Origin of the sequence: Duganella phyllosphaerae (assembly GCF_001758785.1) — a bacterium.
In the GTDB taxonomy this organism is placed as follows: Bacteria; Pseudomonadota; Gammaproteobacteria; order Burkholderiales; family Burkholderiaceae_D; genus Rugamonas; species Rugamonas phyllosphaerae.
In genome coordinates, this window is sequence record NZ_LROM01000106.1 from 1 (window position 1) to 96,031 (window position 96,031).

The following is a 96,031-nucleotide window of genomic DNA, read 5'->3' on the forward strand; positions in this document are numbered from 1 at the left end:
CGGCCCAGCCGAAAGGCTGACCGGCCTCGCGCGCCCAGTCGCTGCTGGCCCTCTGATAAAATCGCGCTTTTGTCGCGTCGAGATTGCTCATGGCCTATCCTGTTTTCCGTCCTTTGTGCATGGCTTTGTCCACGCTGGCGCTGTCGTGCGCCATGCTGACCACGCTAACTTTATCGGCCCACGCCGCCCCCGAGCGCCAGCAGGTCATCGTGGACATGGACATCGGCGACGACATCGACGACTCGTTCGCGCTGGCGCTGCTGCTGCAAAGCCCGGAGATCGAGATCGTCGGCGTTACCACCGCGTGGGGCGACACCGCCCTGCGCGCGCGACTGGTCGAGCGCATGCTGCGCGAGACGGGCCATAGCGGCATTCCGGTCGCCACCGGCATCGCCACCACCGGCAATCCGCAGCCATTTACGCAGGCGCGCTATGCGCAGCGCGGCCAGCCGGCACCGGCATTGCCGGCGGTCGATTTCCTGCTCGAGCAAATCAGGCGCCAGCCGGGCAAGATTACCTTGCTCGCACTCGGCCCACTGACCAACGTGGGCGCTGCCATCGAGCGCGACGCCGCCACCTTTGGCAAGCTGAAACAGGTGGTGATGATGGGTGGCTCGGTGCGCAGCGGTTACCGCAAGTCGCAGTACGTGACGGCCCGCCCAGCCGACAAGGAGTACAACATCGCCTCCGAAGTGAAGGGTGCGCAGCGGCTGTTTACGTCCGGCGTGCCGATCGTGATGATGCCGGTCGATTCCACCCAGATCCGCCTCGATGAAGTCGAGCGCAACGCCCTGCTCGGCCACGGCTCGCCGGTGACCGACGCGCTGGCGCTGATGTACCACCAGTGGATCAATGCATATCAGCCCTGGTCAAGCAATATGCCGTCGCTGTTCGACCTGGTGCCGGTGGCGTGGCTGCTCGATCCCACGGTATGCCCCACCACGCCGCTGCGCATCGCCGTCACCGACGACGGCTACACGCGCGAGGTCGCCGGCAAACCGAATGCCGCAGTGTGCCTGGCCTCGAACCAGCCGCGTTTTTTTGAGATCTTCATGGGTCGCCTGCTGGCGGACAAGCCGTGAGCAGCCGCCTGGTCTACTCCACCGAAACCGGCCGCCTGTGCCCGGACTGCGCCAAGCCGTTGACCGCTTGTGCCTGCAAGGCAGCGGCCAAGGCCAGGCCGCAAGGCGACGGCAACGTGCGCGTGGCGCGCGAATCGAAGGGGCGCGGCGGCAAGACCGTCACCCTGGTGCGCGGGCTGGCGCTGGACGCGGCGGCGCTGGCGGCCCTGGGCAAGCAGCTGCGCAGCGCCTGCGGCTCGGGCGGGACGGTCAAGGATGGCGTGATCGAAATCCAGGGCGACCATTGCGATCTGGTCGTCGAGCATTTGAAGAAGTTGGGGCACAGTGCAAAGCGCACAGGCGGTTAGACGAAACCGGATGCCCGCCTGCGCAGCGGTCTGCCGATGCAGAAATGGATCCGTCATCCCCGCGCAGGCGGGGATCCAATTTGAATCAGGCCGACTTGGCCGCAGCCTCGCGCAACTTGTCCTTCTTGCTCTTGCGCTTGCCCTTGATGCCGCCGTTGACGGTATCGGTCGCCGCACTGACCGGCGGCGCCGTCTCCATCGCCTCGAAGCCGGCCACCGTTTCCAGCGCCAGCAGGATGTCCTGGCGCTTTTCGATCAGGTGAAAATGCTGCTCGGTCTCGGCACTGACAAAACTGATCGCCACGCCGCTCTCGCCAGCGCGGCCGGTGCGGCCGATGCGGTGAGTGTAGTCCACGGCCGAACGCGGCAAATCGTAGTTGACCACGGCCGGCAGGCGGGCGATGTCGATGCCGCGCGCGGCGACGTCGGTGGCGACCAGCACCTGCAGGCGACCGGCCTTGAAGTCGCCCAGCACCTCGGTGCGCGCGCCCTGGCTGAACTCTCCGTGGAAGGCGCCAGCCTTGATGCCGTTGCGATTGAGCTTGTCGGCCACGTGTTCGGCCGCGTACTTGGTGGCCACGAACACCAGCACCCGGTCCCATTGGTATTGCAGGATCAGGTAACGCAGCAGCATGGTGCGGCGCGGTACATCGACCAGGATCGCACGCTGGGCGATATCGGGTTTCGTCGCCGGTTCGGCCAGCACTTCCACCCGTGTTGGCTGGTGCAGCATGGTGTCGGCCAGGGTTTGCACCGCTGGCGGGAAGGTCGCGGAAAAGAACAGGTTCTGGCGCTGCTTCGGCAGCAGTTCCAGTATGCGCGCCAGCTCTTCGCTAAAGCCCAGGTCCAGCAGGCGATCGGCTTCGTCGAGCACCAGCATCGCCACCCGCGAAATTTTCAGCGCATTGTGGTCGATCAGGTCGAGCAGGCGCCCCGGCGTGGCCACCACGATATCGGCGCCGCCGCGCAGCGCCATCATCTGCGGATTGATCGACACGCCGCCGAACACGATCGCCACCTTGACCGGCATGGTCAGCTGCGCGACCAGCTTGCGCACCGATTCGCCGACCTGCGCCGCCAGTTCGCGCGTGGGCACCAGGATCAGGCCATGCAACTGGCGCGGGCCATCGCGGTTGTCGAGCAGCGATTGCAGCAGCGGCAGCACGAAGGCGGCGGTCTTGCCGGAACCGGTTTGGGCCGCGCCCAGCACGTCCTCGCCGCGCAGGATGGCAGGAATCGCTGCACGCTGGATGGCGGTGGCTTCCTGGTAGCCGATGGCGGCGACAGCGTTGACGAGCGAGGGAGCGAGGCCCAGCGAAGAAAATGACATGTTGGCCTGACAGTGATAATGAATTGGCCGCCAGTATACGACATTACGCCATGCGCCAGCCTCTCCCCTGGCCGGGCTTGCGCACCGGCCAGCACTGCACCACGCCCCACGCCAGCTCCGGCACGATGAACAGCCATAGCAGCGGCGCGCCGGTGGCGTTCAGCGCCCACGCCATCCAGGTGCCAAACAGCAGGCGCGCAGCGCCGTCGTAGCGCCCGAACCGCTGCTGCGGATCGGCGATGCGCAATGCCGACCATACCAGCACCACGCTGCCCAGCAGGCAGGCGAACAGCACGTGGAACGGCGCGAATGCCGGCAGCGCGGCGCCGCCCAGCGCCTGGTTGATGGCGCTGAGCTGGCTGTGGGCCAGCGCAAAAGTCCACGGGGTGGCAAACGGCGCCGTCACCAGGAGGTCGTACACGCCGCTGGCGCGCACGATGCTGCGAAAGCTGGAAGCTGAAAACTGCATGGTCTCTCCTGTCGTTGAACGAGACCGGATGCTAAAGCCTGGAGTACACTCCAGGGTCAAGCAAAAACAGGAACACCGATGCAGATAGGAGAAATGGCCGACGCTACCGGCCTCTCGCGCGACACCTTGCGGTTTTACGAAAAGCGCGGCCTGCTACGCGCGCGGCGCAGCGCCAACGGTTACCGCGACTATCCACCGGAGGCGGTGGAGTGGCTGCGCTACATCCGCCTGGCGCAGTCGCTCGGTTTTACGCTGGTGGAAATCGAAGCAGACCTGCCGTTGCTGGCCAACCCGAAGGCGTCCGGCGAGCAGTTGCGCACAGCACTGGCGCGCAAGCTTGCCGACATCGATCACCGCCTCGAAGGTTTGCAGGCGCTGCGCGGCGAGCTGGCGCGGCGCCTGCACCACGACATGTTCGCCTGCCCTTTGCAGGCTAGTTTGGCTTGATGGCGTTGCAGTCGTCGTAAGAGTACACCGGTGAGAACTGCAATCGCAGGCCGCCCACGTTGACCGCCTTCAGACCCGGATCGACCAGCTGGTAGCGGCCCTTGCGCAATGCCTCGAGCATCGGCCGGCAGCGAATGTCGAGCGTTGCTGAAAGCACCCACAGGCCGCCCGGCTGTTCCAGGAACAGGAAGCCGTCGCCGTAATCCTTATTGATCAGCATGACGTCGCGTTGGCCATCGCCGTTGGCATCGAGCAGCAGCGCCGTGCATTCGCGGTTCTCGCTTGTCAGGCAACCGGGCAGCGGCCGGTCGGTGGACTCTTTCCACTGCTGGGCGATGAAACTGGCCGGCAGCGTCTCGCTCACCGGCACCATCGTGATATTGGCGGCGACGCTCTCCACCGTCGCTTTGCCAGTTTCAGGGGTCCAGCGCTCCATTTGCTTGAGCACCGCCGCAGCCTTGGCGCTCACCACTTTCGGGTCCGTCCCCACGCCCTGTCGCACCAGCTGCTGCAAGGCCTCCTGGCCATACCGCTGGCCGTCGAAACGCAGGTAGCGGTAATCGAACTTGTCGGCCTTGACCAGCCCCTTTTCCAGGCGCGCCACCTGGTTGGCCACTGCGATGCGGGCCGGATCGGCGATCGGCGTAAACAGCGTCAGCAGCACCGCCAGCACCAGGAACGCCGCGCCCACGTTGACTGGCGCGATCTCGACCAGCCAGGTTTCGTAGCGGTGCGCGGCCCACTGGTAGCCGATCGCGTAGCACGATGCCACCAGCAGGCAGGCGGCAGCCACCACGCGGTCGGACGTCCAGCCATATTCGTGCACCCGCAATCCCAGCGCGTAAATCGCGATGCCGGTCAATGGCAACAGCAGGATGGCCGCCATGCGGGCGGCGATGCGGATTGGCAGGCTGGCGGCGGTCTGGCCGTTCTGGAAAGCGCAGTTGATCAGCATGACCAGCACGGCCACGGTGGTAAGCAGCAGCGAGGTGGCAAAACGGGTCTTCCACAGGCCATCGAGGCCGGTGAACGGCAACGTACACAGGAAGCCGCCGATGAGCACCACGGCCACCGGCAGGATCCAGGACGCCAGCACCAGCAGCAGCGAACGGATGCCGCGCACGATGGACGGCCGCACATCGGTAATGTGCAGCGCGCACGAGAAGGCGAAGCAGATCACCGGCGCCACGAACCACGGTTTCATCAGCAGGCGCTGGAGGAAGTCGAGCTTGATCATGTCGAACAGGCTCGCGCCCATCCACAGCACCGACCACAGTGCGCCGACGAAGAAGGCGGAGAACAGCAGTTGCACGGCCAGCTTCCAGGCCACTTCAAAATAACTGCCATAGCTGGCGATACGCTTGCCGTCGGTGGCGCCAGCCATGACCAGCGCATGGGCGATGTACAGGAATACGCCTGAAAACACGATCACCAGCATCGAGGGCACGCGCTGCGACGGCCGCCCCATGAAGCCGTAGTTGAGGTCCACGGCACCCGCACTGCGCCACGCTTCGTGCAGCGCCAGCACCACCAGCACTACGCCGGCGGCAGCAGTCCACCGCGCGACGTTCCGCGACGTCATGTGGCCGACGCTGGAAATGAACACCACCGGCAACAGCAGCACCAGCATAAACAGCGGCATGAACAGGAACGGCTGGGTGGCGGGCCACATATTGATGGTGGCGGCGCGGTAGAGCAGATACAGCAGCACGCCCTGCACCAGCCCCGTGGCCAGACGCGTGATCATCACCTGGCGGCTCACTTGCGCGCCCAGCACTTCGTCGTATTGTTCTACTTGCATGGCGATCCCTGCTCCCTTGGTGCTTTGATATCGGCGTAGTATCTCACGGAGTATCGAGCCCGGAGAACCACGCCCGGACAGAGACGCTATAATGCGTGACCCACGCTGCTTTTTTTCCAACATCGTCAACAACGTTAGCATCCCCGTGAATCCACATCTCGACAAGCTGCAACCGTACCCGTTCGAAAAGCTGCGCCAGTTGTTCGCGCAAGTGACGCCCAATGACCAGTTCAAGGCGATCAGCCTGGGCATGGGAGAACCCAAGCATCCAACGCCGCCGTTCATCGCCCAGGCGCTGATCGACAATATTGGCGGCCTGGCCACCTACCCCACCACCATCGGCACCGACGCGCTGCGCAGCGCGATTGCCGGCTGGCTGGAGCGCCGCTACGGTCTGCCAACAATTAATCCGGCCACCCAGGTACTGCCGGTAAACGGTTCGCGCGAGGCGCTGTTCGCGTTCGCGCAAACCGTGATCGACCCGGCCGCCAGGTCGCTGGTGGTGTGCCCCAATCCGTTCTACCAGATCTATGAAGGCGCGGCTTATCTGGCCGGCGCCGAGCCGTATTTCGTCAACTCCGACCCGGCGCGCAACTTCGGCTGCGACTATGACAGCATTCCCGCCTCGGTGTGGGAGCGCGTGTCATTGCTGTTCCTGTGCTCCCCTGGCAACCCCACCGGCGCCGTGCTCACCCTCACCGACTGGGAAAACCTGTTCGCGCTGTCGGAGCGCTACAACTTCGTCATCGCCGCCGACGAGTGCTACTCCGAGATCTACCACGGCGTCGAAGCGCCGCTGGGCGCGCTGCAGGCAGCCCACATCCTGGGCCTGTCGTCGGTGGAGAAACCATACGCGCGGCTGGTGGTGTTTTCCAGCCTGTCCAAGCGGTCCAACGTGCCGGGCATGCGCTCGGGCTTCGTGGCCGGCGACGCCGACGTACTGAAAAAATTCCTGTTGTACCGCACCTACCACGGCAGCGCCATGAGCACCGTCGTGCAGGCTGCGTCCATCGCGGCCTGGAACGACGAAACCCATGTCGAAGACAACCGCGAACAATACCGCGCCAAGTTCAACGCCATCACGCCGCTGCTGCAACAGGTGCTGGACGTGGCATTGCCCGATGCCGGCTTCTACCTGTGGGCCGATGTCACCCGTACCGGCCTGTCGGACACCGAGTTCGCTCAGCGCCTGTATGCCGAATATAATGTCACGGTCCTGCCGGGCAGCTACCTGGCGCGCGATGCGCACGGTGTGAACCCTGGCCGCAACCGCATCCGCATGGCACTGGTGGCGGAAACGTCCGAAGGCCTCGAAGCTGCGCAGCGCATCGTCCAATTCTGCAAAACCCTCGTTAAATAAAGATCACCATCATGACCCAACAACTCCAGCAAATCATCGACCAGGCATGGGAAGACCGCGCCAACATCAACCCGGCCAACGGCGCCGCCGAACTGCGTGACGCTGTCTCGCACGTGATCGCCGGCCTGGACGCGGGCACCATCCGCGTGGCCGAAAAAACCACGGGCGACTGGGTCGTGAACCAGTGGGTCAAGAAAGCCGTGCTGCTGTCGTTCCGCCTCGAGAACAACGTGGCCATGCCGTCGGACGGCACCATGCAGTTCTACGACAAGGTGCCAACCAAGTTCGCCAACTACACCGAAGCCGATTTCGCCAAGGGCGGTTTCCGCGTGGTGCCGCCAGCGGTTGCGCGCCGTGGTTCGTTCATCGCCAAGAACGTGGTGCTGATGCCCTCGTACGTCAACATCGGCGCCTACGTCGATGAAGGCGCCATGGTCGATACCTGGGCCACCGTCGGTTCGTGCGCGCAGATCGGCAAGAACGTCCACCTGTCGGGCGGCGTGGGTATCGGCGGCGTGCTGGAACCTATGCAGGCCAATCCGACCATCATCGAAGACAACTGCTTCATCGGCGCCCGTTCGGAAATCGTCGAAGGCGTGATCGTCGAAGAAAACTCGGTGATCTCGATGGGCGTGTACATCGGCCAGTCGACCAAGATCTACGACCGCGCCACCGGCGAAGTGACCTACGGCCGCGTGCCTTCGGGTTCGGTGGTGGTATCGGGCAGCCTGCCATCGGAAGACGGCAAGTACTCGCTGTACTGCGCGGTGATCGTCAAGCGCGTGGACGCCAAAACCCGCGCCAAGACCGGCATCAACGAGCTGCTGCGCGGTATCTAAGTAACCAGGTAAGCCAACCGGGAGAAGGCGATGGCCATGGAACGCCTGTTCCAGCTGATGCAGGAAAAGCATGCGTCCGATATGTTTTTCGCCGCCAACTCTCCCGTGCATTTCAAGATCGGCGGCGAACTGCTGCCGGTCAACCAGCAGTTACTGACGCCCGAGAACATCGAGGCGCTGCTGGCCAAGGTCGCGTCTCCGGCGCAAATGGCCGAACTGGCCGACACCAACGAACTCAATATGGGCATCTCGCTGGCCGGCGTGGGCCGCTTCCGGCTGTCGGCATTCCGACAGCGCGGCAGCGTCTCGGCCGTGTTCCGCTACGTGCCCGGCGCCATCCCTGCCCTGGCCGACCTCAAGGTACCGCCCGTGCTGGCGGACCTGATCATGGCCAAGCGTGGGCTGCTGCTGGTGGTCGGCTCCACCGGCTCGGGCAAATCGACCACGATTGCGGCGATGCTCGACCACCGCAACGCCCACTCCGCAGGTCATATCCTCACGCTCGAAGACCCGATCGAATTCCTGTTTACGAACAAGCAGTCGATCGTCAACCAGCGCGAGATCGGCAGCGACGCCACCAGCTTTGCCACCGCCCTGCGCAACTCCATGCGCCAGGCGCCGGACTGCATCCTGATCGGCGAGATCCGCGACAAGGAAGCCATGGCGGCGGCCATCGCCTACGCGCAGTCGGGCCACCTGGTGGTCGCCACGCTGCACGCCAATAACAGCTACAACGCGCTCAATCGCATCATCGGTTTTTATCCGATCGAGAGCCGCATGGCGCTGATGCAGGACCTGTCGTCGGCCGTGAAGGCCATTGTCTCGCAGCGGCTGGTGCCGGCCCTGGCCGGCGGCGCCCGCGCGGCAGCCGTGGAAGTGATGGTTAACTCACGCGCGGTGGCCGACCTGATCGAGGGTGGTCGCATTGGCGAGATCAAGGACGCAATGGACAACAGCATGTCGCCCGGCTCGCAATCGTTCGAGCAGGCGCTGGTCAAGCTGGTGCGCGATGGCGTGATCAGTGCCGAGGAAGCGCTGGCCAATGCCGATTCCGCCAGCAACCTGCTGTGGCAACTCAATAATGGGCGGGAGCAAAGGGGTGCGGGTGGTGCAGGTGGTGCATCTGCTGGCGATAGTTCGGCAGGCGCGGCCTCCGGGTCGGCTTCATTCACAGGTTTCACCCTCAATACCTGAGTCAGAAGGCGCTGGAAATTTTGTTGGCAATGCAGTGCGTGATAAGCTATAGCCCCCGCAAAGCAGCAACCCTTCAACAGTTCTAGACCGTCAATGAAAATCACCCTCTACGGCATCCCCAACTGCGACACCGTCAAAAAGGCGCGCACCTGGCTGGCCGACCAGCAGCACGACTTCACGTTCCACGATTTCAAGAAGCAGGGCCTCACGCGTGAGACCGTCGCCGGCTGGCTCAAGCAGGTGCCGCGCGACGTGCTGGTCAACCGTAAAGGCACTACCTGGCGCGCGCTGGCCGACGAACGCAAGGCGTCCATCGTCGATGACGACGCGGCAATCGCCCTGATGCTGGAAAACCCGTCGATCATCAAGCGCCCGGTGCTGGACAACGATGGCGCCTACGCCGTCGGTTTCAGCGACGCGCAATACCAACAAATCTTCAATACCTGACATGACACCTTCGAAAACCCTGGCGCTGACCGAAAAGCTGATTTCCCTGTCCTCCGTCACCCCCGACGACAAGGGCTGCCAGCAGCACCTGATCGACCTGCTCACTCCCTTGGGCTTCGTGTGCGAGACCATTATCTCCAACGACGTGACCAACCTGTGGGCGCGCCGTGGCACGACCTCGCCGGTGCTGGTGTTTGCCGGCCACACCGACGTGGTGCCCACCGGCCCGGTCGATCAATGGCAGTCGCTGCCCTTCAACCCCACGCACCGCGACGGCAAGCTGTATGGCCGGGGCGCCGCCGACATGAAGACCTCGATCGCCGCGTTCGTGGTGGCGGTGGAAGAATTCGTCGCCGAGCACGCCGACCACCAGGGTTCGATCGCGTTCCTGATCACGAGCGACGAGGAAGGCCCGGCCATCGATGGCACGGTCGTAGTGTGCAATGTGCTCAAGGAGCGCGGCGAAACCATCGACTACTGCATCGTCGGTGAACCGACCTCCGGCGAAACGCTGGGCGACACCATCAAGAACGGCCGCCGCGGTTCGCTGTCGGGCAAGCTGGCCATCAAGGGCGTGCAGGGCCACATCGCCTACCCGCAGCTGGCGCGCAACCCGATCCACCTGGCGGCGCCCGCGCTGGCCGAACTGGTGGCCGAGGTCTGGGACGAAGGCAACGAGTACTACCTGCCCACGTCATGGCAAATGTCGAACATCAATGCCGGCACGGGCGCCAACAACGTCATTCCCGGCGAGATGGTCATCGACTTCAACTTCCGCTTTTCCACCGCCAGCACGCACGAGGAACTCAAGCGCCGCGTGCACGCCATCCTGGATAACCACGGCCTGCACTACGAACTGAAGTGGGCGCTGAGCGGCCTGCCGTTTCTCACCCCGCGCGGCACCTTGAGCGATGCCTTGTCCGCCGCGATCAAGTCGGAAACCGGCGTGGACACCGAACTGTCGACCACCGGCGGGACGTCGGACGGGCGCTTTATCGCCCAGATCTGCCCCCAGGTGATAGAATTCGGCCCTCCCAACGCCAGCATCCACAAGATCGACGAGCATATCGAGCTGCGTTTCGTCGATCCGCTCAAGAATATTTACCGCCGCACGCTGGAAAACCTGCTGGCCTGACGCAGTGCGCCGGGCGTTTGCCCGGCACTTTACCGAACGAGATAGCCATGAACACCACGCCTTTCACCACGCCGCGCGACCTGCTGCGCTACGCCGTCACCCGTTTCAATACGGCCAAGCTGTTCTTCGGCCACGGCAGCGCAGAAGCATTCGACGAAGCCGCTTACCTGATCCTGCACACGCTCAAGCTGCCGCTCGATCGCCTGGAGCCCTTCCTCGACGCCAGGCTGCTGCCGGAAGAAGTGGCGTCGGTGCTGGCCGTGATTGCCCGCCGCACGGACGAACGCGTGCCGGCCGCCTACATCACCAACGAGGCGTGGCTCGGCACCTACAGCTTCTACGTCGATGAACGCACCATCGTGCCGCGCTCCTTCATCGCCGAGCTGATCCCCGAATATTTTGCTCCGTGGGTCAACTCGCCGGACAATATCGAAAACATCCTGGAACTGTGCACGGGCTCCGGCTGCCTGGCCATCATGATGGCCGACGCCTTTCCGGACGCGCAAGTCGATGCCGTGGACATCTCGGCTGACGCGCTAGAAGTGGCCAGGAAAAACGTCGCCACCTACGCGCTGCAAGACCGCCTGACCCTGATCGAGTCCGACCTGTACGCCAACGTGCCGGCCAAAAAATATGACCTGATCATCACCAATCCGCCGTACGTGAACTCGTCGTCGATGAGCAAGCTGCCGATGGAATACCGCGCCGAGCCGGAACTGGCGCTTGACGGCGGCAAGGATGGCATGGACATCGTGCGCCGCATCGTCGCTGGCGCGGCCGAACGCCTGACCGACGACGGCATCCTGATTGTCGAAATCGGCAATGAAAAAGAATTCGCCGAAGCTGCCTTCGGCGAGATGGGCCTGACCTGGCTCACCACAAGCAACGGCGACGACATGGTATTCCTGCTGACCGCCGACCAGCTCAAACTGTAAAAGAACAACATGATCCGCTTCATACAAGTAAGCCTGATGCGCGGCACCAAGCCGCTGCTGGAACAAGTCGACGTTACCCTCAACCCGGGCGACAAGATCGGCCTGATCGGCGCCAATGGCGCCGGCAAATCGAGCCTGTTCGCCATGATGCGCGGCGAGCTCCATCCCGACCAGGGCGAAATCGACTTCCCGGCCAAGTGGCGCGTGGCCCACGTAGCCCAGGAAACCCCGCCGCTCGAACGCGCGGCACTCGACTACGCGATCGACGGCGACGTCGGCCTGCGCAAGCTCGAAGCCGAACTGGCGCGCCTGGAAGCGGCGCCCGAGTCGAGCGAAAACGGTATCGCCATCGGTAACATCTACAGCGCACTGGCCGATGCCGACGCTTACACCGTCCAGTCGCGCGGCGAGCAGCTGCTGCTGGGTCTTGGCTTCACCATCGAACAGATGCAGCGTCCCGTCTCGAGTTTTTCCGGCGGCTGGCGCATGCGCCTGAACCTGGCGCAGGCGCTGATGTGCCCATCCGACCTGCTGCTGCTCGATGAACCAACCAATCACCTGGACCTGGACGCCATCATCTGGCTCGAGGACTGGCTCAAACGCTATCCGGGCACCCTGCTCATCATCTCCCACGATCGCGACTTCCTCGACGAGGTAGTCAACGTGGTCGTGCACATCGACGAGCGCAAGCTCAAACGCTACTCGGGCAACTACTCGTCGTTCGAGCGTCAACGCGCAGCGCAGATGATCCTGGCCGCCGGCGCGCTGGAAAAGCAGCAGCGCAAGCGCGCCCACCTGGAATCGTTCGTCAACCGCTTCAAGGCGCAAGCCTCCAAGGCGCGCCAGGCGCAAAGCCGCATGAAGGCACTGGCGAAGATGGAAGAACTGGCGCCGCTGCGCGCCGCCGCCGAATTCTCGTTCGAATTCCGCGAGCCGCTCAGCGCCCCGAACCCGCTGCTGGTGATGGAAGACGTGGACGCCGGCTACAAGATCGAGAACGAGAAAACCGGTGAAGTCACCACCAAGACCATCGTCAACAACATCAAATTCTCGCTGCAGATCGGCCAACGCATTGGCCTGCTGGGTGTGAACGGCGCCGGTAAATCGACGCTGATCAAGACCATCGCCGGTGAACTGGCGCCGCTGACTGGCGACGCCACCATCGGCAAGGGCCTCAATATCGGCTACTTCGCCCAGCACCAGGTGGAGATGCTGCGCCACGACGAATCACCGCTGTGGCACCTGGCCAAGATCGCCCCGACCGTACGCGAGCAGGAACTGCGTAACTTCCTCGGCGGCTTCAACTTCCCCGGCACCATGGTCACCAGCTCGATCGCGCCGTTCTCCGGTGGCGAAAAGGCGCGCCTGGCGCTGGCGCTGATCGTCTGGCAGCGCCCTAACCTGCTGCTGCTCGATGAACCAACCAATCACCTCGACCTGGAAACGCGTGAAGCGCTGACCGAGGCGCTGGCGCAGTTCGAAGGCACGCTGGTCGTGGTCTCCCACGATCGCCACCTGCTGCGCGCTACCACCGACGAATTCATCATCGTCGCCGACGGCAAGCTGCAACCGTTCGACGGCGACCTGGACGACTACAAGGACTGGCTGTTCAAGACCAAGCTCGGTAAGGGCACCGACGTGCTGCCGGCTGCGGGCAAGGCCAACAAGACCGACTTCCCGGTGGCATCGCCGGTGGCGCCGCCGTCGGCCCCTGTGGTCAACACCAAGGACCAGAAGCGCAAGGAAGCGGAAGACCGCCAGCGCCTGGCCACGCTGCGCAAGCCGCTGGAACAGAAGATCAAGCGCCTGGACGACCAGATTGCCAAGCGCAGCGCACAAAAAGCGGAAGTCGATGGCCGCCTGGCCGATGCGACCATCTACGAAGCAGCCAACAAGGCCAAGTTGAAACAGGCGCTGGCCGACCAGACCTTCTTCACCAAGGACCTGGGCGAGCTGGAAGCACAGTGGCTGCAGTTGCAGGAAGAGCTGGAAGCGCTGGCGTAAGCTTTTGTATCAAGCCGCCTGGCGTGGGGTGCAGGGAAATTTGCGGATCGACATCAGCTTGTCGATATCGACCACGATCAGGCGGCGGCCATCGACCGCGCCGATGCCGAGCAGGTAATCAACCTGCGGCGCAACCGCTGGCGGCGTATCGGCCAGCGGTATCGGCTGCAACTGCGCCATCGTCAGCGACACGATGTCGGTCACGCCATCGACCACCATCCCCATCACGCAGCTCGACAGCTTTAAAATGATCACGTCCGTCAGCGGATCGTGTTTCGGTGGCCGTGGGCCGAAAGCGATGCGCATGTCGACAATCGGCATGATCACGCCGCGCGAGACCGCCACGCCGCTGATGATTTCCCCGTCCGCCGAAAAACGCTCGAGCTCCTTGAGCGGCCGCAGTTCCTGCACCTTGTCGAAGTCGAGCGCGTAATCGAGGCCGCCGAGCCGGAACACCAGGTATTGCCGCGCGGTCGCTGCGGCGGTGCCGGCGACTGCAATGGCGGTGGACGTTTGCGTAGCTGGGTGGGAGATGCGCGACATGATGATCCTTTCGTCCTCGGGCGTGCGGTAACAGGCATGTGCCATGGTAGCCGCGCCGCCCGCTGCGGATGTTGACTGGAATCAACTTTCACAGGGCGCGCTGCGGCCTGTTTGCTACAATGCGCCGATGAACCAGCAGATCGACATCAACGAGGTGGAACTGAACGCCATCCGCGCGCAGGGACCGGGCGGCCAGAACGTCAACAAGGTCTCCAGCGCAGTGCACCTGCGCTTTGCCATCGCCACCTCCTCGCTGCCCGAACACATCAAGGAACGCCTGCTGGCCCTGCGCGACAGCCGCATCACGCGCGATGGCGTGGTGGTGATCAAGGCCCAGCAGTCGCGCAGCCAGGAAGCCAACAAGGAAGACGCGCTGCGGCGCCTGCAGGAACTGGTGGACAGCGTGGCGGTACTGCCAGCCATCCGCCGCGCCACCAAGCCCACGCGCGGTTCGCAACGCCGCCGTCTGGACGGCAAAGCCAAAGACGGCGAGCGCAAGCAACTGCGCGGCAAGGTGACGCTGTAGTCAGGCGGCCATGGTCATGGCCGCCCGCACGCACTGGTGCAATCCCAGCCCGATCAGGGCGATAAAGAAGCAGCGCCGGAACACCGCAGCCGACATGCGCTGGCGCAGCCACTGGCCCACCACGATGCCCAGCGCCGCCGGCAGCAACGCCAATAGTGAGCCAGTGGCGGCGCCCGCGTGCCAGTCGCCGCGCCAGGCCAGCATGGCCGCCAGCGCCAGCGTCGATACCGTAAAGCTCAGGCCCAGCGCCTGCACCAGGTCTTCGCGGTCGAGGTCCAGCGCCTGCAAGTACGGTGCGGCCGGCATGATGAAGACGCCAGTGGTGCTGGCGATGGCGCCGGTGGCCAGGCCGGCCAGCGGCCCCGCCCAGCGCTGCGCCGCCTGCGGCACCCGGCCGCGCCAGCCCGACAGGCCCAATGTGCCGTAACCGGCCAGCAGCACGCCGAGCACCGCCGGTGTCCATGCCGCCTCACTACCTGTGCCGGCGCCTGGCGCGAGCAGCAGCCACCCACCGATGGCGGTGCCCACTCAAGTGGCCAGCAGCATCGGCCGCAGCCGGCGCCACAGCGGGTAGAGCGCCGGGCCGGTGGCCAGTTGCCATACGTTCGTCAACGCCGAAGGCACGATCAGCAAGGCTGCCGCTTCCAGCGGCGCCATCTTCAACGACAGCAAGGCCACTGCAACCGTGGGCAGCCCCATCCCGGTCACGCCCTTGACCAGGCCAGCCAGCACGAAAACCAGCGCAATAAACAGAGTCATGTTGTCCATGAACGCCATTGTCCTCCTGCGGAGCGCTGCTGCAAATGTGGAATATACTGAGGCAGACTTCGTCATTGACATAGGCTGCCATGCGTTTCGACCTGACCGACCTGCAACTGTTCGCCCACATCGCCGACAGCGGCAGCATCACCGCCGGCGCCCGGCTGGCGCATTTGGCGCTGCCATCGGCCAGCGCCCGCGTGCGCGGCCTGGAGCAAGCGCTGGGCGTACCGCTGCTGCGACGCGGCCGCCGCGGCGTGGAACCCACCGAGGCCGGACTGGCGCTGCTGCGTCACGCGCGCATCATCGGCCGCCAGGTGGAAGACCTGCGCGGCGACCTGGCGCAGTTCGCCGATGGCTTGAAGGGGCAAATTCGACTGCTGTGCAACACCTCGGCCATGACCGAATTTTTGCCCGATGCGCTGGCCGCGTTCCTGGCTGCCCATCCGGGCCTGGGCGTGGACCTGGAAGAGCGGCCAAGTCGCGACATCGTGCAGGCCGTGGCCGAGGGGGTAGCCGACATCGGCATCATCACCGATGCGGTGGACAGCGCTGCGCTGCAGACCTTCGCGGTCTGCGACGACACCCTGGTGCTGGCGATGGCGCGCAATCATCCGCTGGCGCGGCAACTGGGCCAGCGCCGCAGCATGGCGTTTGCCGATGCGCTCGATCACGATTTTCTGGGGCTGGCTGGCGACAGCGCGCTGCAACAGTACGCCACCGGCCAGGCGGCGCGGCTGGGGCGGCGCCTGCATTGCAACATCAGGCTGCGCAGCTTCGAGGCGGTGTGCCGCATGTGCGCTGCCGGCGCCGGTGTGGCGCTGCTGCCGGCAACGGCGGCGCACCGCCATGATGACGAACGTTTGCTGAAAACGGTAAAGTTGACCGACGACTGGGCCGCGCGCAAGCTGCTGGTCTGCGTGCGCGACCGGAGCACCCTGCCCGCCCCGGCGCGTGAACTGCTGGCAGCGCTGCTGGATTAATCGCCCTGTGGCGGCGCCCAGTGAACAGGCCCGACGCTGCCGAAGAACAGCGAAGGCGTACCCGCTGCCGACGCCCGCACCCTGGCCTTGATTTCCTTGGGCGAGTAATCGTAGGGCGCCATGCCGTCGGGCACGTACGTCATCGGCCGCAATTGCACTTCGCCCTGCAGCAGCACGACCGAGCAGTGCGATTTGCCGATCAATGTGCGCTTGTCACGTTCTGCCTGCGCCACTTCGGCGCGCGCCTGTTCTTCCTGTACCTGCGCGGCCTTGAGCGCGAGCGAAATGCGCCCCACCGAGCGCAGCGCCGGGCCCACGGCGGTGGCCATGCGGTGGAACAGCGGCTCCTGCTCCGGCGTGAGCACCACTTCGCGCTTGCGCACGCGGGTGGCCAGGGTGAGGTAGTTGCGCACCTCGGCCTGGCTGGTGATGGCATCCATCTCCTGCTTGTGCTGGGCCGCTTCGCGCTGGGCTGCCGCTACCCTCGGCAGCAGGTCTGCCACGCGCTTGTCGTAGGCGGCGGTGTCGGGCACCAGCACGTACAGCAGCATCTCGCTTTGCTTGCGCGGGCCGGCGTGAACGATCTCGATGGAGCGTGCGGCAATCGCGCAGCCTTCGGCCACCTTGATCACCACCTCGTCGGCCATGATCTCGCAGTTGATGGCCTCACCGATCACCACCCTGGTGCCGGAGATGACGCAGTTCTCGGCGCGGGTGAGCGCGATCTCGCCTTTTTTGGTTTGCAGCACCGCGCCCGAGGCCACGCCGCGCACGCGGATGCCGCCGTCGGCATTCAGGGCCGTGCCCCCCATCAGGTTGCTGTTGAGGGAAATGTCGCCGCCACGCGACTCGATGCCGCCGTAGACATCGCCGTGGATGGTGATGTTGCCGCCTTCAACCTTGCGCTGCTCCTGCACCGCGCCGAATTCTTCATACTCGCCGGTCAACTGCAAATTGCCGGTGGTGCGGGCGCTCACGCCCTCGCGGCTGATGATCTTGGGACCGATCGAGATGCGGCGGGTCTTGGGATCCACGCTGAGAAAACCTTCGACCGACGACACCAGGTATTCGCCATCGCGAAAGTTTTCGATCATCGTGCCCTCGCCGGCCACCGACGTCAGCTCCAGGTCCTTGGGCGCCGGCGGGTCGATCACCGCCCCCGACATCTCGAAACCGCGCACGCCCGGCACGGGCGGCACCTTGCGCAGCAGCTTGACCTGCGGTTTGACCTGCGGGAAGCGGTTCTGGAATGTCTGTAAATCGAGCCGGCCATCCGACTTTTCGCGCGGGGCGTCGCTGCGATGGATGTCGCGCGAGACTTCCACGATGGCGGCGTCGCGTCCGGGCATGGCATTCAGGCGCCGGGCCACCGTGATGCGCGCCACGCGGCCGGTGGCGATCACGTCGCGCACCGCCGGCGCGTCGATGCCGAAGCGGATGCCCTTGATCCACATGTCGGCGACAAATTCGTCGAAATTCAGGCGCGCCGGCTGCGAAGGCAGGCCGGGCACGTCGAAGTACACCTGCTCGAAATAATATTCGGCCTCGCCGCCGATGACCTTGACGCTCTTGTACAACTGGCGGCGCGCGGGATGAAACGGCTCGATGCGGTCGGCAAAACGCAGCAGCGGACGCTCGGCCAGCGCGGGTGGCAAGTCGGGACCGGCGTTGTAGACCATCTTGGTGAAGACGGCGTAGTGCAGCCCCACGAAGCAGGCGCCGCCAAGGAAGATCTGGCCGACTGCGGCCAGGCGCGCCACGGGCGTGGCAGCAACGTCGAAGTAGATGCCATCATCACGCTTGACGAGCGCTGCGGGCAGTTCGCCCTCGGCGCCTGAATTCAACGTCGTTGCGTTTGACACGGTATTCCCCACGAAGATGTACGTCGGAGCGGAGCGCTCCTTCACTTTTTTAATATGTCCTATAGCCTAGCATGAACCGCCGTCATTGTGTACTTGCCGAGGGGTCCAGGTGCCAGTTCAGCGCCCCCTCGCTTTCCCAGAACAGCACCGCGCCGCCGGCCGGTGTGCCGCGCAGGCGCTGCTTGATGTCCTTGGCCGGCAGTTGCGCCAATGGCGGCAAGGCGCCGGCGCCGGGGCCAGTGCTCGCAGCAGCCACCGGGTAAGGCATGGTACGCACCACGGTCTCGCCGCTGACCATGTGCAAGCCGCAGCGCGCGGTCCCCGCAGCCGCCAGCTTTTGCGCCATCACGCTGTCGATGCGGTCGCACAGCAGTTTTTGCTGGGTGAGCGCGATCTGGCCATCCTTCTTCAAACGGTCGAGCGCCTGCATCGGCTCGGCCACGCCGGCGGCGATCTTGCGCAGGATGTGCGCCTGCTCGGGCGACACGGTCAGTTCCTGGTTGCGCAGCTTCTGCGCCAGCGCCAGGTAGCGCCGCATGTCAGGCAGCGCCGAGATGCGCGCCGCTTCTTCTTCGTGGCCTGCCAGCGCACGCGCCAGTTCGCCCCGGCGCAGTTCGAGCTCGGCGAGCTCCTGGTCGAAGCGGGCGACGTCGCGCAGCAGCACGTACACCACCATCTCGGTGCGGCGGCGCGGGCCGGCGCATTCGATTTCCACGTCGCGCCCGGCCACCGCGCAACCTTCGGCGGTGGCGATGCGCAGCGCATCGGCGACGATCTCGCAATTGGACGCCTCGCCGATGGTCACGCTGCCGCCGGAGATGATGCAGTTCTCGGCGCGCGCCACGGTGATGGCGCCGCTGCCGGTGTGGATCACCGCATTGGAAGCCACGCCGGCGATGGTGATCGGACCGTTGGCGTTGCGGATGCTGCCGCCCACCAGGTTCCGGTCCAGCACCACGGCGCCACCGCGCGAGTGGATGTTGCCGTAGACGTTGCCGTGCACCGTGACGTCGCCGCCGGTCACGTCGCGCTGCTCCTGCACGTCGCCATATTCTTCGTAAGCGCCGGCCAGTTCCAGGTTGCCGGTGGTGCGCCCACTGACGCCGTCGAGACTGACGATCTTGTCGGTCACCGACACCCGATGGGACTTGGGATCCACGGCCAGAAAACCCTCGCGGGTCGAGACGATGTAGTCGCCATCGGCCAGCTGCTGCACCTCGGTGCCGTCGCCGGCCAAGTGGCCCAGCACCAGGTCGGCCGGAGGCGCCGGCGCCGTCATGCGGCCGGCCAGGTCGAACCCCGGCAGGCCTGGCGCGGCAGGTACTTTTTTCAGCAGCCGCACGCCGGCCTTGATTTGCGGGAAGCGGTTCTCGAAACTGTGCAGGTCGATGCGGCCGTCGGCGCGGGCCTTGGGAGCGTCGCTGCGGTGCAGCGCGTCCGACACCTCGAGCACCGTGGCGTCTTGCCCCGGCTCCGGTTCGAGGTCGGTGGCAAAGGTAATCCGTTCGGCCTTGGGCGCCTTGATGGCGTTGGACACCGCCGCCACGTCGATGCCGAAGCGGATCCCGTGGCCCCACATGGCGGCGACGAATTCGTCGACGTCGAGCCGCGCCACGCGCTCGGGCAGCACGGTGCCGTCGGCCAGCACTTCCTCGTCGAGGAACAGCGGCTCGAAATAATATTCGGCATAGCCACGGCCCGGCTTGGGCGGCTTGTAGAGCGGCAGGCGGCTGGCAGGGATCTGGCGCGCAGCGGTGGCCAGGCGCACGGCCTGGGTCTGTATCTGGTTCTGGTTCTCGGCCAGGCCAAGATCGGGACCGACGTCGTACAGCGCCTTGATCAGTACCGGGTAAGACAGCCCTGCCAGGCAGAAGCCGGCAGCGTATACCTGGTTGATGGCGGCGGCGCGCGCCGGCGGCGGCAGGCCGAGGTCGATATAAATGCCGTCGGGGCGCTGGATCAGGCCCATGGGCAAGCTCGCGTCAGGCGCGGATAGCGCGGACACGGCCGATAGCGCTGCGGTTGCAACGTCTTGGACCACGATCTTCCTCCAGAAGGATCACGCGGCCGAAAGGCATTGCGTGCAATAAACTAATATTACACTTAGTCAATCAAAAGGGAAGAAATATCATATTGAGGAATATGCAATGTGATTAAATTTCCACACCTCGATATCTCCGATACAAAAACGCCCGCCGTGATCAGCATGGCGGGCGTTGATGAGAGTGTAACTGGCGGTAGTTCTAGCGGCGCGGTGGCAGCGCGTAAACTTCGGCGCCGGCCTCGTTGATCTGGCGCCGCAGGTCGCGCCGTTCGTCAGCGGTCATCCGGCCCACACGACGATTCATCTCGGCGTTACGATTGTTTTCCTGCATGGCGCGGCGCTGTTCCTCGGCGCGCGACTCGTAGCTGCGCGGGTCGAGCTGGCGCTGGTCCTGACGCTGATCTTGACGCATATCCTGGCGCTGGTCCTGTCGCATGTCCTGGCGCATCTCCTGACGCAAGTCCTGCTGGCGCATGGCTTGCTGGCCCGGCTGGCCGGCCGAATGGGCGGGCGCCGCCAGCACACCGCAGCACACCACGATGGCAGCCATGGTATATCGAACGCAAAAAGATGCGCTTGCAGCCGCGTGTATTTTTTTGAGGTCGATGAACATGGCGTTCCTAAGAGGTGATTCCATGCCCGCAGTGTATGATGGTTTGCACGAGGGAGTAAGACCAATCGGGTAAAGTTTGTAACACTTTGTAATGGGTAAAAGTAGACGTTTTCGTGACACGAATATGACGTTACCATAGCAACATCAATAAGACAACCTGGCACATAAATGACGACGACTACGCTTGATTCCAACAACACTGGCGGCAGCAATACCGTCAATCAGCATGGCCACCAGGCCAAGATTATGGTAGTGGACGACGACGTGCGCCTGCGCGACCTGCTGCGCCGCTATCTCACCGAACAGGGCTTCAACGTCTTCACCGCCGAAAGCGCCACTGCCATGAACAAGCTGTGGCTGCGCGAGCGCTACGACCTGCTGGTGCTCGACCTGATGCTGCCCGGCGAAGACGGCCTGTCGATCTGCCGCCGCCTGCGCGGCGCCGGCGACCAGACGCCCATCATCATGCTCACCGCCAAAGGCGAAGACGTCGACCGCATCGTCGGCCTGGAAATGGGCGCCGACGATTACCTGCCCAAACCATTCAATCCGCGCGAGCTGGTGGCGCGCATCGGCGCCGTGCTGCGCCGCCGCGGTCCCGACGAGATTCCGGGCGCACCGTCCGAAACCCCGCAAACCTTCGAGTTCGGCCAGTTCGTGCTCGACCTGGGCACCCGCACCCTGAAAAAGGCCGGCGAAACCGTGCCGCTCACCACCGGCGAATTCTCGGTACTGAAAGTGTTCGCGCGCCATGCGCGCCAGCCGCTCTCGCGCGAAAAGCTGATGGAGCTGGCGCGCGGCCGCGAATACGAGGTGTTCGACCGCAGTCTCGACGTGCAGATCTCGCGCCTGCGCAAGCTGATCGAACCCGATCCATCGAGCCCGCTGTACATCCAGACCGTGTGGGGCCTCGGTTATGTGTTCATTCCGGAGGGTCAGCCGCGCTAAGCGCGGGCTAGCGCATGAAGTCCAAGTCGAAGTCACCGTTCAAACGCTTGTTTACGCTCCGTCTCGCCAGCCTGAAAAGCGGTTTGTTCTGGCGTACCTTCATCCTGCTCGGCGCCCTCACCACCACCAGCATGACGGCGTGGGTGGGCATGATCAGCGTGGTCCAGCACGACCCGCAGGTGCAGCAGATCTCGGCCCAGGTGGTGTCGGTAGTGACCATCACCCACGCCGCTCTCACCCACTCGGCGCCGGAGCTGCGGCGCGAGCTGCTGTTCGACCTGGTCTCCAACGAAGGTATCCGGGTGTTTACCCTGGAGGCCGACGACCAGGTCGATCCGCCGCCCGACAACGCCCTCATGCCCGACATTCAAAAGCTGGTGCGCGCCAAGCTGGGACAGGACACGCGCTTTTCGTCCAAGGTTAATGGCGTCTCCGGTTTCTGGGTGTCGTTCAAGATCGACGACGACCAGTACTGGCTGATGCTCGAGCGGGAGCGCATCCGTGGTCTTACCGGCATCCAGTGGCTCGGTTGGGCCAGCGTGGTGTCGCTGATTTCGCTGCTTGGCGCGGCGCTCATTTCCAGCCTGGTCAACCTGCCGCTGCGGCGCCTGACCAAGGCCACGCGCGCCTTTGCACAAGGCATGCGCCCCGACCCGCTGCCCGAAACCGGTCCGAACGAAATCCTTGAGGCGAACCGCTCGTTCAACCACATGGTGCTGCAGCTGCAGCAGGTGGAGTCGGACCGTGCCGTAATTCTGGCCGGCATTTCCCACGACCTGCGCACGCCGCTGGCGCGCATGCAGCTCGAAGTGGAAATGGCCAACCTTTCCGATGATGCGCGCGAGGGCATCCAGTCCGACATCGGCCAGATGGACGCCATCATCGGCCAGTTCCTCGACTATGCGCGCCCCACCGAGAAGTCGAGCTTCATCGACGTCGATATCAGTGAGCTCGTTGCCGATGTCGCGCACGACGCCGGGCGCATGCCCGACGTGCGCGTCAAGACCGACATCGCGCCGGACGCGCATGCCATGGGCAACGCCACCGACCTCAAACGCGTGATCAACAACCTGGTGGAAAACGCCCGCCGCTACGGCAAAACGCCGGGCCAGGACATCACGGAAATCGATATCGCCTGCAGCGTCAAGGGTGCCGGTGCGGCCAAGCGAGTAACGATCGAGGTGCAGGACCACGGCCCCGGTGTGCCCGACGACCAGATCGCACAACTGCTCAAACCGTTTACCCGGCTCGATACGGCGCGTGGCCAGGCCAACGGCGCCGGCCTGGGCCTGGCCATCGTGGACCGGGTGATGCAGCGCCATGGCGCAGAACTGACGGTGCGCAACCGCGACGGTGGCGGCCTGTCCATCCAGATCGTGATGAAAGCAGCATGAGAAAAGTTTTACTGATTGCAGCCGCGCTGGCGAGCGGTGCACTGTGCGGTTCCGCCGGTGCCGCCAAGGCGGCTAAACCTGCCCAGGTCGCGCAGCAGCGTGAACCGACCACCGAAGAACGCGCATCGTTCGAGGCCTTTTTCAGCGCGCGCCAGGCCGCCGTGCCGCAGGGGCCGTGGGCCACGCGGCCGCTGTTCGCCCCCGCCTTCGAGATCGACCGCGAGAGCGCCGGCAAGCCGTGGCGCGTGATTGCGCGCATGGATTCGGCGCCGCGCCGCTCGCACCCCGACCTGTGCCGGCAAATCCGCTCGAGTTTCATCTACAACGCCAAGGCGCCCGAGGGTGAGCGCTGGCAGGACGCGGCCGAGCCGCCGCGCTGGCACGTGTGGCTGGCCACGCCCACCGTGCCGTGCGCGGCCGCGCGCTACACCACCTTGCAAGACCCGAAGGTGGCGGACGTCGATGCCGTGGCGCTGCTGCGCCAGCACCGCGATTTGCTGGGCCGCGCGCGCCTGCTGTTTGCCGGTCATTCGCAGTGCGCACCGTATCGCGCGCTGACGTACCGGCTGGCCGCGCTGGAACCGGCGGCGCCGGTTGCCGGCGCACCGCTGATGCTGGGCATGGTTTTCGAAAGCGACCGCCACGCGGTGGCGCGGGTGGCCGTGCGTAAAAGCGGCGGCGAATACACGGCGTGGAATGTCAGCTGTACCGGCTAGCGCGCTTACACTGAATGACGCTGGGACGGCTGCTCGGCGCCGGCCAGCAGCTTGGTGAGCAGCAGCTCGGCCGAACCATAACCGTACAGCGAGTCGGCCTCGAAGCCGACGGTTTCGTACGGGACCGATTCCTCGCGTTCCGAGCGCGCAGGATCGTTGCTGGCATAGGTGACGCGCCAGGCGCGTTTCAAGGCATCGGCACGGCGCAGGAACTGCGGCATGGGCCATTGGGCCGCATCGAAGGCGTCGAGCTCGCCAAGCACGCGCCAGTGGCCGCTCACCAGCGCCATGTCGCCTACCCGCAGCACCTTGATGGCGTCTTGCGCAGTCAATGTTTTAAGCCGCGCCAGGTCCGGCAGGCCGTCCTGCTTCGGACCGAACAGATAGGCCAGCATGATCTTGCTGCCCGGCGACAAGCGCGCCACCAGGCCGGCGCCGTAACCACCGCTGAGCAACGGCACGGCGAAAAAACTACCCTCTTGATACGACTGCCTCATTCCCATCCTTTCGCTACACACGCGACAGACCTTGCTATTGCCTGGCAGAGCCCGCCGCGCTGGCGCCTCGCGGCGCAAAAGTGGCAGTGTAGCGGCGGCGCGCCAAGTGTGGCGCACGCGTGGCGCAGGCGTCACAATCGCGCATGCAGCCTCGCTTTGCGGGTTTTTAATGATGACGATTGTGTTACACTCCGGTTTCGCTAGGGGTCCTGGAATCGTTTTCCGGGTGAGAGATACCCTTCGTACCTGATCTGGATAATGCCAGCGAAGGAAAGCGCAAAAGTCGGCCCTCCCCTCCTTTGATGTCTCTCCTCGCGGCGCCCAGCCGAACACGTAGAGAGCAGCCATCATGTCCACACCACATTTCGCCGTATCCGTCATCGCCCTGGCGGTGCTCAATTCCTTTGTCGGCGCCGCCATGGCCGAGGAAGCCGATCAGCCATTGCCTGAAGTCGTCGTCAGCGCCGTCAAAGCGCGCGCCAGCACCGCCTCGATCGGCGGCTTTTCCAACGCCTCGCTGCTGAGCACTCCGGCCTCGCTCAACGTGATCACGTCGCAGCAGATGCTGGACCTGCAGATCCGCTCGACCACCGACGCCGCCCGCTACGACGCCAGCCTGTCCGACGCCTACAATGCGGTCGGCTATGCCGAACAGTTTTCGATCCGCGGCTTCAAGCTCGATAACGCCAGCAGCTACCGCAAGGACGGCATGACGATTGCCGGCGACACCCAGATCGCGCTGGAAAACAAGGAACGGCTGGAAGTGCTCAAAGGCCTGTCGGGCCTGCAGGCCGGCGTATCGGCACCCGGCGGTGTGCTCAACTACGTGACCAAGCGCCCCACCGACAACCCGATCCGGATGGTGGTGCTGGAAACCCGCGAGCGCGGCACGCTGTACGGCGCGGCCGATGTCGGTGGCCGCTTCGAAGATACCCGCTTTGGCTACCGCGTCAACGTCGCGGCCGAGCGCCTGCGCTCGATCGTCAAGGGCGCCGACGGCAACCGCAAGTTCATCTCGGGCGCGTTCGACTGGCGCATCTCGCCGCAGGCGCTGCTGCAAATCGATGCCGATTACCAGCGCAAGTCGCAGCTCACCGCCCCCGGCTTCCAGCTGCTCAACAACACCACGCTGCCGGTGATCGACGCCGACACCATGCTCAACGACCAGCCGTGGTCGCGCCCGGTGGAAACCACCAGCAGCAATATCGGCGCCCGCTTCGAGTACACCTTCTCGCCCGAGTGGAAAGCCACCGTCAGCGCCAACCAGAACACCTTCAAGCGCGACGACTACACGGCCTTCCCGTACGGCTGCAGCGCCCAGGAACTGTTCCCCGGCTTCTGCGGCAACGGCGATTACGACGTCTATAACTACATCAGCAAAGGCGAGAAGAAGTCGCCGCTGACGGTGCAGGCGCTGTTGCAGGGCCGCTTTAACGGCGGCGCGATGACGCACGAGGTGACGTTCGGCAGCTCGCTGATGCGCAACCGCGAAAAATGGGGCGACGACCTGTACGATTATTCGGGCGTGAGCAATATCTACAACCCGGTGGTGGTGCCGCCAGCGCCAGGCACCAGCGGCCCGGTGTCCGAGCGCCGCTATACCAACGAGCGCTCGCTGTTCGCCCAGGACATCGTCAGCCTGATCGAACAACTGAAGCTGCATGCCGGTGCGCGCTACGTCCAGGTACGCCGCAACCAGTACGTCGGTGAAAACGACGCCGGCGTGATCCAGCCCAATGCCCTGACCGACGCCGGCTTCTGGCTGCCGAGCGTGGCGCTGGTGTATGGCCTGCGTCCCAACGTCTCGCTGTACACCTCGTACGCGCAAGGCCTCGAGCATGGCGGCGTGGCGCCCAAGGGAGCTCTCAACGAACGGCAGGCGCTGGAACCGGCAAAATCGAAACAGGTGGAACTGGGCGTCAAAGCCGACATCCGCAACGACCTCAGTGCCACGCTGGCGCTGTTCCAGATCCGCAAGGGCCTCGAATATGTCGACAACGCGTCCAATATGTTCGTGCGCAACGGCGAGGCGCAAAATCGCGGCCTGGAAATGGGCCTGAACGGCCGCGCCACGCGCGAGCTCACGGTGGGCATCACCGCCACGGCGCTGAGCACCAAACAAAGCGGCACCGGCCTGGCCAGCCTGGACGGCAAGCGCGTGACCAACGTGGCGGCGTTCAAGTCGTCGGTGTTTGCCGACTACGCGGTGCCGCAGGTGCAGGGGCTGAACGTGAGCGCCAACTGGCAGTACTCGGGCAAGAAGGCGTTCGATGCAGAGAACACGGTGTTCGTGCCGAAGTATCACCTGATGAATTTCGCGGCGGCCTACTCCACCCGCATCGGCGGCGTGGCCACCACCGTACGCGCCGGCATCGACAACGCTTTCGACAAGTTCTACTGGCGCGATGTCACGCCGGACCTGGGCGGCTACCTGATCCCCGGCGCCTCCCGCACCGGCCGCATCTCGGCCCAATTCGACTTCTAACACTTCGGGGTCAGTGCCGACATTCGGACATTTTTGAACTTAATCCAGCGGCAATGGTCATCATATTGATGGGCTCGTGTCCAAATGTCGGCACTGACCCCGAACTGGGTAATACTAAGGCAGGTGGCGGTTGGCTTGGGCCAGGCGTTCTGCGAGGGTGCCGGTGATCAGCAAGTAGGGAATGGCGCGCCTGGACAGTTCTTCCATCAGCATGGTGTTGATGGTCACGCTCACCTGCTCTGATTCGCGTTGCAGGCCGTCGGCCTGCCAGGGAATATCGGACGCGGTCACCAATGTGATGGCATAGTCGCGCTGGTGACGGTTGGCCAGCAGTTCCAACTCGGCGTCGATGCCGTGAAAATAATGGCGACTGTACACGGCCGTCATCAACGGCGTGGTGTCGCAAAAGAGGTATCGGTGCGCCAGCGGCATGGCCGCGTCTTCGCGCGCGCGCTGGGTGCGGGCGATGTGTATCTGGTCCTGCGCCACCGGCACGCGCGCTTCGGTATCGACGAACTCGCGTAAATACTCGGGCACCCACACGGTGCCGTGGTCGCGCGCCAGGGCCGCCGCCAGCGTGGTCTTGCCGGACGACGCGGCGCCCAGGATGGCGACCTTCACTTCAGCATTCACTCGAGCACCAGACGCCTGCCGCCACCATCGTTGCCACCGCCACCTCCGCCGGTCGGCATGCCTGCCGACTGCTGCCACGTGCGCAGGCCCACGATCGCCATGCCGACAAAGATCGCGTACAGGATCGCGGTGAGCATCAGGTGCTTGTGCAGGTACAGGCCCACGTACAGCACATCGACGATGATCCACACGTGCCAGTTCTCCACTTTTTTACGCGACAGCAGCAGCTGTCCCACCAGGCTGCCGGCAGTGAGAAAACCGTCCGAGAGCGGCACGTCGGTATCGGTCCAGGTCTTGAGGAACAGCGCCAGCACCAGGAAGCCCACCAGCCAGCCACCGGCGGCCAGCCAGCGCCCGCGCGCATCGAGCGCGGTGACCGGCAACTCCGCGTGCCGACCGTGGTGATCGTCACCGCGCAACCACTGGCGCCAGCCGTAGACCGATACCGCGATGAACACGAACTGCAAGCCCATGTCGCCGTACAGGCGCGAGCCGAAGAACACCATCGCATAGGTGGCCGACGAGACGATGGCGAACAGCCAGGCCCAGTGGCTCTGGCGGATGTTGAGCCACACCGTGACCACCGCCAGCACGAACGACAGCAGCTCGAGCGGAGTCGTGACAAACACCGCCAGGTGCAATGGCAGGTTCATATACCCGAGCAGGACTGTCAATGCGTGCATGGCTTACTTCGCGGCTTTGGTTGGATACTTGATGGTCATTTCCTGCAGCAGGTTGTCGGCATGGTCCACCTCCGTCATGATCCACAGCATATACCGGATATCCATGTGGATGGCGCGGGTGATCTCGGGATCGAAATACCAGTCCTTGGTGATCGATTCGTAGGTGGAGTCGAAATTCAGACCGATCAGCTCACCGTTACGGTTCATCACCGCCGAGCCGGAGTTGCCGCCGGTGGTGTCGGCGCTGGTGAGGAAGTCCACCGGCACCGTGCCCAGGACCGGATCCTTGAACTGGCCGTAGCGCTTGGCCTTGATCGCGTCGAGCAGCTTTTGCGGCGCGTTGAACGGGTCCTTGCCGGTGTGCTTCTGGACGATGCCTTGTACGGTGGTGAATGGCCCCTTGGTGATGCCGTCGGCCGGCGAGTACGGCGCCACGGTGCCATAGGTCACGCGCAGCGTGGAGTTGGCATCCGGGTACACCGGCTTGCCCTGCGATTTCTTCCACGCGATCACGGCTGCCATGTACTGCGGGATCACCCGTTCCAGGTTGCCATCGAGTTCGGCGCGGCGGTCCTTGAGCGACTGCGTTACGCCGTCGAGTTTCAAGGCCAGTTGCAGGAAGGCGTCGCCGGAAGCCTTGAGGGCGGCGGCATCCTTGCCCATCCAGCCCACGCGCGTGGCGGTGTCGCCCAGCCGGGTATTGGCGTACAGCGCCGGCACTGCGTCGGCCGCTGGCAACAAGGCGTCCAGGCCTTGCACGTGCAGGGACTTGGGCAGTTTGGCGTAGCGTTGCAGGGCGGCGGCAAAGCGCGCCTGGTCCACGCCGGCCACGTACGACTGCTCCAGGCGGTTCAGGCGCGCGCGGATCATGTTCTGGTCGCGCTGCTGGTAGCCCACTTCGCGCTCGGCATCGGGCTTGGCGCCTTCGCTGGCCAGGCGCACCAGGGTGGCTGCGCTTTTCAGCAGGTCGCTGGTGAACGCCACGCCGTGGCCGAATTCCTCGTCGGACAGCGCGATGTCGGCAGCGATCACGGTATCGAGTTCGGCCAGCAGTTGCGGCGACTTGCCCGGCTGTCTGGCATACCAGGCGCGGAATTCGGCGTCCTGCGCATCCTTGATGGCGGCGATGTCCTTGCGGGCGAAGCCGTCGGACAGGCCCTGCGCCTTTTTCATCACGTTATTGAGGCTCTTGGCCACGCTGGCGTAACGCACTTCGTCGGCCGGCTTGCCTTTCGTCGATGCGGCGATGACGTCGAGGTCCGCCTGGATTTCGGCCACGCGCTGCGGGAAAGTGACGTCGCGCGCGGCGCGCACTTCGGACGGCAGCTTGTAGCGGCTGGTGCGGCCGGGGTAGCCGGCCAGCAGCACCGGGTCGCCGTTTTTCAGACCGGCGGCCGACACCACCAGGAAGTCTTTCGATTGATACGGCACGTTGTCCGGCGACGGATCGGCCGGACGGCCGTCCTTGCCCACGTAGGCGCGCAGGAACGAGTAGTCGCCCCCCTGGCGCGGCCATTCGTAGTTGTCGATATCGCCGCCGAAGTTGCCGATCATGTCCGCCGGCGCGTACACCAGGCGCACGTCGCGGATCATCATCTGGCGGATGCGATAGTATTCGAGGCCGCGATGGAAGGCCGGCACCGAGCAACGGTAAGCTCCAACGCTACCACTGCTCTCGCATTCGGCGATCAACGCCTTGATGGCTTTTTCAACTGCGTCGTGGCGCTGCTTGCCGGTCATGGCGGGCGTGACGCCCTTGAGCACGCGCGCGGTGACGTTTTCCACCTTGTCGGTCACGTACACCAGCGTGTTCGGGCCGCCCGGCAGTTCTTCGGCGCGGGTTTTGGCGAGGAAGCCGTTTTCGATGTAATTGTGTTCAGGGCTCGAGTTGCGCTGGATGGCGCCGTACGCGCAATGGTGGTTGGTGACCACCAGGCCGGCGTTGGAGACGAACGACGCCGAGCAGCCGCCCAGCGAGACGATGGCACTCATGGGGTGCTTCGAGAGGTCGGCCAGTTTTTCGGCGGGGATGGCGATACCGATCTTTTTGAGTTCGGATTTCAGCTGCGGCAGCTGGTATGGCTGCCATTGCCCTTCGTCGGCACGCGCCGACGTGGCTGCCGCGCAGATCATGGCGACAGACATTGCGAGTTTTTTTAACAAGATTGAGCCCCTGGTTGAAAGTCAGCGGCAGTATATTCCTTTTCCCGCCTCAGCTCCATACCAGGTCGAGGCTCATGGTGAGCCGGCAACCGCCGCCGGCCAGGTACGGCGCCACCTCCAGGTGGCCGCCCAGCGCCTGCACCCGCTGCGCCATGCCGATCAAGCCGAACGAGTCGCTCTTGGCGCGTTCTTCCGGCGCCATGCCGATGCCGTTGTCGGCCACGCTGAAGGTGAGGCGCCCTTCATGCACCCTGAGCGCGACAGCCACGTAGCTGGCCTGCGCATGGCGGCGCACGTTGGTCAGCGCCTCCTGCAGGCTGCGGAACAGCACGATCTCCACCTCCGGTCCGATCACCGCGAAAGCACCTTCGGGAGGCAGCGACAGGTCGCAGGTCAGGCCGCTACGCTTGCGGAACTCGGCCACCTGCCACTCCAACCCGGCTTGCAAGCCCAGGTCCAGTACCGCCGGCCGCAAGTCATTCATGATGCCGCGCACGCTGCGGATCGTGCTATCGAGCTGGTCGAGCGCGCTCTGGGCCCGCCGGTGCAGGCGCGGCTGGCGTGTGCTGCTGCGGGCCACCAGCAGCGAAATATCGATGCGCAGCGCCAGCAGGTTCTGTCCCAGCTCGTCGTGGATATCGCGCGCGATGCGCTTGCGCTCCTCTTCCTTGACCGTCTCGAGGTGCACCGCCAGCTTGCGCAGCTGTTCGCGCGACTGGTGCAGCGCGGCCTCGGTACGCTTGCGCTCGGCGATCTCCATGGTCAGCAGGCGGTTGGCGGCGGTCAGTTCGGCGGTGCGCGCAGCCACCCGCGCGTCGAGGTCGCGCGACAGCGCCAGCAGGTCGGCATCGACGCGACGCCGCGCCGTCACATCGGAAAACACACCGATGAAGCGGCCGATGGCGCCTTGTTCGTCGTGGATCACGGTGAGCGACATGCTGGCGGTCCAGGGGGTACCGTCACGCCTGCGGTTGTACACGTCGCCCTGCCATTTGCCATCCTCGCGCAGGCGCCGCAGCGATTCCGCATGGAAGCCGGGCGGGTGGGTGCCAGGCCGGCCAAGGAAGCGGGGATTGCGGCCCAGCGCTTCTTCCACCGGGTAACCGGTGATCATCGTGAAAGCGCGGTTGACGAAGACAATGTCGCCGTTGGCATCGCACACGATCACGCCTTCCCCCATGTGGTCAAGAACCTCGAATGCGCGTCGACGGGCTGACTCGCGTGCACCATCGCTGCCGATATCGGTGAGAATGACACGGAACTTGGCGGCGGCAGGATCGAGATTGACGTCAAGGTGAACCTGGCGGCCTTCGCCGATATTTGGTCCGCGCAAACTCAATAGCGGTAACTCGAGCGTGCCGCGCTGACCGTGTTCGAGCATCCCGTCGAGAAAACGCCGCAGCAGAACCTGGGCTCTCGGCGCTACGAACTGTTCGAAGCGCCGACCGGGCAGCGCATCGCGCGGCAGTCCGAGCAGCTCGCCGGCGGCCAGGTTGGCGCGCGTAATGCCGCCTTTTGCATCGAGCGACAGGTAACCAACGGGAGCCTGGTCGTACAGCTCCGCGTAGCGCTCGCGCCCTGCTTCGGCCTCATCGCGCTCCGACTGCATCTCGATCAGCGCCAGGTTCTGCATGTCGAGCTCGACCTGGCTCACTTGCAGCTCGTGCCAGTGGCGCAAGGCGTCGCTGTCGACACTCGATGGCAGTTGCGGGCTACCGGCCCCCATCGCCGTCACCGCCTGCTCGGCAGCTTCGCGCAACTGGTCGGCGTCCAGCAACTGGCGCGGCGTTTTCTTCATGTCACACCGCGCCGTCTTGCATCGACCGCAATTGCGACTCCAGCTGCTTCGCTTCGGTGATGTTGATGAAGGTGACCACCACGCCGTCGATCACATTGTCCACCGTCCGGTAAGGCATGATGCGCACCGTGTACCAGCCGCCGCTGCGGGTGGGCACGTGCTTCTCGCATACCACCAGCGTACGCAGCACGCAGTCGGCATCCGCCTCGAGCTCCGGGTAATCGAGGTCGTTGGCGATGTCGCTGAGCGGGCGCTGGACATCGGTGGCAATGAGCTTGTAAATGCGTGTAGCCTGGTCGGTGAAGCGGCGAATGCGCAGCGCACTGTCGAGGAAGATGGTGGCGATATCGGTGCTGTTAAGCAGATTTTTCATGTCGCCATTGATCAGCGACAGGTCGTCCACCTTCGATTGCAGCTCGGCGTTGACGGTGTACAGCTCCTCGTTGAGCGACTGCATTTCCTCCTTGGAGGTGGTCAGCTCCTCGTTGGTCGATTGCAGCTCTTCGTTGGTCGATTGCAGTTCTTCGTTGGCCGACTTGAGCTCTTCGCGCGAGGCCTGCATCTCGTCGCGCACGGCCTGGATTTCCAGTCGCGCCTGTGCCAGTTGCTGTTCCAGCTCCTGTACCAGCGGCGGCGATGCGCGCGCGCGCCGCTTCTGCGGCGGCAGTGCATGACTGGCAAAGGTGACCATAATCGTGCCGGCCAATGGGCCAGAATGCGGCATTGCCTCCGCAGTGAGATCGAGCGCGTTTTCCGGCCGTCCGCCTGCGTCATGCTGGACCAGGCCACGGACTTCGACCATCTGGTCGGACTGGGCAGCGTTTTGCAGCAGTGCTGCCAGTTCGTGGCGCAAGCCGTCCCGTGCCATGGCGTGAATATTCCAGTTGGCCTTGCCGGCAGCCGGCTCGAGGAAGGCGCCGGTGCGGCCATGGATATAGAGAATGTCGCCGTGCGCGTTGAGCAGCACTGCCGCCGGCGAGTGCTTGCGCAATAGCAGTTGCTCAACCTGGGTTTGCAGGTTTTCTTTCATGGAAGCGTGACCAATCTGGTGTATGGGGGGCAACGCCACATTGGCGACCCGTGTGGGAAAGTAGCTGGTCACGCGCCCGGGGTCGGCATCGAGCCGCCGGTAGACGCGGCTGGTGCCGGCCAGCGGCGCAAACAGTTCATGAAAGCGCCCCGGCGTATCGGCGCTGCCCAATACCAGCAAGGCGTTGGGCCTGAGGGCGTAATGGAACAGTGGTATCAGCTGCGTCTGCAGGCGCGGCGTAAAATAAATCAGCAGGTTGCGGCAGCACAGGATATCGAGCTTGGTGAATGGTGGATCGGCGATCACGTTCTGGCGCGCGAAAATAATGGAGCCGCGCAGGTCCTTGCGGATGCGGTAACTGCCCTTGTCGGCCGGGGCGAAGTAACGACGCAGACGTTCCGCCGAGATATCCCCGGCAATGGCATGACCAAACAGCCCCTGGCGGGCGCGATCGATGGCGTCGCCATCGAGGTCGGTGGCAAAGATCTGCAGCGTGAAGCGCGCGGTCGGCCGCAGGCGTTCGAGCACTTCGTCGAACACGATCGCCAGCGAGTAGGCTTCCTCTCCGGTGGAACAGGCGGGCACCCAGGCCTTGAACGCGGCCCCTTCCGGGTGCTGCTCCAGCAGGCGCGGTAGCGCGTATTCGCCAAGGTAATCCCACACCGGCGCATCGCGGAAAAAGCTGGTCACGCCGATCAGCAATTCCTTGAACAGCAGTTCCACTTCAATCGGGTTGTCCGCCATCCAGCGCACGTAGTCGGGCAAGGTGGCGCACTGGCGCAGCTTCATGCGCCGGTCGATGCGGCGCATCACGGTACTGAGCTTGTAGTCGGCGAAGTTGGCGCCGGTTTGCTGGAGCAGCAACTGGAACATTTGCTGCAAGGCCGCGCGCTGGTCGCTGGCCTGCACCGGCAACGCGCCGGCGCCGAGATCACCCCTGCGACGACGCCAGTCGGCCACCTGTGCCGCCATCTCGCCCGGCAGCGCGACGATATCGACCGCCTGCGCCGCGATCGCACTGGCCGGCATGGGATCGTAGCGCGCCGAAGACGGCAACTGCGCCATGGTCAGGCCACCCGCATCGCGCAATGCCGCCAGACCGATGGTGCCGTCGGCGCCTGTGCCGGACAAGGCAATACCCACGGCCGACTCCCCTGCGTAACTGGCCAGGGCACGAAAAAAACTGTCGATCGGATGGCGGCCGGCAGCAGGGCCGTCGGGTGGTTGCACGGTAAAACAGTGACCGTCGAAGCCGCAGCCGCCACCGGCCGGCGCTACGTACACGCGGTCCGTTTCCACCGGCATGCCATGGACCAGCTCCGTCACCGGCATGCCGGTGACGCGTTGCAGCAGTTGCGGCAGGATGGACGGCAACGCCGGCGCATGGTGCTGTACAACGACGTAAGCGAACCCGCTGGCAGGCGGCACGCTGGCGAGGAATTCGCAGATCGGATCGAAGCCGCCGGCCGAGGCGCCGATGCCAACTACTGGCACACCGGCAGCATGAACCCGCGCAGGCAGGGGCCCGTCCACGCGGCCTGGCGCAGCCTGGGCGTCGGGGACATCACTGGATGGCGTCATGTTGAAATCCGGAAGCGGTGTCGATGTGGCGAAAAAGCATATCTTGCAATAAGATTATAGCAAAGCGTCTTCGCGTTTCGCGCATCGCGCTCCATCTTCCCCCCCACCCGCACCATTACACGGTCGTGCCGCTATCAGATTGCTATTGAGCAGCCACGTGCCACCCGCCGCCCAGTGACTGGATCAGCGCCACCGCCGTGGTCTGGCGGTCGCCCTGGGCCTGTATCAGCGACCGGCGCGCGTTGAGCGCGGTGCTCTGCGCTGTCACCACCTCGGTATAGTTAACCTGGCCGGCGCGGTAGCGGTTGAGCATTTGCGCCTCCACCTGGTCGGCCGCTTCCGACGCGGCGCGGCGCAGTTCGAGCTGCTGCGCCAGCGCGCGCGTGGCCGAGAGCTGGTTTTCCACGTCAGCAAACGCGGTCAGCACAGTCTGGCGGTAGCTGGCGATGGCGGCATCGCGCGAGGCTTCGGCGCCAGCCACGCGCGCCTTGATGGCGCCGGCGTCGAACAGCGTCTGCGCCGCCGACAGGCCCAGCGACCACAGGCTGTTCGAGGCGTTGAACAAGCCGCCGGTGGCGCTGGAACCAAAGCCGTACGAGCCGCTCAGGGTCAGGCTCGGAAAGTAGGCGGCGCGCGCAATGCCGATCTGCGCGTTGGCCACGGCCACGCGGCGCTCGGCAGCGGCGATGTCGGGCCGGCGCTGCAGCAGGGTCGAGGGCACACCGGTCGGCACATCGGGCACCACCACGGCCCACTTGGCGGGTGCAATGGCAAAGTCGCTGGCGGCCTTGCCCAGCAGGACGGCGATCGCGTGTTCGAGCACCGCGCGCTGGCGCACCAGCGTGACCTGGTCGATGCGGGCATTGGCCAGCTGGGTTTGCGCCTGCAACAGGTCCGATTTGGCGGTGACGCCCGCATCGAAACGGTTCTGGGTAATTTGCAGTACCCGCTCGTAGCCCTCGGTGGTGGCGTCGAGCAGTTCCTTCTGGGCGTCGGTCATGCGCAGCGACAGGTAGTTGGTGGCCAGCTCGCCTTGCGCGGCGAGGCGCGCAGCGGCCAGGTCGGCGGCACTGCCTTGCAGGCTGGCTTCGGCGCTGTTGGCGCCCGCGCGCAGCTTACCCCACACGTCCGGCTCCCAGCTGGCGCCGATGCTGGTGCGGTAGGCATTGGCGGTGCGGGTGTCGCCGCCGCCACCGGAACGGTTGGCGCTGGCGGAGAGGTCCACCACCGGGAACAGCGCCGCGCGCTGCTCGGCCACCAGCGCCCGCGCCTGGGCGTAGTTGGCGGCGGCCACCGCCACGTTCTGGTTGGTCACTTCCACGCTGGCGGCCATCTGGTTCAGTTGCTCGTCGCCGAACAGCTGCCACCACGGGCCGCGTTCGAGCATGTCGGCCGGCGCGGCCTCGGTCCAGCCGGCAGCCACTTTCTCGGCGGCCGGCGCGGTTTCCTTGAAAGCGGCGGGGCTCGGGGTGGCCGGCAGCTGGTAGGCGGGACCGACCGCGCAGCCGCTTGCCAGCAGCGCCGACATCAGGGCCAGGACGATGATCGAAGGACGGAACGTGAATGCGTGTGTGCTCATGGTGTGGTCGGCGCCGCAGTTGCCTGCTCGCCGTGGATTCTGCTCAGTTGTTGTTCGGACGGGCTGCGGCGACGCAGCTTGTCCATCAGGATGTAGACCACCGGCGTGGTGAACAGGGTCAGCAGCTGGCTGGCGATCAGGCCGCCGACGATGGTCACGCCCAGCGGGCGGCGCAGCTCGGAGCCTTCGCCAAAGCCGATCGCCAGCGGCAACGCGCCCAGCGCGGCAGCCACGGTAGTCATCAGGATCGGCCGGAAGCGCAGCAAACATGCCTCGCGCACGGCTTCCAAAGGCGACAGTCCGCGCGAGCGTTCGGCCTCCAGCGCGAAGTCGATGATCAAAATGGCGTTCTTCTTGACGATGCCGATCAAAAGGAAGATCCCGATCAGGGCGATGGTCGAGAACTCCATCTTGAACAGCAGCAGCGCCAGCACCGCGCCCACGCCTGCCGACGGCAAGGTGGTGAGCACGGTCACCGGGTGCACCAGGCTTTCGTACAGGATGCCCAGCACGATGTAGATCACCACGATGGCGGCCAGGATCAGCAGCGGCAGCGCCTTGTTGCTGTCCTGGGCGCTCTTGGCCGAACCCTGGAAGCTGCCACGCACATTGTTGGGCAGGCCGATCGCCGCTTCGGCGGCGGCAATCTGCACGGTCGCATCGGACAGGCTCACGCCCTCCACCAGGTTGAAGGCGATGGTGGTGGCCAGTTCGCCGTCCTGGTGGTTGATCGAAGTGGCAGTGGAGCTCTCGGCAAACTTCGCCACCGACGACAGCGGCACCATGGTGGTGGCCGAGGTGCTCAGCGCCGAACCGGAAGAGGCGTCGCGCACCGCCGGCGCCGAGACATTGGCCGCCAGGCCGGTGCTGCTGGCCGTGGTGGTGGTGGCGCCGCTGGCGGAAGTGGTCGTGGTGGTGGCAGTGGGCGCGCCGCTCGGGTTGGACGCCGTGGGCGACGGCAGCCCTTTCGACGGTACATACACGTCCTTGAGCGCCTCGGGACTGCGGCTGTACTCGCGCGCCACCTCCATGATCACGTGGTACTGGTTGACCTCATCGTAGATGGTCGCCACCTGGCGCTGGCCGAAGCTGTTGTACAGCGCATTGTCGATATCCTTCGACGTGATCCCCAGCCGCGAGGCGCTGTCCTTGTCCACCGTGACATAGGTTTCCACGCCATTTTCGGCCTGGTCGCTGTCGACGTCGATCATGCCCGGCTGGGTTTTCATGGCCTCGGCCAGGCGCGTGGCCCACTTTTTCAGGTCGGCCTGGTTGTCGCTCTTGAGCGTGTACTGGTAGTTGGCGTTGGCGGAACGCCCGCCCGAGCGCAAGTCCTGCACGGGACTCAAGAACAGGGTCACGCCGGTCACCTTGGCCAGCTTGGGCCGCAGGCGCGCCAGCACGGCGTTGCCGGCCACGGTGCGCTCGTTGGCGGGCTTCAGGTTGATGAACATGAAGCCGCCGCCGGCGCGCCGACCACCGGTGAAGCCCACTACCGTGGCCACGTCCGGATCGTCCTTGATGATATTGACCAGCTGGCGCAGCTTGCCTTGCATGGCCTGGAACGAGATGCTCTGGTCGGCGCGGATGCCGCCGTTGATCTGGCCGGTGTCCTGCTGCGGGAAGCCGCCCTTGGGGATGGCCGCAAACAGGTAGAAGTTCAGGCCCACCACGAACAGCAATCCCAGCATCACCAGCCACACGCTGTGCAAGGCCCAGTCCAGGCCATGCTCGTAGCCCTTCAGGATGCGGTCGAAACCGCGCTCGAACACGCGCGCCAAACGGCCCGGCTTGACCGTGTGCTGGTCGGCCTTGAGCAGCCAAGCGCACATCATCGGTGTGGTGGTGAGCGAGACGACAAGGGAGATCATCACCGCCGCCGACAGGGTCACGGCAAACTCCTTGAACAGCGCGCCGAACTGCCCCCCCATGAACAGCAGCGGAATGAACACCGCAATCAGCGACAGGCTGATGGACAGCACGGTAAAACCCACTTCGCGCGCACCGAGCAGCGCTGCCGTCATGCGGTCCATGCCGGCCTCGATGTGGCGGGTGGTATTTTCCAGCACCACGATGGCGTCATCGACCACGAAGCCGGTGGCCACCGTCAACGCCATCAGCGACAGGTTATTGAGTGAAAAGCCCAGCAAATACATCACGCCGAAAGTGCCCAGCAGCGAGACGATGGTGGCCACTGCCGGAATGATGGTGGCGCGCAGGTTGCGCAGGAAGGCGCTTACCACCAGCACCACCAGCAGGATCGAGATGATCAGCGTGATCTCGATCTCGTGCAGCGAGGACCGGATCGAGTTGGTGCTGTCGCTGGCAACCGACACCGTCACGTCGGGCGGCAACTGCGCCTGCAAGGCCGGCAGCTGGGCGCGCACGCTGTCCACGGTCTCGATGACGTTGGCGCCGGCCTGGGGGCGCAGCAGCACAATGATGGCCGGCTGGCCGTTGAACAGGCCCAGGTTGTTCTGGTCTTCCACGCCGTCAACCACTTCGGCCACGTCCTGCAGGCGGATGGCGGTGCCGTCGCGCCAGCCCACCACCAGGTTGCGGTAGTTGGCGGCGCTGCGGCCACCCTCGCCGTTCACCGATTCGGTATAGATTTGCAGGCGGCGGCCGTCGCCCTGGATGGCGCCGCGCGGGCGGTTGGCGTTGGTGGCCTGGATGGCGGCGCGCACGTCCTCCATCGACAGGCCCATCTTGTTGAGCGTGTATGGATTGAGTTCCACCCGCACCGCCGGCAGCGAACCGCCGCCCAGTTCCACGTCGCCGATGCCTTCCACCTGCGACAGGCGCTGCACCACCACGTTGGACACCGCATCGTAGATCTGGCCCGGCGTGCGGGTCTTGGACGTCAGCGCCAGGATCATCACCGGCGAGCCGGAAGTATTGGCCTTGCGGTACGTGGGATTGCTGCGCAGCGTGGCCGGCAGATCGACCCGGCTGGCGTTGATCGCCGCCTGCACCTCGCGCGCCACCGAATCGACGTTGCGATTGAGGTCGAATTGCAGCGTGACGTTGGTACTGCCGGTGCTCGAATTCGAAGTCATTTCGTTGACCCCGGCGATCACGCCGAGGTGCCGCTCGAGCGGCGTGGCCACGCTCGACGCCATGGTCGAAGGACTGGCGCCGGGCAGGCTGGCAGAGACCGAGATCACCGGGAAGTCCACCTGCGGCAGCGGCGCCACCGGCAGCACGAAGAACGCCCCGATACCGGCCAGCGCCAGGCCGATCGTCAGCAGGACGGTGGCGATCGGCCGCTTGACGAACGGTGACGAAAGGTTCACAGCGCACCGCCTTCGACCGGGTACGACTCTTCCTGCTTGCGCCCCGCCTGGCCGCCGGAGCGCCCGCCGCCGAAACGGCGTCCCAGGCTGTCGAAGGCCAGATAGATCACCGGCGTGGTAAACAGCGTGAGCATCTGGCTGACGATCAGGCCGCCGAAGATGGCCAGGCCCAGTGGCCGGCGCAGTTCGGCGCCCTCCCCCCAGCCCAGCATCAGCGGCACGGCCGCGAACAGCGCCGCCAGCGTGGTCATGATGATGGGACGGAAGCGCAGCAGCGCAGCCTGGTGGATGGCGTCACGCGGCGACTTGCCGCCTTCGCGCTCCGCCTCGATGGCAAAGTCGATCATCATGATGGCGTTCTTCTTGACGATGCCGATCAGGAGGATGATGCCGATAATGCCGATCACGCCCAGGTCCTGGCCGGTGATCATCAGCGCCAGCAGCGCCCCCACGCCGGCCGACGGCAAGGTGGACAGAATCGTCAGCGGGTGGACATAGCTCTCGTACAGCACGCCGAGCACGATGTACACGCACACCACTGCGGCCAAAATCAGCCACAGCTGGTTGGACAGCGAATTCTGGTACGCGCCCGAGGCGCCAAGGAAGGTCAGGGTCACCGATGGCGGGAACTTGATGTCGGCGGCGGCCTGGCGGATCGCGTCCACTGCGGTGCCGAGCGAGACGCCGCTGGCGGTGTCGAAACCGAGCGTGGTGGCCGGGTACTGCGCCACGTGGGTGACCTGCAACGGCGCCGGACGCTCGCTGATGGTGGCCACCGCCGACAGCGGCGTGGCCTTGCCCGAGCCGGTGCGAAGCTGCAGGTTGATCAGGTCCTGCGGCGACGTGATGGAATCGTTCTTCGCTTCGAGGATCACCCGGTACTGGTTGGTCTCGGTGAAGATGGTGGAGACGATGCGCTGGCCGAACGCGCTGTAGAGCGCATCGTCGATCGAGGCGGCAGTGACCGACAGGCGCGACGCGGTGTCGCGGTCAATCGAAATGTAGGCCGCGTTGGCGCTGGCGCCCACGTCGGACACCACGTTGCGCAGCTCTTTCCTGGTGCGCATCTGCTCGGCGAGCTTGGTGGCCCACTCGTTGACGGTGGCGTTGTCGGCGCCCTCGACCGAGACGCGGAACTGGGTCGGTCCCGATTCTGCATCGATGGTCAAGTCCTGCGTCGGTTGCAGGTACAGCGTCAAGCCCGGAATCTGCGCCACGCGGTTGCGCAGGCGGTCCATGATGTCCTGCGGCTTGCCGCTGCGGTCGTGCTTCAGGTTGATCAGCATGCTGCCGGTATGGAGCATGCTGTTGTTGGCGGCGTCCACGCCCACCACGGAGCTCAGCGTTTCCACGGCCGGATCGTCGAGGATGACGCGCGCGGCCTGCTGCTGCAGGTCGGCCATGCGCGCGTACGAGACGGCCTTGCCGGTTTCCAGGCGCGCCTGCAACTGGCCGGTGTCCTGGGTCGGGAACAGGCCCTTGGGAATGGCGATGTACAGCAGCACGGTCAGCAGCATGGTGCCCAGTGCGACCAGCAGCGTCAGGCCGCTGCGCGCGATCACCCAGGTCAGCGAGCGGTCGTAATGACCGACCACCCAGTCGAAGAAGTGCTGGAAGCGGATGGCGAAGCGGCTCGGCTTTTCCTCGCCATGGGCTTTGAGCCAGCGCGCCGACATCATCGGCACCAAGGTGAGCGACACCACCGCCGAAATCAGGATGGTGATCGCCAGCGCCATGGCAAACTCGCGGAACAGGCGGCCCACCACGTCGCCCATGAACAGCAGCGGAATCAGCACCGCAATGAGGGAGACGGTCAGCGAGATGATGGTAAAGCCGATCTGCTTGGCGCCGCGCAGCGCGGCCGGCATCGGCGCGTCGCCCTCCTCGATATAGCGGGCGATGTTTTCGATCATGACGATGGCGTCATCGACGACGAAGCCGGTGGCAATCGTCAGCGCCATCAGCGACAGGTTGTTCAGGCTATAGCCGAGCAAATACATCACCCCGCAGGTGCCGATCAGCGAGATCGGTACCGACAGGCTGGCGATGATGGTGGCGCGGATACTGTGCAAAAAGGCGAAGATCACCAGCACCACCAGCACCACGGCCAGCAGCAGCTCCATGCCCACGTGCTTGACCGAGGCGCGGATGCCGGTGGTGCGGTCGCTCAGCACCTCGACCTTGATCGCGCCCGGCAGGCCCGCTTCCAGTTCCGGCAGGCGCGCCTTGATGGCGTCCACGGTGGCGATCACGTTGGCGCCCGGCTGGCGCTGGACGTTGAGGATGATGGCCTGCCTGATGTTGTTCTGCGAGCCGGCCCAGGCGCCCAGTTCCACGTTCTCGGCGCTGTCGACCACCTGCGCCACGTCGGACAGGCGCACCGGGGCGCCGTTCTTGTAGGTCAGGACCAGGTCCTGGTAATTCTTGGCCGTGACCAGCTGGTCGTTGGCGTTGATGGTGTAGGCGCGGGTGGGACCGTCGAAACTGCCCTTGGCGCCGTTGGAGTTGGACGACGAGATCACCGTGCGCACGGTGTCCAGTCCCAGCCCGTAAGAGGCCAGCAGGTTGGTGTCGGCCTGGATGCGTACGGCCGGACGCTGGCCGCCCGACAGAGTGACCAGGCCCACGCCGGAGACCTGCGAGATCTTCAATGCCAAGCGGGTGTTGACGATGTTCTGCACTTCCGTCAGCGGTATGGTGTCGGAGGTAATGGCCAGCGTGAGCACCGGCGCGTCGGCCGGGTTGACCTTGGCGTACACCGGTGGCGCCGGCAAATCGGTCGGCAGCAGCGAGCTGCCGGCATTGATCGCCGCCTGCACTTCCTGCTCGGCCACTTCCAGGGTCTGGCCCAGGCCGAACTGCAGGGTGATGATGGACACGCCGGCAGCGCTGGTGGAACTCATGCGCTGCAAGCCCGACATCTGGCCGAACTGGCGTTCCAGCGGTGCGGTCACGGTCTGGCCCATCACCTCCGGGCTGCCGCCCGGGTACAGGGTTTGCACCTGGATGGTGGGGAAATCGACTTGCGGCAGCGCGGACAGCGGCAGGAACTTGAATCCCACCAGGCCGGCCAGCACGATCGCCAGCATCAGCAGCGATGTCGCTACCGGCCGCTGGATAAAGGGAGCGGATGGACTCATCGACAGGCCCCTTTACTGCGCCGCAGCTTGTTCTTTGCGGCGGCGGTGTTCGCCGGCCGGCGCGGTGCCGTCGGCCGCCTTGGTGCCCTGGCGGTGGCCAGTGCCGGCGCCAGGACCGGTACCGGGCAAGGTCACCTTGGCGCCTTCTTTCAGGCGGTCGGCGCCTTCGGTAATGACTTTTTCGCCGGCCTGCAAGCCGCTGGCGATCTGCACTTTATCGACCGTGGCCTCACCGCGCGTGATGCTGCGCATGGTGACGGTCTTGTCTTCCTTGAGCACCCAGACGAAATCGCCCTTGGCGCCGTGGCGCACGGCGTTCACCGGCACCATGACCGCGTCCTTGATGGTGCGCAGTTCCAGCCGCACGTTGACGAACTGGCTCGGGAACAGCGTCGATTTGTCGTTGCCGAAGCGAGCCTTGGCCTTGACGGTGCCGGTCTGGGTATCGACCTGGTTGTCCAGCGCCGCAAACTTGCCGCTGTCGAGGGTATTGGTGCGGGTGCGGTCAAGCGCCAGCGCCGGCAAGGCGGCGTTCTCGTTAATGCGCTGCATCAGGTTCGGCACGCTGTCCTGCGGGATCGCGAATTCCACGTCGATCGGCGACATCTGCGTGATCACGGCGATGCCGGTGGCGTCGCCGGAGCCGACCAGGTTGCCGATATCGACCACGCGCAGGCCCACGCGGCCGGTGATCGGCGCAATCACCCTGGTGTAGCCCAGATTGAGCTTGGCCGTGCCTTCGGCTGCGCGGTCGGTCATGACGGTGCCTTCGAGCTGCTTGACCAGCGCGGCCTGGGTGTCGACGTCCTGGCGCGCGATCGAGTCCTGTTTCAGCAGGGTGTTGTAGCGCTCGAGCGTGAGCTTGGCGTTTTCCAGCTGCGCTTCGTCGCGCTGGCGCTGGCCGCTGGCCTGCAGCAGCGACATTTCGAACTGGCGCGGATCGATCTGCGCCAGCACCTGGCCGGCCTTGACCATCTGGCCTTCCTTGAACAGCACTTTTTGCAGAATGCCGGACACCTGCGGGCGCACCGTGGCGGTGGCGGCGGCAGTGACCGTGCCCAGCGCTTCGAGCGTGACCGGGATGTCGGCTTTTTCAGCCGTGGCCACGCCTACCGTGGTGGCGGGCGCACCGCGACGATTACCACCGGCGCCGCCAGGGCCGCCGGCGCCCGGACCACCGGGACCGGCAGCAGGCGCGCCCGGCATGGGCGCTGCCGGCTGGTGCGTGAGATACCATGCCAGCCCGCCCAACCCTGCCATCGCCGCCACGGCGATCACACCGCCGATGATCTTCGAGCGAGGGCTTTTGGGGCGGCTCAGGGCTGGGTCAAGGTTCGAATCTGGCTTGGCTGGTGTTTCCATTATTGTCCCTGTTGGTATGCTGGTGTATCAGAATGCGTGGACTCTAGCACATGGCCCCTGCCCTGTCAGTGGACTGTGCACGGGCGATACAAACTCGCTACAAAACCGTGGACAATCAAGGACTTCAGTCACATTTCCTTCAACTGGCTTTACATTTCTTTACCTGCGTGACATCGCGCCGATACCGCCGCCCGCGACAATCGCCCCATCGCTTAAACTGCGGCGGCAACGCTGTAAAATGATTTGATGATGACCACCTCACCCGACCTGTCCAGCCCCGCCAATCGCATCCTGCTGGTGGAAGACGATCCGCGCCTGGCCGACATGCTCACCGAATACCTGACGCAAGCGGGCTTTCGCGTCACCCACGCCCCCAACGGGCGCGACGCCGTGGTGCACATCGCCGCCGGCCAGGCCGACGCCGTGATCCTCGACCTGATGCTGCCCGATATGGACGGCCTGGACGTATGCCGCCAGGCGCGCGCAGTCTCCGACGTGCCGGTGCTGATGCTCACCGCGCGCGGCGACGCCATCGACCGCATCGTCGGGCTGGAAATGGGCGCCGACGACTACCTGCCCAAGCCGTTCGAGCCGCGCGAACTGCTGGCCCGCCTGCGCGCCATCCTGCGCCGCCGCGTGGACGTGGGCATGGGCCGCGCCGACCAGCGCGGCGGACCGTCCGCATCCGACGATTTCCTGCGCTTTGGCCGGCTCGAGATCGATTCGGCCGCGCACTCGGCAAAGCTCGACGGCGTGCCGTGCGAGCTGACCGCTTACCAGTTCGACCTGCTGCTGGTGCTGGCGCGCCACGCCGGCCGTGTGCTCTCGCGCGACAGCCTGATGGAGCTGCTCAAGGGCGAACCGATCGAAGCGTTCGATCGCTCGATCGACGTCCACATGTCGCGCATCCGCGCCGCCGTCGAGGACGATCCCAAGAAGCCGCGCCGCATCATCACCGTGCGCGGCGCCGGCTACCTGTTCGCCAAGGTGCAGGATTGAGCGGCGCGGAAGGACCGAAGCCCGGACTGCTCCAGCGCTTCTCGCGCGGGCTGCCGCGGCTGTACTTCAGCTTTTACGTGGCGCTGCTGGTCGTGCTGCTGCTGTTTGCCATCGCCGTGCTGCAATCGTGGGGGCGCTCGGGCGGGCCGCTGGAACGCTCCAATGCTACCCTGTCGCGGGTGATGATGAACGTGCTGGCGCCGCTCGATGCGCCGCACGCCGAGCAGCAGGCCGCGCTCGAACGGGTGGCGGCTGGCCTCAATGCCCACATGACGCTGTATACACGCGACTGGCGCCCGCTGGCCGTGGTCGGCGACCTGATACCGGCGCGCCACTGGCGCCAGCGCGGCATCACCGGCCCGCCGCCGGAATCGTACGTGCGCCTGCCGGACGGCCGCCGCCTGCTCTCGAGCGAGCCGCTCGGCTTCATTCGCCCCAAGGCGGCGCTGCAAAACACCATGCTGATGCTGGCCCTGGTGATCGGCGTGGCGGCGTTTCCGCTGGTGCGCCGGCTCACCAAGCGTCTCGAACGTCTGCAACAGGGCGTGGAATCGCTGGGCGCCGGCGACCTGACTGCCCGCGTAAAAGTGGAAGGCAACGACGAGGTGGCGCGCCTGGCGCAAAGTTTCAATGGCGCCGCCGACAAGATCGAGCAGCTGGTGGGCGCCCACAAAACCCTGCTGGCCAACGCCTCGCACGAACTGCGCACGCCGCTGGCGCGCATCCGCCTGGCGCTCGAACTGATCAAGGACAACGTCGACCCCAAGCGCCGCGCGGGACTTGAACAGGACATTGCGGAGCTGAACGACCTGCTCGACGAAATCCTGCTGGCCAGCCGCCTGGGCGCGCTGACCGACACCACCCAGTACGAAGAGATCGACCTGCTGGCCCTGGCGGCGGAAGAATGCGCACGCTACGACGAGGCGCTGCTCGATGGCGAATCGGCGGTGCTGCAAGGCGACCCGCGCCTGTTGCGCCGCCTGCTGCGCAACCTGCTGGAAAACGCCTACCGCCACGGCGTGCCGCCGGTGCACGTGACCATCGCCGCCGAACAGGGCGTTGCGCGGGTATTGGTATGGGACCAGGGGCCGGGAATCCCGGAAGAGGAATTCGAACGCGTGTTCGAACCGTTCTACCGCCGCCGCAACACCCGCGACAACAGCGGCGCGGGATTGGGACTGGCATTGATCAGGCAAATCGCGCGCCGCCATGGTGGCGAGGCGCGCTGCGCGTTGCGGGGAGGTGGGGGCAGCTGCTTCGAGATTACGTTGCCGCTGCCATCAGCCCGTTGAGCCGTTGAGTCGTTGAGCCGTTGAGTCGTTGAGTCGTTGAGCCGTTGAGTCGTTGAACCGTTGAACCGTTGAGCCGTTGAGCCGTTGCGCCGTTGAGCCGTTGAGCCGTAACGCCGTTGCGCCGTTGCGCCGTTGCGCCGTTGAGCCGTCATCCTCGCGCACGCGGGGATCCATGGAACGTGTAAGCCGCAGCCAGCTCAGACTCAGTATGAATCCCCGCTTTCGCGAGGATGACGGATCAAATGGTGCGGGTTATGAATCCCCGCTTTCGCGAGGATGACGGATCGAATGGTGCGGGTTATGAATCCCCGCTTTCGCGAGGATGACGGAGCGCAGGCTGCGGGTTACTCCGGGTTTTATATTTACGGCACCTCGCACAAGCAGTGCGTAATCACCGTAAACGGCTTGCGCGAGGCCTTGATATCGGCTAGCCACGCCATGTCCTGCGCCACACCATTGGCCGCGCCTGGCGGCAAACCGGTGGCCGCCGTCACACCCAGATTGAGCTTGGCCGACACCGCGTTGGCGATCGATTGTCCCACTGCCTGCGCAGCCGTGCCGCCGAACATACCCAGCACGCGCTCGAACTTGCTGATCTCGCGCTCGATGTACACGATGCGGTATCCGGTCAGCTTGGCGCGCTTGGCGGCCGAGGCCAGGGCGTCGCCGTAGCTGCCCAGGGTATCGACCAGGCCGCGCTCCTTCGCTTGCGCGCCGGTCCAGACGCGGCCTTGCGCCACGGCGTCGATCTTCTCGGGCGTGGTTTTGCGCGCACGGGCAGCGCGCGCGGTGAAGTCGGCGTAGATGTGGTTGACGCTGCCTTGCATTACCTGCACGAAGCGCGGGTCGAGCGGACGCAGTGGATTGTAAGCGTCGCCAAGCCAGGTGGTAGGCTGGCCGGCCGAGTGGATGCCCAGCTTGTCGGCCACTTTTTCAGCCGTTGGCAGGATGGCGAACACGCCGATCGAACCGGTAATCGTGTTCGGTTCGGCGATCACTTCATCGGCCGACATCGAAATCCAGTAACCGCCCGATGCGGCCACGTCGCCCATCGAGACCACCACCGGCTTGCCGGCAGCGCGCGTGAGTTCCAGTTCGCGGCGGATCAATTCCGAAGCGAACGCGCTGCCGCCCGGCGAATCGACGCGCAGCACCACGGCCTTGATGTTCTTGTCTTCGCGCGCGGCGCGTATCAGCTTGGAGGTCGAGTCGCCGCCGATGCTGCCCGGACCGGCCGTACCGTCGCTGATCGAACCCTGGGCGATGACCACGCCGATGGCGTCGCCGGTCATCGGCTCGGACTGGCGCGCCAGGTAATCGTCGAAGCCGACCTGGCGGAAACTCTTGCCTTCGTCGTCGGCGGCGCCGCGCTTGATCATCAGGTCGCGGATTTCATCGCGGGTTTTCAGACCGTCGACCAGCTTGGCCGCCAGCGTGATTTTCGCCAGGTCGCCATTGAACTCGGCCACCTTGGCCGGCAGTTCGTCGATGGTCTTCATGATCTGGCCCTTGGGCAGCTTGCGCGCTTTTTCCACGTTGTCGGTGTAAGAAGTCCACAGGGCGTTGTTCAGGTAGGCGTCGGCTTCCGCTGCCGCCGGCGACGGGCCGTTGGCGATGTAAGGCTCGGCAAAGCTCTTGTAGGTACCCACGCGCATCAGGTTGACGGTGACGCCCAGCTTGTCGAGCGCATCGCGGTAGTAATTGCGATAGCGGCCGTAGCCTTCGATCATCACCACGCCCATCGGGTGCACATACACCTCGTTGGCGTGGGCGGCAACCAGGTACTGGTTCTGGTCATAGTTGGTGCCCCACGCAACGACAGTCTTGCCGGACGCCTTGAAGCGGTCGATGGCCGACGCTATTTCGCGCAGCATGGCCGGGCCACCGCCCTGCATGCCGTCGGTGAGCAGCACCGCGCCACTGATGTTGGCGTCCTTGGCGGCGGTGTCGAGCACCTTGAGCACGTCGCGCAGCTGCAGCATGCGCAGCGCTTCGCCGCCCTGCACGCCAGTCAGCAGGGCGTCGCGCGGATCGACGCTGGTCTGCTCGACCAGTTGGCCCTTGAGGTCCAGCACCAGCGTGGTCTTGGCCGCGATCGGCTTGGCGCCGCCGCCGAAGATGGCAATCGCCAGCACGATCAGCAGCAACAGGAACAGCAGGTTCAGGATGGTGCGGCGACCGGCGTCGAGCATGCGCCAGAAAAAGCTGAAGCCACTGCGAATATAGGAAAACGGTGAACGGGCCATCAAGACTCCATGTGATTGCGAAATTTACAAGCGAAATTTACAGCGATGATACTGCATGTGCGGGCGCTTGCCGAGGGGTGGAAATGAGCATTAACCCGATAAATACCAACAGTCCATTCAATACCAGCAGTTCAAGCCCCAAACGATAGTGTTCGAACAATAAAGCCTGGTTGATATCGACAGCGTAGCAAAGCGCGGGGCCGGCCAGCGCCACCCACGGCACCCAGCGGTCGCGCACTGCACGCTGCGTCAGCAGCCCGAACGCGAACAATCCGAGCAGCGGTCCATACGTGTAGCCAGTGAGCTTGAGCACCAGGCCCACCATGCTGGCGTTGTCTATCCATTTGAACAGCAGCACCAGCAGCAGGAACAGCGCGCAAAAGCCCAGGTGCACGCGGTGACGGATGCGTACCCGGTCGGCCTCCACCAGGTCGGAGCGGCGCTCGATGCCGAGGATGTCGAGGCTGAAGGTCGACGTAAGCGCGGTCATGGCGCCGTCCGCGCTGGGAAACAGCGCCGATACCAGGCCGATGAAAAACAGCAGTTGCAGCGCCGCTGGCATGTGGCCCATCACCACCGCCGGGAACAGCTTGTCGCCGGCAGCGGTAATGCCCACGGTCGGCGCATACAGCGACAGCAGGCCGCCGAGGAACATGAACAGCACCAGCACGGCCGTCAGAATCACGGTCAGCACCAGCATGTTCTTTTGCGAGTCGCGCAGGGTCTCGATCGAGATATTTTTTTGCATGGTCTCCTGGTCCATGCCGGTCATGGCCAGCACGATGAAGAAACCGGCCAGCACCTGCTTCCAGAAGTTGGCCGGGCTGTCGATATCGCTGGTGATCCAGCGCGTGAGACCCGCATCATGCAGGCGCGCCAGGCTCTCGAGCGGCCCGATGTTCATTTCGTGCAGCAGCCAACCGGTGCAGGCCAGCAGGCCAATCACCATGCCGGCCGTTTGCAGTGTATCGGTCCAGACGATGGTTTTCACGCCGCCTTCAAACGTGTAGAGCAGGATCATCGCCAGGATCACGATGGTGGTGAGCCAGAACGGCACGCCGAGGCTCTCCAGTATGGTGATCTGCAGGATATTGACCACCAGGTACAGCCGCGCCGAAGCGCTGAGCAGGCGCGAAAGAATGAAGAACGCCGCCCCGCTGCGATAGGCGCCGCCACCGAGCCGCACGTCGAGGTAATGGTAGATCGACGTCAGCTTCAGGCGGTAATACAGCGGCAGCAGGATCAAGGCGACGGCGATGTAGCCGAGCACATAGCCCAGGATCACCTGCAAGTAGCCGAAGCCCCCTGCCCCCACCGCCCCCGGCACGCTGATGAACGTCACGCCCGACAGCGTGGTGCCCACCATGCCGAACGCCACCACCATCCAGTTGCTGCGCTTGTTGCCGATGAAGAAGCTGGCGTTGTTGGCGTGACGCGACGTGCGCCACGCCACGGCCAGCAGCAGGGCAAAATACGCGAACACCAGGCAGAACAGGGGTACGGCAGACATGGGCATATCCGGACCAACATCCGGCAAAATTCGACAGGGCGACAATATACACCCCCATCGCCCTGCCGATGCATGCCGGCTCTCCCTCACGCATCAGAACTTGTACGTCGCCCCCACAAAATACCGCCGCCCCGACCAGGCCAGCTCATTTCTGCGCTCTTTCGAGCCCGAGTTCAGGTACTGGGCCTCGTCGGTCAGGTTCTTGCCCTCCACCGACAAGGTCAGATTCTCCGTCACGCGGAACTGCAGCTTGGCGTCGAGGTAGCCCACCGCTTCCGCGTAAACGGGGAGCGAGGCGTTGGCGTCCACCGTGCCGGTGTAATAGCTGTCGCGGTAGTTGTAGGCCAGGCGCGCGTTCCACTGGCCCAGGTCGTACCACACGCCGACGTTATAGCTATTGCGCGACATGCCAGGGTACGGCAGCACGGTGTTGTCGAGCGGGTTGAGCAGTTCTTTGCCGGTAGCGTACGAGAACGTCATGCGCGTGTAGTTGGCGTCCAGGCCCAGGCCGCCGAAGGCGCCCGGCAGCATGGTCAGCGCGGTGCGGCCGGCCAGCTCCCAGCCCTTGGTCACTGCGCCCTCGCTGTTGATCGAGGTTTTCAGATCCCAGCGCTGGCCGTTGCTGAACACGTCCACGCCCGGCAGGATGACGTCGTTCTGGATATAGCTGCTGATGTCCTTGCGGAAGAACGCCAGCGACAGCTGCGAATCGCGCGACGGATACCATTCCACGCTCACGTCCTTGTTGGTGGCGCGGAACGGTTTGAGGTTGACGTTGCCGCCGGTGCAGTCGTCGGCGCTGCCGTCGCCGCCGAATTGCGACAGGCCGCTGTTGGCGATGCAGTTGACGGTGGGCGTCAAGCGGTCGATGAACGGGCGCGCCATCACCTTGCCCCAGCCCAGGCGGGCCACCAGCGTGTTCGGCACGAACCAGGCAGCCAGGTTAAAGCTCGGCAGCGTGTCGCTGTACTTGTTGCGCACCGTGACGATGTCATTGGCCAGCACAGTTTCCACGCGCGCATTGGTGGTCGGGTTGCTCGAGTAGGCGCGGAACGAGCGCAGGCCGGTGGCGCGCGTTTCGGTGCCGGCATAGCGCAGGCCGATATTGCCATCGAGCGCCACGCCGTACAGTTCGTGCTCGAAGTCGGCGCGCACGTAGAACGCCTTGATTTTCTCTTCGACGGCAAACTGCGGCGGCATCGCATACGATTTGCCGTCGCTGCCGATGGAGTTGCGCAGCAGGTCGTGGTTGTAGCGGCTCAGGTCGAAATACTGGGCGGAGTTGGCAAAGCTGGGCGCGGTCCAGCCGTTCGGGTAGCCGGACAGGCCATCGTAGCCATTCAGGAACGAACCCGGCGTGTTGGTGCGGATCGCGTCCACCAGTTGCTGCATCTGCGTGCCGCTCACGTAGCGCGTGGTGTTGTTGGCGGTCAGGCCGGTGCCGTAGACGGTGGCGCCGCCGTTGCGCAGCACGCCCGAGTTGTTGAGCGGATCGAAAATGATTTCGTGGCGCACTTCGGGGCTGCGCACGGTCACGTCGTCGGCCGTGGTGTTGGGATCGCCGCCAGCCAGGTAACCGGTCCAGCGGTATTGCTCGGACGTGGACTTGCGGCCCTGGCCGCCGAAGTGCAAGGTCGTCAGGAACGGCATGTCGGGCCGGTACTTGAGGTCGAGCTTGACCTGGTCTTCGCCGTTGTCGGTAAACGACGGCTGGTATTGCGAAATGATGCGGGTGTAAACATTGCTGTTGTTCGGGTCGAAGCCGGCCGGGAACGTAAACTTCGGCAAGCCCTGCTGGTCGAAATTGACCCGCAAGCCGGGCACATTGGCCTCCATCACGATGTTGTTGGTATTGAGCTCGTAGTACGAACTGGTCTTCGCCACCAGGCCTTCGGCCGACCAGTCGCCGCTTTTCCAGTTGAAGCCGCCCGAACGGTAGTCGGACTTGATGTTGAGCGCGAAATCGCGCGCGGCCGTACTGAAGTTGTACGAGGCGCCCTCGCCCGCCACGTTCTGGCAGGTGCCGGACAGGAACGACGTCATCACGTGGTTGTTAAAACTCATGCCGGCCGGGGTAACGCCGGCCGCCGGTTCGGCGCAGGACGCTGCGGGGGTGGCCAGCGGCGCACCGTTGGCGCCAAGGTTGTTGGCATAAACGGGCGCCACGCCCGAGGTCGAAAACCGCTTGATGGAACCGAAGTCGGTCACATAGTTGCGGTCGTTGAGCATCTGCTTCTGGTTGTTCCGGTTGTAGCGGCCCCAGACATTGAAGTTGTTGTCGATCTTGTACTGGGCGGTGAGTTCGGCGCTGGAGCGGTTGTGGTCGCGGGTCCAGATGCCGTAGCGCGGCACGCCGGGTGAATAGTCGAACCACTGGCTGTCGCAGGCGGTCCTGTCGGCGCCAGCGAGGGCCGCGCAACCGCCTTTGTCGTTGACCGCCGCCGCGCGCGGGTTGAGGCTGGTATTGGTCTTGTCGGGCGACTGGTCCCAGTCGCGGAAGTAGCGCCAGTTACTGTTGCGCACGTAATCGTTTTGCGTATAGACCTTGTCGTAGACCAGGTTGGCCATCAGGCCCAGCCGGCCGTCGAGGAACTTGTCGGCCAAGAGCAGGCTGCCGCGCGGCTGGGCGCCGCCGCGGCTGCTGCTTTGCTCGCCTTCGAGCTTGACCACCACCGTGCGTTCCTTGAAGTCGAGTGGCAAATTGGTCTTGATGCTGACGGTGCCGCCGATGCCGCCCTCGGTCTGATCGGCGGTCACGCCCTTGTACACGTCGATCGACTTGATCAGCTCGGCCGGCAGTTCGCGCAATTCGGCGCCGCGCCCGGCGGTACCATTGGTGCTGAGCACCGACAGGCCGTTGATCTCGATACGGTTGAGGTTGGCCTCCACGCCGCGGATATTGACTTGCGAGCCCTCGCCGAAGTCGCGCGACAGCTGCACGCCGGTCACGCGCGAGAGCGCCTCGCCGACGTTCTTGTCGGGGAATTCGCCGATATCCTCGGCGACGATGGAATCGACCACCGTGGCGGCGTTCTTCTTGCGGTCGATGGCGCCGGCCACCGATTGGCGGGTGCCGGAAACCACCACCACGCTGTCGGGTTGCGCGGTATTCGGCGTTGTTTGGGCCAGTGCCTGCGGCGTGGCCAGGAGGGCAAGCGCGCTGGCGACGGCGCCAGCGATGACGGTGGAACGAGGCAAAGGCATGATGTCTCCCAAAATCGTTGTTGTTTTGGATATGTGTCCTGCCTGACCATCTTAGGAGAAGAAACTTCCTGAAAATCCCGGACCAGCCAAACAGTCACCGACTTGACTTTTTGAAAAGCCAGTCGTTGGGAGCATGCAACATGCAACGTGTCGCTACATCCGGTCCAGCAACTGCTGCTCGGCCCGCTCGCTGAGCACCAGCACCAGCTTCAGCCGCGCCCGCGTCATGCCCACGAACAGCTTGCGCAGCACGCGGTCGTCGATGCGCTCGAAATCGATCTCGGTAAAAATGATGGCCGGCGCCGACTGCCCCTTGAAGCGGTACACGGTTTCGGCCAGCAGCCCGCCGGGCCGGTATTCGGGCGTGCCGAACAGGTCGTATTCGCCGGTGAATGATTTCAGCGTGTGGGCGTCGCTCAGCTGATCCAGGTGCAGGAGCACCGAGTTGTCGCGGCCGCGGAACGAGGCGATCGCGATGTCGTGGCGGGCGAAGCCGGCGGCCAGGCAGCTGGTCACCGCGCGCCGGGTTTGCGCCAGCATGGCGTCGGTATCGCCGTCCGGATACGTCAGCTCCTCGATGTCGGCGCCACGGAACGGGCTACCCGCCTCCACCGGCTCGCGCACGGCGCCGATCGAGGTCAGCATGTCGATGATCTGGCGCGGGCTGCGGTAGTTGGTGTCCGAGTGCAAAGTCACCCAGCCTGGCAGCGGTACCGGTTCGCGGCCGTACAGGTTCTGGTTGGGGTCTTCCAGCCAGATCGCCCGTCCCTCGGGCTTCAACATGCGCAGCAGGATGTCGCGCCAGGCCGGCGAGAAATCCTGGCCTTCATCGACGATCAGCACGTCGTAGCGCCACTCCGGCGGCAGCTCGGACGCGGTCATGCGCGCTTCGATCCGGTCCCAGACGTCGGGCGCGGTGTAGTCGGGAATTTGTCCCTGGGCGCGGGCGAAGGCGTCGCTGAGCATGTGGAACGACGTGACGCGCCCGCCAGCGGGCACCAGTTTTTCGATATGGTCGGCCAGCGGCCGGTTGTAGCACACGTACAGCGGTTTCAGGCCGGCGTCGATGGCGTCGCTGTATTCTGCCAACGCCAGCTGGGTCTTGCCACTGCCGGCCGTGCCTTTGATGTGCAGCCGAAACGGCGCAAACTCGAGCCGGCGCGCCCACGTGGACAGCCCGCCCGACAGGCGCGCCACCAGGCCGGCGGCGTTGCCGATCATCGAGCTCGGATCGGGCCGCAGGCTGAGCATGTTCGAGAGAAAACGCGTGACCTTGTCGAACTTGTCGCCGGGCGGCGCGCCATCGACCGGCAAGGTCTCGCGGATTACCTGCGCCAGCTTGCCCCTGTTGCTGGCGTCGATGATGTGGCGCGGGTCGATGCCCGCCTGGTTCGGGTTGCGTACCGTGTAGTCGGGGCAGTACAGCAGGTAATCGATCGACAGCTCGCTGCCGAAGCGCTCGGTCAGCCCCTTGATCGAGCGCATGATGTGGTTGGCCACCTTGCGCGGCTTGCCCTCGTAATTGCGGATCAGGCCGTCGGCGGTTTCGCTGAGGAAGCCCGACTTTTGCTCGATCAGCAGCAGCCGGCCATTGGGCGCGACCAGGATGAAGTCGATCTCGCCGTACACCGAGAACCCCTTTTCCACGTTGGTCCAGTGCACGCCGTGGTACACGCGATATGGCAGGTCGGCCAGCGTGGCCTCGAGGTAGGACAGGGTTTCGATTTCGCGCGCGGCGGTGCCGGTGACGGACATTTCCTGCCAGCCGGTAGGGTGTATGTGGGCCATGGAGGGTGAACGGTCAATGGAAAAATCCATTGTATGACAAGCCACCCAGGATTCCGTTCGCCCGGGGTATGATGCGGCCATGAACTCTGAAAAACTTGCTTTGCTGGTCACGCGCGAGATGCCGTATGGGAAATACAAGGGGCGCAAGCTGGCGGATTTGCCTGGGCATTACCTGGGCTGGTTTGCGCGCGAAGGCTTTCCCTCCGGGGAATTGGGGGCGTTGATTGCCTTGATGTACGAGCTTGATCATAACGACTTGCGCAGCCTGCTCGATCCCCTGCGCCCCACACGCTAGGCAGTGAGCCTGGCAAACTCGCCGCTGGCGACCAGCGCCTGCAACTCGCTGGCGCCGCCAATCAGCACGCCATTGATGAACACCAGCGGGAACGTGGTCCAGCCGCTCCATAGCTTGAGCGCCAGCCGTGGCCGCCATTGTGAAAAATAATTGCCGTAGCTCAGATACTGGTAAGGCACGCGAAGGCCGTCGAGAATCTTGCGGGCCTTGCGCGGAAACGGGTTGAACCCCATGCCCACCACCACGATCTGGTGGGCGGCCACGGCAGCCTCGACTTCGGCCACCAGGTCGCGGTGGTAATTGTCCACCGTGCCACGGATGGCGGGATGAATGCGGGCGTGGTCCAGGATGTGACGGCTCATTGCGGCTACCTCGTGATTATTCAGGCCCACAGGGTAACCGCAACGCGCCGTCACGCATAGGCTTACAGGTCCAGTTTGCTGATCTTGGTGCCTTCCAGGCTCAGGTTCGCCATCAGGCCGGCATTGGTCAGCACCAGCGCCTGCACCGGGCTGTTGATGGCATTGGTGGCCACCTCGCCATTGGCGCCCACGTTGATTACCGCGACCGAGCCGTCGACGCCGGCGGTCCAGCCACGACTGTTGCGGAACTTGTCGAGTGCATCGCGGCTCATGAACAGGATCACCACGGCCTTCGACTGGGCGCCGGCCTGGAAGCCGACCGACAAGCTGGTCATGCTGTAGTAGTTGACGGTCTGGCCACCGGTACGCAGCACGCCACGGCCATATTCGCCGCCCACCACCAGGCCGGCCGCCAGTACATTGGGAAACACCAGCACGCCATTGGCCTTGCGCACCAGCTCGCGCGAGCCCTTGACTTCCTTGTACAGGCGTTCGAGCGTGTCGTACGCGCCGCGCTCGATATCGGACTTGACGGCCGCCGGCTCGGTCCTGACGGCGCCGCCAGTGTGCGTGGTGGTGGTGCAACCGCTCAGCGCCAGGCCGGCCAGCGCCAGCGTGGCGGCAGCAGTGGCGCGCATCAGAAAGCTTGGAACGCTCGATGTTTGCATGTGATTCCCCTTGGGTCAGTAGGCCTTGCGGCAACAGTGCAGGTCGATTCTGTCACTTTTGCGGCGTGCGCGCCAGCAGCGCACAAGCTGTACCGTAAGCATGCGGAACAATGTACCAATACCGCTACGGCAAGGTCTCGAAGGCCAGGCGCTTGCCCTCGTGCAGCATGGCAGCGAAGTCGGCTTCGGGCACCGGTGGGCTGAACAGGTAACCCTGCAACTGGTCGCAACCGAGCTCGCGCAGGAAGCGCATCTGCTCCGGCGTTTCCACGCCTTCGGCGACGATTTCCTGGCGCAATTGCTGGGCCATGGTGACGATGGCGCGGGCGATGGCGCAATCGTTTTCCTCGAAGGGCAAGCCGATCACGAACGAGCGGTCGATCTTGAGCGTGCTGATCGGGAATTTCTTCAGATAGGCCAGGCTCGAGTAACCGGTGCCGAAGTCGTCCAGCGCCAGCGACATGCCCATCGCCACCAGCTCGTTCATGATGGCCACCACGTGCTCGGTGCCGCGCACCAGCAGGCTCTCGGTGATTTCCAGGTTGAGCTGCTCGGGCTGTACGCCGTGGCGTTCCAGCACGGCGGCAATGCGGGCCGGCAGGCCGGCGTCGAACTGGCGCGCCGACAGGTTGATGGCGATCGGCGGCATGCTCAATCCAGCCGCGCGCCAGGCGCTGATCTGGCGGCACGCGTGTTCCAGCACCCAGGCGCCGAGGTCGAGGATCAGGCCGCTCTCCTCGGCCACCGGGATGAACACGGCCGGCGTCATCAAGCCGCGCTCCGGGTGGCGCCAGCGCAGCAGCGCCTCGGCGCCGACGATGCGGCCGCTGCGCAAGCTCACCTTGGGCTGGTAGTACAGCGCCAGCTCGTCGTTGCCGATCGCGTGGCGCAGCTCGCTTTCGATGCGCAGATGTTCCTTGGCGCGCCGGTTCATCTCTTCGCTGTAGAACAGGAAGCCCGCTTCGATGTTCTGCGCGGCGCGGCCCATGGCCACGTCGGCATAGCGGATCAGGGTGGGCACGTCGTGGCCGTCGTCGGTGTACACGGCGATGCCGATGTGGCCGCCCACTTGCAGGCTGTGCGACGCCACACGGATCGGCGCGGCCAGCGAGGCCAGCAGTTTTTGCGCCACCACGGCGGCATGCTCGCGCTTTTCGATGTTGAACAGCGCCACGGCAAACTTGTGGCCGTCGAGCCGCGCCAGCACGTCGGCCTCGCGCAGCGACAGCTTGAACAGGCGGCCGATCTCGCACAGCAGCTCGTTGCCGATGTCGGTGCCCAGTGTGTCGCTGATGGCGCCCACGCGGGTGATCTCGATCACCAGCATGGCGCCGTGCGCCTTGGTGCGCTTGCTTTCCATCAGCGCATGTCCGACCAGCTGGGTCAGCAGGCACAGGTTGGGCAGGCCGGTGAGCGGGTCGTAATTGGCCATGCGCTGCATGCGCGCTTCGGCATCCTTGTGCTCGCTGATATCGGAAAACAGCGAGAACGTGTGGCTCACTTCGCCATTGGCGTCGCGCACCGCGCTGATCGTCACCGACTGCGGGAACAGTTCGCCATTCTTGCGCTTGCCGATGATCTCGCCGCGCCAAGGTCCGGCGCCGCGCATGGCCGCGCGCACCTTGGCGCGAAATTCCGGGCTGTGCACGCCGGAGCGCAGCAAGTCCGGGGTCTGGCCGATCGACTCTTCCGGCGAATAGCCGGTAATGCGGGTAAACGACGAATTGATCGAGACGATGCGTTCGTTGGCGTCGGTAATCAGCACGCCCTGGTCGCTGTCTTCGATGATGCGCGCGTGCAGGTTGAGCTTGTCGTTCGGGGTGAGCGCCTGGTCGATGCGCGTCAATTGCACCAGCATGCCGGACGGCTCGCCGGCCTCGTCGTGGCGCAGGAAGATGTGCAGCCGCACCCAGATCACCTGGCCATCCTTGCGCCGGCGCCGTACCTCGGCGCGCACGCCGACTTTGCCGTCGAGCTCGGAGGCCAGCTCGACGATGCTGCCGTCCTCGTCGCCGAGGGCCTCGGGCGTGTACAGGAACAGCACGTGGCGGCCCAGCGCCTCCTCGGCGGTGTAGCCGAACATTTGCACGGCGCCGGGGCTCCAGGCGGTGAGATAACCGGTCAGGTCCAGTTCCAGCACGGCGCGGTCGTCGGCCAGCACGGAGGGCGTCATCAGCGCGCGGGCCTCGTCCAGCGTGGCCTGCAGGCTGGCCAGCGTGTGCGCCAGCGCCTCGCCCTGTTCGGCACGGGCCCGCTGGCTCAGCGCCAGGCAGCGCTCGATGGCGTCAAGCATGGTGCGCCCCTTGGCCCAGCGCCACCGACTGCATCCACACGTAGGCTTCCACCATCACGCGGTTGAACTGTCCGCCGTCGAGTTTGATGGCGGCCAGTGCGCGCGCCAGCGCCGCATGGTCGTCGCGCTCGGCCACCTCCACCATGGTCAGCAACTGGCCCAGTTCGCCATCGTGGTCGAGCAGCGCACGGGCAATGGCGTCGCTGATGGTGAGCGGCTTGAGCACATCGGGCAAGCTCATGCCGAACAGCACACCCAGCAAGGAAAACATGCCAACCATGAAGGCCATTTCCTGCTGGTTCTTGTTCAGGCCGGTCTCTTGGGCCAGCAATTCCATGGCCCGGGCCCGCACCGACACCCGCGCCAGCAACATCGGCGAGCGGCGGTCGCCCTCGCGCGACGAAAACAGCATCAGGTTGAGCCAGCGCCGCAACTGGGCGCGGCCGAGGATCAGGATAGCCTGCGCAAAGCTGGTCACGCGGCGCCCGCCGCCCGCATTGGCGCCGATCGCCAGCGAATTGACGAGTTTCAGAAGGTGGTAGGACAGCGTGGGATCCTGGCGCAGCACGGCTTCGATCTCATGGGTGTCGGCATCGGTCGCCACCAGTTGCACCAGCTGCATGGCCAGCGCGCGCGAGGCCACTTGCGCGTCCGCCGGCTTCGGCGGCGGCGCCATGAACCACTCGCCGATCAACCACTGCACGCCTGGCGCCGGTGGCAGTTGCTGCGGGTCGTCCAGTCGCTGCAAGCAGGCCGGATCGAGCGCCTGCCAGCCGGCCCGGTCCAGCGCCGCGCCGGCATCTGGCTGCCCGTTGCGATACAGGCAGCGCATGCCGGCTGCGGCCAGGTCATGCATTAACGATGCCGGCAACGATGGCGGCAGCGAAGGTACGGTTGCTGCCGGTGCGCCCAGGTCGAGCAGCAAGGCTGCCGGTTTGCCGTGGCGGTCGGCCAGCGGGTGCAACAATACGGGCGGAGTGGCGATCAACGCGGTCATCTACATGATCCAGCAGGGGTTGGTTATCCTGCTATGGTACCCTGAAATTATTGGCATTGGTCAACATTGTATGACCATAGTTGCAATCTTGCTCCGTCTGCATTGCGGCATATCAGCCGGGTAATGCGTGGTGGGGCAAATGTTGCACCAGGCGCTCGGCCAGTTTGGCGGCGCGCATGCGCGCGATCCACCAGTTGAGTGCGGCGCCGTTCTCGCCGGTGCGCCAGGCCAGGTAAAACGTTTCGTCCGGCTTGGGCTCGGCCACCTGCTTTTCCACCAGCAGGCCGGCGGCAATCGCGGCGCGCGCGCACGGCTCGGGCAGGAAGCCGAAGCCGACCCCGGCGAGCTGGTATTGCAGCTTGGTTTTCATGTCCGGCACGCTCAGCGTATCTTGCCCCAGCAGCAAGCCCACCGTGCGCGGCGCCATGCGCCGGGCCGAATCGGCCACGCTCACGGCGCGGTATTGCTGCAAGTGCGAGCGGTCGAGCTTGCCTTCGACGGCCGCCAGCGGATGATGGGGCGCTACCGCGAACACAAAACCGATCTTGCAGATCGGCTCGGATACATAACCGCCGCCGGCCGGGCCGTCGCCGGCCACGCCGACCAGCAAATCGGCGCGTCGGTCGAGCAGCGCTTCCCAGGTACCGGACAGGGCTTCCTGCACCACGCGCAGCCGGGTCTGCTGGGCCACGTCGTAAAAGGCCGTCACATCCTCGAAGAACATGCAGGCCGAAAACATCGAATCGCTGCCGATGGCCAGCTCGGTCTCCCAGCCCGATGCAACCCGCCGTACCCGGTGTTCGAGATCCAGGGCCGCCTTGAGCAGGTAGCGCCCTTCCTTGAGCAACTCGGCGCCGGCGGCGGTGAGCACCACGCGCGGACCGTTGCGTTCGAACACCTGCACGCCAAGGTCATCCTCGAGCTTGCCGACCGTATACGAGATGGTGGACGGTACGCGGTGCAGTTCCTTGCCGGCGGCGGAAAACGAACCACGGCGGTCGATGGCGTCAACAATTTGCAGGGCTTCCAGGCTTAATCTGAGCATTCGATTTTTTCGATAGTAGAGGGGTAATTTTTCCGTTTTTTAAAACGCGAACACAGGTCTATACTTTGATTCATGGATGCAGCGATAGTGAAGCAAACGAACAGAAACAGCGTTCAAAATTATCGCACATTAATTAATCACACAAGAAATGGAGCCCTATCATGTTGCAAATTCGTAAAAGTGAAGCCCGCGGTGCCGCCAACCATGGTTGGCTCGATTCCAAACACAGCTTCTCGTTCGGCAGCTACCACGATCCCGACCATGTCGGCTTCGGCCCACTGCTGGTGATCAACGAAGACCGCGTGCAAGGCAGCCAGGGTTTCGGCACCCACGGCCACCGCGATATGGAAATCATCTCGTACGTACTGAGCGGCGCGCTCGAGCATAAAGACAGCATGGGCACCGGTTCGGTCCTGCACTACGGCGACGTCCAGCGCATGAGCGCCGGCACCGGTGTCCGTCACAGCGAGTTCAACCATAATGCCGACGAGAAAGTGCACTTCCTGCAAATCTGGATCCAGCCTAACCAGGTCGGTATTCCACCGAGCTACGAAGAAAAGAACTTCACCGTCGAGAGCAAGCTGGGCAACCTGCGCCTGATCGCTTCCAGCGACGGCCGCGAAGGCTCGGTGCTGATTCACCAGGATGCGTCGATTTACGCTTCCATCCTGCGCAGCGGTGATGCACTGGAGCACAAGCTGGCAGCCGGCCGCAGCGCTTATGTCCACGTGATCCGTGGCGGCGTGACGGTGAACGGCACCGCGCTCAAAGGCGGCGACGCCCTCAAGCTGACGGCCGAGAACCTGGTGACGCTGGGTAATGCCACCGATGCGGAAGTATTGGTCTTCGATTTACCCAACTAAGGGTAACCACCGGGCAAGAAATATTTTTCCGCCAGGTTTGGTATGATGAAGGGCGCGCCGGGTCTGTCAGAACAGCCCGGCGCGCCTTTTTTACGTTACTTGAACAAGAATAGAGAAAGTTATGTCGCTGAGCGCAGAAATCCCGGTCCAGGATGAACTGGACTATATGACCTCGTGCGCGCTCCCTACCCCGTGGGCGCAGTTCACCTTGCACGCTTTTGTAGAGAAGGCAACGGGCAAGGAACACCTGGCCATGGTACTGGGCGACATCAGCAACGGCGAACCGGTGCTGGCGCGCGTGCATTCCGAGTGCCTAACCGGCGACGTGCTGTTCTCGCAGCGCTGCGATTGCGGCGCCCAGCTCGAAGGCGCGCTCAAGCGCATCGCCGACGAAGGCAGCGGCGTGCTGCTGTACCTGCGCCAGGAGGGCCGCGGCATCGGCCTGGTCAACAAGATCCGCGCCTACCGCCTGCAGGAAGCCGGCGCCGACACGGTACAGGCCAACGAACAGCTGGGCTTCAAGCCCGACCAGCGCACCTATGGCCTGGTCAAGCCGATGCTCGACCAGTTCGACGTGAAAAGCCTGCGGCTGATGACCAATAATCCGCGTAAGATCGACGCCATGACCAAGCTCGGCATCGAAGTGGCTGAACGCGTGCCGCTGCTGGTGAACCGCAATGCCTTCAACCAGCATTACCTCGACACCAAGGCCGCCAAGCTCGGACACATGATGAAGCCGCTCACACCGGCGCCGGTGGAAGACGGCGCGCTGTAGGATCCCGCTGTGGGATCCAAGTATCAACCGTCCAGGAACTGCATGAAATTCACCGTAATTGTTGCTTCACTTGCCATGACCTGGGCCAGCGCCGGCGCGCTGGCAGCGCCAGCCAACCCGCCAGCCGCCGCTGCTAATGCTCCTGCTGCCAATGCACCTGCTGCCAACGCTGCCGCTGCTGCGCCGGCAGCAACCGGCGCCAAAACCGCGCCAGCAGCGCCTGCGATTCCGGGCATTGCCGTGAAACCGCCAGCCACGCCTGGCGCTGTTGCTCCCCCTGCCGCTGCTGCCGCTGCTGCCGCTGCTGCTGCCGCTGCTGCCGACTCCGCGCCGCTGCCGCCACCCTCGTCCGCCGCCCAGCACCTGTATGCCTCGGCCAAGAACGACATCCTGCAAGTGCGCTCGCTGCTCAAGAGCGGCCGCACCCAGTCGTCGGTCGGCTCCGGCTTCTTGATCGGCACCAGCAACCTGGTGGTGACCAACTACCACGTGGTGTCGCAATTTGCGCTCGACCCGGACACCTATGTCGGCGAATGGGTCGATACCAGCGGCAAGCGCGGCAATGTCGAATTGCTGGCCGTGGACGTGCTGCACGACCTGGCCGTGCTGCGCGTGAGCCGCAACGGCACCGGCTTCTTCAAGATGCCCGACCAGCTGGCGCGCCTGACGCAAGGCCAGTACCTGTACTCGATGGGCAATCCGCTCGACCTCGGCTTCGCCATTTCCGAGGGCGCCTACAACGGCGTGATCGCCCGCAGTTTTTACGACCAGCTGATGTTTACCGGCCCGATCAACTCCGGCATGAGCGGCGGCCCCAGCGTGACGGTGGACGGCTCGGTGGCCGGGGTCAACGTTTCCAAGCGCCTCGATGGCGAACTGGTGAGCTTCCTGGTGCCGGCCCGTTTTGCCCAGGACCTGCTGAAAAAAGTCGAACAACAGTCCAAGCCGCCGGCCGACTTCAACGCCGTGGTCGCCAGCCAGTTGCTCAGCCACCAGCGCGCCATGGTCGACCAGTTGCTGGCCACGCCGCTGAGCCTCAAACCCATGGGACCATACATGGTGCCGGTGCGCGAGTCCGAGCAGATGCGTTGCTGGGGCCGCTCGAGCGTGAAGGCCGACAAGCCGTTCACGGTCGATGACGCCAGTTGCGCGATGGAGTCGGCGATCTTTATCAGCGGCACCTTGCAGACCGGCCAGATCAGCATTCGCCACCAGTTCATGCGCAGCAACGGCCTCGACCAGTTGCGCTTTTCGCAACTGGCGTCCGCCTCGTTCAAGAACGAGCATTTCGGCAGTTTCAAGGACAGCCGCCTGACCGGCCCGAACTGCACGGAAGACTTCGTCAAAGCCAGGGACGTGCCGTTGCGCGCAGTGCTGTGTGTACGCGCCTACCGCAAGTTTGCCGGCCTGTACGACTTTGCCCTGCTGACCGCCGCCACCGACCAGGGCTCGATGAGCCTGCAAAGCCGGCTCGACGCACGCGGCGTGTCCTACGATAACGGCATGCGCCTGACCCAGGTGTTTCTCAATTCGATGTCGCTGGCCCCCAAAAAAGCCGTGCCGGCCAAGCCGGCAGCCGGAGGTGCACGATGAGCGCCCCCTACTTCATCGAGATACTGGCCCGCAACGGCGACGTGCTGCACCGCCACAAGGTGGCGGACTTGCCGATCCGTATCGGCCGTGGCTACGACAACGACGTCATCCTCGACGACGCCCATAGTGCTGCTTCGCACGCGATGGTCGACCTGGACGACAACGGCAAATTGCTGCTGCGCGACCTGGGCAGCAAGAACGGCACTTTTGCCCACGGCAAACGCGCTAACGGTGCCGGTGTCACCGTCGAAGGCAACACCGTGGTGCGCCTGGGCCACACCCGCCTGCGCATTCGCGCCGCCGACTATCCGGTGCCGGCCGAAGTGGCCGACACCACCATGCACGGTTGGGAAGGCACTGTTCCCGCCGCCATCGGCCTGGCGCTGATCGCCGTTTTCAGTTGCCTGGAAACCTGGATTTCCGACATCGAACCGTTCGCCCTGATCCGCTACCTGCTGGTACTGGCGTCGAGCCTGGGCCTGGGCCTGCTGTGGGCCGGCGCCTGGGGCCTGGCCAACCGCCTGTTCGGCAGCCACGCGCGCATGGGCCGCCACCTGTTCATCCTCGGCAGCGGCTTGGCCGCCGTGTTTGCCTGGCGCGCGCTCGGCAGCCTGGTCGCCTACGCCTGGTCGGCCGAAGTATTCACCCGCTATGGCAGCCTGGTCACGCTGGCGATCGTGTGCGCGATGCTGTTCTTCCACCTGATCACCATCAAGCCGCACCACCCGCGCCGCTTCGCCATCACGGCCTGGGTGATGCTGGTGGTCGGTGCGGCGCTGTCGCTGCTGAACAATGCCCAATCGACGGGGCGCACCTCCGACGAGCTGTACATGTCGGTGCTGTTGCCACCGGAAGTACGGCAAAGCCCGGACCGCAACCTCGACCAGTTCCTCAGCAATGCGGCCAAGCTCAAGCAAGGCGCCGATGCGGCGCGCGCGCGCTCGGTCACCGATGGCTTCGGCGACGGCGATGACGACAGCGGCGACGGCGAAGTCACGGACTAATCCGTGTCGGCAAGGCAAGGGGACAGCGCTTGCGGATGGGGTGGGCTATATTGATGTCGATTCGACCATCTTTTAATCTCACTGGACATCAACATGACCATCCGCACCCTGCTCTCCTCCGTCCTGATCGGCATCGTCGCCAGCGCCCGCTCGATGACGCCGATGGCCACCATCGCCGCCGCCCGCCTGGCCGGCCGCCGTACCCCGGGCGAACTGTTCCTGCTTGACCGCCCGATCTTCAAGTTCGGCGCGCTGGCCATGGGCGCAGGCGAACTGTACGGCGACAAGATGAAAACCGCACCGGACCGCACCGTGGCGCTGGGCCTGATCGCCCGCGTGGCCAGCGCCGGCATGCCGGCGCCGCCCTGGCGCCGAAAGGCCGCGAAGGCGCGGGCGCCGCTGTGGCCGTCGCCACCGCCGTGCCGATGGCTTACCTGACGCTGGCCGGGCGCAAGGAAGGCATCGCGCGCATCGGCCAGACCCGCAGCGGCCTGATCGAGGATGCGCTGATCGTGGCGGCCGGGATTGCGATCGTGGCGCTGGCCACGCGGTCGAATCAACAATAGCGGCCCTCTGACGCGTTGCCGCTTGCTCAACCGAATGTCGATATGTGCTAACGTGAGTACATCAGCTGACGCTTGCGGTATTGCCATGAACATCACCACCATATCCAGTCGCGAATTCCACCAAGCGGTGAGCGCAGCAAAGCGCGCCGCAAATCAGGGGCCGGTCCTCATCACGGAAGGGGCGCGCCCGACCCACGTGCTGATGAGCTTTGAAGATTACCAAAAGCTCACCATGCAGCGACGCAGCATTGCCGATGCACTGGCGATGCCGGATATCTCCGGCATCGAGTTCGATCCGCCGCAGGCGATCATCAATGCCAAGCCAGCTGGTTTAGTATGATCTCCGATCTCGATACCAAAACTCAGGCAAACGAAACGCACGCCTTCCCTTCCGCGTTGGCAGATCAGGCCGGCCCAATCGTATCAGCACTCGCCATGGGCGTGATGCACCATGCGGTATACACTCACAAGTCTGTCAGCGTTGGCGGTGAGCAGTTGCACATTCCCGCTCGCGTGTATTACGACACAGAGCGACTGCTGACAGCCGCCACTGCCCCAGGCGACGCGGGACTGATCGCCCTGTGCCTCGGCACCCGTCACCACGATGGCTTTGTCCGGGAACAGTGCCTGCGCCGTATCCTGACCAGCGATGCGCCTTGGCTGGCGCCGTTCGTGGTGCAGCTTCTCGGCGAGTATGTCATCGAAATCATCGAACCCATCCTTGAACGCTTCAGCCAGGGCATCGAAGCGAAATACCTGGATTTCTACCAACATAACCTCGCCTATTGCGAAGGCGTAGAACAGCGGGCGACCAGTTATTGGGCTGCCTATTATCGGCACCGCTTTGCCACCCGCAAGGAATACCCGGGGCTGATGGCGCTGGCCGCGCTGAAGCAGCAATATCCGAGATCGAAAGAACAGTGATAGCCTGATTCACCCGATCCATGCAACAAAGTGTCTCTGGCTACGCGGTATTTCTGCGCCGGCTAACCGCCTACAGTGGTGATTTTACGAGAGCCACCTGATGTCCACGATCCGCTTGCAATACCTGTTCGATCCGCTGTGTGGCTGGTGCTATGCCAGCGCCCCAGCGCTGGCCGGTTTGTCGGCTACCTTTCCATCGCTGCTGGAACTGCATCCGAGCGGCCTGTTTTCCGGTGCGGGTGCCCGGGCCCTCACGTCCGAATTCGGCGACTATGCCTGGAGTAACGACCAGCGTATCGCCGCCATGACCGGCCAGGTCTTCAGCGAGGCCTACCGCAAGAACGTGTTGCAGGCAAGCGGCGTGCGCTTCGATTCGGAAATCATCAGTCGCGCGCTGACCGCCATCGCGGCGATCGACTCCCGACTGGAAGCGGGCCTGCTGCACCGCCTGCAAAGCGCCCGTTATGTCGGTGGCAAGGACACTGCCGATGCCGGCGTCGTCGCGCGCACCATGGCCGCCTGCCTGCAGGAGCACGGCCACCACGCCGACGCCACCGAGCTGGCGCTGCAACTGGCTGCGGATGCCGGCCTGGCGCAGCGCACTGCGGCCCGTATCGAAGCCGCGCAGGGCTTGATGGCGCAACTGGGCGTGCGCGGCGTGCCGCAACTGATCGTGCGCATCAACGACGCCGTGGTGCCGATCAGCAGCAGCGCGCTGTACCACGGCCCGGACTTGTTGATTGCCGAATTGCGCCGCCTGTTCGGCAAGGGCCTGGCCGAAGTCGCCTGACTCGTTTAGTCGACGTCGGCTGGCTTGGGGTCAGGCTTGAGCAGCAGCAACTGCTCATCCATCACGTGAATTTCCAGCGGGTTGCTCATCATGGTGATCTCGCCATCGGTGGCCACCTTGACCTGGCGCCGCCGCGACAGGCTGCGCACCTTCACTTCCACTCGCTTGAAACTGAAGGTGGTCAGCTCGTCGGCCTGGTTCAGCCGCCCCATCCGGCCCAAGGCGCCGTGCAGCATCAGCCATAACATGCCGAACTTGCCCTTGGTGCGCGGCGCCACCGCTGCCAGGCGGCCGTCTTCCAGCGCGTCGCTGAGCGGCGGGATGCCGATCTGTTCCATCTGCAGCCGGTTGTTCCCGACAAAGAAAGTGGCGGTGCGCAGGTGGCGTGGCTTGCCGTCGATATTCAACGCCAAGCGCAGCCTTCGATGCGGTCTCAACAAAGTCTTGAAGGCCGAGAACACCGCCACCAGCCGGCTGCGGCCGAACTGCTGCTTGTCCGCTTCGCGCGCTTCCAGCATGTTGGGATACAGACCGATGCTGGCGTTGACCAGGAACACGCGGTCGTTGATTACGCCGACCTGCACCGCATGCACGCGCGAAGCCAGCAGCGCGTGCACCGCCTCGGTCAAATCCTCGGGAATACCGTGGGTGCGGCCAAAATAGTTGAACGTCCCTTGCGGCAGCACGCCAAACTTGCAGCCGTGCGCCACCGCCTGCCGCGCCACCGCGTTGATCGTCCCATCGCCGCCGGCAGCCACCAGCACGCCGCCGCTGTCGGCCGCCTGTTTGGCCAGCCTGGTGGCAATCTCGTCGATGGTATCGGGCTGGTCGATCATGGTCAGTTCGAAGCGGCGGCCGGCGTCGCGCATGACCGTCTCGATGGTGGAACGGCGCTCGTCGGTCTCCGAATGGCCGGAGCCGGCGTTGAGGGCAATGAAAAAAGTGGCGTCGTGGGGGGCAGCGGTCGCTGTCATGGCTCGGTCAGGTTATTCATGCATCACCAGTTCGGTGCGGATGGTCATTGTAACGTTGACATTAACGCCGTTGATGTTTCATTGGTGTTTGGAAATTCCTGCGCTCTCGCTTTTTATCTTTTCTGGCGCAATGACGGACTGTCCCCCATAAATAGCACTCCATCGCTGGAATCGCACTGATCGTCTCAAACCTCCAGGCCACCGCCACTATCCACGTAATATGCGGCAGGATGTATTACTGACACTTTTTTAGAGGACAACGCAAATGACATTGAATTTTCCCGCAGCGCTTGCCGGCGCAGCACTCGGCATCATGATGCTCACTGGCAGTGCGCACGCGGCCACCACGGACGCCGAACTGGTCTCCCTGGTCGAGCGTCACGCCCAGGCCCAGGGCGCGTTCGACCAGGCCACCTTGCGCGCCACCACCGCCGAGAACTATGTCGAGATATCGCCGGTCGGCGAAGTCGACAGCCGCGAGAAGATGTTGTCGTTCTACGCGCCGGAGTTGAAGCGCCCTGCCCCGCAGGTCCAGGTGGACGAGCCGGCGGTGCGCATCATGGGCGATACGGCGCTGGTATCGGCCCGACTTTCCTACACCATGAACCAGGATGGGGCGACCCGCAAATTTGCCATGCGCGGCGGGTACGTCGCCCGCCTGGTCGGCCAGCAGTGGTTGCTGGTGTCGGCGCAATATACGGGCATCCGCCCATCCAAACCTTAACTACGCCGGCCAGCCCCGCAACACCTGGTCCACCACCTCCTGCAACTGCTGGCGCGTCGCGCCGGCGGCCGACTGCACTGCCATGCCGTTCGATACCGTCATCACGTAGCGCGCCATCTGGCCCGGGCAACAGTCGGCCGGCAAATCGCCCTCCTCGCGCGCCTGTTCCAGCCGCTGCTTCAGGCGCGCTTCGCTCAGTGCCCGGTGCTCGATCAGCGAGGCCTGCACAGGGCGCGCATCGTCGCTGCACGCCAGCGCGCCATTGATCACCAGGCAGCCTTGCGGATTGTCGGTTTCGGTCTGGGCGTTGGCGTTGCCACGTAAAAAATGCTCGACCACGGCGCGCGCGGTCGGCTGCTCCATCGCCGCATTGAACAGCGGATCGTGGCTGGCGCTGTAGCGCTCCAGCGCCAGGCGGAACAGGTTTTCCTTGTTGCCGAACACGGCGTACAGGCTGGGGCGGTTCATACCCATAGCCTCGGTCAGCTCGGGCAAAGAGCTGCCTTCGTAGCCTTTTTCCCAGAATACCTTCATCGCCTTTTCCAGCGCCGTATCGGCATCGAAGGTGCGTGGGCGCCCGGTCTTGCGGGTGGTGGATGCGGATTCTTTCATACCATTCGGTTAAAAACTCGTTGACAACATGCTGTTCATGGATTCATTATGAACCGACCAGTAAAAAACTCAAGGGTTTTTACGGACCAATTCAACCTACCCGGAATCCATATTATGCAACAGACTTCTCCCGCCCATACCCTGCCCGGGGACGCCACAGCCGCGACGTCCACCATCGCCCCCACCCGCGCCGCCTGGCTGGCAGTGCTGTCGGTCGGCATCGGCTCGTTCGCGCTGGTGACTACCGAGTTCCTGCCGGTCGGCCTGCTGCCGTCGATCGCGGCCGAGCTGCGTATTTCCGAGGGCACGGCCGGCATGATGGTCACCCTGCCCGGCATCATCGCCGCGTTTGCGGCCATCCTCGTCACCATCGGCATCGGCAAGACCGACCGCCGCTACGTGATCGCGGGCCTCACTGCCACGCTGATCATCTCCAACCTGATCGTGGCACTCAGCGATTCGTTCGCGCTGATCCTGCTGGCGCGGGCACTACTCGGGGTTGGCGTGGGCGGCTTCTGGGCCATCGGCGGCGCGATCGGCACGCGGCTGGTGCCGCCTGCGTATGCGGCGCGGGCGACGTCGATCATATTTGCCGGCGTGTCGGTCGGCACGGTGGCAGGGGTACCGGCCGGCGCCCTGCTCGGCGAGATCGCGGGCTGGCGCGCGGCGTTCCTGGCCACCGGTGCGATTGGCGTGGTGGTCCTGCTGCTGCAACTGGCGCTGATGCCCAGCCTGCCGGCCGCCGGTTCGCTGACGTTCCGACAGGTGCCGGAACTGCTGCGCATCAAGAAGGCGCGGCTGGGCATGGCGGTGACCCTGCTGGTGTTTATCGGGCAGTTCACGGCCTACACCTACGTGACGCCGTTCCTGGTGCAGGTGGCGCAACTGGGCGCCGGCGTGATCAGTGCGTTGTTCCTGGCCTATGGCGTAGCGGGTTTCATCGGCAACCTGCTCGGCGGCTGGCTGGTGGCGCGCAGCGTGCGCCGCGCGTTGATCGCGGTGGGGCTGGTGATCGGGTTCTCGACCCTGGCGCTGCCGGTGGCAGGTACGTCGCTGGCGGGCGTGGTGGTGCTGATCGTGACCTGGGGCCTGGGCTTCGGCATGATGCCGATCGCGGTGCAAAGCTGGATGTTCAAGGCGGCGCCGCATGCGATGGAAAGTGGTGGCGCGGTATTCGTCTCGACGGCGCAGGTCGCGCTGGCCGGTGGCGCACTGGTTGGCGGCATCGTGGCCGACCACCTGGGCGTGTCCGGCGTGATGATAGTCGGCGGTGCGTTTGCGCTGGCGATGGCGTTGGTGATCTGGCGGTTCGGGATGGAGGATGGCGGGCCGGGCGCCAGGTTGGCGGCGGTACATTGATTGTCGGTGAGATTTGCTGCGACTCTCACGTTCCATGGATCCCCGCCTGCGGGGGGGATGACGGAATTAAAGGCTGTGGCGTTCGCGAACATGACGGATTTATGGCCCGAGACCTGGGCGCCGTCATCCTCGCGCACGCGGGGATCCAGGTTTTGTCAAATCCGCCCGCGCCGGAATTCGGCCAGGAAGGCCTTGGTCTGTTTGGGCGACAACACCTGCACCGCATCGCCATGCCACGCGTACATGTACTGGTTGCCGCCCCGGTCGGTCAGCTTGGCGTCGAGCAGGAAGCACGTGCCCAGCGGGTACGTGTCCAGGTCTTTCAGGCGCTGCGAGCACTGCACCAGCAGCTCCGGCGAAAACGCCTGGCCCGGCACCGGGTGGATTTCCACCGCACTGCCGCGCTGCACCGAGTGCACCGCCACCTGGCGGTAGGCATAGATGTCGCGCGCCATCAGTCTTCGGTGGCCAGCAGCAGGGCCACTGCCTCGGCAGCGATGCCCTCCTCGCGGCCGAGGTAACCGAGCTTCTCGTTGGTCTTGGCCTTGATGTTCACCTGCCCCACTTCCACGCCCAGGTCCGCTGCCACGTTGGCGCACATGGCGGCAATGTGCGGCGCCATCTTCGGCTTTTGCGCGATGATGGTCGCGTCGATATTGCCGATACGGTAGCCAGTGGCGGCCACGCGGCGGGCCGCTTCCTTGAGCAAGGTGCGCGAATCGGCGCCCTTGAACTGGGCGTCGGTGTCCGGGAAATGCTTGCCGATGTCGCCGAGCGCGGCGGCGCCCAGGATGGCGTCGGTGATCGCGTGCAGCAGCACGTCGGCATCCGAGTGTCCCAGCAAGCCCAGGTGGTGCGGGATGTCGATGCCGCCGATGATCAGCTTGCGGCCTTCGACCAGTGCGTGGCAATCGTAGCCCTGGCCGATGCGGAATGGAAGTTTGCTCATATTGTCCTTGGTAGTTTATGCGTCGGCGGCCAGGTACATCTCGGCGATGCGGATGTCGGCCGGCAGCGTGACTTTCAGATTTCTTGGATGGCCTTCGATCAGCCGCGGCGACAGGCCCAGCATCTCGACGGCGCTGGCGTCGTCGGTGATGGCGTTGGCATCCGGGGCGCTGCCAAGCGCGCGCAGCAGCAGCGCGTAGCTGAACATCTGCGGCGTTTGCGCCAGCCACAGGCCGGTGCGCGGCACAGTGCTGACACCGTCGGCGCTGCGCTTGACGGTATCGACCACCGGCAAGGCCAGCAAGCCGCCGGCCGGGTGGTCACCCACGCCGTGCACCAGCTTTTCAATCAGCGCCGGCGTCAGGCCCGGACGGGCGGCGTCGTGCACCATCACCAGGTCGGTATCGCGCAACTGACCTTGCAGCGCGCGCAGGCCATTCAGCACGGTATCCATGCGGGTGGCGCCGCCGCAGCGCAGCACCGTCACGCCGTCGAGGCCCGGTGGCAACACGCCGTCGATCTGGCCGTCGTCCGCGCTGACCACCACGTAGGTGTGCGCGACCAGCGCGCTGGCGCGGAAGGCGTCCACCGCGTGGCGCAGTAGCGGCTTGCCGCCGACCGGCAGGTATTGTTTGGGGCCGTTGGCGGCCATGCGCGCACCAACGCCGGCGGCGGGCAGCAAGGCGAAATAGCGGGGTTGGTTGGTGTCGTTCATGGGTTCTTATTGTTTGCGGCGGCGCTGTTCGATGATGCGGCGGATGTCGCCGTTACAGGTCTCGGCCAGGCGCGCGTATTCCTGCGGGGTGTCGATTTTAGCCTGTTCCACGTTGCCCTTGTCGAATTCCGCCTTGATAAACGGGAACCAGACGCTGTTGATCTCGTGCTGCAGCGCCGATTGCGCGGTGCCCGAAGGCGCGTACAGCGGCCTGGCGTCGAAGCGCTTTTCCAGCGCCGCGCGCACCACTTTTTCCACCCGCACCAGGTTGTCCATGTAGGCCTGGAGATGGCGCTGCTCGTGCTCGAGGATGACGTTGTAGGCGCAGGTACCGGGAGCGAACTCGTTGCCGACGTAGATCAGCACTGGCGCGTAGTTGAGTTTCAACTCCACCTTGGGCGCCACGCACTCGTAGCCGCTCACCGGGTCCTGCAACATCGGTCCGCCCAGCGTGGCCGAATATTGCGCGCGCGTGACTGTCAAGCCCAGCGTCTCGCGGCGGCCGTCGATGCTGCCGGTCTTCAGCGTCAGTGCGCGGTATGGCAGCTGGTTGTTGATGGTGAAGCCATTGCTCCTGGTCGAGAGCACCGAGATGGTCTTGCTGATCGTGTCTTCGCAGCGGACCTGGAATGGCGTGCGGGCGGCGGCGGCAGCGATGGCCTGCTTTGGGACCAGCACGCCGGCGGCGCCTGATACCAGGACAGCCAACGCCGCTGAGATGGCCAGCACCCGCATACGCTCAGCCCAGCTTCCAGTCGCCGGCGCGCAGCTTGTCGAGCCAGAACGCGCCGATCACGGTTTTCACGTCGGTCACTTTACCTTCGCGCACCCATTGCAGCAGGTCGTCGAGCGGCGCGGTAAACAGTTCGAGGAATTCGCCTTCGTCGAGCTTTTGCTCGCCTGCGACCAGGCCGCGCGCCAGGTAGATGTCCAGGTGCTCGTCAGCGTAGGCGATGGCGTTGTGGATGGTGCAGACGAACTGCCAGTCGGTGGCGGTGTAGCCGGTCTCTTCGATCAGCTCGCGCTTGGCGCAATCGAGCGGATCTTCGTTGGGGTCGATTTTCCCGGCGGGGAATTCGATGAAGGTGCGGTGCAGCGGGTAGCGGAACTGGTTTTCGAGCAGGACGCGACCGTCGTCGAACACGGGCAGGATCACTACCGCGCCCGGATGCTTGATGTACTCGCGCACGGCGCGGCGACCATTGGGCAGTTCAATATCATCGCGTTGGACTTTGAGGAAGTGGCCGTCGTAGGCCAGGTCGCCGTCGAGGCGGGTTTCGGTCAGATTCACTTGCTGCTCCACGATGGTTCGAAGAGCAACAGTGTATCAGCGGACGGCTAGTCGCGGGGACGGCGCAGATAGCGCAGGATAAATCCCGGAAAGCCGAGCACCAGGAACAGGCAGGCGGAAATCGCGTAGAACTCCCAGGTCTGCGGGAAGCGCGTGCCGATCTGACCCTCGAGCGCCATGCCGATGGCGCCGACCACGAAGTACAGGCCGATCATCTCGGCCAGCCGCACGTACAACGGCTTGGCTTCGGTGGACCAGCGTGCTGGCACCAGGGCCAGCACTTTTTCATTAAAGAATGGCAGGTTGGCGGCCGCGATAGCAATCGCGATCACCAACCAGCTGGCGCCATTGACGTCCATCAGGTAGTCAGCGTCACTTTCATCGCGGCTGCGCACACGGCCAGCAGCGGGCCTGGCAGCACGCCCAGCGCCAGGATGGCAACGCCGTTCAGGCTCAGGACCAGTTTCATGTCCGCTGGCGCGCTGAGCGGAGCGCTGTCAACCGGCTCGTCGAACCACATGGTTTTGACGATGCGCAGGTAGTAGTAAGCGCCGATCAGCGAGAACATCACCGCCACCACGGTCAGCCATACCTGGCCGGTACCGAGCAATGCGTTCAGCACCGAGAACTTGGCGGCAAAGCCTACCAGCGGTGGCACGCCGGCCATCGAGAACATCATGATGGTCATCATCAGCGCGAACCAGCCGCTGCGCTTGCCCAGGCCCTTGAAGTCGGCGATGTTGTCGGCATCGAAACCGGCGCGCGACAGCAGCATCAACAGGCCGAAAGTGCCCACGGTGGTCAGCACATAGGTGACCACGTAGAACATCGAGGCGCTGTAGGCAGCTTCCATGCCGCCGTTGCCGACGGTGGTGCCCACGCCCGACAACAGGCCCAGCAGCACGAAGCCGATCTGCGCGATGGTCGAGTACGCCAGCATACGTTTCAGGTTGGTCTGGGCAATCGCGGTCAGGTTACCGATCACCAGCGACAGCACGGCCAGGACCATCAGCATCTGCTGCCAGTCGACTGCCAGCGGCAGCAGGCCTTCCACCAGCAGGCGGATGCACACTGCAAAGGTAGCGATCTTCGGTGCGCCGCCCAGCAGCAGGGTCACTGCGGTTGGCGAACCTTCGTACACGTCCGGTACCCACATGTGGAATGGCACGGCGCCCAGTTTGAATGCCAGGCCAGCGACCAGGAACACGATACCGAACACCAGGATGGTCGGCTTGATGGTGCCGGCAGCAACGGCAGCAGCGACTTTCGAGATTTCCAGGGTGCCGGTGGCGCCGTACAACATCGACATACCGTACAGCAGGAAGCCCGAAGCCAATGCGCCGAGGACGAAGTACTTCATCGCCGCTTCGGTGGCCTTGTGGTTGTCACGACGCAGTGCGACCAGCGCGTACAGCGACAGCGACATCAATTCCACGCCAAGGTAGATGGTGAGGAAGTGCGATCCCGAGATCATGATCATCTGGCCCAGGCCTGCGAACAGCGCCAGGACGTAGAACTCACCGCCCAGGTTGCCGGTCATCATGCCGCGGTCAGTGGTGTACTGGCGCGAATAGATCAGGGTCAGGGCCAGAGCCAGGTACGTAAACAGCTTGAGCAGGTTCGACATCGGGTCGGACACGTACATGCCGTTGAAGGTATACAGCGTGGCGCCGCTCATGAAGTCGCCGTAGCTGATGGCCGCGCAAACGGCCAGCAGTGCCAGCGACAGCAGGTACGTGATCGAGCGCTTGGACTCCGACAAATACATGTCGACCAGCAGTAATAGCGAAGCGCCGACAATCATCGTGACCTCGGCATACGCCGGGGCGATGTTGAACGCCTCTTGTGGAATAGGTGTAATCATTTAGGATTTTCTCGATGTTCCGGTGTTCAGTTTCATTTAAGGCAGCTTGCTTTTAGCAACATGGGCCAGCAGGTCGGCCACCGACGTTTGCATGGTGTCGGTGAATGGCGCCGGGTACAGGCCCATGACCAGCACGGCAATCGCCAGCACGCCCAGCATGAAGAACTCGCGTCCGTTCACGTCGACCAGTGCGGCCACATGGTGGTTGGTCACTTTGCCGAAGATCACGCGCTTGGCCATCCACAGCGAGTAAGCCGCGCCGAAGATCAGTGCCGTGGCGGCCAGCAGGCCAATCCAGAAGTTGTACTGCACTGCGCCCAGGATCACCATGAACTCGCCGACAAAGCCGGAGGTCGCTGGCAGGCCGCAGTTGGCCATCGAGAAGAACACGAACAGCGCGGCGAACTTCGGCATTTTGTTGACCACACCACCGTAGTCGGCGATCTGGCGCGAGTGGGCCTGGTCGTACAGCACACCGATACACAGGAACATGGCGCCGGAGATGAAGCCGTGCGAAATCATTTGCACGATACCGCCCTGCACGCCGATCGGGTTGAAGATGAAGAAGCCCAGGGTGACAAAGCCCATGTGCGCGATCGACGAATAGGCGACCAGTTTCTTCATGTCCTTCTGCACCAGGGCCACCAGGCCGATGTAAATCACGGCGATCAGCGACAGCGTGATCACGAAGCCGGACAGGTAGTGCGAAGCGTCAGGGGTGATCGGCAGCGAGAAGCGCAGGAAACCATAGGCGCCCAGTTTCAGCATGATTGCGGCCAGCACGGCGGAACCGCCGGTCGGCGCTTCCACGTGGACGTCCGGCAGCCAGGTGTGGACCGGGAACATCGGCACTTTCACGGCAAAGGCCATGAAGAAGGCGGCGAAGATGAAGATCTGCTCCTTCATTGTCAGCACGGCGAGGTGCCATTGCAGGATGTCGAAGCTGCCGGTGGTGCGGTACAGGTAGATGATCGCAACGAGCGTGAGCAGCGAACCGAAGAACGTGTACAGGAAGAACTTGAACGAGGCGTACACGCGGTTTTCACCGCCCCACACGCCGATGATGATGTACATCGGGATCAGGGTCGCTTCGAAGAAGAAGTAGAACAGCAGGCCGTCCATGGCGCAGAACACGCCGATCATCAGGCCGGACAGGATCAGGAACGCGCCCATGTACTGCGCGACGCGCGACTGGATCACCTGCCAGGCCGAGATCACCACGATCACCGTGATGAAGGCGGTCAGCGGCACGAACCACAGCGACAGGCCATCGATGCCCAGCGAGTAGTAGATGTTGAAGGTATCGATCCACTTCGATTTTTCGACAAACTGCATGCCGTGGGCGGCGTTGTCGAAATTGGTAATCAGCGGAATCGTCGCCACGAAACTGATCAAGGCGCCGATCAGCGAGCCGATACGTACCAGGCCGGCGTTGGTGTCGCGACCGAGCGCCAGAATCAGGGCGCCGAACACGATCGGGAGCCAGATCGCCAGGCTCAGGTACGGTAATGTAGATATGGTTGACTGCATCATGGTTTTCGTTATCTCTATGCGTATCAGCTAATTAAGCGTGCCAAAACGGCAGGAAGTAGACCAGGAACCCCAGGATGCCCAGGATCATCACGAACGCGTAGTGGTAGATGTAACCGGTCTGACCTACGCGTGCCAGCTTCGAGAACCAGTTCACGACCTTGGCGCTGCCATTGACCAGCAGGCCGTCGATCAGGGTCTTGTCGCCGACATTCCACAAGCCGTTGCCCAGCAGGCGGGCACCGCCGGCGAACACCACCTCGTTGAACTTGTCCATGTAGTACTTGTTCTCGAGCAGCGTGTGCACTGCGGTGAACTTGGCGAAGAACCATGCCGGTACCCGTGGGTTGATCATGTAGCAGTAGTACGCACTGGCCACACCGGCGATTGCCAGCCACAGCGGCAGGGTCGTCAGCGAGTGAATGGTCATCGCCATGGCGCCGTGGAACTCTTCGCCCAGGATTTCCATTGCCTTGTGGTTTTCACCGACAAAGATCACGTTCTTGAAGAAGTCGCCGTGCAGCATCGGGCCGATGGCCAGGTAACCGATGATGACCGAAGGAATCGCCAGCATCACCAGCGGGAACCAGACCACGAATGGCGATTCATGCGGCTTCTGGCCAGGCTCCAGGCCGTGGTGGCCATGGTCGTCTTCCTCTTCTTCGTGGTGCGCGTCCGCATCGTGGCCGTGTGCGGCCGGATCGGCGTGCGCGGTCTTGGCGTGGGCATCGTGATGGGCGTCGTGACCGTGGGCATGGGCCTGGCCGAAACGCTCTTTACCGTGGAACACCAGGAAGTACATGCGGAACGAGTAGAACGCGGTCACGAACACACCAGCCAGTACGGCGAAGTTGGCGAAACCGGCGCCCCAGATATGGGTCTCGTGCACGGCTTCGATGATCGAGTCTTTCGAGTAGAAGCCCGAGAAGAACGGCGTACCGATCAGAGCCAGCGAACCGAGCAGCGACGTGATCCAGGTAATCGGCATGTACTTGCGCAGGCCGCCCATGTTGCGGATGTCCTGGTCGTGGTGCATGCCGATGATGACCGAACCGGCGCCCAGGAACAGCAGTGCCTTGAAGAATGCGTGGGTCATCAGGTGGAATACGGCCACCGAGTAAGCGGAGCAACCGAGGGCAACCGTCATGTAGCCCAGCTGCGACAGGGTCGAGTAAGCGACCACGCGCTTGATGTCGTTCTGGATGATGCCCAGGAAGCCCATGAACAGCGCAGTGATCGAACCGATGACCAGGATGAACGACAGCGCGGTGTCCGACAGCTCGAACAGCGGCGACATGCGCGACACCATGAAGATGCCGGCGGTAACCATGGTCGCGGCGTGGATCAGTGCCGAGATCGGGGTAGGACCTTCCATCGTGTCCGGCAGCCACACGTGCAGCGGGAACTGCGCCGATTTACCCATGGCGCCGATGAACAGGCAGATACAGGCCACGGTCAGCAGCGCCCAGTCGGTGCCTGGCAGCGTCAGCAGTGCCAGCTCGTCCTTCTTGGCGAACACTTCCTGGTAGTTCATGGTGCCGGCGTAAGCCAGCAGCAGGCCGATACCGAGGATGAAGCCGAAGTCGCCCACGCGGTTGACCAGGAACGCCTTCATGTTGGCGATGATCGCGGTAGGACGCTTGTACCAGAAGCCGATCAGGAGGTACGAGACCAGGCCGACTGCTTCCCAGCCGAAGAACAGCTGCAGGAAGTTGTTGGCCATGACCAGCATCAACATCAAGAACGTGAACAGCGAGATGTACGAGAAGAAGCGGTTATAGCCTTCGTCTTCCGCCATGTAGCCGATGGTGTAGATGTGCACCATCAGCGACACGAAGGTCACCACGCACATCATCATCGCCGACAGCGTATCGATCTGGAAACCGACCTCGAAGTTGATGCCGGCCACCGTCATCCAGTGATACACGGTGCCGTTATACGTGGCGCCACCTAGCACCTCGTTGAACGTCATCGCCGACAGGATGAAGGCGATCAGCACGCCGAGGATGGTCGCCGTGTGGGACGTTTTGCGTCCCACGACATTGCCAAAGAATTTGGTTCCTAACAAACCCGCAATCGCGGAGCCGACCAGCGGCGCCAGAGGTACGGCCAGTAGGAGGTTAGGGTTGAGAGTACCCGCCATGATGAACCTTAATCGTTATTTTTCGAAATGAGAACCAAGCCGCGGGATTAACCCTTGAGCCTATCGAGGTCTTCCACATTGATGGTGTCCAGATTACGGAACAGCACCACCAGAATCGCGAGGCCGATCGCTGATTCAGCAGCGGCCACGGTCAGGATGAAGAAAACGAAGATCTGGCCGGCTGCGTCGCCCAGGTAGTGGGAGAACGCGATGAAATTCATGTTCACTGCCAGCAGCATCAGTTCGATGGCCATCAGCAGAACGATGATGTTCTTGCGGTTCAGGAAAATACCAACGATCGAGATCGCGAACAATATCGCGCCAAGAACCAGGTAGTGAGCAAGCGATAAAGTCATGGGGTCTCCTTGTTCTCTGCCGAACCGGTATCGACCTGGCCGCGCGTGGTAACCGGCGCGATCTTGACGATCTTCAGGCGGTCGTTACGTTTTACGCGGACAGCGTCAGCCGGGTCGAAATGCTTGGTGTCCTTGCGCTTGCGCAGGGTCAGGGCCACGGCGGCAACGATCGCCACCAGCAGGATCGCCGCAGCGATCTCGAAGCCATAAACATATTTGGTGAAGATCAGGATACCCAGTTCCTTGGTGCCGCCGATATTACCGGCAGCAACTGCCTGGGTATCGAACGACAGGAACGACTTCCACAGCACGGCAGCCATTTCCAGCACGATGATGACGCCGACGAAGCTGGCCACCGGCAGGTAGCTCCAGAAGTTTTCGCGCAGCCTGCCGGTGTCGATGTCGAGCATCATCACCACGAACAGGAACAGCACCATGACGGCGCCCACGTACACGAGCACCAGCACGATGGCCAGGAACTCGGCTTCGAGCAGCATCCAGATGCCGGCGGCCGAGAAGAACGCCAGCACCAGGAACAGGGCCGCGTGGACCGGATTGCGGGCCGTGATAACGCGCGTGGCAGCCAATATCATGATGGCTGCAAAGGCGTAGAACAAAGCAGTTTTAAATTCCATAACTAACCCAAGAGACGTACAGTTTTTGTTTGAACCACCACTGCGGCGGAGAAGGCGTGACCGTGACTGCCGGCCTGCGCCCTGCCCCGCCTGTCGTCAGCGGTAAGGAGCGTCCGCAGCGCGTGCTTCGGCGATCTGGTTTTCGTAACGATCGCCCACGGCCAACAGCATTTCCTTGGTGTAGTACAGGTCGCCGCGTTTTTCGCCGTGGTATTCCAGCACGTGCGTTTCGACGATCGAATCGACCGGGCACGACTCTTCGCAGAAACCGCAGAAGATGCACTTGGTCAGGTCGATGTCGTAACGCGTGGTGCGGCGCGAACCGTCGTCGCGCTGCTCCGATTCAATCGTGATCGCCATCGCCGGGCACACTGCTTCGCACAGTTTGCAGGCGATGCAGCGCTCTTCCCCGTTCGGGTAGCGGCGCAGCGCGTGCAGGCCACGGAAGCGCGGCGACATCGGCGTCTTCTCTTCCGGGTACTGCACGGTGATCTTGCGCGAGAACATATACTTGCCCGTCAGCGCCATCCCTTTGATCAGTTCGGTCAGCATGAAGCTGCCGATGAAGTCTTTTAAGCGTTCCATTTGTGTCTATTCCTTAGTTCCAGATATTCCATGGGGAATGCATCCAACCGGCCACGAACACCAGGTACACCAGGGTCAGCGGGATGAACACTTTCCAGCCCAGACGCATGATCTGGTCGTAACGGTAGCGTGGGAAGGTACCGCGCACCCAGATGAACACGGACACCAGGAAGAACGTTTTGGCGAACAACCAGAAGAAGCCGCCGAAACCGCCCCAGAATTCCAGGAACGCAAACGGTGCCGACCAGCCGCCGAGGAACATGATCGATGCCAGGGCTGCGATCAGGATCATGTTGGCGTATTCGGCCAGCATGAACATGGCGTACGCCATACCCGAATATTCCACCATGTGACCGGCGACGATTTCCGACTCGCCCTCGACCACGTCGAACGGGTGACGGTTGCATTCAGCCAGGCCCGAGGTCAGGTACACCACGAACAGCGGCAGCAGCGGCAGCCAGTTCCACGACAGGAAGTTCACGCCGTGCGACGCCATCGTACCGGCCTGCTGGCTGGCAACGATATCGCCGAAGTTGAGCGAACCGGTAATCATCAGCACCACGACCAGCACGAAGCCCATCGGGATTTCGTACGAGATCATCTGGGCCGAAGCGCGCATGGCGCCCATGAACGAGTACTTCGAGTTCGACGCCCAGCCGGCGATGATGATGCCGTAGACTTCCATCGAGGTAATCGCCATCAGCAGCAGCAGGCCGGCGTTGACATTGGCCAGCACCGCTTCCGGACCGAAAGGCACCACCGCCCAGGCAGCGAGCGCCGGCATGATGGTCATGACCGGACCGATCACGAACAAACCGGGGTTGGCCTTGGCCGGGGTGATGATTTCTTTAAAGAGCAGTTTCAGCGCATCGGCGATCGGCTGCAGCAGGCCGCCGGGACCGACGCGGTTCGGGCCGATACGGATCTGGATGAAGCCGATCAGCTTGCGCTCCCACAGGGTCAGGTAAGCGACCAGGCCCATCAGCGGCAGCAGCACCACGATGATCTTGATCAGGTTCCAGACGATAGGCCAGACCGGGGCCAACGGGCTGTTGGCGCCCAGGTCGTGCAACGTCGTGACGAATTCAGGCAACGCCATTATTTCACCTCTCCTGCTTTTTCAACGGTGATGGCACCGAACATGCTGCCCAGTGCAGCGGTCGAGCGGTGGGCCGCAGCAACGCGCACGGCGTTCGCTGGCAGCTTGGCGTCAACGGTGGCAACCAGCACTGCGCTGCCATGACCTTGGGTGACCTTGACGGTGTCGCCGGCAACCACGCCCAGCTGCTGCGCCAGTGCTGGCGACAGGTGCGCTTTGGGTGCAGCCGCGTCGGCCATCTTTTGCAGCGACTCGGCGCGGCGCACCACGGCGTCGGCGAAGTAGATCGGGACGTCGGCGATACGCTCAACACCAGTCGATACGCTGGTCGAAGCAACGGCAGCTTGCGCGGCCTTGTTGTTCAGCTTGGCCGAGACGTCGAAGTTGCCGTTACCCAGCACTTCGTCGCGGATCGCTTCCGAGGTGTCGTAGTCGAAACCGGCCAGGCCGAGGATGTTACCGAGCACGCGCAGTACTTTCCACGCCGGGCGGGTTTCCAGCAGCGGCTTGACGGTGCCGTTGAAGCTTTGTGCACGGCCTTCGCAGTTCACAAAAGTGCCCGAGGTTTCGGAAAACGGCGAGACCGGCAGCAGCACGTCGGCGTAGTCCATGCCGTGCTTGTAAGCGGACATGACCACGACCATTTCGGCCTTGTTCAATGCGGCAATCGCCGCTTGCGGATTGTGCGCGTCCAGTTCCGGCTCGACGTTGAGCAGCACGTAGGCTTGCTTGGCTTCGGTAAACGCCGGGGCGGTGGCGCCGTTGGCGTTGACGATGTAAGCACCGACCGTGTTGGCCGCTTCGGTCAGGACACCGAAGGTGGCGCCAGTCTGTTCGGCCAGCCACTGGGCAGCTGCGTGCAGCGCGCCAGCCTGTGGGTGTTGAACCGCAGCGTTACCGAGGAAGATACCCTTGCGCTCGCCGGAAACCAGCGAGGCGGCGACTGCCTTGGCGGCGTCCGACGCTTCGATACCGTCGAAACCGGCCGGTGCAGCGACCGACTTGGCGGCAGCGACGGCGGAAACGATTTGCGACAGCGCGGACAACCACTCGCTAGGTGCAGCGATGACCTTGCTCGACACGTTCATCAACAGGTCGTCGTCGGTCGCGTGCAGGATGGACAGCTTGGCGCCGCCCTTCACTGCCGCGCGCAGGCGGGTGGCCAGCAGCGGGTGATCCTTGCGCAGGAACGAGCCGATCACGAACGCGCGGTCCAGTTGACCGAAGTCGTTGATCGACATGCCCAGCCACGGCGTCACGCCGGTCAGCGAGAAGTCGGACTGGCGCAGACGGGTATCGACGCTGGTCGAACCCATGGCGCGGGTGAGCTTTTGCAGCAGGTGCAGTTCCTCGAGCGTGGAGTGCGGCGTGGCCAGGGTGGCCAGCGCGTTGTCGCCATGCTCGTGGCGGATGTTTTTCAGGCCGTGCGCCACGTATTCGAGCGCGGTCTGCCAATCGACTTCTTTCCACTCGCCGCCCTGCTTGAGCATCGGCTGCGTCAGGCGGTCGGCGGCTTCCAGGCCTTCGTACGAGAAGCGGTCCTTGTCGGAAATCCAGCACTCGTTGACAGCGTCGTTTTCCAGCGGCAGTACGCGCTTGACCTTGCCGCCCTTGACTTGCACGATCAGGTTGGCGCCCAGGCCGTCATGCGGCGAGACCGATTTGCGGCGCGACAGTTCCCACGAACGGGCGCTGTAACGGAATGGCTTCGACGTCAGTGCGCCAACCGGGCACAGGTCGATCATGTTGCCGGACATTTCCGAGTTGACGGTCTGGCCGACGAACGAGGTGATTTCCGAGTGCTCGCCACGGCCGATCATGCCCAGTTCCATCACGCCGGCCACTTCCTGGCCAAAGCGTACGCAACGGGTGCACTGGATGCAGCGGGCCATCTCCTGCATCGAGACCAGCGGGCCGGCGTCTTTCGGCACGACCACGCGCTTGTCTTCTTCGTAGCGCGAATCGGTCTTGCCGTAACCGACTGCCAAGTCCTGCAACTGGCACTCGCCGCCCTGATCGCAGATCGGGCAGTCCAGCGGGTGGTTAATCAACAGGAATTCCATCACCGACTTCTGTGCCTGTACGGCCTTGTCGGAGGCGGAACGCACGATCATGCCAGCCGATACCGGCGTGGCGCACGCAGGCAGCGGCTTCGGTGCTTTTTCCACTTCAACCAGGCACATGCGGCAGTTGGCGGCGATCGACAATTTCTTGTGATAGCAGAAGTGCGGGATGTACGTCCCCAGCTTGTTGGCGGCGTCCATCACCATGCTACCAGCAGGGACTTCGACTTTTTTGCCGTCTATTTCGATTTCAACCATGGTGATTGTTACCAGCTTTTAGATATATGCGGGCACAACGCAAGTCTTGTGCTCGATATGGTGTTCAAATTCTTCGCGGAACTGCTTGATGAACGCACGCATCGGCATAGCCGCAGCGTCGCCCAGCGCGCAAATCGTGCGGCCCTGGATGTTGTCGCAAATGGAGTTCAGCACGTCCAGATCGGAAGCACGGCCCTGGCCGTTTTCGATGCGATGGATCATGCGGTACATCCAGCCCGTGCCTTCGCGGCAAGGGGTGCACTGGCCGCACGACTCTTCGAAGTAGAAGTACGCCAGGCGTTCCATGGCCTTGACCATGCAACGGGTTTCGTCCATGACGATGACCGCGCCCGAGCCGAGCATCGAGCCCGCTTTGGCGATCGAATCATAGTCGAGGTCGGTTTGCATCATGATCTCGCCACGAATCACCGGCGACGAGGAGCCACCAGGAATCACGGCCTTGATCTTTTTGCCGCCGCGCATGCCGCCTGCGAGTTCCAGCAGCTTGGCAAACGGCGTGCCCAGCGGAACTTCGTAGTTGCCCGGACGCTCGACGTCGCCGGAGATCGAGAAGATCTTCGAGCCGCCATTGTTCGGACGACCGATGGCCAGGTACTTTTCCGGGCCCATGTTCAAGATGAACGGCACGGCAGCAAAGGTCTCGGTGTTGTTGATGGTGGTCGGCTTGCCGTACAGGCCAAACGAGGCCGGGAACGGCGGCTTGAAGCGCGGTTGGCCCTTCTTGCCTTCGAGCGACTCCAGCAACGCGGTTTCTTCGCCGCAGATATAAGCGCCGTAACCGTGGTGGGCGTGCAGCTGGAATGAAAATTCGCTACCGAGGATGTTATTGCCCAGGAAGCCGGCAGCACGCGCCTCTTCCAGCGCTTCTTCGAACAGCTGGTATTCGGCAAAGATTTCGCCGTGGATGTAGTTGTAACCCACGGTGATGCCCATCGCGTAAGCGCCAATGGCCATGCCTTCGATCAGTGCATGCGGGTTGTAACGAATGATGTCGCGGTCCTTGAAAGTGCCGGGTTCGCCTTCATCCGTATTACATACCAGGTACTTCTGGCCCGGGAACTGGCGCGGCATGAAGCTCCACTTCAGACCGGTCGGGAAGCCCGCACCGCCACGGCCGCGCAGCGACGACGCTTTCAGGTCGGCGATGATCTGTTCCGGGGTGATCTTTTCTTCGATGATGCGGCGCAGGGCGCTGTAGCCACCGCGCTTGACGTAGTCTTCGAGGTGCCAGTTTTCGCCGTCGAGGCCGGCGAGAATGACTGGGTCGATGTGACGATTGTGCAGTGACGTCATTTGGCGCTCCCGCTCAGTTCACCGACCAGGGTGTCGATCTTGTCGTTGGACATGAAGCTGCACATGCGGTGATTGTTCACCAGCAGCACCGGTGCGTCGCCGCAGGCGCCCATGCACTCCCCTTCCATCAGCGTGAATTCGCCGTCTGCCGTGGTGTCACGGTAGTCGATGCCCAGCTTTTGCTTCAGGTGTTGCGCGGCGCGTTCGCCGCCCGACAGCGCGCATGGCAGGTTGGTGCACACGGTGATCTTGTGCTTGCCGATGGGCTTCAAGTTATACATATTGTAGAAAGTGGCCACTTCCTGCACGGCGATTGCCGGCATGCGGATGTAGTCGGCCAGTTCCTGCATGGTTTCCGGCGAGATCCAGCCCAGTTCAACCTGGGCGTGCGCCAGCGCGGCCATGACGGCGGACTGACGCTGGTCGTCCGGGTACTTGGCCAGCTCGCGGTCGATTTTTTGATAGCACTGCTCTGATAACAACATACTTTTGCCTCTTAGCGGTCAATACTGCCGAACACGATGTCCTGCGTACCGATGATGGTCACGGCGTCGGCAATCATGTGGCCGCGCGACATTTCGTCCAGCGCTTGCAGGTGCACATAATCGGGCGTGCGCAACTTCATGCGGTAGGGCTTGTTGGCGCCGTCCGACAGCAGGTACACGCCAAACTCGCCTTTCGGGTGCTCCACGGCGGCATACGCTTCGCCTGGTGGCACGTGGAAGCCTTCGGTAAACAGTTTGAAGTGGTGAATCAACGATTCCATGTTGGTCTTCATGTCCACGCGGTTAGGCGGGGCAACCTTGTGGTTGCTGGTGATGACCGGACCTGGATTGTTGCGCAGCCACTCCACGCACTGCTTGATGATCTTGTTCGACTGGCGCAGCTCTTCCACGCGCACCAGGTAGCGGTCGTAGCAGTCGCCGTTGGTGCCGATGGCCACGTCGAAGTCCATCAGGTCGTACACTTCGTAAGGCTGGTGCTTGCGCAGATCCCACTGGATGCCCGAACCGCGCAGCATGGCGCCGGTAAAGCCCATCGCCAGTGCGTCTTCCGGGGTCACCACGCCGATGCCGACGGTACGCTGTTTCCAGATACGATTGTCGGTCAGCAGCGTTTCGTACTCGTCCACGTAAGTCGGGAAACGAGCGGTAAACGCTTCGATGAAGTCCAGCACCGAACCCTGGCGGTGTTCGTTCAGGTCGGCAATCGCCTTGGCCGAACGGATGATCGACGGCTTGTGCTGCGGCATGGTGTCCGGCAGGTCGCGGTACACGCCGCCCGGGCGGTAGTAGGCCGCGTGCATGCGCGCGCCCGACACCGCCTCGTACACGTCGAACAGGTCTTCGCGGTCGCGGAAGCAGTACAGGAACGGACCCATCGCACCGACGTCGAGCGCGTGCGCGCCCAGCCACATCAGGTGGTTCAGGATACGGGTGATTTCATCGAACATCACGCGGATGTATTGCGCGCGCAGCGGCACTTCCAGGCCCAGCAGCTTTTCGATGGCCATGACGTAGGCGTGCTCGTTGCACATCATCGACACGTAATCGAGGCGGTCCATGTACGGCACCGACTGCAGGTAGGTCTTTTGCTCGGCCAGCTTCTCGGTACCGCGGTGCAGCAGGCCGATGTGCGGATCGGCGCGCTGGATCACTTCGCCGTCGAGCTCGAGCACCAGGCGCAGCACGCCGTGCGCGGCCGGGTGTTGCGGACCGAAGTTCAGGGTGTAATTCTTAATCTCAGCCATTATTTAATCCCGTAGTTTTCTTCGCGGATCACGCGCGGCACGTTTTCACGCGGCTCGATGGTGACCGGCTGGTAGATCACGCGCTTCTGCTCGGGGTCGTAACGCATTTCGACATAGCCCGACACCGGGAAGTCCTTGCGGAACGGGTGGCCGATGAAGCCGTAATCGGTCAGGATGCGGCGCAAGTCGTTGTGATTCTCGAACAGGATGCCGAACATGTCGAACGCTTCGCGCTCGAACCAGTTCAGGCAGCGCCACAGCGGCGTGAGCGACGGGAACACCGGCATCTCGTCGTCGCTGGCGAAGCAGCGCACGCGCACGCGCCAGTTGTACTTGAGCGACAGCAGGTGAATCACGACCGCGAAACGCTGGCCGTCCCAGGCGCCTTCGCCATAGGTGAGGTAGTCGACGCCGCACAGGTCGATGGCTTGCTCGAAACCGAGGGTGGCGTCGTCGCGCAGCGTTTGCATCACGGCGTAGTAGTCGGCCTGCTTGACGGTGAGAGTGATCTCGCCGAGCGCCACGACAGTACTAACGCGTTCGCCCAGGGCAGTGCCGAGGGCGGTTTGGAGTTGTTCTAATTTGGTAGTCATCGTGCGATGGTGTTGGTACGCTTGATCTTGTTCTGCAGCTGCATGATGCCGTACAGCAGCGCCTCAGCGGTGGGCGGACAGCCTGGCACATACACATCGACCGGCACGATGCGGTCGCAACCGCGCACCACCGAGTACGAATAGTGGTAGTAGCCGCCGCCGTTGGCACAGGTGCCCATCGAGATGACCCAGCGCGGTTCCGGCATCTGGTCGTAGACCTTGCGCAGCGCAGGGGCCATCTTGTTGCACAGCGTGCCGGCCACGATCATCACGTCGGACTGACGTGGCGATGGACGGAACACCACGCCGAAGCGGTCCATGTCGTAACGGGCCGCGCCCACGTGCATCATTTCAACCGCACAGCAGGCCAGACCGAACGTCATCGGGAACATCGAACCCGTACGCGCCCAGTTGATCAGCTTGTCAGCCGAGGTAGTGATGAAACCTTCGTTTAATACGCCTTCAATAGCCATGGCTTATTCCCAATCAAGGGCACCTTTCTTCCAGATATACCAAAAACCGACCACGAATTCGGCGATGAAGCTCATCATCACCAGGAATCCGTTCCAGCCCAGTTCGCGTACGGAGACGCCCCAGGGGAAGAAGAATGCCGTTTCCAGATCGAACAAAATAAAGAGGATAGCGACGAGGTAGTAACGCACGTCGAATTTCATGCGCGCATCTTCGAAAGCTTCGAAGCCGCATTCATACGGGGACAGTTTGGCGAAGTCAGGCTTGTTCGGTCCGAGCACGTGGCCCAGTACCTGGGGAAGGATGCCTACGCCGAGACCGACGAGGATGAACAAAAGGACGGGGAGATAATTTTCGAGGTTCACGATTGATGAGCTTTGTTGAACGCTTGGTTTGAAGGACCACACTGCGATGTTTTGCGGTGCTCTTTACGTTCGCCCCAATCGTACAACTTAGACCAGGATCGAACGACACATCCTCGTAAAAAAGCCAGCTCAGGCACTACTCCCTTGCTGGCCTCTAAATTTTTGGTGCCGACGACGAGACTCGAACTCGTACAGCTTGCGCCACTACCCCCTCAAGATAGCGTGTCTACCAATTTCACCACGTCGGCATTCTAAGGCCGCTATTCTACTGCGTTTTTGCCGGCTTGTTAATGCCGTATTGCGAAAAAACAAGAAGAAAAACGATAAATATTTACTTCTCGGTACACTGGTTTAAGTTTTGCCCACCAATGCGCCATTGTGCTGCCAGTTACTGCTAAAACATTGAGCAACCCACTACCCTGTTGCTCAATATTGTGTTCCAAGACCGCTATTATATTACTTTGGGATGGAGTTTGCAGGCGCTGGTGCAGGAGTTTGTGCAGCGGGTGCTGCAGGTGCAACAGGCGCTGGCGTCGGGGCGTTAGGAATGCCGGCCGAACCGGTGGTAGGCGCCGTCGCCGGTGCGGTTGGCAGGGCCTTGTCCATCACGCCGCCGCTCACTGCGCCGCTGTTGTGCTGGGCTGAGATGTAGGCCAGCGCCAGGGTGGCGCTGAAGAAGACCGCCGCTGCCACGCCGGTGGACTTGGACATGAAGTTCGAGGAGCCGGTGGCGCCGAACAGGCTGCCGGAAGCGCCGGAACCGAAGGCCGCGCCCATGTCGGCGCCTTTACCGTGCTGCAACAAGACGAGGCCGATGATGGTCAGGGCCGAAATGACTTGGATGATGACTACCAGGTTGAACATGCTGCTCATGATATTCCATTCAAAATTAAATAGTTTTGTATCGTTTTGTATCGTTTTTTTTAAGCTTGCCAATACGGCGCGGCAGGCTGTTTAACTACATTTTTACAACAGTACTTCTCGTTAAGGGAAAACCCTTAATGTCTTGCTCAGGCGTGGATGATCGCCAGGAAATCCGCCGCCTTGAGTGCGGCGCCACCGATCAGGCCGCCGTCGATGTCGGCCTGGGCCAGCAACTCGACCGCGTTGTCCGGCTTCATGCTGCCGCCGTACAGGATCTGGATCCTGGCAGCGACCTGCTCGCTTTTCCTGGCCACGCAGCCGCGCAGGAAATAATGCGCTTCCTGGGCCATCTGCGGGGTGGCGGTCTTGCCGGTGCCGATCGCCCACACCGGCTCATAGGCCAGCACGACGTTAGACAGCTGCTCGGCCGGAATGACTTCGAGCGCGGCCTGCAACTGGGCGCAGATCACGGTTTCGGTATTGCCGGCTTCGCGGTCTTCCAGGGTTTCGCCCACGCAGATCACGGGGACGAGGCCGGCAGCGAGGGCCACCACGGCTTTTTGCGCAACCAGTTCGTTGGTCTCGCCGTGATACGCGCGCCGCTCGGAGTGGCCGACCAGCACGTATTTCGAGCCGAAATCGGTCAGCATCGACGCTGCCACTTCACCAGTATAGGCGCCGCTGGCGTGGATCGACAGGTCCTGGCCGCCCCAGGCGACCGCGGTGGCGTTCAATTCTTGTTCGCACTGGGCGAGGTAGGGAGCAGGCACACAGACCGCGCAATCGGCGCGGTCGTTGACATCCTTGAGGCCGGAGACGATGCCGGCCAACAGGGCTGCATTGGCAGCGCGGTTGCCGTTCATCTTCCAATTGCCGATAACGAGTTTGCGTCGCATAGTAGCCTAAATTTTCAATAACCTGTGATTTTACCGCGCCCCCGGGGGTGGGTCAAACTTGCATTGGTGAATTTGTTGTTTTGGTTACAAGGAGTTCCGTACTAAATCACCTGCAGCATGATCTTGCCGACATGGGTGCTGCTTTCCATCAGCTCATGCGCCTGCGCCGCCTGCTCCAGCGGAAACACCGAATGAATCACCGGCTTGATCTTGCGCTCGGCCATCAACGGCCACACGAGCTTGAGCAGGTTTTTGGCAATCGCGCCCTTGAACTCAACCGAACGCGGCCGCAAGGTCGCGCCGGTAATCGTCAGGCGGCGGTACAACATCTGCCCCAGGTCCAGCGTGGTCTTGGCGCCGCCCAGCGTGGCGATCAGCGCGATGCGGCCATCGTCGGCCAGGCACGTCACTTCGCGCGGCACATAGTCGCCGCCGACCATGTCGAGGATCACGTCAACGCCACGGTCGGTGGTGAGCGACTTGACCACTTCGACGAAGTCTTCGGTCTTGTAATTGATGCCGCGTTCGGCGCCCAGTTCCTGGCACGCGGCGATCTTGTCGGCGCTGCCGGCGGTGGCAAACACGCGGTGGCCCAGCGCGCTGGCCAGCTGGATCGCTGCCACGCCGATGCCCGAGGTACCGCCCTGCACCAGCAATGTTTCGCTGCCCGTCAGGCGGGCGCGGTCGAACACATTGCTCCAGACCGTGAAATAGTTTTCGGGGATCGTCGCCGCTTCCAGCATGCTCCAGCCCTTCGGTACCGGCAGCACCTGCTCGATCGGCGCCACGCAGTACTCGGCGTAGCCGCCGCCCTGCACCAGCGCGCACACCTGATCGCCAATGTCGAAAGTGGAGTAATCCAGGTCGCCGTCGACGATCTCGCCTGCCACTTCCAGGCCCGGCAAATCGGAGGCGCCCGGCGGCGGTGCGTAGGCACCCTTGCGCTGGAACACGTCAGGACGATTGATGCCGGCCACGTGCACCTTGATCAGCACTTCGCCGGTTTTGACCACGGGCATGGGGCGCTCGCACAACTTCAATACTTCAGGCGAACCGGGTTGGGTGATTTCAATCGCGCGCATGGTGGACCTCTGCAAATGTAAAGAAAAGATTGTACGCGAGGCCACTCCGCCACGCAGGCGGCGCACGCCTGCACGGCTGCAGGCCACTTTATGCAATTGACTTGCAACAACAATGGCGGAGCGCTATTATTGCAACCGTTTTGCATTAAAACCTCATGTGCTGCTGCCCTGCCCCAACCTTGCCGGGCTGCGCCCGCCCCAACCCTCCAATACCATTGCCAGGAATCATGCGCCATCACGTACTTGCAGCTGCCATTCTGTCCACTTTCTCGAGTGCCTACGCAGCCGACGACACCACTCTCCAGACCGTTGAAGTCCGCGCCGACAAGCCGGCCGGCAGCGACACCAGCGTTACGGTCCAGAACGACCGCGCGAACAACCGCACCCTGGGCGACATGCTCGAACAGGTGTCGGGCGTGCAAAGCAGCGCCTTCGGCCCCAACGCCGGCGCGCCGGTGATCCGCAGCCTGTCCGGCAGTCGCGTGCAGATCCTCGAAGACGGCCAGTCGATCATGGGCATGAACGCCATCAGCGGCGACATCAACATCCCGTTCGACCCGCTGTTTGCGCGCAGCGCCACGGTCAGCAAATCGTCGGACAGCGTGCGCTACGGCGGCAACGCCATCGGCGGCAGCGTCAATGTCGATTCCGGCATCTTGTCGCGCAAGATGGAAGACAAGGACCACGAGCTTGAACTGGTGCTGCGCAAGGGCTATAACGACGCCGATGCCCAGGGTCTGCGCCTGAACTTCAACAACAGCAAGAACTTTTCGACCAACATCCAGCTGTCGTTCCAGAGCATCGACCACTACAAGATTCCCGGCAACAGCAAGGCGTCCGTGTGTAATACCGGGCTGTTCCCGGCCACTGGCGGCATCAACAGTTTTATTGCCGACAGCTGCCAGAAAGAGGCGCGCATCCAGCAGATGTACAACAAGTCGTCGCAGCCGTATATCGAGCAATTCATCAGGGATAACCCGGACTGGGCCGATGGCGATTTTTCCTTCTACACCAACAATCCGACCTCGGTGTGGCAGCGCAAGACCTACGTCAATCCGGCCAACCCGGCATATGTGCCGGGCACGCCGCGCACGGTCGAAAACCGCATCAACCGCGATGTCACGCCCGATTATCACGGCACGCTGGGCAACAGCTATTCGAACAACGCGCACTTCGGCGTGGGCACCACGTACTTTTTCAACCAGGGCTACGTGGGCGTGAGCCTGGACAGCAAGGAAAGCAAGTACGGCGTGCCGGGCTTTTCGATGGAGAACAAGTCGTTCGGCGCCAACTACGACGAAGGGTTGCCGGTGGGCGTGAAGATTCGCCAGGATAAATATGCGCTCGAGGGCAAGCTGCTCTCTCCCGTGGCGTACGTGGACAGCGCGGAGCTGCGCGTCTCGCGCCTGAACAACACGTCCGGCGAAACCATCGGCCCGACCAACGCCAACGAGTATGCGTTCGATACCACCCAGGCCGAGCTGCTGCTGGCGCAGCAGCGCGCCGGCGCCCTCTCCGGCGTGGTCGGCGTCTCGCATCGCGCGCGCGATGTGACCGGTAGCGGTCCGCAGTTGTACTTGCCTGACGTTGGCACGACCAGCAACGCGCTGTTCATCCGGCAGAACCTCGACTTCGACTGGGCCTCGTTCGATGCCGGTTTCCGCCACGAGAAGGTGGAACACGAGATCGAAGCAAGCGGGTTCAAAACCTCGCGCAACGCCGCCAATACCAAGTTGGCCGACCGCAAATTCAGCCTGAACAGCTACAACCTGGGCGCCGCCTTCGAGCTGGGCAAGCTGTGGGGCGCCAAGCTGCGCTACGGCTCGTCCGAACGCGCGCCCGACATCAACGAGCTGTACGCGAGCAACCGCCACTACTCGATCATGACGCAAGAGGAAGGCAACCAGAACCTGAAAGCCGAGCGCGCCCGCAACATCGAGCTGAGCGTTCTGTTCGGCCTGGGCGGCTTCAAGCTGACTGGCACCGCTTACCAGATGAAATACGACAATTTCCTGTACCTCGGCCATTCGGGCCTGCAAACCGCCAACCGTCTGCCGCTGAAGTACTGGAAGCAGACCGACACGACCGTGAAAGGCTTCGAGCTCGACGCCTCGCAGGCGTTCAGCCTGGGTAGCTACGGCAAGTTGAACGTCTCGGCCTTCGCCGACCTGGTCAAGAACAAGGCCGATAACCCGGACCGCCTGCGCACGCAAAACGATGGCGAGTACCTGCCCAATATGCCGACCAACCGCTACGGCGCCAACCTGGCGTGGGAACACAGCGGCTGGAAGGCGCGGCTGTCGAGCACTTATTACGACAAGCAGAAATACCTGGGCAAGAGCGTCAGCAACGAAGTACCGCTGGACGCCTACAACATGGTGAACTTCCAGGTCAGCCGCGCGATCGATTCACCTTACGCGCGGGTGACCGGGCTGGAGGTGTTCATCAGCGGCTCGAACCTGCTGAACGACGATGCGCGGCCGAACAACTCGCCTCTGAAATACATCGCACCGTTGCCGGGACGGGCCTTCCAGGTCGGCCTGACGATGAAGCTATAAAGGGGCCTCGACAACCTACTGCGCGACTTGCTATCGCCTCTCCGTTGCTCAGCGTACCTCCGTACGCTTCCGCTACTCAAGACGATATCAAGCCGCTCGCTACAGTTTTCGATGTCCCCTTGCCGGCAACTGGATACCCAGCTTTACTCGCCGCCGGTACGGGATTTACTCGGCAGTGGCGAGTTGGGCTTCCAGCGGGCCGACATGGCCTGCCCTTCCTCGATCTGCTCCGGCGTCATGTGCTTGACCACCGCCGCGCGCTGCTCGGCGGCGTTCGGTGCGCCGCGGGCGGCGGCCAGGTTCCACAGCATGTAGGCGATCACGTTATCCTGCGGCACGCCGCCGATATGGTAGCGGTACATCAGCCCCATGGTTTGCAGCGCTTCGCCATGGCCTTGCTGTGCCGCCTTGCGGAACCAGCTCACCGCCTGCTTGTGGTCCTGGATCACCGAGTTGCCGGTGTAGTACATGGCGCCGACCACGTACTGGGCGTCGGCCTTGCCTTGCAGCGCAGCCTTGCGGTGCCACTGGAACGCTTGCTGATAGTCCTGCGGCACGCCGCGTCCCATGTAGTACATCAGGCCCAGCAGGTGCTGGGCGTCGGCGTTGCCGGCGCGCGCCAGGGGCGTGATTTCCTTGAGCGCGGTGCCGTAGTTCTTGTTGTTGTAGGCAGTCGCGCCCTCGGCAAAACCTGCCAGCGCGGCCTGTTGCAGGCCGAAGGCGAGACAGATCGCCAATATGAATTTTTTCATGTCGATTGAGTAGGGAGCGTTTGCAGGCTTACTTCCAGTTGACCTTGCCGAGGCCGTCAACCGAAACATCGCGGTTGACCGGCTTGCCGTACACGGTGGCGGAACCGAGGCCGCTCAGGTCGAGCTTGGCGTTGGAGGTGGCGGTGACGGTAGCGTTGCCGAGCCCACTCAGGTCGAGGTCGATGCTCTCGGCCGTGAACTTCTGGGCGTTGAGGCCGCCGATCCCGCCAAGGTCGGCCTTGAGCAGCTTGCCGCTGCCCCCGAGCACGATGTTGCCGGCGCCGCCCAGGTCGATGTCGACGCGTTCGTTTTCGCTGATCCACAAGTTCATCTTGCCCACGCCGCCGAGCCTGGCGCGCACGGTCTTGTAATCGACGGTGGCCTTCATGCTGCCGGCGCCATCGAGCACCAGTTCCAGTTCCTGGCCGGAGAAGCCGCTGATCTCGGCAGCGCCCAGTCCCTCCATCACCACCTGGCGCAGGTTGGGCAGCACCATCTCGGCGCGCGCGCCGCTGCTGGTACTGATCCTGACGCTGCGCCCGCCGTCGCTTTCCAGTTGCAGGGTATCGCCGCTTTGCGCATAGGTCAGCCGGTCCATGGTGCGCTTGTTGCCGGTGATCGTGAGCGAAGGGACCGGGCCCTGGCGCAGCTTGACATCGACCATGCCATCGATCTTGACCCGCACCACGCGCGCGTCGATGTTGACGGTACGGGTTTCGCTGGTGTCGTCGGCAGCTTGAGCGCGCCCGAACAGCGCGCACGCCGCCGCAAATAGCAAACCGAACTGGAAAATCCTCTTCATGGTCTATCCCTGGCTGATGATTCCACAATCATAACGCCCGCCACGCCCCCACCCGCAAAATTGCGACGAACTGCACAAATCAGGGCATGAACAACCAATTCGGGGTCAGTGCCGACATTCGGACATTGGGGAACTTTTTCAGGCCTGTTTTTTGACTTAATGGCTCAGCTCGTGTCCGAATGTCGGCAC

General features: G+C 63.7%; 86 protein-coding genes, 1 tRNA gene and 1 riboswitch. Of the genes, 31 read left to right on the plus strand and 56 right to left on the minus strand.

Going from position 1 to position 96,031, the window contains the following annotated elements:
• Positions 1-89 precede the first annotated feature (89 nt).
• Entirely contained in the window at positions 90-1,082 is a 993-nt protein-coding gene (locus DUPY_RS19015; RefSeq protein WP_229255426.1) for a nucleoside hydrolase, read from the plus strand.
• Entirely contained in the window at positions 1,079-1,429 is a 351-nt protein-coding gene (locus DUPY_RS19020) for a translation initiation factor Sui1 (protein WP_070250106.1), read from the plus strand. Before DUPY_RS19015 ends, DUPY_RS19020 begins: the two co-directional genes overlap by 4 nt.
• Positions 1,430-1,514: 85 nt before the next feature.
• Here the strand turns inward: DUPY_RS19020 and DUPY_RS19025 are convergent, their stop codons facing one another.
• On the minus strand, positions 1,515-2,759 hold the full coding sequence (locus DUPY_RS19025; RefSeq protein ID WP_070250108.1) for a DEAD/DEAH box helicase: 1,245 nt from the start codon (positions 2,757-2,759) through the stop codon (positions 1,515-1,517).
• 43 nt (positions 2,760-2,802) lie between these two features.
• Positions 2,803-3,228 (minus strand): hypothetical protein, encoded by a 426-nt coding sequence (locus DUPY_RS19030; protein WP_070250109.1) that lies wholly within the window; start codon positions 3,226-3,228, stop codon positions 2,803-2,805.
• A gap of 78 nt (positions 3,229-3,306) precedes the next feature.
• Here DUPY_RS19030 and DUPY_RS19035 point away from each other — a divergent pair, with 78 nt between their 5' ends.
• The gene (locus DUPY_RS19035) at positions 3,307-3,675 is read left to right on the plus strand and encodes a MerR family transcriptional regulator (protein WP_070250111.1); all 369 of its coding nucleotides are present in this window, start codon (positions 3,307-3,309) and stop codon (positions 3,673-3,675) included.
• Here DUPY_RS19035 and DUPY_RS19040 read toward each other — a convergent pair.
• Positions 3,662-5,476: a DUF4153 domain-containing protein gene (locus DUPY_RS19040; protein WP_070250114.1), complete on the minus strand. Its 1,815-nt coding sequence runs from the start codon at positions 5,474-5,476 to the stop codon at positions 3,662-3,664. The two genes, DUPY_RS19035 and DUPY_RS19040, sit on opposite strands and share 14 nt — an antisense overlap.
• A gap of 145 nt (positions 5,477-5,621) precedes the next feature.
• Between DUPY_RS19040 and dapC the strand changes: the two genes are divergently transcribed.
• The 7 genes from dapC (at position 5,622) to DUPY_RS19075 (ending at position 13,390) form a co-directional block, all read left to right on the plus strand.
• Positions 5,622-6,836 carry a succinyldiaminopimelate transaminase gene (gene dapC / locus DUPY_RS19045; protein ID WP_070250232.1) on the plus strand — a complete coding sequence of 405 codons (1,215 nt, stop codon included), beginning with the start codon at positions 5,622-5,624 and terminating at the stop codon, positions 6,834-6,836.
• An 11-nt stretch (positions 6,837-6,847) separates the two neighbouring features.
• Positions 6,848-7,675, plus strand: coding sequence for a 2,3,4,5-tetrahydropyridine-2,6-dicarboxylate N-succinyltransferase (gene dapD, locus DUPY_RS19050; protein WP_019920257.1), 828 nt, complete (start codon positions 6,848-6,850; stop codon positions 7,673-7,675).
• 30 nt (positions 7,676-7,705) lie between these two features.
• Positions 7,706-8,869, plus strand: a complete 1,164-nt coding sequence (locus DUPY_RS19055; protein ID WP_070250116.1) for a PilT/PilU family type 4a pilus ATPase — start codon at positions 7,706-7,708, stop codon at positions 8,867-8,869.
• Positions 8,870-8,962: 93 nt separating this feature from the next.
• The gene (locus tag DUPY_RS19060) at positions 8,963-9,316 is read left to right on the plus strand and encodes an ArsC family reductase (protein ID WP_070250118.1); all 354 of its coding nucleotides are present in this window, start codon (positions 8,963-8,965) and stop codon (positions 9,314-9,316) included.
• Between the two features lies 1 nt (position 9,317).
• On the plus strand, positions 9,318-10,451 hold the full coding sequence (dapE, locus tag DUPY_RS19065; RefSeq protein ID WP_070250120.1) for a succinyl-diaminopimelate desuccinylase: 1,134 nt from the start codon (positions 9,318-9,320) through the stop codon (positions 10,449-10,451).
• A 47-nt stretch (positions 10,452-10,498) separates the two neighbouring features.
• Complete coding sequence (gene prmB / locus DUPY_RS19070) at positions 10,499-11,386, plus strand: 50S ribosomal protein L3 N(5)-glutamine methyltransferase (RefSeq protein WP_070250121.1); 888 nt, start codon at positions 10,499-10,501, stop codon at positions 11,384-11,386.
• Between the two features lie 9 nt (positions 11,387-11,395).
• A complete protein-coding gene (locus DUPY_RS19075; protein WP_070250123.1) occupies positions 11,396-13,390 on the plus strand; it encodes an ATP-binding cassette domain-containing protein in 1,995 nt (664 codons plus the stop codon).
• Positions 13,391-13,399: 9 nt separating this feature from the next.
• Here the strand turns inward: DUPY_RS19075 and DUPY_RS19080 are convergent, their stop codons facing one another.
• Positions 13,400-13,933: a chemotaxis protein CheW gene (locus DUPY_RS19080; protein ID WP_070250234.1), complete on the minus strand. Its 534-nt coding sequence runs from the start codon at positions 13,931-13,933 to the stop codon at positions 13,400-13,402.
• A gap of 127 nt (positions 13,934-14,060) precedes the next feature.
• Here DUPY_RS19080 and arfB point away from each other — a divergent pair, with 127 nt between their 5' ends.
• Positions 14,061-14,459 (plus strand): alternative ribosome rescue aminoacyl-tRNA hydrolase ArfB, encoded by a 399-nt coding sequence (gene arfB, locus DUPY_RS19085; RefSeq protein ID WP_070250124.1) that lies wholly within the window; start codon positions 14,061-14,063, stop codon positions 14,457-14,459.
• Here arfB and DUPY_RS19090 read toward each other — a convergent pair whose 3' ends face one another.
• Together DUPY_RS19090 and DUPY_RS29315 are read right to left on the minus strand one after the other, a co-directional pair.
• Positions 14,460-14,987: a TSUP family transporter gene (locus tag DUPY_RS19090; RefSeq protein WP_443093059.1), complete on the minus strand. Its 528-nt coding sequence runs from the start codon at positions 14,985-14,987 to the stop codon at positions 14,460-14,462.
• On the minus strand, positions 14,988-15,227 hold the full coding sequence (locus tag DUPY_RS29315) for a hypothetical protein (RefSeq protein ID WP_443093060.1): 240 nt from the start codon (positions 15,225-15,227) through the stop codon (positions 14,988-14,990).
• Between the two features lie 80 nt (positions 15,228-15,307).
• Between DUPY_RS29315 and DUPY_RS19095 the strand changes: the two genes are divergently transcribed.
• Entirely contained in the window at positions 15,308-16,201 is an 894-nt protein-coding gene (locus DUPY_RS19095; protein ID WP_070250125.1) for a LysR family transcriptional regulator, read from the plus strand.
• Here the strand turns inward: DUPY_RS19095 and DUPY_RS19100 are convergent.
• The 3 genes from DUPY_RS19100 to DUPY_RS19110 form a co-directional block, all read right to left on the minus strand.
• Positions 16,198-18,063, minus strand: a complete 1,866-nt coding sequence (locus tag DUPY_RS19100) for a flagellar assembly protein A (protein ID WP_229255427.1) — start codon at positions 18,061-18,063, stop codon at positions 16,198-16,200. The two genes, DUPY_RS19095 and DUPY_RS19100, sit on opposite strands and share 4 nt — an antisense overlap.
• A gap of 82 nt (positions 18,064-18,145) precedes the next feature.
• Entirely contained in the window at positions 18,146-20,032 is a 1,887-nt protein-coding gene (locus DUPY_RS19105; RefSeq protein WP_070250129.1) for a flagellar assembly protein A, read from the minus strand.
• Between the two features lie 274 nt (positions 20,033-20,306).
• Positions 20,307-20,657: a hypothetical protein gene (locus DUPY_RS19110; RefSeq protein WP_229255428.1), complete on the minus strand. Its 351-nt coding sequence runs from the start codon at positions 20,655-20,657 to the stop codon at positions 20,307-20,309.
• Between the two features lie 309 nt (positions 20,658-20,966).
• On the opposite strand from DUPY_RS19110, the gene ompR reads away from it, so the two are divergent.
• Genes ompR through DUPY_RS19125 form a run of 3 tightly spaced genes read left to right on the plus strand, consistent with a single transcriptional unit; the run spans position 20,967 to position 23,778 of the window.
• Positions 20,967-21,668 carry an osmolarity response regulator transcription factor OmpR gene (ompR, locus tag DUPY_RS19115; protein WP_227012300.1) on the plus strand — a complete coding sequence of 234 codons (702 nt, stop codon included), beginning with the start codon at positions 20,967-20,969 and terminating at the stop codon, positions 21,666-21,668.
• A gap of 14 nt (positions 21,669-21,682) precedes the next feature.
• Complete coding sequence (locus DUPY_RS19120) at positions 21,683-23,062, plus strand: sensor histidine kinase family protein (protein ID WP_070250131.1); 1,380 nt, start codon at positions 21,683-21,685, stop codon at positions 23,060-23,062.
• The gene (locus DUPY_RS19125) at positions 23,059-23,778 is read left to right on the plus strand and encodes a hypothetical protein (RefSeq protein WP_070250133.1); all 720 of its coding nucleotides are present in this window, start codon (positions 23,059-23,061) and stop codon (positions 23,776-23,778) included. Before DUPY_RS19120 ends, DUPY_RS19125 begins: the two co-directional genes overlap by 4 nt.
• 5 nt (positions 23,779-23,783) lie before the next feature.
• Here DUPY_RS19125 and DUPY_RS19130 read toward each other — a convergent pair whose 3' ends face one another.
• A complete protein-coding gene (locus DUPY_RS19130; protein ID WP_070250136.1) occupies positions 23,784-24,275 on the minus strand; it encodes an Imm26 family immunity protein in 492 nt (163 codons plus the stop codon).
• 192 nt (positions 24,276-24,467) lie between these two features.
• Positions 24,468-24,565: riboswitch (TPP riboswitch) on the plus strand.
• Between the two features lie 59 nt (positions 24,566-24,624).
• Between DUPY_RS19130 and DUPY_RS19135 the strand changes: the two genes are divergently transcribed.
• On the plus strand, positions 24,625-26,760 hold the full coding sequence (locus DUPY_RS19135) for a TonB-dependent siderophore receptor (protein WP_070250138.1): 2,136 nt from the start codon (positions 24,625-24,627) through the stop codon (positions 26,758-26,760).
• Positions 26,761-26,874: 114 nt separating this feature from the next.
• Here DUPY_RS19135 and DUPY_RS19140 read toward each other — a convergent pair whose 3' ends face one another.
• From DUPY_RS19140 to DUPY_RS19180, 9 genes are all read right to left on the minus strand, one after another.
• Positions 26,875-27,393 (minus strand): AAA family ATPase, encoded by a 519-nt coding sequence (locus tag DUPY_RS19140; protein WP_070250140.1) that lies wholly within the window; start codon positions 27,391-27,393, stop codon positions 26,875-26,877.
• Positions 27,390-28,046, minus strand: a complete 657-nt coding sequence (pnuC, locus tag DUPY_RS19145; protein ID WP_070250142.1) for a nicotinamide riboside transporter PnuC — start codon at positions 28,044-28,046, stop codon at positions 27,390-27,392. Before pnuC ends, DUPY_RS19140 begins: the two co-directional genes overlap by 4 nt.
• Positions 28,047-28,079: 33 nt before the next feature.
• Positions 28,080-30,221, minus strand: coding sequence for a S46 family peptidase (locus DUPY_RS19150; RefSeq protein WP_229255429.1), 2,142 nt, complete (start codon positions 30,219-30,221; stop codon positions 28,080-28,082).
• A gap of 67 nt (positions 30,222-30,288) precedes the next feature.
• Positions 30,289-32,037, minus strand: a complete 1,749-nt coding sequence (locus DUPY_RS19155) for a PAS domain S-box protein (protein ID WP_070250144.1) — start codon at positions 32,035-32,037, stop codon at positions 30,289-30,291.
• Position 32,038: 1 nt separating this feature from the next.
• Complete coding sequence (locus DUPY_RS19160) at positions 32,039-34,648, minus strand: CheR family methyltransferase (RefSeq protein ID WP_167359088.1); 2,610 nt, start codon at positions 34,646-34,648, stop codon at positions 32,039-32,041.
• A gap of 142 nt (positions 34,649-34,790) precedes the next feature.
• The gene (locus DUPY_RS19165; RefSeq protein WP_070250148.1) at positions 34,791-36,227 is read right to left on the minus strand and encodes an efflux transporter outer membrane subunit; all 1,437 of its coding nucleotides are present in this window, start codon (positions 36,225-36,227) and stop codon (positions 34,791-34,793) included.
• Complete coding sequence (locus tag DUPY_RS19170) at positions 36,224-39,523, minus strand: efflux RND transporter permease subunit (protein WP_070250150.1); 3,300 nt, start codon at positions 39,521-39,523, stop codon at positions 36,224-36,226. The genes DUPY_RS19165 and DUPY_RS19170 overlap by 4 nt, the downstream gene beginning before the upstream one ends.
• Positions 39,520-42,663, minus strand: a complete 3,144-nt coding sequence (locus DUPY_RS19175; RefSeq protein ID WP_070250152.1) for an efflux RND transporter permease subunit — start codon at positions 42,661-42,663, stop codon at positions 39,520-39,522. The genes DUPY_RS19170 and DUPY_RS19175 overlap by 4 nt, the downstream gene beginning before the upstream one ends.
• Before the next feature lie 12 nt (positions 42,664-42,675).
• A complete protein-coding gene (locus DUPY_RS19180) occupies positions 42,676-44,025 on the minus strand; it encodes an MdtA/MuxA family multidrug efflux RND transporter periplasmic adaptor subunit (protein ID WP_070250153.1) in 1,350 nt (449 codons plus the stop codon).
• A gap of 249 nt (positions 44,026-44,274) precedes the next feature.
• On the opposite strand from DUPY_RS19180, the gene DUPY_RS19185 reads away from it, so the two are divergent.
• Both DUPY_RS19185 and DUPY_RS19190 read left to right on the plus strand, forming a co-directional pair.
• Positions 44,275-45,024, plus strand: coding sequence for a response regulator (locus tag DUPY_RS19185; protein WP_070250240.1), 750 nt, complete (start codon positions 44,275-44,277; stop codon positions 45,022-45,024).
• Positions 45,021-46,316, plus strand: coding sequence for a sensor histidine kinase (locus DUPY_RS19190; protein ID WP_084640802.1), 1,296 nt, complete (start codon positions 45,021-45,023; stop codon positions 46,314-46,316). The genes DUPY_RS19185 and DUPY_RS19190 overlap by 4 nt, the downstream gene beginning before the upstream one ends.
• A 362-nt stretch (positions 46,317-46,678) precedes the next feature.
• On the opposite strand, the gene sppA is transcribed toward DUPY_RS19190, so the two are convergent.
• From sppA to DUPY_RS19210, 4 genes are all read right to left on the minus strand, one after another.
• Positions 46,679-48,562 (minus strand): signal peptide peptidase SppA, encoded by a 1,884-nt coding sequence (gene sppA, locus DUPY_RS19195; protein ID WP_070250155.1) that lies wholly within the window; start codon positions 48,560-48,562, stop codon positions 46,679-46,681.
• 37 nt (positions 48,563-48,599) lie between these two features.
• On the minus strand, positions 48,600-50,072 hold the full coding sequence (locus DUPY_RS19200) for a sodium:solute symporter (protein ID WP_070250157.1): 1,473 nt from the start codon (positions 50,070-50,072) through the stop codon (positions 48,600-48,602).
• A 93-nt stretch (positions 50,073-50,165) separates the two neighbouring features.
• Positions 50,166-53,276: a TonB-dependent receptor gene (locus DUPY_RS19205; RefSeq protein WP_070250159.1), complete on the minus strand. Its 3,111-nt coding sequence runs from the start codon at positions 53,274-53,276 to the stop codon at positions 50,166-50,168.
• 153 nt (positions 53,277-53,429) lie between these two features.
• Entirely contained in the window at positions 53,430-55,064 is a 1,635-nt protein-coding gene (locus tag DUPY_RS19210) for an ATP-binding domain-containing protein (protein WP_070250161.1), read from the minus strand.
• A gap of 79 nt (positions 55,065-55,143) precedes the next feature.
• Between DUPY_RS19210 and DUPY_RS19215 the strand changes: the two genes are divergently transcribed.
• The gene (locus DUPY_RS19215; protein ID WP_070250163.1) at positions 55,144-55,359 is read left to right on the plus strand and encodes a DUF3820 family protein; all 216 of its coding nucleotides are present in this window, start codon (positions 55,144-55,146) and stop codon (positions 55,357-55,359) included.
• Here the strand turns inward: DUPY_RS19215 and DUPY_RS19220 are convergent.
• The 5 genes from DUPY_RS19220 to DUPY_RS19240 all read right to left on the minus strand — a co-directional run bounded on the left by DUPY_RS19220 (position 55,356) and on the right by DUPY_RS19240 (position 60,724).
• Positions 55,356-55,721 carry a glutaredoxin gene (locus DUPY_RS19220; protein WP_070250165.1) on the minus strand — a complete coding sequence of 122 codons (366 nt, stop codon included), beginning with the start codon at positions 55,719-55,721 and terminating at the stop codon, positions 55,356-55,358. The two genes, DUPY_RS19215 and DUPY_RS19220, sit on opposite strands and share 4 nt — an antisense overlap.
• Before the next feature lie 62 nt (positions 55,722-55,783).
• Complete coding sequence (locus tag DUPY_RS19225; RefSeq protein ID WP_070250166.1) at positions 55,784-56,389, minus strand: BPSL1445 family SYLF domain-containing lipoprotein; 606 nt, start codon at positions 56,387-56,389, stop codon at positions 55,784-55,786.
• A gap of 124 nt (positions 56,390-56,513) precedes the next feature.
• Complete coding sequence (locus tag DUPY_RS19230) at positions 56,514-58,682, minus strand: putative bifunctional diguanylate cyclase/phosphodiesterase (RefSeq protein ID WP_070250167.1); 2,169 nt, start codon at positions 58,680-58,682, stop codon at positions 56,514-56,516.
• Positions 58,675-59,679, minus strand: coding sequence for an EAL and HDOD domain-containing protein (locus tag DUPY_RS19235; RefSeq protein WP_070250168.1), 1,005 nt, complete (start codon positions 59,677-59,679; stop codon positions 58,675-58,677). The genes DUPY_RS19230 and DUPY_RS19235 overlap by 8 nt, the downstream gene beginning before the upstream one ends.
• Before the next feature lie 112 nt (positions 59,680-59,791).
• The gene (locus DUPY_RS19240) at positions 59,792-60,724 is read right to left on the minus strand and encodes a LysR family transcriptional regulator (protein ID WP_070250170.1); all 933 of its coding nucleotides are present in this window, start codon (positions 60,722-60,724) and stop codon (positions 59,792-59,794) included.
• A gap of 161 nt (positions 60,725-60,885) precedes the next feature.
• On the opposite strand from DUPY_RS19240, the gene DUPY_RS19245 reads away from it, so the two are divergent.
• The 9 genes from DUPY_RS19245 (at position 60,886) to DUPY_RS19280 (ending at position 67,239) form a co-directional block, all read left to right on the plus strand.
• A complete protein-coding gene (locus DUPY_RS19245) occupies positions 60,886-61,587 on the plus strand; it encodes a pirin family protein (protein WP_070250172.1) in 702 nt (233 codons plus the stop codon).
• Between the two features lie 121 nt (positions 61,588-61,708).
• Positions 61,709-62,362, plus strand: coding sequence for a GTP cyclohydrolase II (gene ribA, locus DUPY_RS19250; protein WP_070250174.1), 654 nt, complete (start codon positions 61,709-61,711; stop codon positions 62,360-62,362).
• A gap of 42 nt (positions 62,363-62,404) precedes the next feature.
• Positions 62,405-63,955, plus strand: coding sequence for a S1 family peptidase (locus DUPY_RS19255; protein ID WP_229255430.1), 1,551 nt, complete (start codon positions 62,405-62,407; stop codon positions 63,953-63,955).
• The gene (locus DUPY_RS19260) at positions 63,952-64,959 is read left to right on the plus strand and encodes an FHA domain-containing protein (RefSeq protein WP_070250177.1); all 1,008 of its coding nucleotides are present in this window, start codon (positions 63,952-63,954) and stop codon (positions 64,957-64,959) included. Before DUPY_RS19255 ends, DUPY_RS19260 begins: the two co-directional genes overlap by 4 nt.
• 93 nt (positions 64,960-65,052) lie before the next feature.
• Positions 65,053-65,397 (plus strand): hypothetical protein, encoded by a 345-nt coding sequence (locus tag DUPY_RS19265; protein WP_229255431.1) that lies wholly within the window; start codon positions 65,053-65,055, stop codon positions 65,395-65,397.
• Entirely contained in the window at positions 65,361-65,525 is a 165-nt protein-coding gene (locus DUPY_RS28930; protein ID WP_229255432.1) for a hypothetical protein, read from the plus strand. Before DUPY_RS19265 ends, DUPY_RS28930 begins: the two co-directional genes overlap by 37 nt.
• A gap of 85 nt (positions 65,526-65,610) precedes the next feature.
• Positions 65,611-65,865, plus strand: coding sequence for a type II toxin-antitoxin system Phd/YefM family antitoxin (locus DUPY_RS19270; RefSeq protein ID WP_070250179.1), 255 nt, complete (start codon positions 65,611-65,613; stop codon positions 65,863-65,865).
• Entirely contained in the window at positions 65,862-66,449 is a 588-nt protein-coding gene (locus DUPY_RS19275) for a hypothetical protein (RefSeq protein WP_070250181.1), read from the plus strand. Before DUPY_RS19270 ends, DUPY_RS19275 begins: the two co-directional genes overlap by 4 nt.
• Positions 66,450-66,549: 100 nt before the next feature.
• The gene (locus DUPY_RS19280) at positions 66,550-67,239 is read left to right on the plus strand and encodes a DsbA family protein (protein ID WP_070250182.1); all 690 of its coding nucleotides are present in this window, start codon (positions 66,550-66,552) and stop codon (positions 67,237-67,239) included.
• A 5-nt stretch (positions 67,240-67,244) separates the two neighbouring features.
• Here DUPY_RS19280 and DUPY_RS19285 read toward each other — a convergent pair whose 3' ends face one another.
• A complete protein-coding gene (locus DUPY_RS19285; RefSeq protein ID WP_070250184.1) occupies positions 67,245-68,213 on the minus strand; it encodes a diacylglycerol/lipid kinase family protein in 969 nt (322 codons plus the stop codon).
• A 265-nt stretch (positions 68,214-68,478) separates the two neighbouring features.
• Here DUPY_RS19285 and DUPY_RS19290 point away from each other — a divergent pair, with 265 nt between their 5' ends.
• The gene (locus DUPY_RS19290; protein ID WP_084640803.1) at positions 68,479-68,937 is read left to right on the plus strand and encodes a nuclear transport factor 2 family protein; all 459 of its coding nucleotides are present in this window, start codon (positions 68,479-68,481) and stop codon (positions 68,935-68,937) included.
• On the opposite strand, the gene DUPY_RS19295 is transcribed toward DUPY_RS19290, so the two are convergent.
• Entirely contained in the window at positions 68,938-69,549 is a 612-nt protein-coding gene (locus DUPY_RS19295) for a TetR/AcrR family transcriptional regulator (protein WP_070250186.1), read from the minus strand.
• A gap of 114 nt (positions 69,550-69,663) precedes the next feature.
• On the opposite strand from DUPY_RS19295, the gene DUPY_RS19300 reads away from it, so the two are divergent.
• Positions 69,664-70,908, plus strand: coding sequence for an MFS transporter (locus DUPY_RS19300; protein ID WP_070250187.1), 1,245 nt, complete (start codon positions 69,664-69,666; stop codon positions 70,906-70,908).
• Positions 70,909-71,063: 155 nt separating this feature from the next.
• Here the strand turns inward: DUPY_RS19300 and DUPY_RS19305 are convergent, their stop codons facing one another.
• The 24 genes from DUPY_RS19305 to DUPY_RS19420 form a co-directional block, all read right to left on the minus strand.
• Positions 71,064-71,363 (minus strand): hypothetical protein, encoded by a 300-nt coding sequence (locus tag DUPY_RS19305; protein ID WP_070250188.1) that lies wholly within the window; start codon positions 71,361-71,363, stop codon positions 71,064-71,066.
• Positions 71,363-71,857 carry a 2-C-methyl-D-erythritol 2,4-cyclodiphosphate synthase gene (ispF, locus tag DUPY_RS19310; protein ID WP_070250189.1) on the minus strand — a complete coding sequence of 165 codons (495 nt, stop codon included), beginning with the start codon at positions 71,855-71,857 and terminating at the stop codon, positions 71,363-71,365. The genes DUPY_RS19305 and ispF overlap by 1 nt, the downstream gene beginning before the upstream one ends.
• Before the next feature lie 15 nt (positions 71,858-71,872).
• On the minus strand, positions 71,873-72,571 hold the full coding sequence (ispD, locus tag DUPY_RS19315; RefSeq protein ID WP_070250190.1) for a 2-C-methyl-D-erythritol 4-phosphate cytidylyltransferase: 699 nt from the start codon (positions 72,569-72,571) through the stop codon (positions 71,873-71,875).
• Between the two features lie 6 nt (positions 72,572-72,577).
• The gene (locus tag DUPY_RS19320) at positions 72,578-73,249 is read right to left on the minus strand and encodes a hypothetical protein (protein WP_307188201.1); all 672 of its coding nucleotides are present in this window, start codon (positions 73,247-73,249) and stop codon (positions 72,578-72,580) included.
• 61 nt (positions 73,250-73,310) lie between these two features.
• Positions 73,311-73,862, minus strand: a complete 552-nt coding sequence (locus tag DUPY_RS19325) for an NUDIX domain-containing protein (protein ID WP_070250192.1) — start codon at positions 73,860-73,862, stop codon at positions 73,311-73,313.
• A gap of 47 nt (positions 73,863-73,909) precedes the next feature.
• The gene (locus DUPY_RS19330) at positions 73,910-74,221 is read right to left on the minus strand and encodes a DUF2818 family protein (protein ID WP_070250194.1); all 312 of its coding nucleotides are present in this window, start codon (positions 74,219-74,221) and stop codon (positions 73,910-73,912) included.
• Positions 74,221-75,726 carry an NADH-quinone oxidoreductase subunit NuoN gene (gene nuoN / locus DUPY_RS19335; RefSeq protein ID WP_070250196.1) on the minus strand — a complete coding sequence of 502 codons (1,506 nt, stop codon included), beginning with the start codon at positions 75,724-75,726 and terminating at the stop codon, positions 74,221-74,223. The genes DUPY_RS19330 and nuoN overlap by 1 nt, the downstream gene beginning before the upstream one ends.
• 36 nt (positions 75,727-75,762) lie before the next feature.
• A complete protein-coding gene (locus DUPY_RS19340) occupies positions 75,763-77,259 on the minus strand; it encodes an NADH-quinone oxidoreductase subunit M (protein ID WP_070250198.1) in 1,497 nt (498 codons plus the stop codon).
• 31 nt (positions 77,260-77,290) lie between these two features.
• Entirely contained in the window at positions 77,291-79,399 is a 2,109-nt protein-coding gene (gene nuoL, locus DUPY_RS19345) for an NADH-quinone oxidoreductase subunit L (protein ID WP_070250201.1), read from the minus strand.
• Positions 79,400-79,446: 47 nt separating this feature from the next.
• Positions 79,447-79,755 (minus strand): NADH-quinone oxidoreductase subunit NuoK, encoded by a 309-nt coding sequence (gene nuoK, locus DUPY_RS19350; RefSeq protein WP_019920323.1) that lies wholly within the window; start codon positions 79,753-79,755, stop codon positions 79,447-79,449.
• Positions 79,752-80,390: an NADH-quinone oxidoreductase subunit J gene (locus DUPY_RS19355; protein ID WP_070250203.1), complete on the minus strand. Its 639-nt coding sequence runs from the start codon at positions 80,388-80,390 to the stop codon at positions 79,752-79,754. Before DUPY_RS19355 ends, nuoK begins: the two co-directional genes overlap by 4 nt.
• A 96-nt stretch (positions 80,391-80,486) precedes the next feature.
• Entirely contained in the window at positions 80,487-80,975 is a 489-nt protein-coding gene (nuoI, locus tag DUPY_RS19360) for an NADH-quinone oxidoreductase subunit NuoI (protein ID WP_019920325.1), read from the minus strand.
• 13 nt (positions 80,976-80,988) lie between these two features.
• Entirely contained in the window at positions 80,989-82,074 is a 1,086-nt protein-coding gene (gene nuoH, locus DUPY_RS19365) for an NADH-quinone oxidoreductase subunit NuoH (RefSeq protein WP_070250205.1), read from the minus strand.
• Entirely contained in the window at positions 82,074-84,395 is a 2,322-nt protein-coding gene (gene nuoG, locus DUPY_RS19370; protein WP_070250207.1) for an NADH-quinone oxidoreductase subunit NuoG, read from the minus strand. The genes nuoH and nuoG overlap by 1 nt, the downstream gene beginning before the upstream one ends.
• A gap of 18 nt (positions 84,396-84,413) precedes the next feature.
• Positions 84,414-85,709 carry an NADH-quinone oxidoreductase subunit NuoF gene (gene nuoF, locus DUPY_RS19375; protein WP_070250209.1) on the minus strand — a complete coding sequence of 432 codons (1,296 nt, stop codon included), beginning with the start codon at positions 85,707-85,709 and terminating at the stop codon, positions 84,414-84,416.
• A complete protein-coding gene (gene nuoE / locus DUPY_RS19380; RefSeq protein ID WP_070250211.1) occupies positions 85,706-86,194 on the minus strand; it encodes an NADH-quinone oxidoreductase subunit NuoE in 489 nt (162 codons plus the stop codon). Before nuoE ends, nuoF begins: the two co-directional genes overlap by 4 nt.
• 11 nt (positions 86,195-86,205) lie before the next feature.
• On the minus strand, positions 86,206-87,459 hold the full coding sequence (locus DUPY_RS19385; protein ID WP_070250213.1) for an NADH-quinone oxidoreductase subunit D: 1,254 nt from the start codon (positions 87,457-87,459) through the stop codon (positions 86,206-86,208).
• On the minus strand, positions 87,459-88,052 hold the full coding sequence (locus DUPY_RS19390) for an NADH-quinone oxidoreductase subunit C (protein WP_070250215.1): 594 nt from the start codon (positions 88,050-88,052) through the stop codon (positions 87,459-87,461). Before DUPY_RS19390 ends, DUPY_RS19385 begins: the two co-directional genes overlap by 1 nt.
• A complete protein-coding gene (locus DUPY_RS19395) occupies positions 88,049-88,525 on the minus strand; it encodes a NuoB/complex I 20 kDa subunit family protein (protein ID WP_019920332.1) in 477 nt (158 codons plus the stop codon). The genes DUPY_RS19390 and DUPY_RS19395 overlap by 4 nt, the downstream gene beginning before the upstream one ends.
• 3 nt (positions 88,526-88,528) lie before the next feature.
• Positions 88,529-88,888: an NADH-quinone oxidoreductase subunit A gene (locus tag DUPY_RS19400; protein WP_026637003.1), complete on the minus strand. Its 360-nt coding sequence runs from the start codon at positions 88,886-88,888 to the stop codon at positions 88,529-88,531.
• A 163-nt stretch (positions 88,889-89,051) separates the two neighbouring features.
• A tRNA-Leu gene (locus DUPY_RS19405) sits at positions 89,052-89,136 on the minus strand.
• Positions 89,137-89,344: 208 nt separating this feature from the next.
• Positions 89,345-89,761: a preprotein translocase subunit SecG gene (gene secG, locus DUPY_RS19410; RefSeq protein WP_070250217.1), complete on the minus strand. Its 417-nt coding sequence runs from the start codon at positions 89,759-89,761 to the stop codon at positions 89,345-89,347.
• A 137-nt stretch (positions 89,762-89,898) separates the two neighbouring features.
• Positions 89,899-90,648 carry a triose-phosphate isomerase gene (tpiA, locus tag DUPY_RS19415; RefSeq protein WP_070250219.1) on the minus strand — a complete coding sequence of 250 codons (750 nt, stop codon included), beginning with the start codon at positions 90,646-90,648 and terminating at the stop codon, positions 89,899-89,901.
• Positions 90,649-90,749: 101 nt separating this feature from the next.
• On the minus strand, positions 90,750-91,730 hold the full coding sequence (locus DUPY_RS19420) for an NAD(P)H-quinone oxidoreductase (protein ID WP_070250221.1): 981 nt from the start codon (positions 91,728-91,730) through the stop codon (positions 90,750-90,752).
• A gap of 227 nt (positions 91,731-91,957) precedes the next feature.
• Here DUPY_RS19420 and DUPY_RS19425 point away from each other — a divergent pair, with 227 nt between their 5' ends.
• Entirely contained in the window at positions 91,958-94,288 is a 2,331-nt protein-coding gene (locus tag DUPY_RS19425) for a TonB-dependent receptor (RefSeq protein WP_070250223.1), read from the plus strand.
• A 143-nt stretch (positions 94,289-94,431) separates the two neighbouring features.
• On the opposite strand, the gene DUPY_RS19430 is transcribed toward DUPY_RS19425, so the two are convergent.
• Together DUPY_RS19430 and DUPY_RS19435 are read right to left on the minus strand one after the other, a co-directional pair.
• On the minus strand, positions 94,432-95,040 hold the full coding sequence (locus tag DUPY_RS19430; protein ID WP_070250225.1) for a tetratricopeptide repeat protein: 609 nt from the start codon (positions 95,038-95,040) through the stop codon (positions 94,432-94,434).
• 28 nt (positions 95,041-95,068) lie between these two features.
• Positions 95,069-95,842 (minus strand): GIN domain-containing protein, encoded by a 774-nt coding sequence (locus DUPY_RS19435; protein WP_070250227.1) that lies wholly within the window; start codon positions 95,840-95,842, stop codon positions 95,069-95,071.
• Positions 95,843-96,031 lie beyond the last annotated feature (189 nt).

What these genes read in the sequence shown, in the direction of transcription:
- DUPY_RS19015 (WP_229255426.1), top strand. Translation starts at nt 90, where the DNA reads ATGGCCTATCCTGTTTTCCGTCCTTTGTGCATGGCTTTGTCCACGCTG.
- DUPY_RS19025 (WP_070250108.1), bottom strand. Translation starts at nt 2,759, where the DNA reads ATGTCATTTTCTTCGCTGGGCCTCGCTCCCTCGCTCGTCAACGCTGTC.
- DUPY_RS19030 (WP_070250109.1), bottom strand. Translation starts at nt 3,228, where the DNA reads ATGCAGTTTTCAGCTTCCAGCTTTCGCAGCATCGTGCGCGCCAGCGGC.
- DUPY_RS19035 (WP_070250111.1), top strand. Translation starts at nt 3,307, where the DNA reads ATGCAGATAGGAGAAATGGCCGACGCTACCGGCCTCTCGCGCGACACC.
- DUPY_RS19040 (WP_070250114.1), bottom strand. Translation starts at nt 5,476, where the DNA reads ATGCAAGTAGAACAATACGACGAAGTGCTGGGCGCGCAAGTGAGCCGC.
- dapD (WP_019920257.1), top strand. Translation starts at nt 6,848, where the DNA reads ATGACCCAACAACTCCAGCAAATCATCGACCAGGCATGGGAAGACCGC.
- DUPY_RS19055 (WP_070250116.1), top strand. Translation starts at nt 7,706, where the DNA reads ATGGCCATGGAACGCCTGTTCCAGCTGATGCAGGAAAAGCATGCGTCC.
- DUPY_RS19060 (WP_070250118.1), top strand. Translation starts at nt 8,963, where the DNA reads ATGAAAATCACCCTCTACGGCATCCCCAACTGCGACACCGTCAAAAAG.
- dapE (WP_070250120.1), top strand. Translation starts at nt 9,318, where the DNA reads ATGACACCTTCGAAAACCCTGGCGCTGACCGAAAAGCTGATTTCCCTG.
- prmB (WP_070250121.1), top strand. Translation starts at nt 10,499, where the DNA reads ATGAACACCACGCCTTTCACCACGCCGCGCGACCTGCTGCGCTACGCC.
- DUPY_RS19075 (WP_070250123.1), top strand. Translation starts at nt 11,396, where the DNA reads ATGATCCGCTTCATACAAGTAAGCCTGATGCGCGGCACCAAGCCGCTG.
- DUPY_RS19080 (WP_070250234.1), bottom strand. Translation starts at nt 13,933, where the DNA reads ATGTCGCGCATCTCCCACCCAGCTACGCAAACGTCCACCGCCATTGCA.
- arfB (WP_070250124.1), top strand. Translation starts at nt 14,061, where the DNA reads ATGAACCAGCAGATCGACATCAACGAGGTGGAACTGAACGCCATCCGC.
- DUPY_RS29315 (WP_443093060.1), bottom strand. Translation starts at nt 15,227, where the DNA reads ATGGACAACATGACTCTGTTTATTGCGCTGGTTTTCGTGCTGGCTGGC.
- DUPY_RS19095 (WP_070250125.1), top strand. Translation starts at nt 15,308, where the DNA reads ATGCGTTTCGACCTGACCGACCTGCAACTGTTCGCCCACATCGCCGAC.
- DUPY_RS19105 (WP_070250129.1), bottom strand. Translation starts at nt 20,032, where the DNA reads ATGGGCCTGATCCAGCGCCCCGACGGCATTTATATCGACCTCGGCCTG.
- DUPY_RS19110 (WP_229255428.1), bottom strand. Translation starts at nt 20,657, where the DNA reads ATGGCTGCCATCGTGGTGTGCTGCGGTGTGCTGGCGGCGCCCGCCCAT.
- ompR (WP_227012300.1), top strand. Translation starts at nt 20,967, where the DNA reads ATGGTAGTGGACGACGACGTGCGCCTGCGCGACCTGCTGCGCCGCTAT.
- DUPY_RS19120 (WP_070250131.1), top strand. Translation starts at nt 21,683, where the DNA reads ATGAAGTCCAAGTCGAAGTCACCGTTCAAACGCTTGTTTACGCTCCGT.
- DUPY_RS19125 (WP_070250133.1), top strand. Translation starts at nt 23,059, where the DNA reads ATGAGAAAAGTTTTACTGATTGCAGCCGCGCTGGCGAGCGGTGCACTG.
- DUPY_RS19130 (WP_070250136.1), bottom strand. Translation starts at nt 24,275, where the DNA reads ATGAGGCAGTCGTATCAAGAGGGTAGTTTTTTCGCCGTGCCGTTGCTC.
- DUPY_RS19135 (WP_070250138.1), top strand. Translation starts at nt 24,625, where the DNA reads ATGTCCACACCACATTTCGCCGTATCCGTCATCGCCCTGGCGGTGCTC.
- pnuC (WP_070250142.1), bottom strand. Translation starts at nt 28,046, where the DNA reads ATGAACCTGCCATTGCACCTGGCGGTGTTTGTCACGACTCCGCTCGAG.
- DUPY_RS19150 (WP_229255429.1), bottom strand. Translation starts at nt 30,221, where the DNA reads ATGTCTGTCGCCATGATCTGCGCGGCAGCCACGTCGGCGCGTGCCGAC.
- DUPY_RS19155 (WP_070250144.1), bottom strand. Translation starts at nt 32,037, where the DNA reads ATGAAGAAAACGCCGCGCCAGTTGCTGGACGCCGACCAGTTGCGCGAA.
- DUPY_RS19160 (WP_167359088.1), bottom strand. Translation starts at nt 34,648, where the DNA reads ATGACGCCATCCAGTGATGTCCCCGACGCCCAGGCTGCGCCAGGCCGC.
- DUPY_RS19165 (WP_070250148.1), bottom strand. Translation starts at nt 36,227, where the DNA reads ATGAGCACACACGCATTCACGTTCCGTCCTTCGATCATCGTCCTGGCC.
- DUPY_RS19175 (WP_070250152.1), bottom strand. Translation starts at nt 42,663, where the DNA reads ATGAGTCCATCCGCTCCCTTTATCCAGCGGCCGGTAGCGACATCGCTG.
- DUPY_RS19180 (WP_070250153.1), bottom strand. Translation starts at nt 44,025, where the DNA reads ATGGAAACACCAGCCAAGCCAGATTCGAACCTTGACCCAGCCCTGAGC.
- DUPY_RS19185 (WP_070250240.1), top strand. Translation starts at nt 44,275, where the DNA reads ATGACCACCTCACCCGACCTGTCCAGCCCCGCCAATCGCATCCTGCTG.
- sppA (WP_070250155.1), bottom strand. Translation starts at nt 48,562, where the DNA reads ATGGCCCGTTCACCGTTTTCCTATATTCGCAGTGGCTTCAGCTTTTTC.
- DUPY_RS19200 (WP_070250157.1), bottom strand. Translation starts at nt 50,072, where the DNA reads ATGTCTGCCGTACCCCTGTTCTGCCTGGTGTTCGCGTATTTTGCCCTG.
- DUPY_RS19205 (WP_070250159.1), bottom strand. Translation starts at nt 53,276, where the DNA reads ATGCCTTTGCCTCGTTCCACCGTCATCGCTGGCGCCGTCGCCAGCGCG.
- DUPY_RS19210 (WP_070250161.1), bottom strand. Translation starts at nt 55,064, where the DNA reads ATGGCCCACATACACCCTACCGGCTGGCAGGAAATGTCCGTCACCGGC.
- DUPY_RS19215 (WP_070250163.1), top strand. Translation starts at nt 55,144, where the DNA reads ATGAACTCTGAAAAACTTGCTTTGCTGGTCACGCGCGAGATGCCGTAT.
- DUPY_RS19220 (WP_070250165.1), bottom strand. Translation starts at nt 55,721, where the DNA reads ATGAGCCGTCACATCCTGGACCACGCCCGCATTCATCCCGCCATCCGT.
- DUPY_RS19225 (WP_070250166.1), bottom strand. Translation starts at nt 56,389, where the DNA reads ATGCAAACATCGAGCGTTCCAAGCTTTCTGATGCGCGCCACTGCTGCC.
- DUPY_RS19230 (WP_070250167.1), bottom strand. Translation starts at nt 58,682, where the DNA reads ATGCTTGACGCCATCGAGCGCTGCCTGGCGCTGAGCCAGCGGGCCCGT.
- DUPY_RS19235 (WP_070250168.1), bottom strand. Translation starts at nt 59,679, where the DNA reads ATGACCGCGTTGATCGCCACTCCGCCCGTATTGTTGCACCCGCTGGCC.
- DUPY_RS19240 (WP_070250170.1), bottom strand. Translation starts at nt 60,724, where the DNA reads ATGCTCAGATTAAGCCTGGAAGCCCTGCAAATTGTTGACGCCATCGAC.
- DUPY_RS19245 (WP_070250172.1), top strand. Translation starts at nt 60,886, where the DNA reads ATGTTGCAAATTCGTAAAAGTGAAGCCCGCGGTGCCGCCAACCATGGT.
- ribA (WP_070250174.1), top strand. Translation starts at nt 61,709, where the DNA reads ATGTCGCTGAGCGCAGAAATCCCGGTCCAGGATGAACTGGACTATATG.
- DUPY_RS19255 (WP_229255430.1), top strand. Translation starts at nt 62,405, where the DNA reads ATGAAATTCACCGTAATTGTTGCTTCACTTGCCATGACCTGGGCCAGC.
- DUPY_RS19260 (WP_070250177.1), top strand. Translation starts at nt 63,952, where the DNA reads ATGAGCGCCCCCTACTTCATCGAGATACTGGCCCGCAACGGCGACGTG.
- DUPY_RS19265 (WP_229255431.1), top strand. Translation starts at nt 65,053, where the DNA reads ATGACCATCCGCACCCTGCTCTCCTCCGTCCTGATCGGCATCGTCGCC.
- DUPY_RS19270 (WP_070250179.1), top strand. Translation starts at nt 65,611, where the DNA reads ATGAACATCACCACCATATCCAGTCGCGAATTCCACCAAGCGGTGAGC.
- DUPY_RS19275 (WP_070250181.1), top strand. Translation starts at nt 65,862, where the DNA reads ATGATCTCCGATCTCGATACCAAAACTCAGGCAAACGAAACGCACGCC.
- DUPY_RS19280 (WP_070250182.1), top strand. Translation starts at nt 66,550, where the DNA reads ATGTCCACGATCCGCTTGCAATACCTGTTCGATCCGCTGTGTGGCTGG.
- DUPY_RS19285 (WP_070250184.1), bottom strand. Translation starts at nt 68,213, where the DNA reads ATGACAGCGACCGCTGCCCCCCACGACGCCACTTTTTTCATTGCCCTC.
- DUPY_RS19290 (WP_084640803.1), top strand. Translation starts at nt 68,479, where the DNA reads ATGACATTGAATTTTCCCGCAGCGCTTGCCGGCGCAGCACTCGGCATC.
- DUPY_RS19295 (WP_070250186.1), bottom strand. Translation starts at nt 69,549, where the DNA reads ATGAAAGAATCCGCATCCACCACCCGCAAGACCGGGCGCCCACGCACC.
- DUPY_RS19300 (WP_070250187.1), top strand. Translation starts at nt 69,664, where the DNA reads ATGCAACAGACTTCTCCCGCCCATACCCTGCCCGGGGACGCCACAGCC.
- DUPY_RS19305 (WP_070250188.1), bottom strand. Translation starts at nt 71,363, where the DNA reads ATGGCGCGCGACATCTATGCCTACCGCCAGGTGGCGGTGCACTCGGTG.
- ispF (WP_070250189.1), bottom strand. Translation starts at nt 71,857, where the DNA reads ATGAGCAAACTTCCATTCCGCATCGGCCAGGGCTACGATTGCCACGCA.
- ispD (WP_070250190.1), bottom strand. Translation starts at nt 72,571, where the DNA reads ATGAACGACACCAACCAACCCCGCTATTTCGCCTTGCTGCCCGCCGCC.
- DUPY_RS19330 (WP_070250194.1), bottom strand. Translation starts at nt 74,221, where the DNA reads ATGGACGTCAATGGCGCCAGCTGGTTGGTGATCGCGATTGCTATCGCG.
- nuoN (WP_070250196.1), bottom strand. Translation starts at nt 75,726, where the DNA reads ATGATTACACCTATTCCACAAGAGGCGTTCAACATCGCCCCGGCGTAT.
- DUPY_RS19340 (WP_070250198.1), bottom strand. Translation starts at nt 77,259, where the DNA reads ATGATGCAGTCAACCATATCTACATTACCGTACCTGAGCCTGGCGATC.
- nuoL (WP_070250201.1), bottom strand. Translation starts at nt 79,399, where the DNA reads ATGGCGGGTACTCTCAACCCTAACCTCCTACTGGCCGTACCTCTGGCG.
- nuoK (WP_019920323.1), bottom strand. Translation starts at nt 79,755, where the DNA reads ATGACTTTATCGCTTGCTCACTACCTGGTTCTTGGCGCGATATTGTTC.
- DUPY_RS19355 (WP_070250203.1), bottom strand. Translation starts at nt 80,390, where the DNA reads ATGGAATTTAAAACTGCTTTGTTCTACGCCTTTGCAGCCATCATGATA.
- nuoI (WP_019920325.1), bottom strand. Translation starts at nt 80,975, where the DNA reads ATGGAACGCTTAAAAGACTTCATCGGCAGCTTCATGCTGACCGAACTG.
- nuoH (WP_070250205.1), bottom strand. Translation starts at nt 82,074, where the DNA reads ATGGCGTTGCCTGAATTCGTCACGACGTTGCACGACCTGGGCGCCAAC.
- nuoG (WP_070250207.1), bottom strand. Translation starts at nt 84,395, where the DNA reads ATGGTTGAAATCGAAATAGACGGCAAAAAAGTCGAAGTCCCTGCTGGT.
- nuoF (WP_070250209.1), bottom strand. Translation starts at nt 85,709, where the DNA reads ATGACGTCACTGCACAATCGTCACATCGACCCAGTCATTCTCGCCGGC.
- nuoE (WP_070250211.1), bottom strand. Translation starts at nt 86,194, where the DNA reads ATGTTGTTATCAGAGCAGTGCTATCAAAAAATCGACCGCGAGCTGGCC.
- DUPY_RS19385 (WP_070250213.1), bottom strand. Translation starts at nt 87,459, where the DNA reads ATGGCTGAGATTAAGAATTACACCCTGAACTTCGGTCCGCAACACCCG.
- DUPY_RS19390 (WP_070250215.1), bottom strand. Translation starts at nt 88,052, where the DNA reads ATGACTACCAAATTAGAACAACTCCAAACCGCCCTCGGCACTGCCCTG.
- DUPY_RS19395 (WP_019920332.1), bottom strand. Translation starts at nt 88,525, where the DNA reads ATGGCTATTGAAGGCGTATTAAACGAAGGTTTCATCACTACCTCGGCT.
- secG (WP_070250217.1), bottom strand. Translation starts at nt 89,761, where the DNA reads ATGAGCAGCATGTTCAACCTGGTAGTCATCATCCAAGTCATTTCGGCC.
- tpiA (WP_070250219.1), bottom strand. Translation starts at nt 90,648, where the DNA reads ATGCGACGCAAACTCGTTATCGGCAATTGGAAGATGAACGGCAACCGC.
- DUPY_RS19420 (WP_070250221.1), bottom strand. Translation starts at nt 91,730, where the DNA reads ATGCGCGCGATTGAAATCACCCAACCCGGTTCGCCTGAAGTATTGAAG.
- DUPY_RS19425 (WP_070250223.1), top strand. Translation starts at nt 91,958, where the DNA reads ATGCGCCATCACGTACTTGCAGCTGCCATTCTGTCCACTTTCTCGAGT.
- DUPY_RS19430 (WP_070250225.1), bottom strand. Translation starts at nt 95,040, where the DNA reads ATGAAAAAATTCATATTGGCGATCTGTCTCGCCTTCGGCCTGCAACAG.
- DUPY_RS19435 (WP_070250227.1), bottom strand. Translation starts at nt 95,842, where the DNA reads ATGAAGAGGATTTTCCAGTTCGGTTTGCTATTTGCGGCGGCGTGCGCG.